103 protein-coding genes and 4 pseudogenes (1 of these 107 running past the window's edge) are annotated in these 113,658 nt (G+C 67.1%); 60 read left to right on the top strand and 47 right to left on the bottom strand.

Annotated features, from left to right (window positions below; all coding sequences use genetic code 11):
* The 5 genes from HWX22_RS16830 to HWX22_RS16810 all read left to right on the top strand — a co-directional run.
* Positions 1-864 carry the 3' portion of a serine hydrolase gene (locus HWX22_RS16830; RefSeq protein ID WP_175916053.1) on the top strand. The gene continues 204 nt to the left of window position 1, outside the view, so only the last 864 of its 1,068 coding nucleotides appear in the window; its start codon lies off the left edge, out of view; it ends in the stop codon at positions 862-864.
* Between the two features lie 46 nt (positions 865-910).
* Positions 911-1,147: a hypothetical protein gene (locus HWX22_RS16825; RefSeq protein ID WP_059819270.1), complete on the top strand. Its 237-nt coding sequence runs from the start codon at positions 911-913 to the stop codon at positions 1,145-1,147.
* Positions 1,148-1,240: 93 nt separating this feature from the next.
* Positions 1,241-1,696, top strand: coding sequence for a MarR family transcriptional regulator (locus HWX22_RS16820; protein ID WP_175916052.1), 456 nt, complete (start codon positions 1,241-1,243; stop codon positions 1,694-1,696).
* Between the two features lie 67 nt (positions 1,697-1,763).
* A complete protein-coding gene (locus HWX22_RS16815; RefSeq protein ID WP_059819272.1) occupies positions 1,764-2,327 on the top strand; it encodes an isochorismatase family protein in 564 nt (187 codons plus the stop codon).
* Positions 2,324-3,778 carry a DHA2 family efflux MFS transporter permease subunit gene (locus HWX22_RS16810; protein WP_175909514.1) on the top strand — a complete coding sequence of 485 codons (1,455 nt, stop codon included), beginning with the start codon at positions 2,324-2,326 and terminating at the stop codon, positions 3,776-3,778. The genes HWX22_RS16815 and HWX22_RS16810 overlap by 4 nt, the downstream gene beginning before the upstream one ends.
* A gap of 12 nt (positions 3,779-3,790) precedes the next feature.
* Here the strand turns inward: HWX22_RS16810 and HWX22_RS16805 are convergent, their stop codons facing one another.
* Positions 3,791-4,390 (bottom strand): LysE family transporter, encoded by a 600-nt coding sequence (locus tag HWX22_RS16805; RefSeq protein ID WP_175909513.1) that lies wholly within the window; start codon positions 4,388-4,390, stop codon positions 3,791-3,793.
* Between the two features lie 95 nt (positions 4,391-4,485).
* Here HWX22_RS16805 and HWX22_RS16800 point away from each other — a divergent pair, with 95 nt between their 5' ends.
* The gene (locus tag HWX22_RS16800; protein ID WP_175909512.1) at positions 4,486-5,361 is read left to right on the top strand and encodes a LysR substrate-binding domain-containing protein; all 876 of its coding nucleotides are present in this window, start codon (positions 4,486-4,488) and stop codon (positions 5,359-5,361) included.
* Between the two features lie 255 nt (positions 5,362-5,616).
* Positions 5,617-6,858, top strand: coding sequence for a mechanosensitive ion channel family protein (locus HWX22_RS16795; protein WP_175916051.1), 1,242 nt, complete (start codon positions 5,617-5,619; stop codon positions 6,856-6,858).
* 55 nt (positions 6,859-6,913) lie between these two features.
* Here HWX22_RS16795 and HWX22_RS16790 read toward each other — a convergent pair whose 3' ends face one another.
* Entirely contained in the window at positions 6,914-8,335 is a 1,422-nt protein-coding gene (locus HWX22_RS16790) for a PLP-dependent aminotransferase family protein (protein WP_059819276.1), read from the bottom strand.
* 152 nt (positions 8,336-8,487) lie between these two features.
* Between HWX22_RS16790 and HWX22_RS16785 the strand changes: the two genes are divergently transcribed.
* The 13 genes from HWX22_RS16785 to HWX22_RS16725 all read left to right on the top strand — a co-directional run bounded on the left by HWX22_RS16785 (position 8,488) and on the right by HWX22_RS16725 (position 21,877).
* A complete protein-coding gene (locus tag HWX22_RS16785; RefSeq protein WP_175916050.1) occupies positions 8,488-10,812 on the top strand; it encodes an FdhF/YdeP family oxidoreductase in 2,325 nt (774 codons plus the stop codon).
* 226 nt (positions 10,813-11,038) lie between these two features.
* Positions 11,039-11,368, top strand: coding sequence for a hypothetical protein (locus tag HWX22_RS16780; protein WP_175909509.1), 330 nt, complete (start codon positions 11,039-11,041; stop codon positions 11,366-11,368).
* 247 nt (positions 11,369-11,615) lie between these two features.
* Positions 11,616-11,948 (top strand): hypothetical protein, encoded by a 333-nt coding sequence (locus HWX22_RS16775; RefSeq protein WP_059819278.1) that lies wholly within the window; start codon positions 11,616-11,618, stop codon positions 11,946-11,948.
* A 138-nt stretch (positions 11,949-12,086) separates the two neighbouring features.
* On the top strand, positions 12,087-13,676 hold the full coding sequence (locus tag HWX22_RS16770; RefSeq protein ID WP_175916049.1) for an ABC transporter substrate-binding protein: 1,590 nt from the start codon (positions 12,087-12,089) through the stop codon (positions 13,674-13,676).
* 231 nt (positions 13,677-13,907) lie between these two features.
* Positions 13,908-14,789 carry a MurR/RpiR family transcriptional regulator gene (locus tag HWX22_RS16765; RefSeq protein WP_059691311.1) on the top strand — a complete coding sequence of 294 codons (882 nt, stop codon included), beginning with the start codon at positions 13,908-13,910 and terminating at the stop codon, positions 14,787-14,789.
* 15 nt (positions 14,790-14,804) lie between these two features.
* Positions 14,805-15,368, top strand: a complete 564-nt coding sequence (gene ddpX, locus HWX22_RS16760; protein ID WP_175916048.1) for a D-alanyl-D-alanine dipeptidase — start codon at positions 14,805-14,807, stop codon at positions 15,366-15,368.
* A gap of 73 nt (positions 15,369-15,441) precedes the next feature.
* Complete coding sequence (locus HWX22_RS16755; RefSeq protein ID WP_175916047.1) at positions 15,442-17,043, top strand: ABC transporter substrate-binding protein; 1,602 nt, start codon at positions 15,442-15,444, stop codon at positions 17,041-17,043.
* A gap of 10 nt (positions 17,044-17,053) precedes the next feature.
* The gene (locus tag HWX22_RS16750; protein WP_059819283.1) at positions 17,054-18,124 is read left to right on the top strand and encodes an ABC transporter permease; all 1,071 of its coding nucleotides are present in this window, start codon (positions 17,054-17,056) and stop codon (positions 18,122-18,124) included.
* A 66-nt stretch (positions 18,125-18,190) separates the two neighbouring features.
* Positions 18,191-19,105: a nickel transporter permease gene (gene nikC, locus HWX22_RS16745; RefSeq protein WP_175909503.1), complete on the top strand. Its 915-nt coding sequence runs from the start codon at positions 18,191-18,193 to the stop codon at positions 19,103-19,105.
* A 1-nt stretch (position 19,106) separates the two neighbouring features.
* The gene (locus HWX22_RS16740; RefSeq protein ID WP_059691314.1) at positions 19,107-20,021 is read left to right on the top strand and encodes an ABC transporter ATP-binding protein; all 915 of its coding nucleotides are present in this window, start codon (positions 19,107-19,109) and stop codon (positions 20,019-20,021) included.
* Entirely contained in the window at positions 20,018-20,779 is a 762-nt protein-coding gene (locus tag HWX22_RS16735; RefSeq protein WP_175909501.1) for an ABC transporter ATP-binding protein, read from the top strand. Before HWX22_RS16740 ends, HWX22_RS16735 begins: the two co-directional genes overlap by 4 nt.
* A 145-nt stretch (positions 20,780-20,924) precedes the next feature.
* Complete coding sequence (locus HWX22_RS16730) at positions 20,925-21,179, top strand: GlsB/YeaQ/YmgE family stress response membrane protein (protein WP_057924918.1); 255 nt, start codon at positions 20,925-20,927, stop codon at positions 21,177-21,179.
* A gap of 362 nt (positions 21,180-21,541) precedes the next feature.
* Entirely contained in the window at positions 21,542-21,877 is a 336-nt protein-coding gene (locus HWX22_RS16725; protein WP_059691316.1) for a hypothetical protein, read from the top strand.
* A gap of 25 nt (positions 21,878-21,902) precedes the next feature.
* Here the strand turns inward: HWX22_RS16725 and HWX22_RS16720 are convergent, their stop codons facing one another.
* The 3 genes from HWX22_RS16720 to HWX22_RS16710 all read right to left on the bottom strand — a co-directional run bounded on the left by HWX22_RS16720 (position 21,903) and on the right by HWX22_RS16710 (position 24,828).
* The gene (locus HWX22_RS16720; protein ID WP_175909545.1) at positions 21,903-22,775 is read right to left on the bottom strand and encodes a LysR substrate-binding domain-containing protein; all 873 of its coding nucleotides are present in this window, start codon (positions 22,773-22,775) and stop codon (positions 21,903-21,905) included.
* 124 nt (positions 22,776-22,899) lie between these two features.
* Positions 22,900-23,799 carry a class A beta-lactamase gene (bla, locus tag HWX22_RS16715; protein WP_059819286.1) on the bottom strand — a complete coding sequence of 300 codons (900 nt, stop codon included), beginning with the start codon at positions 23,797-23,799 and terminating at the stop codon, positions 22,900-22,902.
* 189 nt (positions 23,800-23,988) lie between these two features.
* Positions 23,989-24,828, bottom strand: coding sequence for a peptidoglycan DD-metalloendopeptidase family protein (locus tag HWX22_RS16710; RefSeq protein ID WP_175916046.1), 840 nt, complete (start codon positions 24,826-24,828; stop codon positions 23,989-23,991).
* Positions 24,829-25,363: 535 nt separating this feature from the next.
* Between HWX22_RS16710 and HWX22_RS16705 the strand changes: the two genes are divergently transcribed.
* The 3 genes from HWX22_RS16705 to HWX22_RS16695 all read left to right on the top strand — a co-directional run bounded on the left by HWX22_RS16705 (position 25,364) and on the right by HWX22_RS16695 (position 29,258).
* Positions 25,364-26,260 carry a LysR substrate-binding domain-containing protein gene (locus HWX22_RS16705; protein ID WP_175916045.1) on the top strand — a complete coding sequence of 299 codons (897 nt, stop codon included), beginning with the start codon at positions 25,364-25,366 and terminating at the stop codon, positions 26,258-26,260.
* Positions 26,261-26,313: 53 nt separating this feature from the next.
* Positions 26,314-26,700 (top strand): ester cyclase, encoded by a 387-nt coding sequence (locus tag HWX22_RS16700; RefSeq protein ID WP_059533953.1) that lies wholly within the window; start codon positions 26,314-26,316, stop codon positions 26,698-26,700.
* 413 nt (positions 26,701-27,113) lie between these two features.
* Positions 27,114-29,258 (top strand): hypothetical protein, encoded by a 2,145-nt coding sequence (locus HWX22_RS16695; protein WP_175916044.1) that lies wholly within the window; start codon positions 27,114-27,116, stop codon positions 29,256-29,258.
* Positions 29,259-29,360: 102 nt separating this feature from the next.
* Here the strand turns inward: HWX22_RS16695 and HWX22_RS16690 are convergent, their stop codons facing one another.
* A complete protein-coding gene (locus HWX22_RS16690; RefSeq protein ID WP_175916043.1) occupies positions 29,361-30,101 on the bottom strand; it encodes a sulfite exporter TauE/SafE family protein in 741 nt (246 codons plus the stop codon).
* Between the two features lie 135 nt (positions 30,102-30,236).
* Complete coding sequence (locus tag HWX22_RS16685) at positions 30,237-31,253, bottom strand: aldo/keto reductase (RefSeq protein WP_175916042.1); 1,017 nt, start codon at positions 31,251-31,253, stop codon at positions 30,237-30,239.
* Positions 31,254-31,394: 141 nt separating this feature from the next.
* On the opposite strand from HWX22_RS16685, the gene HWX22_RS16680 reads away from it, so the two are divergent.
* Complete coding sequence (locus tag HWX22_RS16680) at positions 31,395-32,309, top strand: LysR family transcriptional regulator (RefSeq protein ID WP_175916041.1); 915 nt, start codon at positions 31,395-31,397, stop codon at positions 32,307-32,309.
* 48 nt (positions 32,310-32,357) lie between these two features.
* Here HWX22_RS16680 and HWX22_RS16675 read toward each other — a convergent pair whose 3' ends face one another.
* Positions 32,358-33,512 (bottom strand): porin, encoded by a 1,155-nt coding sequence (locus HWX22_RS16675; RefSeq protein WP_175909491.1) that lies wholly within the window; start codon positions 33,510-33,512, stop codon positions 32,358-32,360.
* Between the two features lie 380 nt (positions 33,513-33,892).
* On the opposite strand from HWX22_RS16675, the gene HWX22_RS16670 reads away from it, so the two are divergent.
* A complete protein-coding gene (locus tag HWX22_RS16670; protein ID WP_059534019.1) occupies positions 33,893-34,993 on the top strand; it encodes an OpgC domain-containing protein in 1,101 nt (366 codons plus the stop codon).
* 64 nt (positions 34,994-35,057) lie between these two features.
* Positions 35,058-35,996 (top strand): alpha/beta hydrolase-fold protein, encoded by a 939-nt coding sequence (locus tag HWX22_RS16665; RefSeq protein ID WP_175916040.1) that lies wholly within the window; start codon positions 35,058-35,060, stop codon positions 35,994-35,996.
* Between the two features lie 119 nt (positions 35,997-36,115).
* On the opposite strand, the gene HWX22_RS16660 is transcribed toward HWX22_RS16665, so the two are convergent.
* Positions 36,116-37,354 carry an SfnB family sulfur acquisition oxidoreductase gene (locus HWX22_RS16660; RefSeq protein ID WP_175916039.1) on the bottom strand — a complete coding sequence of 413 codons (1,239 nt, stop codon included), beginning with the start codon at positions 37,352-37,354 and terminating at the stop codon, positions 36,116-36,118.
* 294 nt (positions 37,355-37,648) lie between these two features.
* Between HWX22_RS16660 and HWX22_RS16655 the strand changes: the two genes are divergently transcribed.
* The 4 genes from HWX22_RS16655 to HWX22_RS16640 all read left to right on the top strand — a co-directional run bounded on the left by HWX22_RS16655 (position 37,649) and on the right by HWX22_RS16640 (position 42,454).
* On the top strand, positions 37,649-38,914 hold the full coding sequence (locus tag HWX22_RS16655) for an acyl-CoA dehydrogenase family protein (protein ID WP_175916038.1): 1,266 nt from the start codon (positions 37,649-37,651) through the stop codon (positions 38,912-38,914).
* The gene (locus tag HWX22_RS16650) at positions 38,911-40,311 is read left to right on the top strand and encodes an LLM class flavin-dependent oxidoreductase (RefSeq protein WP_175916037.1); all 1,401 of its coding nucleotides are present in this window, start codon (positions 38,911-38,913) and stop codon (positions 40,309-40,311) included. Before HWX22_RS16655 ends, HWX22_RS16650 begins: the two co-directional genes overlap by 4 nt.
* Positions 40,312-40,579: 268 nt before the next feature.
* Positions 40,580-41,338 (top strand): SDR family oxidoreductase, encoded by a 759-nt coding sequence (locus HWX22_RS16645; protein WP_175916036.1) that lies wholly within the window; start codon positions 40,580-40,582, stop codon positions 41,336-41,338.
* A 138-nt stretch (positions 41,339-41,476) separates the two neighbouring features.
* Positions 41,477-42,454: a helix-turn-helix domain-containing GNAT family N-acetyltransferase gene (locus HWX22_RS16640; protein ID WP_175916035.1), complete on the top strand. Its 978-nt coding sequence runs from the start codon at positions 41,477-41,479 to the stop codon at positions 42,452-42,454.
* A gap of 13 nt (positions 42,455-42,467) precedes the next feature.
* Here the strand turns inward: HWX22_RS16640 and HWX22_RS16635 are convergent, their stop codons facing one another.
* The 4 genes from HWX22_RS16635 to HWX22_RS16620 all read right to left on the bottom strand — a co-directional run bounded on the left by HWX22_RS16635 (position 42,468) and on the right by HWX22_RS16620 (position 47,056).
* Complete coding sequence (locus HWX22_RS16635; RefSeq protein ID WP_059819300.1) at positions 42,468-42,800, bottom strand: cupin domain-containing protein; 333 nt, start codon at positions 42,798-42,800, stop codon at positions 42,468-42,470.
* 145 nt (positions 42,801-42,945) lie between these two features.
* Positions 42,946-44,424, bottom strand: coding sequence for a sensor domain-containing diguanylate cyclase (locus tag HWX22_RS16630; RefSeq protein ID WP_175916034.1), 1,479 nt, complete (start codon positions 44,422-44,424; stop codon positions 42,946-42,948).
* 143 nt (positions 44,425-44,567) lie between these two features.
* The gene (locus HWX22_RS16625; protein WP_175909476.1) at positions 44,568-45,662 is read right to left on the bottom strand and encodes a potassium channel family protein; all 1,095 of its coding nucleotides are present in this window, start codon (positions 45,660-45,662) and stop codon (positions 44,568-44,570) included.
* Between the two features lie 59 nt (positions 45,663-45,721).
* The gene (locus HWX22_RS16620; RefSeq protein ID WP_175916033.1) at positions 45,722-47,056 is read right to left on the bottom strand and encodes an FAD-binding oxidoreductase; all 1,335 of its coding nucleotides are present in this window, start codon (positions 47,054-47,056) and stop codon (positions 45,722-45,724) included.
* A 238-nt stretch (positions 47,057-47,294) separates the two neighbouring features.
* Here HWX22_RS16620 and HWX22_RS16615 point away from each other — a divergent pair, with 238 nt between their 5' ends.
* The gene (locus HWX22_RS16615) at positions 47,295-47,942 is read left to right on the top strand and encodes a hypothetical protein (RefSeq protein ID WP_059533981.1); all 648 of its coding nucleotides are present in this window, start codon (positions 47,295-47,297) and stop codon (positions 47,940-47,942) included.
* 211 nt (positions 47,943-48,153) lie between these two features.
* On the opposite strand, the gene HWX22_RS16610 is transcribed toward HWX22_RS16615, so the two are convergent.
* Entirely contained in the window at positions 48,154-48,363 is a 210-nt protein-coding gene (locus HWX22_RS16610; protein WP_059464641.1) for a hypothetical protein, read from the bottom strand.
* Positions 48,364-48,895: 532 nt separating this feature from the next.
* Here HWX22_RS16610 and HWX22_RS16605 point away from each other — a divergent pair.
* The gene (locus HWX22_RS16605; protein ID WP_059464640.1) at positions 48,896-49,750 is read left to right on the top strand and encodes a helix-turn-helix domain-containing protein; all 855 of its coding nucleotides are present in this window, start codon (positions 48,896-48,898) and stop codon (positions 49,748-49,750) included.
* Between the two features lie 120 nt (positions 49,751-49,870).
* On the top strand, positions 49,871-51,538 hold the full coding sequence (locus HWX22_RS16600) for an ATP-dependent helicase (RefSeq protein ID WP_175916032.1): 1,668 nt from the start codon (positions 49,871-49,873) through the stop codon (positions 51,536-51,538).
* A 53-nt stretch (positions 51,539-51,591) separates the two neighbouring features.
* Here HWX22_RS16600 and HWX22_RS16595 read toward each other — a convergent pair whose 3' ends face one another.
* Positions 51,592-53,151, bottom strand: coding sequence for a methyl-accepting chemotaxis protein (locus HWX22_RS16595; protein WP_059819305.1), 1,560 nt, complete (start codon positions 53,149-53,151; stop codon positions 51,592-51,594).
* A gap of 228 nt (positions 53,152-53,379) precedes the next feature.
* Between HWX22_RS16595 and HWX22_RS16590 the strand changes: the two genes are divergently transcribed.
* A complete protein-coding gene (locus HWX22_RS16590) occupies positions 53,380-54,894 on the top strand; it encodes an MDR family MFS transporter (protein ID WP_175916031.1) in 1,515 nt (504 codons plus the stop codon).
* Between the two features lie 76 nt (positions 54,895-54,970).
* On the opposite strand, the gene HWX22_RS16585 is transcribed toward HWX22_RS16590, so the two are convergent.
* The gene (locus tag HWX22_RS16585) at positions 54,971-55,969 is read right to left on the bottom strand and encodes a quinone oxidoreductase (RefSeq protein WP_175916030.1); all 999 of its coding nucleotides are present in this window, start codon (positions 55,967-55,969) and stop codon (positions 54,971-54,973) included.
* 125 nt (positions 55,970-56,094) lie between these two features.
* Here HWX22_RS16585 and HWX22_RS16580 point away from each other — a divergent pair, with 125 nt between their 5' ends.
* From HWX22_RS16580 to HWX22_RS16555, 6 genes are all read left to right on the top strand, one after another.
* Positions 56,095-57,015 carry a LysR family transcriptional regulator gene (locus HWX22_RS16580; protein ID WP_175916066.1) on the top strand — a complete coding sequence of 307 codons (921 nt, stop codon included), beginning with the start codon at positions 56,095-56,097 and terminating at the stop codon, positions 57,013-57,015.
* 95 nt (positions 57,016-57,110) lie between these two features.
* Positions 57,111-57,671, top strand: a complete 561-nt coding sequence (locus HWX22_RS16575; protein ID WP_059819307.1) for a GNAT family N-acetyltransferase — start codon at positions 57,111-57,113, stop codon at positions 57,669-57,671.
* A gap of 9 nt (positions 57,672-57,680) precedes the next feature.
* On the top strand, positions 57,681-58,520 hold the full coding sequence (locus HWX22_RS16570) for a MerR family transcriptional regulator (protein WP_059819308.1): 840 nt from the start codon (positions 57,681-57,683) through the stop codon (positions 58,518-58,520).
* A gap of 123 nt (positions 58,521-58,643) precedes the next feature.
* Complete coding sequence (locus HWX22_RS16565; RefSeq protein ID WP_059698331.1) at positions 58,644-59,624, top strand: sulfonate ABC transporter substrate-binding protein; 981 nt, start codon at positions 58,644-58,646, stop codon at positions 59,622-59,624.
* A 514-nt stretch (positions 59,625-60,138) separates the two neighbouring features.
* Positions 60,139-60,342 (top strand): cold-shock protein, encoded by a 204-nt coding sequence (locus tag HWX22_RS16560; RefSeq protein WP_059691886.1) that lies wholly within the window; start codon positions 60,139-60,141, stop codon positions 60,340-60,342.
* Between the two features lie 271 nt (positions 60,343-60,613).
* Complete coding sequence (locus HWX22_RS16555) at positions 60,614-60,838, top strand: hypothetical protein (protein ID WP_059819310.1); 225 nt, start codon at positions 60,614-60,616, stop codon at positions 60,836-60,838.
* 163 nt (positions 60,839-61,001) lie between these two features.
* Here the strand turns inward: HWX22_RS16555 and speB are convergent, their stop codons facing one another.
* Both speB and HWX22_RS32255 read right to left on the bottom strand, forming a co-directional pair.
* Positions 61,002-61,964 carry an agmatinase gene (gene speB, locus HWX22_RS16550; RefSeq protein ID WP_175916029.1) on the bottom strand — a complete coding sequence of 321 codons (963 nt, stop codon included), beginning with the start codon at positions 61,962-61,964 and terminating at the stop codon, positions 61,002-61,004.
* 319 nt (positions 61,965-62,283) lie between these two features.
* Positions 62,284-62,406, bottom strand: coding sequence for a hypothetical protein (locus tag HWX22_RS32255; protein ID WP_257792235.1), 123 nt, complete (start codon positions 62,404-62,406; stop codon positions 62,284-62,286).
* Between HWX22_RS32255 and HWX22_RS16545 the strand changes: the two genes are divergently transcribed.
* From HWX22_RS16545 to HWX22_RS16525, 5 genes are all read left to right on the top strand, one after another.
* Complete coding sequence (locus HWX22_RS16545) at positions 62,396-63,070, top strand: lysoplasmalogenase (protein WP_175916028.1); 675 nt, start codon at positions 62,396-62,398, stop codon at positions 63,068-63,070. The genes HWX22_RS32255 and HWX22_RS16545 overlap by 11 nt on opposite strands.
* Positions 63,071-63,313: 243 nt before the next feature.
* Positions 63,314-64,891, top strand: coding sequence for an NAD(P)/FAD-dependent oxidoreductase (locus HWX22_RS16540; RefSeq protein WP_175916027.1), 1,578 nt, complete (start codon positions 63,314-63,316; stop codon positions 64,889-64,891).
* Positions 64,892-64,912: 21 nt separating this feature from the next.
* Positions 64,913-65,851: an SDR family NAD(P)-dependent oxidoreductase gene (locus HWX22_RS16535; RefSeq protein WP_175909455.1), complete on the top strand. Its 939-nt coding sequence runs from the start codon at positions 64,913-64,915 to the stop codon at positions 65,849-65,851.
* Positions 65,848-66,753, top strand: a complete 906-nt coding sequence (locus tag HWX22_RS16530; protein WP_175916026.1) for a metal-dependent hydrolase — start codon at positions 65,848-65,850, stop codon at positions 66,751-66,753. Before HWX22_RS16535 ends, HWX22_RS16530 begins: the two co-directional genes overlap by 4 nt.
* A 4-nt stretch (positions 66,754-66,757) precedes the next feature.
* Entirely contained in the window at positions 66,758-67,669 is a 912-nt protein-coding gene (locus HWX22_RS16525) for an alpha/beta fold hydrolase (RefSeq protein ID WP_175916025.1), read from the top strand.
* Here HWX22_RS16525 and HWX22_RS16520 read toward each other — a convergent pair.
* A complete protein-coding gene (locus tag HWX22_RS16520; protein WP_175916024.1) occupies positions 67,624-68,184 on the bottom strand; it encodes a putative glycolipid-binding domain-containing protein in 561 nt (186 codons plus the stop codon). The genes HWX22_RS16525 and HWX22_RS16520 overlap by 46 nt on opposite strands.
* Before the next feature lie 275 nt (positions 68,185-68,459).
* On the opposite strand from HWX22_RS16520, the gene HWX22_RS16515 reads away from it, so the two are divergent.
* The 3 genes from HWX22_RS16515 to HWX22_RS16505 are packed head-to-tail and all read left to right on the top strand — an operon-like array spanning position 68,460 to position 70,352.
* On the top strand, positions 68,460-69,353 hold the full coding sequence (locus HWX22_RS16515) for an urea transporter (RefSeq protein WP_175916023.1): 894 nt from the start codon (positions 68,460-68,462) through the stop codon (positions 69,351-69,353).
* On the top strand, positions 69,328-70,104 hold the full coding sequence (locus HWX22_RS16510) for a class II aldolase/adducin family protein (protein ID WP_175916022.1): 777 nt from the start codon (positions 69,328-69,330) through the stop codon (positions 70,102-70,104). The genes HWX22_RS16515 and HWX22_RS16510 overlap by 26 nt, the downstream gene beginning before the upstream one ends.
* 59 nt (positions 70,105-70,163) lie before the next feature.
* The gene (locus HWX22_RS16505; RefSeq protein WP_059819317.1) at positions 70,164-70,352 is read left to right on the top strand and encodes a 4-oxalocrotonate tautomerase; all 189 of its coding nucleotides are present in this window, start codon (positions 70,164-70,166) and stop codon (positions 70,350-70,352) included.
* 826 nt (positions 70,353-71,178) lie between these two features.
* On the opposite strand, the gene HWX22_RS16500 is transcribed toward HWX22_RS16505, so the two are convergent.
* A complete protein-coding gene (locus HWX22_RS16500) occupies positions 71,179-72,351 on the bottom strand; it encodes a hypothetical protein (RefSeq protein WP_175916021.1) in 1,173 nt (390 codons plus the stop codon).
* Positions 72,352-72,353: 2 nt separating this feature from the next.
* Complete coding sequence (locus HWX22_RS16495; RefSeq protein WP_208456625.1) at positions 72,354-73,673, bottom strand: MBOAT family protein; 1,320 nt, start codon at positions 73,671-73,673, stop codon at positions 72,354-72,356.
* 705 nt (positions 73,674-74,378) lie between these two features.
* On the opposite strand from HWX22_RS16495, the pseudogene HWX22_RS31995 reads away from it, so the two are divergent.
* From HWX22_RS31995 to HWX22_RS16485, 3 genes and pseudogenes are all read left to right on the top strand, one after another.
* Positions 74,379-74,738, top strand: a pseudogene (locus HWX22_RS31995) (DUF159 family protein); the annotation flags it as partial.
* A 73-nt stretch (positions 74,739-74,811) separates the two neighbouring features.
* Positions 74,812-74,993 (top strand): annotated as a pseudogene (locus tag HWX22_RS32375) (hypothetical protein).
* A 154-nt stretch (positions 74,994-75,147) separates the two neighbouring features.
* A complete protein-coding gene (locus tag HWX22_RS16485) occupies positions 75,148-79,989 on the top strand; it encodes an NAD-glutamate dehydrogenase (protein WP_175916018.1) in 4,842 nt (1,613 codons plus the stop codon).
* A 25-nt stretch (positions 79,990-80,014) separates the two neighbouring features.
* Here the strand turns inward: HWX22_RS16485 and HWX22_RS16480 are convergent, their stop codons facing one another.
* The 6 genes and pseudogenes from HWX22_RS16480 to HWX22_RS16455 form a co-directional block, all read right to left on the bottom strand.
* On the bottom strand, positions 80,015-80,875 hold the full coding sequence (locus HWX22_RS16480) for a class I SAM-dependent methyltransferase (RefSeq protein ID WP_175909445.1): 861 nt from the start codon (positions 80,873-80,875) through the stop codon (positions 80,015-80,017).
* Between the two features lie 25 nt (positions 80,876-80,900).
* Positions 80,901-80,981 (bottom strand): annotated as a pseudogene (locus tag HWX22_RS16475) (VOC family protein); the annotation flags it as partial.
* Positions 80,948-81,160, bottom strand: coding sequence for a ribbon-helix-helix domain-containing protein (locus HWX22_RS32370; RefSeq protein WP_175916065.1), 213 nt, complete (start codon positions 81,158-81,160; stop codon positions 80,948-80,950). The gene HWX22_RS32370 and the pseudogene HWX22_RS16475, both read right to left, overlap by 34 nt.
* Before the next feature lie 97 nt (positions 81,161-81,257).
* Entirely contained in the window at positions 81,258-82,091 is an 834-nt protein-coding gene (locus tag HWX22_RS16465; protein WP_175909441.1) for an arylamine N-acetyltransferase, read from the bottom strand.
* 134 nt (positions 82,092-82,225) lie between these two features.
* The gene (locus HWX22_RS16460; RefSeq protein ID WP_059526404.1) at positions 82,226-82,921 is read right to left on the bottom strand and encodes a hypothetical protein; all 696 of its coding nucleotides are present in this window, start codon (positions 82,919-82,921) and stop codon (positions 82,226-82,228) included.
* Between the two features lie 246 nt (positions 82,922-83,167).
* Positions 83,168-84,652, bottom strand: a complete 1,485-nt coding sequence (locus HWX22_RS16455) for an amidase (protein ID WP_175916017.1) — start codon at positions 84,650-84,652, stop codon at positions 83,168-83,170.
* A 413-nt stretch (positions 84,653-85,065) separates the two neighbouring features.
* Between HWX22_RS16455 and HWX22_RS16450 the strand changes: the two genes are divergently transcribed.
* From HWX22_RS16450 to HWX22_RS16440, 3 genes are all read left to right on the top strand, one after another.
* Positions 85,066-85,500, top strand: coding sequence for a universal stress protein (locus tag HWX22_RS16450; protein ID WP_059526413.1), 435 nt, complete (start codon positions 85,066-85,068; stop codon positions 85,498-85,500).
* 470 nt (positions 85,501-85,970) lie between these two features.
* Positions 85,971-86,219: a hypothetical protein gene (locus HWX22_RS16445; protein WP_059819327.1), complete on the top strand. Its 249-nt coding sequence runs from the start codon at positions 85,971-85,973 to the stop codon at positions 86,217-86,219.
* Positions 86,220-86,450: 231 nt separating this feature from the next.
* The gene (locus HWX22_RS16440) at positions 86,451-87,737 is read left to right on the top strand and encodes an Nramp family divalent metal transporter (protein WP_059819328.1); all 1,287 of its coding nucleotides are present in this window, start codon (positions 86,451-86,453) and stop codon (positions 87,735-87,737) included.
* A 36-nt stretch (positions 87,738-87,773) separates the two neighbouring features.
* Here HWX22_RS16440 and HWX22_RS16435 read toward each other — a convergent pair whose 3' ends face one another.
* From HWX22_RS16435 to HWX22_RS16360, 16 genes and pseudogenes are all read right to left on the bottom strand, one after another.
* On the bottom strand, positions 87,774-88,175 hold the full coding sequence (locus tag HWX22_RS16435) for a PPC domain-containing DNA-binding protein (RefSeq protein WP_175909543.1): 402 nt from the start codon (positions 88,173-88,175) through the stop codon (positions 87,774-87,776).
* Positions 88,176-88,294: 119 nt separating this feature from the next.
* Positions 88,295-88,471: pseudogene (locus HWX22_RS16430) on the bottom strand (hypothetical protein); the annotation flags it as partial.
* 80 nt (positions 88,472-88,551) lie between these two features.
* Positions 88,552-89,952, bottom strand: coding sequence for an MFS transporter (locus tag HWX22_RS16425; protein ID WP_059819331.1), 1,401 nt, complete (start codon positions 89,950-89,952; stop codon positions 88,552-88,554).
* A gap of 28 nt (positions 89,953-89,980) precedes the next feature.
* Positions 89,981-91,225, bottom strand: coding sequence for an FAD-dependent oxidoreductase (locus HWX22_RS16420; protein ID WP_175916016.1), 1,245 nt, complete (start codon positions 91,223-91,225; stop codon positions 89,981-89,983).
* Positions 91,222-92,184 carry a VOC family protein gene (locus HWX22_RS16415; protein ID WP_175916015.1) on the bottom strand — a complete coding sequence of 321 codons (963 nt, stop codon included), beginning with the start codon at positions 92,182-92,184 and terminating at the stop codon, positions 91,222-91,224. Before HWX22_RS16415 ends, HWX22_RS16420 begins: the two co-directional genes overlap by 4 nt.
* Before the next feature lie 18 nt (positions 92,185-92,202).
* On the bottom strand, positions 92,203-93,693 hold the full coding sequence (locus HWX22_RS16410) for an aldehyde dehydrogenase (protein WP_059526435.1): 1,491 nt from the start codon (positions 93,691-93,693) through the stop codon (positions 92,203-92,205).
* Between the two features lie 89 nt (positions 93,694-93,782).
* A complete protein-coding gene (locus HWX22_RS16405; protein WP_175916014.1) occupies positions 93,783-94,610 on the bottom strand; it encodes an aspartate dehydrogenase in 828 nt (275 codons plus the stop codon).
* A complete protein-coding gene (locus HWX22_RS16400; RefSeq protein WP_059819335.1) occupies positions 94,603-96,273 on the bottom strand; it encodes a thiamine pyrophosphate-binding protein in 1,671 nt (556 codons plus the stop codon). The genes HWX22_RS16405 and HWX22_RS16400 overlap by 8 nt, the downstream gene beginning before the upstream one ends.
* Entirely contained in the window at positions 96,266-97,063 is a 798-nt protein-coding gene (locus HWX22_RS16395) for an SDR family oxidoreductase (RefSeq protein ID WP_175909430.1), read from the bottom strand. The genes HWX22_RS16400 and HWX22_RS16395 overlap by 8 nt, the downstream gene beginning before the upstream one ends.
* Complete coding sequence (locus tag HWX22_RS16390) at positions 97,060-97,917, bottom strand: IclR family transcriptional regulator (protein ID WP_059819336.1); 858 nt, start codon at positions 97,915-97,917, stop codon at positions 97,060-97,062. Before HWX22_RS16390 ends, HWX22_RS16395 begins: the two co-directional genes overlap by 4 nt.
* Positions 97,914-98,810 carry an alpha/beta fold hydrolase gene (locus HWX22_RS16385; RefSeq protein WP_175909429.1) on the bottom strand — a complete coding sequence of 299 codons (897 nt, stop codon included), beginning with the start codon at positions 98,808-98,810 and terminating at the stop codon, positions 97,914-97,916. Before HWX22_RS16385 ends, HWX22_RS16390 begins: the two co-directional genes overlap by 4 nt.
* An 18-nt stretch (positions 98,811-98,828) precedes the next feature.
* Complete coding sequence (locus tag HWX22_RS16380; RefSeq protein WP_059526452.1) at positions 98,829-99,356, bottom strand: cupin domain-containing protein; 528 nt, start codon at positions 99,354-99,356, stop codon at positions 98,829-98,831.
* 34 nt (positions 99,357-99,390) lie between these two features.
* Positions 99,391-100,161, bottom strand: coding sequence for an SDR family oxidoreductase (locus tag HWX22_RS16375; RefSeq protein ID WP_175909427.1), 771 nt, complete (start codon positions 100,159-100,161; stop codon positions 99,391-99,393).
* Positions 100,154-101,224: an aromatic ring-hydroxylating dioxygenase subunit alpha gene (locus HWX22_RS16370; protein WP_059819338.1), complete on the bottom strand. Its 1,071-nt coding sequence runs from the start codon at positions 101,222-101,224 to the stop codon at positions 100,154-100,156. The genes HWX22_RS16375 and HWX22_RS16370 overlap by 8 nt, the downstream gene beginning before the upstream one ends.
* A gap of 54 nt (positions 101,225-101,278) precedes the next feature.
* Entirely contained in the window at positions 101,279-101,590 is a 312-nt protein-coding gene (locus HWX22_RS16365) for a recombinase-like helix-turn-helix domain-containing protein (protein ID WP_059526461.1), read from the bottom strand.
* A gap of 1 nt (position 101,591) precedes the next feature.
* Positions 101,592-101,909 carry a non-heme iron oxygenase ferredoxin subunit gene (locus HWX22_RS16360; protein WP_006758060.1) on the bottom strand — a complete coding sequence of 106 codons (318 nt, stop codon included), beginning with the start codon at positions 101,907-101,909 and terminating at the stop codon, positions 101,592-101,594.
* Between the two features lie 449 nt (positions 101,910-102,358).
* Here HWX22_RS16360 and HWX22_RS16355 point away from each other — a divergent pair, with 449 nt between their 5' ends.
* Positions 102,359-103,438 carry a porin gene (locus HWX22_RS16355; RefSeq protein ID WP_175909425.1) on the top strand — a complete coding sequence of 360 codons (1,080 nt, stop codon included), beginning with the start codon at positions 102,359-102,361 and terminating at the stop codon, positions 103,436-103,438.
* 112 nt (positions 103,439-103,550) lie between these two features.
* On the opposite strand, the gene HWX22_RS16350 is transcribed toward HWX22_RS16355, so the two are convergent.
* From HWX22_RS16350 to HWX22_RS16340, 3 genes are all read right to left on the bottom strand, one after another.
* Positions 103,551-104,495: an IclR family transcriptional regulator gene (locus HWX22_RS16350; RefSeq protein ID WP_175909423.1), complete on the bottom strand. Its 945-nt coding sequence runs from the start codon at positions 104,493-104,495 to the stop codon at positions 103,551-103,553.
* Between the two features lie 352 nt (positions 104,496-104,847).
* Complete coding sequence (locus HWX22_RS16345; protein ID WP_044843168.1) at positions 104,848-105,054, bottom strand: hypothetical protein; 207 nt, start codon at positions 105,052-105,054, stop codon at positions 104,848-104,850.
* 317 nt (positions 105,055-105,371) lie between these two features.
* Positions 105,372-105,977 carry an alpha-ketoglutarate-dependent dioxygenase AlkB gene (locus HWX22_RS16340; protein WP_175909421.1) on the bottom strand — a complete coding sequence of 202 codons (606 nt, stop codon included), beginning with the start codon at positions 105,975-105,977 and terminating at the stop codon, positions 105,372-105,374.
* A 252-nt stretch (positions 105,978-106,229) separates the two neighbouring features.
* Between HWX22_RS16340 and HWX22_RS16335 the strand changes: the two genes are divergently transcribed.
* The gene (locus tag HWX22_RS16335; protein WP_059526477.1) at positions 106,230-106,814 is read left to right on the top strand and encodes a malonic semialdehyde reductase; all 585 of its coding nucleotides are present in this window, start codon (positions 106,230-106,232) and stop codon (positions 106,812-106,814) included.
* Between the two features lie 6 nt (positions 106,815-106,820).
* Here the strand turns inward: HWX22_RS16335 and HWX22_RS16330 are convergent, their stop codons facing one another.
* Positions 106,821-107,969: a metallophosphoesterase gene (locus tag HWX22_RS16330; protein ID WP_059526480.1), complete on the bottom strand. Its 1,149-nt coding sequence runs from the start codon at positions 107,967-107,969 to the stop codon at positions 106,821-106,823.
* A 501-nt stretch (positions 107,970-108,470) separates the two neighbouring features.
* On the opposite strand from HWX22_RS16330, the gene HWX22_RS16325 reads away from it, so the two are divergent.
* Genes HWX22_RS16325 through HWX22_RS16310 form a run of 4 tightly spaced genes read left to right on the top strand, consistent with a single transcriptional unit; the run spans position 108,471 to position 113,385 of the window.
* The gene (locus HWX22_RS16325) at positions 108,471-108,764 is read left to right on the top strand and encodes a hypothetical protein (RefSeq protein ID WP_059819343.1); all 294 of its coding nucleotides are present in this window, start codon (positions 108,471-108,473) and stop codon (positions 108,762-108,764) included.
* Positions 108,761-109,810, top strand: coding sequence for a multidrug transporter subunit MdtN (gene mdtN, locus HWX22_RS16320; RefSeq protein WP_175916013.1), 1,050 nt, complete (start codon positions 108,761-108,763; stop codon positions 109,808-109,810). Before HWX22_RS16325 ends, mdtN begins: the two co-directional genes overlap by 4 nt.
* Positions 109,791-111,851: an FUSC family protein gene (locus tag HWX22_RS16315; RefSeq protein ID WP_175909415.1), complete on the top strand. Its 2,061-nt coding sequence runs from the start codon at positions 109,791-109,793 to the stop codon at positions 111,849-111,851. The genes mdtN and HWX22_RS16315 overlap by 20 nt, the downstream gene beginning before the upstream one ends.
* A complete protein-coding gene (locus HWX22_RS16310; RefSeq protein WP_059819346.1) occupies positions 111,838-113,385 on the top strand; it encodes a TolC family protein in 1,548 nt (515 codons plus the stop codon). The genes HWX22_RS16315 and HWX22_RS16310 overlap by 14 nt, the downstream gene beginning before the upstream one ends.
* The last annotated feature ends 273 nt before the right edge of the window (positions 113,386-113,658 follow it).

Here is a 113,658-nt window from a genome sequence, read left to right as displayed (position 1 = left end):
CATGCGGTCAAGCGTCACGCGGCGCCCGCACCGCAGCGGCGCGCGAAACGCACGAATGCGGTTCGCCCTCGCCCCGCCGCGAAGCCGCGCCTGCTCGCAAGCTGCGGCTATAGCCCGCGCGCGGTACGCTCGCTGCACTCGCGCGCGGCCTACGTGCTCGATGTCGACTCCGGCACGCCGCTGCTAGCCCGCAACGCACGCACGGTGCGGCCGATCGCGTCGATCTCGAAGCTGATGACGGCCGTCGTCGCGCGCGACGCGGACCGTCCGCTGAACGGCGTGCTGCGCGTCACCTCGCGCGACCGCGACACGATCAAGTTCACCGGTTCGCGGCTGCCGATCGGCGCCGAACTGTCGCGCCGCCAGATGTTCCATATCGCTCTGATGTCGTCGGAAAATCGCGCGGCCGCCGCGCTGAGCCGCGACTATCCGGGCGGCCGCGCCGCGTTCGTGAAGGCGATGAACCGCGAGGCGCGCCAGCTCGGGATGCGCCATACGCATTTCCGCGAGCCGACCGGCCTGTCGCCGCACAACGTGTCGACCGCCGAGGATCTCGCGCGGCTCGTCGCCGCGGCCGCGCAGGATCCGCTGATCCGCTATTTCTCGACGGACGCGTCGACCACCGTGCAGGCCGGCGACGGCGAGCTGCTGTACGTGAACTCCGATCCGCTCGTCCGCCACGGCCGCCTGCCGATCCGGTTGCAGAAAACCGGCTTCATCAACGAATCGGGGCACGGCGTCGTCATGCGCATGCACGTGAAGGGCCGCCGCGAAACGGTCGTGCTGCTCGGCGCGCCGACGCGCGCCGGCGTGTCGAGCGATGCCCTGAAGATCCATCGCTGGCTGGCCTGCTCGATCCAGTAAGCACGACGCGCGCGGCCCGCGTACTCATCCACGAAGGAGCGATGCCATGCCGGACGAATACCGTTTCAACGCATTCGGGCGCCTGCTCGCCGTCGTGCGTTCGAACGGCCGCTGGACCGTGTTCGATCTCGGCACCGACGGCAAGCGACGGCCGGCCAACCTGCAGATTCCGTCCGCGCTCGCCGCGGACGAACTCGCGCAATATCTCGGCGACCTGCTGCACGAGAATGCATCGCCGAAGTACAACGACGTCGTGCCGATTCCGTCGCCGCGCCGCACGTAACGCGCTGCCCACTCCCGCCGCACCGACACACCGCGCATCTTGCACGCCCGCCAAATTCGACAGCTAAACTTGCAAGTTAAACTGTCGTGTTCTATGATTCGCCGCATGACACCACCACGCATACCCGACGTTTCCGCCGATACCGTAGCCGCCGATCTGACCCTCGCGGTCGGGCAGTTGATCCGCCGGCTGCGTTCCGAGATCGAATCCGAAGGGCTCGGCATGTCGCAGACGAGCGCGCTCGCGCGACTAGAACGACAAGGCCCGATGACGACCGCCGATCTCGCCCGCGCCGAGGCGATGAAGCCGCAGTCGATGAAGGCAATTCTCGCGAGCCTCGAGGAAGACGGGCTCGTCGAACGCGAGCCTCATCCGACCGACGGCCGCCAGATCCTGTTCCTGCTGACCGCGGCCGGCCTCGCGGCGCGTCGCAAGCGCGACACCGCGAAGCACAAGTGGCTCGGTGCCGCGATCGAGAAGCTCGCCCCCGAAGACATCCGCACGCTCGCCGCCGCGATTCCGCTGATCCGCCGCATCGGCGAGCAATGACCCGCATGCGTGCCGCGCGGCATCCGCGCGCACGCTTTCCTTCGCCCACTTCACGGAGCATCACGCCATGAGCACGACCCGTCTCGACACGCAAACGGCACTCGTCGTCATCGACCTGCAGAAGGGCATCGTCGCGCTGCCCACCGCCCACCCGGTCGCACCGGTGATCGAACGGACGCGCGAGCTGCTCGACGCCTTCCGTAGCCGCGGCCTGCCGGTCGTGCTCGTCAACGTCGCCGGCAGCGCGCCGGGCCGCACGCAGCAGCAGGTGCGTCTGGATGCCCTTCCCGCCGACTGGGCCGATCTTCTGCCCGAACTGAACCGCCAGCCAAGCGACCATGTCGTGACCAAGAAGACCTGGGGCGCGTTCACCGGCACCGGTCTCGACGCGCACCTGAAAGCCGCCGGCGTCACTCAGATCGTGCTGGCCGGCATCGCGACGAGCATCGGCGTCGAATCGACGGCCCGCCAGGCGCACGAACTCGGCTACAACGTGACGCTCGCGGTCGACGCGATGACCGACCTCAACGCCGACGCGCATACGAACAGCATCGAACGGCTGTTCCCGCGCCTGGGCGAGACGGGCCCGACGCAAGCAATCCTCGCGCTGCTCGACCGGCGCGGCGCGTGAGCGACAAACGCGCTCAGCCGGCGCCGGGCCATGCGGCCGGCCGGCTCGATCCGTCGATCTGGAAAGTCAGCGCCGTCGCGACGCTCGGCTCGCTGCTGTCGCAACTCGACGCGACGATCGTCAACGTATCGCTGGCGAGCCTCGCGACCGATCTGCACGCAAGCCTGTCGACGATCCAGTGGGTGACGAGCGGCTACCTGCTCGCCCTCACACTGGTGTTGCCGCTGAACGGCTGGCTGGTCGACCGCATCGGCGCGAAGGCGCTGTACCTGTGGTGTTTCTCCGCGTTCACGCTGACGTCGGCGCTGTGCGGGCTCGCGTGGTCCGCGCCGTCGCTGATCGCATTCCGCGTGCTGCAGGGCGTCAGCGGCGGGCTGCTCGCACCGATGGCGCAGATGATGATCGCGCGCGTGGCCGGCCAGCAGATGGCACGCGTGATCGGTTATGCGGCCGTGCCCGTGCTGATCGCGCCTATCCTCGGGCCGGTCGTCGCCGGTGCGATCCTGCAGCACGCCTCGTGGCGCTGGCTGTTTCTCGTGAATCTGCCGGTCGGTGCACTGGCGCTTGCGCTGGCCGTATGGTTCCTGCCCGGCGACCGCGACGAAACGCAGCGGCGCGAACTCGACTGGGTCGGCCTCGCGCTGCTGTCGCCGGCGCTCGTGCTGTTCCTGTATGGCGCCGAGCGCATCGACGCGGTGCCCGGCATCGCCGCGATCATGGGTTCGGTGCTGCTGCTCGCCGCGTTCCTGCGCGTCGAGCGGCGCAAAAGCGAGCATGCGCTGATTGATCTCGCGCTGTTTCGCTCGCGCGTATTCGGCGCGGCCGCTGCCACGCAGTTCCTGTCGAACGGCGCGATCTACGCGGGCCAGATGCTGATTCCGGTGTTCCTGATCAAAGCGTGCGGCCGCTCGCCCGGCGAGATGGGCTGGCTGCTGGCGCCGCTCGGGCTCGGCATGCTCGTCACCTTTCCGTCGATGGGCGCGCTGACCAGCCGGTTCGGCGTGCGCCGGCTGGCCGCCGCCGGCGCGCTGCTCGCGCTCGCCGCGACGCTGCCGTTCGTGTATCTGGCGCTGGCCGGCTACGATCCCTACGTGCTGGTGCCCGCGCTGTTTCTGCGCGGAATGGGCCAGAGCGCAATCGGCGCACCGTCGATTTCCGCCGCGTATGCGTCGGTCGAGCGGCGCAACCTGCCGATGGCGACGACGTCGCTCAATATCGTCCAGCGCCTCGGCGGCCCGACGTTCACGACGATGTGCACGCTGTTTCTCGCGTGGCGGCTGCAGGCCGAATCCGCGTCGACGGGTGGCACGCACGGGGCCGCCTACGCGTGGGCGTTCGGCATGCTTTGCGCACTGCATGCGGCGAGCTTCGTGACGACGCTGCGGCTGCCGCGATGGTCGAGCGGCGCGGGCGGGCGACCGGCGGGGGCCGCGCGGGCCGGTTCGCGGTGAATGCCGGGGCCGCTACTGCAACCACATCGGCACGATCGACGCCGCGAGCAGGATGCCCAACCCGGCATTCACGCAACGCCACTGCCGCTCCGTACGCAGCACGCGCGCGAACAGCAGCCCGGCACAACACCAGAGCGACAGCGACGCCATCGCCGCCACGCCGAATGCCAGCCCGAGCAACGCACCGAGCCTCACGGGGCCGGACGCCAGCGCGGCGAACGACGCGGCCGCGCCGAGCGTCATCGCCCAGCCCTTCGGGTTGTGCCACAGCATCCAGACGCCGCTGACGAACCCTTGCGGCCGTTGCACGGCCGCGGCGACGCCCGGCTTGCCGCCGCGCGCGATGCGCGCGGCCAGCCACACCAGATAGAGCGAGCCGAGCACCTTCATCCCGAGCTGCAGCGCAGGCAGCGCCAGCAACACGCTGCCGAGCCCGGCCGCGGCAGCGGCGGCCATCGATGCCAGGCCGGCCGCGATGCCCCCCATCATCGGCAACGAACGCCGATAACCGAAATGCGCGCCGGATGCTGTCGCCAGCGTCGTCGCGCCACCCGGCGTCACCGTGGACACGATCACGAACAGCATCAGCGGCAAGTAGTCTTGAAGCGGCACGCGGGCTCCCGGTCGTGGTCGTCGAAGCCCCGTTTTACCCGCGATCCACGCATTACCACAGCGAAAGCTTTTTATGCCTGTCATTAGCATCCATAATGCGATCCATGGTACGTAACCTCGACATCGCCCTGCTTCGCGCCTTCGTCACGGTCGCCGATCACGGCAGCATGACAGCGGCGAGCCGCGCGCTGCATCTGACGCAAGGCGCGATCAGCCAGCAGGTCGCGCGGCTCGAAACGCTGTCCGGCCCGCTGTTCGTGCGCGAGCATCGCAACCTGCTGCTCACGGCGGACGGCGAACGTCTGCTCGCGCAGGCGCGCCGGCTGCTCGCCGCGCACGACGCGCTGCTGACCGACATGACGGCCGGAGCGATGGAAGGCGCCGTGCGGATCGGCGCGCCGCAGGATCTCGTCGGCAGCTGTCTCGCGCCGATCCTGAAAGGCTATGCGCACGCGCATCCGCAAGTCACGCTGTCGCTCGTGTGCGCGGCGTCGCCCGAACTGCGCAAGTCGCTCAGGCAGGGCGAGATCGATGTCGCGTTGATCGAGGCGCCGGTCGGCCCGTCGCGCGGCGAATGCGTCGCCGTCGACCGTCTGGTCTGGGTCGGCGCGAAAGGCGGCAGCGCCCACTTGCGGACGCCGCTGCCCGTGTCGATGGTCGACCGGACCTGCGCGTTCCGCCCGACCGTTCTCGACGCATTGCGTGCCTGCGACCGCGCGTGGCGCACGGTGTTCGAGAACGGCAGCATCGACGCGACGGCCGCGACCGTGCGCTCCGATCTCGCGGTGACCGTCTGGCTCGCGTCCACCGTGCCGGCCGATCTCGACATCCTGCCCGCCGACTGCGGCCTGCCCGCGCTGCCGAACTTCGCAATCAACCTCCATCTGCCGCGCGGCCAGCACACGCCGGCTGCGGCGGAACTGGCCCGTCACCTGCGCAACGGCTTCGCGCGCGTGCGCGCGGCTGCCTAGCCTTCTTCCCCGCTCGCCGCCACGCGACATGAGCCTCGCGCGGGCACTGCATGGCGAACGCGCAATGTGTTGCGCCGCATGAAAACAACGCAGTGCGACGTAACGCTGAAAATGTTCCGGAGCCCTACGTCATGCGTTCGCGACATCAGGCCGGAACCCGATGGCACAATCACGGTCCCTTACATGTGCCCTTCATCGGGCGCACGCCGCATCGCGGCGCAGATTCAACACACGAGAAGGACCCTGCCTGACCTTATGACCCTGAACGAATCCTGGTTTGCGCCGCTCGTCGGCATCCTCATCCTGCTCGCTGCCGCCGGCGCGATCACGGCCACCGCCCATTTCCTCCTGTTCCGCGTGGTCGCGCGTCTTGCGCGGCTGTCGGCCACCCGCATCGACGACGCGCTGTTCGAGTTCGGCGCATTCAAGTGGCTGAACCGCATCGTGCCGTTCGTCGTGATCAAGCTCGGCCTCGGCGCGGTGCCGGGCATCCCCGCCGTGGCCGCGCAAGCCGCCGACAAGGTGCTGTTCGCGCTGATCGTGTTCCTGGTGTCGATGACGATCAGCGCGACGCTGTCCGCGCTCGAGCACACGCATCGCACGAGCCGGCGCGACCAGCCGCGCTTGTCGCTGAAAGGCGCGATGCAGCTCGTCAAGCTCGTGATGTTCATCACGGCCGCGCTCGTCGTGATCGGCGACGCGACCGGCAAGCAGATCGGCCTGCTGCTGTCGGGCATCGGCGCGATGTCGGCGGTGCTGATGCTGATCTTCAAGGACACGCTGCTCGGCCTCGTCGCCGGCGTGCAACTGTCGTCGAACGACATGCTGCGGATCGGCGACTGGATCACGATGCCATCGGCCGGCGCGGACGGCACCGTCATCGACATCACGCTGAACACGGTCAAGGTCGCGAACTTCGATCACACGATCATCACGGTGCCGACCTGGAAGCTGATCACCGAGAGCTACCAGAACTGGCGCGGGATGACCGAGGCCGGCGGGCGCCGCATCAAGCGCGCGCTGTTCGTCGACGCGACGAGCGTGCGCTTTCTCGGCAACGACGAGATCGAACGGCTCGAACGCCTGACGCTCCTGAAGGACTACCTGGAAGACAAGGTCGATGCGATCGCGCAATGGAACGGCACGCTCGGCGCGGCCGGCGAATGCCAGGCGAACCGCCGCCAACTGACGAATCTCGGCACGTTCCGCGCGTACGTTGCGAACTATCTGAAAGGCCATCCGCGAATCCGCCGCGACATGACATGCATGGCGCGCCAGCTGCCGCTGACGGCCGAGGGCATTCCGCTCGAACTGTATTGCTTCACCGACACGACGACCTGGGTCGACTACGAGGCGATCCAGTCCGATCTGTTCGATCACCTGATCGCGGTGCTGCCCGAGTTCGGGCTGCGCGTGTACCAGCATCCGTCGGGCTTCGACATGCGCCGGATGGCCGGCGCGGCGCAAGCCGAACTGTCGGCGCCGCACGCGCGGTAATGCTCGGCGCGACGGCCCGCAACGGGCCGGTGCGCTCGCCACCGCATCGGGCCGCTCACCGCCCCGCGCACTCGGCCGCGAGCCGCCCCACCACCTTCAACGCGTCCTCGATCTGCCGCGACCACGGATAGCTGTAGTTGAGCCGGATGAAGTGCCGGTAATCGGCGGTGGCCGAGAACATGTGGCCGGGCCCGATCGTGATCCCCTGCGCGAGCGCGCGCCCATACAGCTTCATCGCGTCGACCTGCGGCGGCAGCTCGACCCACAGCACGTACCCGCCCTGCGGCTGCGACAATCGCGTACCTTCCGGGAAGAAGCGCCGCACCATCGCGCTCATCAGGCTCGCCTGCTGCGCATACTGCTTGCGCATCCGCCGCAGGTGGAAATCGTAGCCGTCGTGCTTCAGGTATTCGGCGATCGCGAGCTGCTCGATCGCGGGCGTCGCGAGCGTGTTCAGGAATTTCAGCTTCTCGACCTGGTCGCGGTAGCGGCCCGGCATCGCCCAGCCGATCCGGTAGCGCGGCGACAGGCTCTTGGTGAACGACGCGCAATGCAGCACGAGGCCGTCGCGGTCGTACGACTTCAGCGCGCTCGGCGTCGTGTCGCCGTAATGCAGCTCGTGATAGACGTCGCTCTCGATCGCGGGCACGTCATGCTTCGCGAGCAGCTCGACGAGCGCGCGCTTGCGCGCATCGGGCATCTGGAAGCCGAGCGGATTGTGGAAATTCGGCATCACCATGCATGCGGCGATGCGCTCGCGCGCGAGAATCCGTTCGAGCGCGTCGAGATCGATGCCGTCGCCCGGATGGGTCGCCACCTCGAGCGCGCGCATGCCCATCCGCTCGATCGCATGCAGCATCGCGTAGAACGTCGGCGACTCCACCGCGATCGTGTCGCCGGGCTTTGCAACGGCCTGCAGGCACAGGTTGATCGCCTCCGTCGCGCCGATCGTCACCACGATCTCGCCCGGCTCGACCGGGATCCCGCGCTCCGCGTAGCGCCGCGCGATCTGGCGGATCAGCTCCTGGTTGCCGGGCGGCAGGTCGTCGATCACGCCCCAGCGCGTGCGGCGCCGGCCGATCGCCTGGGCGTAGCGCGCGAGACGCTGCACCGGGAACTGCGACGCATCGGGATACGGCGAACCGAGCGGCACCGCGTCGTCGCGCGCGATCGAGCGCAGCGTCGACAGCACGAGCCGGCTCACGTCCACCGCCGACGGTTCGGCGGTCGGCGCCGACACGTGCAGCTCGGCCTGCGCCGGCGCCGTGGCCCGCGCCCGCACGAAGTAGCCCGACTGCGGCCGGCTCTCGATCAGCCCACGGCTCTCGAGCACGAGATACGCGCGCAGCACGGTCGTGACGCTGAGCTGCTGCTGCCGGCTCGCCTGGCGCACCGACGGAATCCGCTCGCCGGGCCGGTACACGCCGCGCTCGATCTGCGCCTGCAGATCGTCGGCCAGTTGTTCGTAACGCTTCACGCGCCTCCCTTTCAACATCCCTTCAACAACACAGTTGCGGCCGCCACCACCTGACCGGCCGAAACTGTACTCTTTTTTGAAGACGAAAGGTGTACACACAGCGGCCGCCGCACCGCGCGTACTCTCCGTGCATCGACCCCGACACACGCATCATGAAAAAGAAATCCGCCGCCGCGCGCATCGAACCGTACACCCACCCGGCCGCCGGCTGGGGCGCGCTGAAAGCCGTCACGATCAACCTGATCAAGGAAAAGGTCAGCGGCGGCAACTACCGCACGCTGCTGCGCCAGAACCAGCCGGACGGCTTCGACTGCCCGGGCTGCGCGTGGCCCGACCGCCAGCATGCGTCGACGTTCGAATTCTGCGAGAACGGCGTGAAGGCCGTGGCCGCCGAGGCGACGAGCAAGCGCGTGACGCCCGAATTCTTCGCCGCGCACACCGTCGCCGAGCTGCTCGAACAGACGGATTTCGAACTCGAACAGCACGGCCGCCTGACCGACCCGATGGTGTACGACGCGCGGACCGACCGCTACGTGCCGATCGCGTGGGACGACGCGTTCGAGCTGATCGCACGCCACCTGCGCGCGCTGCCGGACCCGAATCAGGCGGCGTTCTACACGTCCGGCCGTGCGAGCAACGAGGCGGCGTTCCTGTATCAGCTGCTGGTGCGGCGCTACGGCACCAACAACTTCCCCGACTGCTCGAACATGTGCCACGAGGCGACGAGCCGCGGGCTGCCGGCGTCGGTCGGCGTCGGCAAGGGCACCGTCACGCTCGACGATTTCGAGCACGCGGACATGCTGCTGATCTTCGGCCAGAATCCGGCGACCAACCATCCGCGGATGATGGGCGAACTGCGCGAATGCGCGAAGCGCGGCGCGACGATCGTGTCGATCAACCCGCTGAAGGAACGCGGGCTCGAGCGCTTCGCCGATCCGCAAAGCCCGCTCGAGATGCTGACGATGTCGGGCACCAACATCGCGTCGACCTTCATCCAGCCGACGATCGGCGGCGATTTCGCGCTGATCAAGGGAATGGCGAAGCGCGTGCTCGAACTCGACGACGCCGCGCACGCCGCCGGTGCGCCACGCGTGCTCGACACGGCGTTCATCGGCGAGCACACGGCCGGCTTCGATGCGTTCGCCGACGATCTGCGCAACGAAAGCTGGTCCGCGCTGACGGCCGAAAGCGGCGTGTCGTATGAGCAGATCGACGGCCTCGCGCAACGCTATGCACGCAGCGAGCGCGTGATCGCGACCTGGGGGATGGGCATCACCCAGCACAAGCATTCGGTCGCGACCGTGCAGATGCTGACGAACCTGATGCTGATGCGCGGCAACATCGGCCGTCCCGGTGCGGGCCTGTGCCCGGTGCGCGGCCACTCGAACGTGCAGGGCAACCGCACGGTCGGTATCGAGGAAAAACCGTCGCAGGCGTTCCTCGACCGGCTCGGCCACGTGTTCGACTTCGAGCCGCCGCGCGAGCACGGCTACGACGTCGTCGAAACCATCGAAGGCATGCTCGAAGGCCACGTGAAAGTGCTGATCGGTCTCGGCGGCAACTTCGCGATGGCGACGCCCGACACGCCGCGCACGTGGGAAGGCATGCGCCGCTGCGATCTCTCCGTGCACATCACGACGAAGCTGAACCGCAGCCACCTGATCCACGGCCGCGATGCGCTGATCCTGCCGACGCTCGGCCGCACCGAGATCGACCTGCAGGACAACGTCGCGCAGGGCGTGACGGTCGAGGATTCGATGAGCATGGTCCACGTGTCGTACGGGATGAACAAACCGGCGTCGCCGAACCTGATGTCGGAGCCCGCGATCGTCGCGCACATCGGCCATGCGCTGTTCGGCAGCGGCGAGATCGACTGGCTCGCGTACAAGGACGACTACGCGAAGATCCGCGACGCGATCGAGGCGACCGTCGACGGCTTCTACGACTACAACACGCGCATCGCGCGGCCGGGCGGTTTCCACCTGCGCGTCGCGTCGCGCGACCGCGAATGGCTGACGCCGACGGGCAAGGCGAACTTCATCGCGCACGCGCTGCCGACCGACACGCCGATCCAGCGCGCCCGCGCGCTGCACGGCGAGCGCCTGATGACGCTGATGACGACGCGTTCGCACGACCAGTACAACACGACCGTCTACGGGCTGGACGACCGCTATCGCGGCGTATTCGGCCAGCGTCGCGTGGTGTTCGTCAACCGCGACGACCTCGCGATGCTCGGCCTGAAGGCCGGCGAATGGGTCGACATGGAAACCGTGTGGCACGACGGCATCGAGCGGCGCGCGGACGGTTTCCTGCTCGTCGAATACGACATCCCGCGCGGCTGTATCGGCGCGTACTACCCGGAAACGAACCCGCTGGTGCCGCTCGACAGCGTCGGCGACGTGTGCAACACGCCGACGTCGAAGTCGGTGCCCGTGCTGCTGCATCGCGCGGCCGCGCCGGCGTCTGCCGCTGCCTGACGGAGCGCCGCGATGATCGTTCGGCCGCGCGAGCACTGGCTGCGGATGCTCGACGCGCGCCTCGACGATCTCGTGTCGATGGCGAGCGGCTGCGAGCGCATCGCATCGACGCAGTAATAAAGACTTGCAATCGATACAGCCGGAAACGTCAACAGCCGGGGCCCGCACAGCGTTTTTTTCGACAAGCGCGCACGTTTCGTGACGCGCAACGACAGGAGAAAACGTCATGCGAGCCCTTACCCGCCATCTCGCGATCGCCGCCACCCTGATGTCGGTACTGACCGGCACCGCGTTCGCCGAAACGCCGTGGCAGCAAGCGCATCCGCGCCGCGAAGAGGTCAACCAGCGTCTCGCCAACCAGAATCGCCGGATCCATCAGGAAGTGAAGGAAGGCGAGATGTCGCACGCCCAGGCCGCGCGCCTGCACCGTGACGACCGCAAGATCCGCCAGGAAGAGCGGGACATGGCCGCGCAGGATCACGGCCACATTACGCAGAGCGAAAAGCACGTGCTGAACCAGCAGGAAAACGCGGTCAGCCACAAGATCGGCCAGTAACGCCGGCAAGCGTCGATTCGCCATCGCTTGAAACGCCCGCTGCCGCCGTGCGACAGCGGGCGCTTGTTGTTGTATCGAATCGTTTCAGCAGGCCGTTCGCGTCAAGTGCCGCGGGTATACTCCGACGTCAGCCGCCACCCGCATCGACCGTCAAGAACGGCACGATTCCGGCGGTTTCGTCGCGAAGCTCCGCGTTTCGCGTACCCCGCGCCCCAGCCTCGACACGAGACACACGACGATCCCGATCATGAAACGATTCCTGCTGCTCCTTCCCGCCGCCCTGCTCGCCGCCTGCGGCTCGACGCCCTCGTCCGATTCTGCCGCGTCCGGCTCGGCGCCGATGATCTACGTGTCGTCGGCGCGCCCGGCCCACGCGATCGCCAACTGCCTCGACAGCCGCCTGTCCGGCACCGAGCAATCGCAGCACAACGGCGTGACCGACATCACCGTCGGGTCGCGCTCGTACTTCGTCACGCTCACGCCATCGGGTAACGGGTCGGTCGTCAAGGTCGTGCGCGGCTCGGGCAGCGAGCCGGCCGAGGAAGCGATGCGCTTCGCGATCGCGCGCTGCGTGATCTGACCGCCGCCGGTGCCGGGCACCCCGCCCGGCCCGCAAGCCGCGTCATCCGGGCGCCGTCATGCGCGCCCGTCGAATTTTTTCATCCGGGCCGCCGTCGATGAGAGAATCGCACCACGATTCCCTTTCCACGGAGCCCGCATGAAGCATCTGCTGTCCCGGCTGTTCGTCAGCGCCGCGCTCGTCGCGCTTGTTCCGGCGCTGCCGGCGCAGGCCGCGACGCCGCCCGGCATCTTCGTCGTCGCCACCCAGCTCGGCGAATTCACGACTCTCGACCCGAGCGAAATCTACGAGCTCGTGCCGTCCGAGTACGTCGCGAACACCTACGAACGGCTCGTGCGGGTCGACCTGAAGGACCCGACGCGCTTCGACGGGCAGATCGCGCAATCCTGGTCGGTCGGCGCCGACGGCGTCACCTACACGTTCAAGCTGCGCCCCGGCCTCACGTTCCACTCCGGCAACCCGGTCACCGCCGACGACGTCGCGTGGTCACTGCAGCGCACCGTCCTGCTCGACAAGGGCCCGGCCGGCGTGCTCGCCGATCTCGGCCTCACGAAGGCGAACGTGATGCAGAAGGTGCGCGCGGTCGACCCGCAGACCTTCGTGCTCGAAACCGACCGCAAGTACGCGCCGAGCTTCGTGCTCAACGTGCTGAGCGCGTGTCCGGCGTCGGTGCTCGACAAGAAGCTGCTGATGTCACATCAGCAAGGCAGCGATTTCGGCAGCGCCTGGCTGAAGACCAACGACGCGGGCTCGGGCCCGTACCAGCTCGTCAAGTGGACGCCGAACGAAAGCATCGTGCTGCAGCGTTTCGACAAGTACCGGGCGCCGTACCCGATGAAGCGCGTCGTGCTGCGCCACGTGCCCGAGGCCTCCGCGCAGCGGTTGCTGCTGGAAAACGGCGACGTCGACGCCGCGCGCAACCTGAGCCCCGACAGCCTCGCCTCGCTGACCAAGGCCGGCAAGATCAAGGTCGCGTCGTGGCCGGTGTCCGCGCTGCTGTACCTGAGCCTGAATACGAGGAACCCGAATCTCGCGAAACCCGACGTGCAACAGGCGATGAAGTGGCTGGTCGACTACGACGGCATCCAGCGCAATATCGTCAGCACGACGTACAAAGTGCACGAGACCTTCCTGCCCGAAGGCTTCCTCGGCACGCTGAATTCGAATCCGTACAAGCTCAACGTCGCGAAGGCGAAGGCGCTGCTCGCGAAAGCCGGCTTGCCGAACGGATTCGACGTGACGATGGACATGCCGAACGATTATCCGTACCTCGAGATCGCACAGGCACTGCAGGCGAACTTCGCGCAGGGCGGCATCCGCGTGAAGCTGATCCCGGGCGATGCGAAGCAGGCGATCGGCAAGTACCGGGCGCGCCAGCACGACATCTTCATCGGCGAATGGTCGCCCGACTACATGGACCCGAACAGCAACGCGCGCGGCTTCGCCTGGAATCCTGACAATTCCGACCAGTCGAAGACGAAGATGCTCGCATGGCGCAACAGCTGGGACATCCCGCAATTGACGAAGGACACCGAGGCCGCGCTCGTCGAGCCGTCGCCCGCGAAGCGCGCACATCGTTACGAGGCTCTGCAGAAGGCCGTGCTCGCGAACTCGCCGTTCATCATCATGTTCGAGAAGGTCGTGCAGGTCGCGACGCGCCCCGGCACGACCGGGCCGGAGATCGGACCGATCAACGACCTCGTGTCGTACCGGACGTTGGCAAAATAAGGCCGGCTGCGCGGCGAAACACCCCGCAAATTATCCCTGTCATGCACGAATGCGAAACATGCGTGACAGGGATAAATTTCTCTGCCGCCCATCGCGATCCTGTCGTCGGGCGCGCACACCTGCCCCTATCACCCTCCGCCAAACCATAGTTTTTATCCGCTGGCGCGAATGATTTTGGCTTTGTTAGATGGATGACATCGAATCATCCGATGACAAATATCTAACAGCCCGATGACCTGCGCGTTCGCCCATACCGTCGAATCCCGCTTTGCCGACCTGACGCCGACCGCGAAGCGCATCGCGAGCTACATGCTCGCGAACCTCGACCGTCTCGGGCTCGAAACGGCCGACCAGATCGCGCAGCAGACCGGCACCAGCGGCATCTCCGTCGGTCGTTTCCTGCGCAGCATCGGCTACCGCAACCTCGACGACCTGAAACGCGAACTGCGCGGCGGCAGCGACCGCCCGTGGATGATCACCGACCGCCTCGACGAATACCGCCGCACCGCCGGCGCGCACGCGAACGCCGGCGACAGCGACCATGGCGACGGCACGCTTGCATCGTCGCTCGATCGCGAACTCGATGCGATCCGCCACGTCTACCGGCTCGCGGAAGAACCCGTGTTCGCGCAGGTCGCGGACCGGATCGCGCATGCCGACGCCGTATTCATCCTCGGCATCCAGTCAACCCGCGGCATCAGCAACGCGTTCAGCAGTTATCTGGAATACCTGCGCCCGCGCGTGTTCTATTCCGACGGCCAGTCGGGCTCGTACGTCGATTCGCTGAATTCCGAATTCGAGCGGCCGTACTGCATCGTCACCGATACGCGCGCCTATTCGCGCAGCGCGCGCCGCTATTGCCAGGCGGCCGCCGAACGCGGCCAGCCGTTCGCGCTGGTCACCGATCTCTATTGCCCGTGGGCACGCGAATGGCCGGCCGACCTGCTGCAGGTGAAGACCGACGTCGGCCAGTTCTGGGATTCGCTCGCGCCGCTCACGTGCCTGTTCAACCTGCTGATCACCGCCGTGGTCGACCGCCTCGGTCCCGCGATCGACCGGCGCGTCGCGCGCAACCGCGAACTGCAGCGCACCTTCGACCAATTCGAATCCTGAGCGCCCCGAATGCCGATGCCGTCTCCCCGCCTCGTTGAAATCACGCCCGCCACGCATCGCGTCGAGATCGATCTCGTCTACGCGACCGAGCGCAACCTGACCGGCAAGGCGATCTACCGCCGCGCGCACTGCCTGCTGCTCGAGCCGGCCGAGGCCGCGCTGCGCCGCGCGGTCGACGCCGCAGCACAAGCCGGCTTCACGCTGCGCATCTACGACGCGTACCGGCCGCCGCAGGCGCAACAGGTGCTGTGGGATTTCCTGCCCGATCCGAACTTCGTCGCCGATCTCGGCCGCGGCTCGAACCACAGCCGCGGCACCGCGCTCGACCTGACGCTCGTCGGCGCGAACGGCGAGCCGCTCGACATGGGCACCGGCTTCGACGAGATGGTGGCAGCGTCGGGCCACTTCCATCCGGGGCTGCCCGAAGCCGTGCAACGCAACCGGCTGCTGTTGCTCGGCGTGATGCAGGCGGCCGGCTTCGCGCATATCGACAGCGAATGGTGGCACTACGAACTGCCCGGTTCGCATGCCTTGCCGCAGATCGACAACGCGGCGAGCGGCCCGTGGCGCCTGATGTAACGACGATGCACGTTTCTTTCACCGTTCCCGTTCAACGACCTCAACGACCTCAACGACACATGGAGAAGCGCACATGCAACCCCTGACCTCCCGGCTCGTCGCGGCACTCGCCGCCGCATCCGTGCTCGCCGCCGTTCCGCTTTCCGCCGCACGCGCGGAAACGCCGAAGGACATGTTCGTGATGGCCACGCTGCTCGACGAATTCACGACGCTCGATCCCGGCGAGATCTACGAACTGGTGCCGGAGGAATACGTCGCGAACACGTACGACCGGCTCGTGCGCGTCGACCTGCGCGATCCATCGAAATTCAACGGCGACGTCGCGCAGTCGTGGACGGTGAGCGCCGACGGGTTGACCTATACGTTCAAGCTGCGCTCGGGCCTCAAGTTCCACTCGGGCAACCCGCTGACGGCCGACGACGTCGCATGGTCGATCCAGCGCGCGGTGCTGCTCGACAAGGGGCCGGCCGCCGTGCTGACCGGCATCGGCCTCACGAAGGCGAACGTCGCCGCGAACGTGAAGAAGCTCGACGACCAGACGGTGTCGATCACGACCGACCACAAATACGCGCCGACCTTCGTGCTGAACGTGCTCGGCTCGTGGCCCGCGTCGGTGCTCGACAGGAAGCTGCTGCTGTCGCACCAGCAAGGCAACGACTTCGGCAATGCGTGGCTGAAGACCAACGAGGCCGGCTCCGGCGCGTACAAGCTGGTCAAGTGGTCGGCCGGCGACAGCATCGTGCTGCAGCGCTTCGACGGCTACCGCCTGCCGCTCGCGATGAAGCGCATCGTGCTGCGCCACGTGCCCGAAGCGGCGAGCCAGCGCCTGCTGCTGGAAAACGGCGACGTCGACGCGGCGCGCGACCTGAGCCCGGACGATCTCGCGTCGGTCGTGAAATCCGGCAAGGCGAAGGTCGCGGCATCGCCGCAGGCGACGCTGCTGTATCTCGGCCTGAACACGAAGAACCCGACGCTCGCGAAACCCGACGTGCAGGAAGCGCTGAAGTGGCTGGTCGACTATTCCGGAATCCAGACCAACGTCGTGAAGACGACCTACAAGGTGCACCAGACTTTCCTGCCCGAAGGCTTCCTCGGCACGCTGAATGCGAATCCGTACAAGCTCGACGTCGCGAAGGCGAAGGCGCTGCTCGCGAAGGCCGGCGTGCCGAACGGCTTCGCGGTGACGATGGACGTGCGCAACGACTATCCGTACACGGAGATCGCGCAGGCCGTGCAGGCGAACTTCGCGCAGGCGGGCGTCAAGGTGCAGCTGATCCCGGGCGACAACAAGCAGACGCTCGCGAAATACCGCGCGCGCCAGCACGACATCTACATCGGCGAATGGTCGGCCGACTATATCGACCCGCACAGCAACGCGCAGGGTTTTGCATGGAACCCCGACAACTCCGACAAGTCGAGCTATAAAATGCTGGCCTGGCGCAACAGCTGGGACATTCCGCAACTGACGAAGGAGACCGACACCGCGCTCGCCGAGCCGACCGCCGCGCAACGCGCGCAACGGTATCAGGCGATGCAGAAGGACATGCTCGCGCATTCGCCGTTCGTGATCATGTTCCAGAAGGTCGCGCAGGTCGCGACGCGGCCCGGCGTGAGCGGACTCGAAGTCGGACCGATCAACGATCTCGTGTCGTACCGTAACCTGAAGAAGCAATAAGATTCACCGCATGTCGACTCCCGCCTCCTCCCTCGAAGCGCTGCGCACGCTGCCCGCGCGGCGCCCGGCCGTACGCTGGGCGCTGCGCGTGCTGCGCTGGGCGCTCACGCTCGCCGTCACGTTCGCGGGGCTGCTCGCGCTGACGTTCGTGATCGGCCGCAAGGTGCCGATCGATCCCGTGCTCGCGATCCTCGGCGATCGCGCGTCGGCCGAGGCGTACGCGGCCGAGCGCATCGCGCTCGGCCTCGACAAGCCGCTCGCCACGCAATTCCTGATCTACGCGCGCGACGTGCTGCACGGCAATCTCGGGATGTCGCTGCTGACGTCGAACCCGGTGCTCGACGACATCAGGCGCGTGTTCCCCGCCACGCTCGAACTCGCGACGATCGCGACGTTGATCGGCATCGCGATCGGCGTGCCGCTCGGCGTCGCGGCCGCGGTGAAGCACAACCGGCCGATCGACCACATCGCGCGCTTCGTCGGCCTGATCGGCAATTCGGTGCCGGTGTTCTGGCTCGGGCTGATGGGGCTGCTGCTGTTCTATGCGCGGCTGCACTGGGTCGGCGGCCCCGGCCGGCTCGATCCCGTGTACGACGGCATGGTCGACCCGCGCACGGGCAGCCTGCTGATCGACTCGGCGCTCGCGGGCGAGTGGGACGTGTTCCGCAACGCGGTGTCGCACATCGCGCTGCCGGCCGCGATCCTCGGCTACTACTCGGTCGCGTACCTGAGCCGGATGACGCGCTCCTTCATGCTCGACCAGCTGAGCCAGGAATACATCGTCACCGCGCGCGCGAAGGGCCTGTCCGAGCGCCGCGTGATCTGGCGGCATGCGTTCGGCAACATCGCGGTGCCGCTCCTGACCGTGATCGCGCTCACGTACAGCAACCTGCTCGAGGGCTCGGTGCTGACCGAGATCGTGTTCGCGTGGCCGGGGCTCGGCTCGTACCTGACGGGTGCGCTGCTGAACGCCGACATGAACGCGGTGCTCGGCGCGACCCTCGTGATCGGCGCGATGTTCATCATCGTCAACCTGCTGACCGACGCGCTGTACCGCGTGTTCGATCCGCGTGCGCGCTGAGGGCCGCCGCGACATGACCGCTTCCACCCTGCTTCTTTCACCGTCCATGCCGAAGGTCGTCCGATCATGAATGCCGAGCGTCTCACGCTGCGCGCGTGGCTGCTTTCCGATGCGCCCGCGTCGCGCTCGCAGGCCGCGTTCGGCCTCGCATATCGCCGCTGGCGCCGCTTCGCCGCCAATCCGCTCAACCTGTTCGGGCTCGCGATCCTGGTCGCGCTGATCGTCGTCGCCCTCGTCGGCCCGCTGATCATGCCGCACGATCCGCTGCGCCAGGTGCTGTCCGACCGCCTGCTGCCGCCCGGCTCGCCGTCGCACTGGCTCGGCACCGACCAGCTCGGCCGCGACATCCTCTCGCGGCTGATCGACGGCTCGCGCCTCACGCTCGGCATCGCGATGCTCGTCGTCGTGATCGTCGTGCCGATCGGACTCCTGATCGGCACGACGGCCGGCTATTGCGGCGGTTTCGTCGACAGCGTGCTGATGCGCATCACCGACATCGCGCTGGCGTTCCCGAAGATCGTGCTCGCGCTCGCATTCGCGGCCGCGCTCGGGCCCGGCGTGATCAATGCGGTCGTCGCGATCTCGATCACCGCATGGCCCGCGTACGCGCGGCTCGCGCGCGCGGAGACGATCCGCATCGCGCAGGCCGATTACATCCACGCGGCGCGCCTGCAAGGCGCATCGGGCCCGCGGATCTTGCTGCGCTACATCGTGCCGCTGTGCATGTCGTCGGTGATCGTGCGTGCGACGCTCGACATGGCCGGCATCATCCTGACCGTCGCGGGCCTCGGCTTCCTCGGCCTCGGCGCGCAGCCGCCGAGCCCCGAATGGGGCTTCATGGTCGCGTCGGGCCGCAACGTGCTGCTCGACGCGTGGTGGGTCGCGACGCTGCCCGGCGCGGCGATCCTGCTCGTCAGCCTCGCGTTCAACCTGCTCGGCGACGGGCTGCGCGACGTCTTCGATCCGCGTCATGGAGCGTGACATGCAACCGAATTCCGTCAACGCGCCCGCGCCGCTCTGCGAGATCGACGGCCTGAAGATCGGGTTTCGCGGGCACGACGGCGTCGTGTCCGACGCGGTGCGCGACCTGTCGCTGACGCTCGCGCCCGGCGAACGGCTCGGCATCGTCGGCGAATCCGGCTCCGGCAAATCGCTGACGGGTCGCGCGCTGCTCGGCCTGCTGCCCGAAGCCGCGCGCTGGTCGGCCCGCACGATGCGCTTCGCCGGCCGCGACCTGCTCGCGATGTCGGCGAGCGAACGCCGGCGCCTGTGCGGCAGCCAGATGGGGATGATCCTGCAGGATCCGAAATATTCGCTGAACCCGGTGATGACCGTCGCGAAGCAGATGGGCGAAGCATTCCGTCTGCACGAGCCGGGGTTGCGCGGCCGCGCGCTGCGCGAGCGGATCGTCGAGGCGCTCGCCGCCGTGCAGATTCGCGATCCGGCGCGCGTCGCCGATGCGTATCCGCACGAGCTGTCGGGCGGCATGGGCCAGCGCGTGATGATCGCGATGATGGTGTCGACCGGCCCGCGCCTGCTGATCGCCGACGAGCCGACGTCCGCGCTCGACGTCGCGGTGTCGATGCAGGTGCTCGCGGTGCTCGACGCGATGATCGCGCGGCACGGCACGGGCCTGATGTTCATCAGCCACGACCTGCCGCTCGTGATGTCGTTCTGCGATCGCGTCGCGGTGATGTATGCGGGCCGCGTCGTCGAAACCTGCGCCGCGCGCGACCTGCGCGACGCGACGCATCCATACACCCGCGGGCTGCTCGCGGCGAATCCGCCGCTCGCAAACCCGCCCGACGAACTGCCGGTGCTGCGGCGCGACCCGGCGTGGCTCGACGCCGCTTCGCCCGCATCGTCGTCGGCCGAATCCAGGGAGGCCGCACGATGATCGACGTCGATCACGCCTCGATCCGTTTTCCGACCCGCACCGGCCATGTCGACGCCGTGCGCGATGCCAGCTTCGCGGTACGCGACGGCGAAGTCTTCGGGCTCGTCGGCGAATCGGGCTCCGGCAAGTCGACGCTGTTACGCGCGCTGACCGGCCTCGTGCCGCTCGCGGGCGGCAGCCTGTCGATCGACGGCCGGCCCGTCGGCGGCACGCCCGACCGCGCATTCCGCCGCCACGTGCAGATGGTGTTCCAGGATCCGTACGCGTCGCTGCATCCGCGCTTCACGGTCGACCAGACGCTGCGCGAACCGCTGTCGATCCACCGGATCGGCGACGCCGACGCGCGCATCGCCCGCGCGCTGTCCGAAGTCGGGCTCGGCCCGGCGTTCCGCTTCCGCTATCCGCACCAGCTGTCGGGCGGCCAGCGCCAGCGTGTCGCGATCGCGCGCGCGCTGATCGTCGAGCCGCGCGTGCTGCTGCTCGACGAGCCGACCTCCGCGCTCGACGTATCGGTGCAGGCCGAGATCCTGAACCTGCTGCGCCGCCTGCATCGCGAACGCAACCTGACGATGATCCTCGTGAGCCACAACCTCGCGGTGATCGGCTTCCTGTGCCAGCGCGTCGCGGTGATGCAGCATGGCGAGATCGTCGAACAGCTGCGGATCGAGGACGTTCGCGCCGGACAGGTCGCACGCGACTACACGCGCACGCTGCTGCGCGCGACCGAAGGCTACCGACGCCTCGATCCGGTTGCCTGACATGTGCACGACGCGCGGGCGTGCGATACTCGGCACCCCGTGCGTCGGCGCGCCCGTGCATCGTCGCGCCGTCGAATGGAACCCTCGCGCGCCGCGCGGGTCCATTTCCTTTCGTCAACAGCTCAACAGCAATAGGGAGGCGTTCATGCTGCAATTCATCGAAACCCTGGTGGTCGGGCTCATCGTCGGCCTCCTCGCCCGCGCGCTCAAGCCCGGCGACGACAAGATGGGCATCCTGATGACCGTCGTGCTCGGCGTCGTCGGCTCGCTCGTCGCGGGCTACGTCGGCCGCGCCGCCGGCTGGTATGCGCCGGGCCAGGGTGCCGGCTGGATCGCGTCGATCATCGGCGCGATCGTGCTGCTCGTGATCGTCGGCGCGGTGCGCAAGCGCGCGGGCTGACCGCCGCATCGCCCGCGTCGATACGCAACGGCCGCTCGTCACACGAGCGGCCGTTTTCTTTATGCACGCCGCAATTCGCACCTTCGTCGAATCGTTGAGTCCTCAACGATTCACTCGCAAACCCCCGGTCCACTGGCCGGATCGCCGCGCCCTTACGCCATCGGCAATACCCCGACTTGCGGCCGCACAAATTTGGGATAAATTGATTGGAGGAATACGGCGTCATTTGATCGTGGCCGTTATTTCCCGTTTTTCATTCAAGAGGTCCAATGGAATTGCCGTTTACGCATACAGCACCGCAGCGTTGACGGACTGCCATTCGAGCGGCCCCGCTGCGACGCGCTTCCTCTCTGGAGCCTGTCATGAAGCATCGCCTGTTTGCCGCCTCGTTTGCCCTGGCTGCCTCGCTTCTGGCGTCGTCCTCATCTTTTGCCGCCGGCGCGTCCGGCGTTATCCACTTCACCGGCATGATCGTCGAGCCGCCGTGCTCGTTCGCGCTCGACACCGCCGACGCCGCGCACGCGCACGTGCGCCCCGACTGCCCGCGCCCGGCGAGCGGGCAAGTCGCGTTCGTCGACGCGGCCAGCCTGCGCACGATCAAGACCACGACCTTTACGCAGGCCTCGCGCGCAATCGTTTTACCTGGCCGTGCGGGCGACACGCATGCGCCGATGATCGCCATCGTGACGTACCAGTAACGCCCGCTGCCGGAGGCGTCGCGCGTCAGTCGCGATGGCAGGCGATCCAGTCGCTGAACGCGCGGATCTTTTGCTGGCTGCCGATGCTCTCCGGGTAGACGAAGAAATAACGGGCGCCGGTCTCGAGCACGATGTCGAACGGCCGTTCGAGCCGGCGCGCGCTGACGTCGTCGTCGACGAGCGTCACGTCGCCGATCGCGACGCCGAAACCCTGCATCGCCGCGTTCGTCGCGAGATCGAGCGTGTCGAAGGTCGGCCCGCGCTCCGCATCGACGGCGCGCTCGCCCGCGTGATCGAGCCACGCGCGCCAGTCACGGTGGTCGCGCGTCGGATGCAGCAGCGTATGGTGCGCGAGATCGCCGACCGCATCGAGCGGCGCGGCCTGCCGCAGCTCGGGCGCGCACACCGGCGTCAAGCGTTCGTCGAACAGCGGCAGCGCGAATACACCGGGGCCCGGCGACGTACCGTAGACGACCGCCGCATCGAACGGCTCGGTCGAGAAATCGACGACGTGCTGCCACGCGGTCGTGATCTGCACGTGGAGCTCGGGATGCTCGCCCTGGAAGCGCATGATGCGCGGCAGCATCCAGCGCATCACGCAGGTCGGCACCTTCAGCGCGAGATCGGTGCGCTGCCGCGTGAGCTTCATCGAGATGTCCTCGATCCGCGCGAAGCTCTCGTTGACCACCGGCAGCAATTGCTCGCCCTCTGCCGTCAGCGTGAGGCCCTTCGCGTGCCGTTTGAACAGCGGAAAGCCGTAGTGCGCCTCGAGTGTCTGGATCTGCCGGCTCACCGCACCCTGCGTGAGACACAGCTGCTCGGCCGCGCGCGTGAAGCTGCGGTGGCGGGCCACCGTCGAGAAGATCTGCAGCGCATGCAGGGGCGGAAGTCGGCGCATGACGAAGGGGGTAGACGGATCGACCGCACCGAACGACGGCGCGGCAAGGCCGCGCGCCGACACCGGCGCGCGTTGATCGACACGATAAGCCAAACGCCGGCTTTACGCGAGGTGCGTCGCGCGCTCAGGCCGTAGCGGCGAACGCGCCCGTCGCGATGCGCGCCGCCGACGCGACGACGTCCGCGCGTGCGGCCGCGTCGGCACGCGGCTGCGTGAACGACACGGCCAGCACGATCGGCGCGCGCGACGGCGGCCACAGCACCGCGACATCGGTCGTCGTGCCGTAGCCGCCGGTGCCGGTTTTGTCCGCGATGCGCCAGCCGGGCGGCACGCCGGCCGCGATCCCGGTCGCGCCACGCGCGCCGCCGGTCATCCATTCCGTGAGCTGCGCACGCTGCGGTTCGCGCAGCGTATCGCCGAGCAGCAACCGCTGCAGCGTGTCGACCATCGCAACCGGTGTCGACGTATCACGCTCGTCGCGAGGCGCCGCCTGGTTCAGTTCGGGTTCCCAGCGGTCGAGCCGGAACACGGTGTCGCCGCTTTCGTGCGCGAACGACGTGACGGCCTGCGGGCCGCCGAGCACGCCCATCAGCAGGTTCCCGGCGCCCTTGTCGCCCGACTGCAGCATCGCCGTGCAGAGCTGCGCGATCGTCATCCCCGTGTCGACGTGGCTTTCCGTCACCGGCGAGCCGGCCACGACTTCATAGCGGCGATACAGGATGCGGCGCGGCAACAGCGACGCGTCGAGCGAGCCGCGCGCGAGTATCGCGGCGGCGGCGACGACCGCATAGGTGCCGCACAGCGGGAAGCGCTCGCGCGCGTGATGTGCGATGCGCGCGCCGCTCGACGTATCGAGTGCGGCGACGCCGAGCCGGCCGTTCGACGCTTTTTCGAGCGCGGTGAGTTCGGCCTGGGCGGCATGTGCGCGCCCCTGCTCGGCGACGGGTGCCGACGAGCACGCGGCGACGAACGGCGCGGCGACGGCGGCGAGCAACAGCGAGCGGCGTGTCGGAGAATGTTCCATGGATGAAGGGCGTTCTGTCGGAAACGGTGACATGGAGCAACGCACGTGCGCATCGACGACGCACACGCATTCGCGCCGACGGCCGGCTCGCGACGGCATACGCCGCGCATCCCCGAAGACGTCCGTCGGCCCCGCATGCGGCGGGACGCACATGAACAGACCCTAGCGTAGCAGCGAGCGCGGCCCGCGTCAGCCTTGCGACGAAGGCAGGTACGGCATCGGATTGACGGGCTTGCCGTCGCGTCGCACCTCGAACAGCAGCGCGACACGCGAGTTGTCGAGGTCGCCCATCTCGGCGATCTCGTCGCCCCGGCGCACGATGTCGCCGGTTTTCACGAGCACTTTGCGGTTGTGCGCATAGGCGGTGAGGAAATCCGCGTTGTGCTGGACGATGATCAGGGTGCCGTAATCGTTCAGGCCGCTGCCCGCGTACATTACGCGGCCGTCGGCCGCCGCGCGAACCGGGTCGCCCGGCCGGCCGGCGATCTGGATGCCGCGGTTCTGCCCCGGCCGGAACGCGTCGACGATCTTGCCGCGCGCGGGCCACGTAAGCGCCACACCGCCCGCATGCCGCCTGGTTTCCTTCACGACCTGCCGGTCGCTCGCCGTCGACGCGCTCGCCTGCGCGCCGCCCGCCGCATTGCTCGCGGCGGCCGGCGCGGCGGCCTGTGCACTGCCATTCCCGCCCGATGCCTGCAACGGCTGCTGGCGGACGATGCGCAGCACCTGCCCCATGCGCAGCCTGCCGCGCCCATCGAGCTTGTTCCAGGTGCGCAGGTCGGCGACGCTGCAGTCGTTCGCGGACGCGATGCCCGACAGCGTGTCGCCGCGTTTCACCACGTACTTCTGCGCGACGAGAATGGGTGCGGGCGGCGGCGTCGCGGGCGTGGCGGCGGGCTGGCCCGACGGCGAGCCTGCCAGCGTGTCGCTCGGCGGGACGGGCGGCGTACTGGCACAACCGGCCATGACGAGCACCGCGGCCAGGCCGGACAGCCACGCCGACTTGCGGCAAATCTCGCGCTGATTCATGGACGATCGACTCCGGTTTGACAATCTTTCAAGCATCTCAAAAACGGAACGGCCGACGTGTAACCGGATGCAAACAATGATGACAAACGATCACGAACCGGGCGCCGGCGGACACTCGTTACCGGTAATACGGTCGATTTCGGAAAAACTTGACGGTTTTGGACGCGAGATGCGGAAGAAATTTCAGAATGCACCGATATTTCGAATGGCTTTCAATCTCCCACGGCCGCGTCGGACAGCCGATGCGGCCTGCGACGGCCGCCCGCTCAGCGCAGCCAGTCGACCAGCTCCGCGCAGGCCCACGCGACGCCGATGCACAGGAACAGCAGGTGCAACGCGATCTTGAACGACACACCCCACGACGAATCGACCCGCATGACAGTCTCCCCCGGTTGATATGCGGCCATGATCCGGCATCGATCCCGCCCCGAAAATGCGGAACCGGCGAACGGGGTCTCAGGCGCAGCCTGAGACCGGCGCGGCGGTTCCTGCTAACTTATCGGCCATATCCATTCTTACGCGCCCTCACCCCGCCATGCGCTTCGACCTGACCGACCTGCGGCTCTTCCTGAACATCTGCGAGGCCGGCACGATCACGGGCGGCGCCGAGCGCACCCACATCACGCTGCAGGCAGCAAGCGAGCGCATTCGCGGGATGGAAGACGAACTCGGCGTGCCGCTACTGCACCGGACCAAGTCCGGCGCGCAGGCGACCGACGCCGGCCGCGCGCTCGAGCACCACGCACGCACGGTGCTGCAGCAGATCGACCACATGCGCGGCGAACTGCAGCAATACGGCCAGGGGCTGCGCGGGCATATCCGGCTGCTCTGCAACACGGCGTCGCTGAGCGAATACCTGCCCGACGCGCTCGCCGCGTATCTGCCGCATCATCCGAAACTGTCGATCAGCGTCGAGGAGCGCTCGAGCCAGGAAATCGTGCACGCGATCCGCAACAAGACGGCCGAGGTCGGCATCGTCGCCGATTCGGTCGGGCTCGGCGGACTCGAGCAGAAGCCGTTCCGCGAGGATTGGCTGATCGCGGTCGTGCCGGCCGGGCATCCGCTCGCCGCGCGCGACGAGGTCGCGTTCGACGAGATCGCCGACGCGGATTTCGTCGGGCTGACCGACGGCAGCGCGCTGCAGGTCCATCTCGGCGACCAGGCACGTGCGCTCGGCAAGCGGATCCGCTACCGTGTGCAGCTGAAGAGTTTCGACGCGATCTGCCGCGTGATCGAAAGCGGCGTGGGGATCGGCATCGTGTCGCGCCACGCGGCCGAGCGCGCGATGCAGACGATGGACGTGCGGCTCGTCGAGCTGTCCGACGTGTGGAGCCACCGCAAGCTGACGCTCTGCGCGCGATCGTTCGATGCGCTGCCCAAATATACGCAGGCGTTCGTGTCGTATCTGTCGGGCGAAACGCCATCGCGCTGAACGCCGCGCGCCGTCCGCAACGGCCGGGCGATACACGAGGAGGCACCGCCGCCATGACGACACCCGATCTCGCCACGCACTACCGCGCCTACATCGACTGCCTGAACCGCCAGGACTGGCCGGCGCTCGGCCGGTACGTCGCCGACAACGTGATCCACAACGACCGGCCGCTGGGCCTGGCCGGCTACCGCGCGATGCTGGAGCAGGATTTCCGCGACATTCCGGATCTCCATTTCGAGATCCGGCTGCTGGTGTGCGAACCGCCGCGCATCGCATGCCGGCTGCGCTTCGCGTGTGCGCCGAGCGGGACGTTCATGGGGCTCGCCGTCGACGGCACGCGCGTCACTTTCGCCGAGAACGTGTTCTACGAATTTCACGACGGCAAGATCCGGCAGGTGTGGTCGGTGATCGACAAGGCCGCGATCGAAGCGCAGCTTTAGCATCGCCGCGAGACGGCCACCGGACGGGATCGACGAGTCCATATCCGGCTAGAATCCGATTTCCAAGGGTAACGTTTTCTTTCATATCTCACCGGAGGGCGCGCCGCACGAACGCCTTTCCGACATTGCCGTCACTGCCGATATGCCACGCTGCGCCGCAGCGCAAATAATCATAAATCGCAGAAATTCCCGCACGCATAGCCCTCTTTCATCGCACCTCGTGCGTTGACCATCCGGGTTTTCACCGTCGCATCCGGCGTGAAAGCGCATTGACATCGAAGCAATCGATGCCTAAATTTGGAAAACGTTTTCCCGCACTGTCAGCGCGACGCGACCATGGCCCGCGCAGGGAGAACGCTTGCCTGCTCGAGTTGCGATTCAAGACTTCATCACTATTCGAACCTGGAGACACGATGCATATGCGCAGCAGATTCGCGCTCGGCGCAGCGTTCAGCGCCCTTTCCGTCCTGTTCGTCAGCGCATGCGGCGGCAACGACGTGACCGCCCCGCCGTCGACACCGGCGCTCGCGCCGAACTCGTTGCAGGCGCTCGTCTACGGCGCACCCGACACCAGCGTGCCGGCGGGCACGCGCATTCCGGTCACGATGATGGGCCAGATGCGCGCGCTGTTTGACCTGATCCGGAAGTCGCCCGACTTCACGCAGGTCGTCATGGATCTCGGCGACGGTTCGCCGGTTCACGTGCTCGACACGAACACCGGCGACAAATTCCTGCCCGGCAAGCTCGCGCTCGGCCTGTCGTACATCCTGATCGACATGAAGTCGAAGGGCGACCCGCAATACGCGAGCTATCTCGCGACGTACCAGACGATCACGACCGCGATGATGGCGCAGTCGGGCAGCGACTACACATATGCAAATACGTCGTGGGGCGAGTACTACTACCTCGTCGCGCTGAACAACCTGAAGGCGCGCGGCATGCTCAACGAGGTCTTCAGCGACGCGATGCTCGCGACGCTGCAGCAACGGCTCACCTTCTGCGACATGTTCGGCCCCGATGCAAGCGGCAAGACCAGCACCTGCCCGGCCGCCGGCACGCCGATCGACATTGCGTCGCTCAACACCGCGCAGAATTACTATGCGGTGTCCTACGGAATCGCCGGACTGCGGCAGAAGCTCGGCTGGAGCAATCCATCGTTCTCGTCGGCGACCGATCCGGCCGTCGCGACGATGGGCGCGCGCGATGCGCTGCTCTATACGGTGACGAACCACATCCGCAACGATTCGTCGGGTGGCTTCTCCGACGAAGCGTCGAACACGCACACGACCTATTACGACCGGGCGCGCTACGACCGCTACAGCACGCTGCTGATCGGCGAAGTGACCGAACGCACGTTCGAGATGGGCAACGAGGCGAATCTCACGCCGGAACTGAAGGGTTATCTGCGCAAGTCGGTCGACCTGATCCTGCCGCAGCTGAACGCCGACGGCCAGGGCTTCAACTACGGCCGCTCGATCGGCCCGTACGGCGATTCCGCGTTCATGGAGGTGCTGACGGCGGCCGCCAACGCGGGCGTGCTGACCGACCAGGAAAAGCAGGTTGCGTACGCGTTCATCTACCGGGCCGCGCGGCGCTTCGACACGTACTGGTACGACCCGTCGCTGCCGACGCCATCGGTGAACATGTGGGTCAAGGGTCGCGGTACGGACGCCTATCGCGGCAAGCCGCGCGTGATGGGCGAGAATTTCAGCCTGCTGCATCAGTACCTGTACGTGAACGCGTGGTGGAACAAACTCGGCTTCGGCGGCAAGGCGCCGATGGACGATGCGGCCTACGATGCGTGGCTCGACGCGCTGCCGCGCTACACGCTCACCTGGTACAACCAGCCCGCCGATACCGCGCATCCGTACAACGCGGCGCTGCTCACCGTGCGCGACGGCCGCCGCGTGGTCAACCTGAATCTCAGCCAGGCGCCCGACTACAACTCGTTCACGCCGTACTACCCGGTGCCGTTCTCCGACAAGCTGATCTACGGGACGACCGATCTGGGCTACGCACTGCTGGTGCCGCAGGTGTCGTACAACGGGAAGACCTACGTTCCCGTCACGTACTACAAGAACCTCGATGTCCAGCAGACCAACGGACAGGTGGTCGTGTCGTTCGACACGGCGAAGTTCCGTCTCGCGTCGAAGAACGCGGCGTACACAACGGATCTCGACCTGCAGGTGCATACCGTGCTGACGTTCGCGCACGGCACGATCTCGCGCAGCGACACGCTTGCCTCGGGCACGCTCGCCGGCAACCTGTCGGTCGAGACGGACTTCGCGTCGTTCGCGGACTTCGCGTCCACGCAAGCGAACGGCGACGGCACATCGGTGACGTACGCGAACAGCATCGCGACCGGCTATGCGGCGTCCGGGTTCGACACCTGCGCGCTGTCCGCCTTCGACACGGTCAACGGCGCGACGAACCCGCTGTCGACGACGCCGATCGGCCAGCTGCATTCGAACTTCGCGTGCAAGACCACTCCGTTCGCGCTCGGCGCGGGCGTCACCCGCACGTTCGGCTGGACGCTGAAGTACGCCGACCCGGCCTGAGCGGCATGGCCGCCGCGTCGTGAGAGTCCTCGAAGCCGGCTCTCGAAACCGGCTTCGGGGCATTCACACCGGGCGCGCGGTGCGCGTGTCGGCGATGCCCGTTCACCGCCACGCCGAAGCGGCCATGTAGGCGCCGAGCGCGATCATCCCGACGAAGAAGCAGCGCTTGAACGCCTTCTCGCTCATCACGCGCCGCGCATATTGCCCGCCGATCATCCCCGCGAGTGCCGGCACGAGCGCCAGCGCCGATACGCCGAGATCGATCGTCTGCAGCGCGCCCGTCACGCGCAACTGCAGCCCGAGCGCGATCGTCGACGCGGTAAACGACAGCCCGAGCGCCTGGATCAGGTCGTCCTTCGACAGCCGCAGCGCCTGCAGGTACGGCACCGCCGGCACGACGAACACGCCGGTCGCGGCCGTCACGACGCCCGTCAGATAGCCGACCGCGGCCGACAGCCACTTCTCGTATCGGCCCGGCGCGGGCAATCGCGCGGCGGCGAGCCCCCAGCAGCCGTATGCGGCCAGCACGACGCCGAGTGCCGCGTGGGTCCACGCGCTGCCGGCGGCAAGCGCGGGCAGCCCGCCCGTCAGCGTGCCGATCGTCAGCCCGGCGAGCAGCGGCCACAGACGCCGCAGCAACGGCCCGAACGAAGGGCCGAGCCACAGCTGCCACACATTGGTGATGAACGACGGCACGAGCAGCAGGCTCGCGGCGGCCGACGGCGGCATCGCGAGCGTCAAGAGCCCCATCGCGATCGTCGGCAGCCCGAGGCCGATCATGCCCTTGACCGCGCCGGCCAGCAGAAAGACCAGCACGATGATCGTCAGCGTATGGGTTTGCATGGCGGGTGTTCCGTCCGGTTGAAGACGGCGCGATGATGAGCCACCGTCACGCCGCCGGCCATCTGGCTTTGCCTGAGGCTGGCTCGGGCCCGCCCGGCCGGCCTCGTCGCCTCGTCATCCCGCCATGCCCGCCGTTCAGGCCTTGTGTGCCGGCCCCCGGCCCTGCTCGCTGTCGAGGTGCGCCATCTGGGGGGCCGGATAACGCTCGCCGGCAGCCGCCCCGGCGGGAACCGCCGTTTCGATGCGCGCCAGATCATCGACCGTTAGTTGCAACTTAGACGCCTGCAATGCGTCCTGGAGTTGCGTGCGCTTGCGCGCGCCGATCAGCGGCACGATGTCGTCGCCGCGCGACAGCGCCCATGCGATCGCGATCTGCGCCGGGTTGCTGCCCTTCTCGTCGGCGATCGCACGCAGCGCGTCGACCAGCGCGAGATTGTGCGCGAGGTTCTCGCCCTGGAAGCGCGGGCTGGCCGCGCGGAAGTCGCGCTCGCCCTGCCGCGCCGCGCTCCAGCCGCCGCCGAGCAGCCCGCGCGACAGCACGCCGTACGCGGTCACGCCGATCCCGAGTTCGCGGCACACGGGCAGGATGTCCGCCTCGATCCCGCGCGACAGCAGCGAGTATTCGATCTGCAGGTCGGCGATCGGCGCGACGGCCGCCGCGCGGCGAATCGTGTCGGCACCCACCTCCGACAGGCCGATATGGCGCACATGACCGGCCGTCACGAGATCGGCGATCGCGCCGACCGTCTCCTCGATCGGCACCGCCGGATCGACGCGCGCCGGCCGGTAGATGTCGATGTGGTCGGTGCCGAGCCGCTTCAGCGAATACGCGACGAAGTTGCGGATCGCCTGCGGCCGCGCGTCGTAGCCGACGAACGCGCCGGCCGGGTCGCGCAGCGCGCCGAATTTCACGCTGATCAGCACCTGGTCGCGCGCGCGGCCGCGCAGCGCATCGCGGATCAGCATCTCGTTGTCGCCCATCCCGTAGAAGTCGCCCGTGTCCAGCAGCGTGATCCCGTTGTCGAGCGCCGCGTGCAGCGTCGCGATGCTTTCGTCGCGATCCGCCGGCCCGTACAGATCCGACATCCCCATGCAACCGAGCCCGATCGCCGACACCTGCGGGCCCGTGCGGCCCAGTTGACGCTTGTCCATGTCCGTTTCCTTGCAGTGGTGAGTGAATGAACCGGATTCTGGACGCATCGCGGCGCGCGATAAACGCGAAACGCCCAACCAATTCATTCGACGCTGATTAACAATGGAGCCTGTCCCAATTCGCCCACGCTCCCGCCCCGCATGGACCATCTGCATGCAATGCGCATCTTTGCGCGCGTCGCCCACCTCGGCAGCTTCACGAAAGCGGCCGAGCAGCTGCAATTGCCGCGCCCGACGGTCAGCAATGCCGTCCAGTATCTGGAAAAACACCTGAGGGTGCGCCTGCTTCAGCGAACCACCCGGCGCGTCGCGCTCACCGCCGAGGGCGCCACCTACTACGAGCGCTGCACGCGGCTGCTGGCCGATCTGGACGATGCCGAGACGCTGTTCGACGACGCCGGCGCCGCGCCGCGCGGCGCGATCCGCGTCGACCTGCCCGAACGCTTCGCGCTGAACAAGGTGATTCCGGCGCTGCCGGATTTCCACGCGCGCTATCCCGACCTGCGCGTCGTGCTGAGCACGACCGACCGCTTCGTCGATCTCGTCGCCGACGGCATCGACTGCGCGGTGCGCGTCGGCGTGCTGTCCGACACGTCGCTGGTCGCGCGCCGCGTCGGCGAGATGGCGCAGATCAATTGCGCGTCGCCTGCGTATCTCGCGCGATACGGCACGCCGCGCTCGCCGGACGATCTGCCCGACCACGTCGCGGTCGGTTATTTCTCGAGCCGCACGGGCCGCGAGCTGGACTGGGAATATGCGGACATGGATTCGGGCGCGCTGCAGACGGTGAAGATGCGCAGCGTGGTCGCGGTGAACAGCTCGCAGGCGTATCTCGCGTGCTGTCTCGCGGGCCTCGGGCTGATCCAGGCGCCGCGCGACGGGCTCGCGCCGCTGCTCGAGGACGGCTCGCTGGTCGAGGTGCTGCCGGAGTGGCATGCCGCGCCGCTGCCGGTGTCGGTCGTGTTTCCGAACAGCCGGCATCTGGCGCCGCGCGTGCGGATCTTCGTCGACTGGCTCGCGCAAACGCTCGACAACGACGCGCGGCGGCCCGCGTGACGAAAGCCGGCGCCGAGGCAATTCGCCCCGGGCGCCGGCAGGTCGACATCAGAACTTGTGGCGAATCGCGGCGCGCACCGCGAACTGGTTGGCCGATGACGACGGGCCGTCCGTCCCGACCACGTAGCCGCCGTCGGCCGCGGTGCCGGTCTTGTCGCCGGCGACCTTCTGCCATGCGCCCTGCAGGTAGACGTCGGTGCGCTTGGACAGGCTGTAATCGGCCATCAGCCCGACGGTGTGGTACTTCGGCTTGAACGAACCGGCCGCGGCGTCGAATTTGCCGTCCGTGTACACGTACTGCGCGCCGAGATAGAAATCGGACGTGAGCTGGTACTTGCCGTTGATCTCGAAGTTCTGGAACTTGGTCGCGCTCAGCCCGAGGCCCGAGAACGTCGACGCCGGCAGGTAAACGGTCGACACGGGGTTCTTCACGTCGGTCTTCGTATAGACGAAGCCGACCGTCGCCGGGCCGAACGTGTAGTTGACGCCGCCGCCGAAGATGCGCAGGCGGTCGGCGACGAAGTTCGCATCGTCGGCCGCGATCGCGCCCGCGTTGCCGACGCCCGGGCTGTTCGCCTGCAGGTATGCAGCCGCGACCTGCAGGCCGGCCAGCGAATACTGCGCGCCGATGCTGTACTGGCGGTTGGTCGAGAAGCCCGTGCTGTTGCTGAAGCTGTAGGTGCCGCCGAACGACAGCCCGTTCCAGTCGGGGCTCGCGTACTTGACCGTGTTGTTGACGCGGAACGAGTTGTCCGTGTTGTCGTTGTCGAACGGGTGCGAGAACAGCGTGCCGCCCCAGTTGCCGTTTGCGGTCAGCGGCGCGAGATAGTCGACGACGGAATCGTACTGGCGGCCGAAGGTCAACGTACCGAAACGCGACGCGCTCAGCCCGACGAACGCCTGACGGCCGAACATCCGGCCGCCCTGGTTGAGCCGGCCGTTGTTCACGTCGAAGCCGCTTTCCAGCGTGAAGATCGCCTTCAGCCCGCCGCCCAGATCCTCGCTGCCCTTCAGGCCCCAGCGGCTGCCCTGCGCGTAGCCGCTCGCGAGCTGGTAATTCGTTTTTCCGACCCCGTTTACGTTCACGTTGTTCGTGTAGTTGAAGCCCTCGTCGATCAGGCCGTACAGCGTCACGCTGTCCTGCGCGAAGGCCGGCGCGGCAAAAGCGGCCAGCGCGGCGGCAAAAATGACGTGCTTCTTCATGACGGATCTCCGGAGCCGGGCCGGGCAGGCCATGCGCCCGGCGATTTGTTTGATCTGTTTTATCGAGGTGGCCCGCAGGGCGGACTACGCGGTGTGCGGCCGCGCGGACAAAATGGTGTCACGTCGCAAATCGCCCGTCCATCGGGGCGTGGGACCGGCTCGCAAAGCGTTGCGCTCGTCCAACTGCCCTGTTCTCACCATGGCCCGATCAGGCTTGCCGGCAACGGCTGGCCGGCCTGCCATCCGCGTAAACCCGGACGGCGTCACATCGGTGGCACAATGCGCATCCGTTCTTCATTTCTTCACGAAGTCATGCTTCACCCCGATTCATGCGCGGCGGGTGCCGGCCGCGCACGCGGCGCGCCCCCGGAGGCGGCCCGATGACCGCCGCCGCCCGGGCCGGCCGCTACGCCGAGCTCGATTTCTTCCGCGGCCTCGTGCTGCTGGTGATCGTCGTCGACCACATCGGCGGCAGCATCCTGTCGCGCGTGACGCTGCACGCGTACGCGCTGTGCGACGCGGCCGAGGTGTTCGTGTTCCTCGGCGGTTTCGCGACTGCCATCGCGTACAACTCGCTCGCCGAGCGCCACGACGAGGCGGCCGCGCGCCAGCGTTTCATCCGCCGTGCCTTCGAGATCTACCGTGCTTTCCTCGTGACGGCCGGCTTGATGCTGCTCATCACCGCCGTGCTGAACGCATTCTCGATCGACGGCCCGAACATGCCGACCAACGATCTCGACGGCCTGCTCCACAAGCCGCTCGCCGCGCTGCGCGACATCCTGCTGTTCCGCCGCCAGCCGTATCTCGCGTCGGTGCTGCCGATGTATGCGTTCTTCGCGCTGCTGGTGCCGCTCGCGCTGCCGCTCGCGCGCACGCAGCCGTGGCTGATGCTCGCGTTCAGCGGCTCGCTCTGGTACGCGGCGCCGCACATCGCGCGCTTCTTGCCGACCGTCGAAGGCGCGCCGTGGGACTTCAATCCGTTCGCGTGGCAGTTCCTGTTCGTGCTCGGCGTGATCGCGCGCTGCCAGCCCGTCTACCAGACGCTCGCGCCGAAACCGCAGGGCTGGCTGCTGACGGCCGTGTCGCTCGCAATCGTCGCGGCCGGCGCGTATTACCGGCTGCGCATCGAGCCGTTCCCGACCGATCCGTCGATCAAGCAGAATCTCGGCGCGCTGCGGCTCGCGAACTTCCTCGCGATCGCGTGGCTCGCGGCCAAGCTCGTGCACCTCGGGTGGATGAAGAAGGTCGCGCACGCGATGCCGTGGATCGGCACGATCGGCCGCCAGGGGCTGCTGTGCTTCGTCGCCGGCACCGGCATCTCGCTCGCAGTCGATTCGCTGCTTTACCAGGCGACCGAAGGCTATCTGAACGTGCCGCTCGGCCTGACCGCCGACGCCGTCGCAATGGGCTTGCTGTACCTCGTCGCGAAACTCTATGCGCCGCTCGTGTCGCGGCTGCCGTTCCCGTTCCGTTCGCGGTGATGATGCGCCGCGCCGTCATGCGCCGCTGCTACGATAGCGGGCGCCTCTCCTGAAACGATTCACCATGCGCCGACTCGCCCTTCCGTTCGCCGCCGCCTTGATCGCCGGCGCCATCGCCACCGCCCACGCCACGACGGGCGGGCCCGCGGTTTCAACGGCGTCGTCCGCGGTCGCGACCGTCCCGCCCGCAACGATCGCGCCGGCCGCCCAGGAACCGCCGGTCAATCCGGGCAGCAGCGTCGTGCTGCGCGCGTTCCGGTCGGCGTCGCTGAAGCGCGACTGGTCTTACACGGTCTACCTGCCGCCCGGCTACAACCCGGAAGGCGCGCGCTATCCGGTGCTGTACCTGCTGCACGGCAACGCCGGCAACGCAAACGACTGGATCACGCAGGGCCGGCTGCAGGCCACCGCCGACACGCTAATCGAGCGCCGCGAGATCCCGCCCGTCGTGATCGTGATGCCGCAAGGCGGCACCGACTGGTACGTCGACCGCAAGGAGAAGATGCAGAGCGCGTTCCTCAACGACCTGCTGCCTGAAGTCGAAGCGCACTTCGCGGTGTCGAACCAGCGCGCGGGCCGCGCGATCGGAGGCGTGTCGATGGGCGGCTTCGGCGCACTGCGTTTCTCGCTGCTCGAGCCGGGCCTGTTCTGCGGCGCGATGCTGCTCAGCCCCGCGATCTACGCGAACGAGCCGCCGCTCAATTCCGCCGCGCGTTATGTCGGCGTGTTCGGCGACCGGCAGTTCGACCCGCGCGTGTGGCACGAGCTCAACTACCCGGCGCTGCTGCGCGGCTATTTCGCCCGCAACTGGCGCGTGCCGATGTTCATCGCGGTGGGCGACGACGACCTGACGATCCAGGCCGAATCGAGCGTGCTGTACACGCAACTGCGCCGCGCGCAGAACCCGGCGGAACTTCGCGTCGTCGACGGCGGGCACACGTGGGAAGTGTGGCGCGGGCTGCTCGGACAGGGGTTGAAGTACGCACTGGAATGCGTGAAGTAACGAGGCCGGTCGACACGTCAGGCCGTCGCACGACGATTGCCTGACGCCGCGCCCTTCGCTGCGCCGGCGTCACCGGCCCGACCCGCGCGCCACGCTGTCGCGCCGGATCCCCGGTCGGTTCAATTCCACGCATGACGCGCCGGCCGCACCCCGTTCAGGTAGTAGTTGCCGACGAGGTGATACTTCCATCGCACCGGATCGTGCAGCGTGTGCGTGCGCGCATTGCGCCAGTGCCGGTCGAGATTGTGCTCGGCGAGCGTCGACTGCGTGCCTGCCAGCTCGAACAGCTTCTCGCCCGCGAGCAGCGCGATCTCGGTCGTGAGCACCTTCGCCTCGCCGACCGCGACCGACGCACGCGCGACATCGTCGTCGGTCACCGCGCCGCGCGCGCCGATCTCGTCGAGCGTGCGCGCCGCGCGTTCGAGCAGCGCTTCCGCCGCATGCAGCTGGATGTGCAGACGGCCGATCTCGCGGACGATCAACGGATCGTCGGCCGCCCGCTCGACGCCGCTGTCGACCCAGGGCCGCGTGCGCGTGCGCACGAACGCCTCCGTATCGGCGATCGCGGCCTTCGCGATGCCGGCATCGATCGCCGCCTGGATGATCTGCGACAGCGGGCCGTTGAGCGTCGGTTCATCCGATACGCGCTGCGCGTTCAGCACATGCGAAGCCGGCACGCGCACGCCGTCGAGCACCACCGTGCCGCTCGCGGTCGTGCGCTGCCCGAAACCCGACCAGTCGTCGATCACGGTCAGCCCGGGCGTCGGCTGCCGGACGTACGTGAGCCACGCCTGACCCGCATCGTCGAGGCCGAGCACCGGCACGTAGTGCGCGAACAATGCGCCGGTCGAGTAGAACTTCGTGCCGTCGACGACATAGTCGTCGCCGTCGCGCCGCACGCGCGTCTTCAGGTCGAGCACGTGCTTCGTGCCCTTCTCCGAGAAACCGTTGCCGAAACGCTTGCCGCTGAGGATTTCCGCGAAGAAGTGACGCTTCTGCGCGTCCGTGCCGGTCAGCGCGATCACGTCGACCAGCCCGAAATGGTTCTGCGGCAGCTGCCCGAGCGACGCATCGGCCGCGGAAACGATCTTGATCACCTCGGTGAGCGTCACGTGCGATACACCCGCGCCGCCGTATGCCTTCGGCACCGTGATCGCCCACAGCCCCGACTGCGAGAACCATTCGATCTCGTCGCGCGGCAGCCGGCGCTCGCGATCGCGTTCGGTCGCCCCTTCGGCCAGCCGCTGCGCAAGCGCATGCGCGACCGCGATCGCCTGCGCGTCGTCGGCGATCACGCGGGCCACCTGCGGTCTTGCGTCGGCCGGTCGCTCCTGAATCGTCGCACTCGTATCTGACATCGGGTTCTCCTGTCGAATGACGAAAGCATTCAATCTAGCAGCACCCCACAGGCCGGCAAACCGAGCGATTCTCGTAACGATATTCCTTCGGATAACAAACGACATCGCATCGAACGACATCCGTTTCCACGTTTCGACATCGCAATCGATGCCCGGGCGTCGACACTTCCCGTCGTTGGTCCACGTAATGCGCAGCCACGATAACGATCTGCGAATCCGTTATTGGAACGCGCGCGTCGTGCTTCCTATACTGGCCTCCCGGTGCAAACGGCCCCGCCCTTCGAGGAACACCGCATGACTTCGTCGCACGCAGATACCGATCTTTCCACCGGCACCGACTACGACGCACTCGCGAGCCGGTTTCGCCCCCTCTTCGAGCGCATCGCCGCCGGCACCGCCGAGCGCGAGCGCCGCCGCGAACTGCCGCACGAAGCGATCGGCTGGCTCAAGGCCGCCGGCTTCGGCGCCGTACGGCTGCCGGTGCGCGACGGCGGCGCCGGCGCGTCGCTGCCGCAGCTGTTCCGGCTGCTGACCGAACTCGCCGCCGCCGATTCCAATCTGCCGCAGGCGTTGCGCGGACACTTCACGTTCGTCGAGGACTGGCTGAACGCGCCGCCCGGGCCGCTGCGCACGACGTGGTTCGACCGCTTCGCGAGCGGTCAGCTCGTCGGCAACGCATGGTCGGAAGCTGGCGACGTCCCGCTCGGTCAGACGCTCACCAAGGTGTCGGAGCAGAACGGCCGGTTCGTGCTGAACGGCCGCAAGTTCTACAGCACCGGCAGTTTGTTCGCGGACTGGATCGACGTATTCGCGCAGCGCGCGCACGACGGCAGCGACGTGATCGTCGCGGTCGCCACCGCGCAGCCCGGCGTGATCCGCGACGACGACTGGGACGGCTTCGGCCAGACGACGACCGGCAGCGGCACGACACGCTTCGAGAATGCCGCGGTCGATGCCGACAACGTGATCGATTTTGCCCGCCGCTTCAAATACCAGACCGCGTTCTACCAGCTGTTCCATGTCGCCACGCTGGCCGGCATCGGCCATGCGATCGTGCGCGACGCGGGCGAACTCGTGCGCAACCGCTCGCGCGTATACAGCCATGGCAACGCAGCGCGCGCCGGCGACGACGCGCAACTTCAGCAGGTGATCGGCGAAATCGCGTCGTGGGCCTATGCGGCCGATGCGCTCGCGCTGCGCGCCGCGCAGCCGCTGCAGCAGGCGTACGTCGCACGCTTCGGCGGTGACGACGAAGCTGAGCGTGCCGCGAACGTCGCAGCCGAAATCGAATCCGCGCAAAGCCAGCTCGTCGTGTCGGAACTCGTGCTGCGCGCGGCGACGCGCCTGTTCGACGCGCTCGGCGCGTCCGCGACGCGCAGCACGACCGCGCTCGATCGTCACTGGCGCAATGCACGCACGGTGTCGTCGCACAATCCGCTCGTCTACAAGGCGCGGATCGTCGGCGACTGGATCATCAACGGACGCACGCCGCCGTTCGTCTGGCGCGTCGGCAACGGTGCAAGTGCTGGCGCAGACGCGGAGCCGGGAGCCGCACGATGAGCAAGACCATTCGCTTCAACGCGTTCGAGATGAATTGCGTCGGCCATCAGTCGCCCGGCCTGTGGGCGCATCCGCGCGATCGTTCGTGGCAGTACAAGGATCTCGACTACTGGACCGATCTCGCGCGCGTGCTCGAACGCGGGATCTTCGATGCGATCTTCATCGCGGACGTGATCGGCTATTACGACGTCTACCAAGGCAGCAACTATCACGCGCTTCGTCAGGCCGCGCAGATTCCGGTCAACGATCCGCTGCAGCTCGCCGCGCCAATTGCGATGGCGACCGAGCATCTCGGCATCGGCATCACCGCGTCGACAACATTCGAGCATCCGTACACGTTCGCGCGCCGGCTGTCGACCGCCGACCATCACACCAAGGGCCGGCTCGCGTGGAATATCGTCACGTCGTATCTGGAGAGCGGCGCGAAGAACGTCGGCGACAACGGGCTGCGCACGCACGACGACCGCTATGCGGTCGCGGCCGAGTACGTCGAGGTGCTGTACAAGCTGCTCGAAGGCAGCTGGGAAGACGGCGCGGTCGTGCGCGATCGCGACGGCCGCGTGTTCACGCATCCGGAAAAGGTGCACGAGATCGGCCACAAGGGGCGCTTCTTCGACGTGCCCGGCTATCACCTGTGCGAACCGTCGCCGCAGCGCACGCCGGTGCTGTTCCAGGCCGGCGCGTCGGGCCCCGGCAAGGCGTTCGCCGCTCGACACGCCGAATGCGTGTTCGTCGCCGCGCCGACGCAACCGCAACTCGCACGCTATGTCGCCGACGTGCGCGCGCAAGCCGCGGCCGCGGGCCGCGACCCGCACGACGTGCTGATCTACAACCTCGTCACCGTGATCGTCGACGAGACCGACGAGAAGGCACAGGCGAAATTCGACGAGTATCGCCGCTATGTGTCGTACGACGGGTCGCTCGTGTTCATGTCCGGCTGGACCGGCATCGATTTCGGCCAGTACGCGCCGACCGATCCCGTGCGGCGCGTCGAGACGAATGCGATCGTGTCGGCCGTCGAGCATCTGGCCGGCGGCGATACCGCGTGGACGATCGAGAAGCTGGCGGCCTGGGGCGGCATCGGCGGGATGGGGCCGGTGTTCGTCGGTTCCGCGCGGACCGTCGCGGACATCCTGCAAGAATGGGTCGCCGCGACCGACGTCGACGGCTTCAATCTCGCGTATGCCGTTGCGCACGAAACCTTCGAGGACATCGTGCGCTACCTCGTGCCGGAGTTGCAGCGGCGCGGTGTCTACCCGACCGAATACGTGCCGGGCACGCTGCGCGAGAAGCTGTTCGGCGGGTCGGCGCGGCTGCCGGACGCGCATCCGGCCGCGCGGTTTCGCGACATCGAACAGGTCAAGCGCGATGCGCAACAGGTGGCCGACTACGCGTGACGGCATCGCGGCCGGACCGCATTCCCGACGGACGAACGCGTCACCGCCGCACCGGTCGCCCGGCGCACTGCCGCCGCTTGCGCCGCGCCTGTCAGGTCAAAGCCACGTCCCCCCTGCCGCTCGTTCGGCTCGTCGGCGAGCGCATCGAAATAGTCGCGCGCGTCGCGAAATCCGGCGTGCGCGGTAGCATGTCGCTTCGACCGGCGCACGGCGAGCGCATCGCGCGCCCGCCGCCGCCTCCCTCACCCAATCCGCAGGGAACCAAGCCATGTCTGTCTCGAAGAAGATCGCCGCCGTCACGGGCGCCGGATCCGGCATCGGTCGCGCCACGGCAATCGCACTCGCGAACGCCGGATATACCGTCGCACTGATCGGACGCAAGGAAGCCTCGCTGCGTGAGACGAAAGAAGCGATCGTCGCCGCCCACGGCGACGCGCATGTTTTTCCGGCCGATGTCACCGACGAAGCATCGGTCGAACACGCGTTCGCGCAAATCGCGCAGCAGTTCGGGCGGCTGGACGTCCTCTTCAACAATGCCGGCCGCAATGCACCGGCCGTCCCGCTCGACGAATACGATTTCGGCGTATGGAACGACGTCGTCGCGACGAACCTGACGGGCGTCTTTCTCTGCGCGCGGGCCGCGTGGCGCGTGATGAAGGCGCAAACGCCGCAGGGTGGCCGGATCATCAACAATGGCTCGATCTCCGCCTATACGCCGCGCCCGAACACGATCGCATACACGGCCACCAAGCATGCGGTGGCCGGCATCACCAAGTCGCTCGCGCTCGACGGTCGTGCATACAACATCGCCTGCGGTCAGATCGACATCGGCAACGCGGCGACGTCGCTGACGGATCGCATGACGGAAGGCGTGCCGCAGGCCGATGGACGCATGGCGCCCGAGGCGCGGATGGACGTCACGCATGTCGCGAATGCGGTCGTTCAGATGGCGAACCTTCCGCTGGATACGAACATCCTGAACATGACGATCATGGCGACCACGATGCCGTTCGTGGGGCGCGGGTAACGCCGGACGCCGCGCCGCTTCCGCCGCGCCCGGCCGCGCTGCCGGCCAAGCCACCCGACCGCCCGGCGTCAATCGTCCTTGACAAGTTGCGCATCGCAACTAATATGAGTTGCGACACGCAACTTTCCCGGATCCGGCATGGACCTCATCGATATTCCGCCGAAGACTCGCGAAGCGACGATCCTCGAGCTTCGCGATTTTTCCCGCAAGCTGGTTCGCGAACTGGGCTTCATGCGCGCGACCTTGGCCGACAGCGATCTGGCGCCGTCCGCCGTTCACGCCGTTCTCGAAATAGGCATGGCGCCCGGAATCAGCGCGAAGGATCTGGGCAGCATTCTGCGCCTCGACAAATCGAACACGAGCAGGCAGCTTTCGCGGCTGGAAACGGCTGGCTTCGTCACGCGCCGCATCTCGCCCGACGACGCGCGTGCGACGGCGTTGTACCTGACTGCCGACGGGCAAAAACTTCGCAGGAAGATCGACCAGTTCGCGACGCGTCAGGTGTCGAATGCGTTGCGCCGGATGGTCCCGGCGGACCAGCAAACCCTCGTCCGTTCGCTGGCGCTTTATAGCGACGCGCTCGCGCAGGACAATGCCGCCGACGCGCCCCCGCCGAAAGCGGACGCCATGCAGATTGTCGACGGCTATCAGCCCGGCTGTATTGGCGACATAGCGAGCCTTCACGCACGGTTCTATTCGGAACACTGGGGGTTTGGCGCGTTCTTCGAGAAAAAGGTTGCGACGGAACTCGCGGAATTTGCCGGCACCCTGCCAATCGAGGGCAAGGCCCTGTGGCTCCATGCCGAAAACGGCCGCGCGCTCGCGTCCGTCGCAATAGACGGGAACAAGGCCACCGGAATCGCACATTTGCGATGGTTCATCGTCGACGATGGATTGCGCGGCTCCGGCATCGGGCGGCAACTGATGACGCGCGCAATGCATTTCGTCGACGAGCAGCAATTCGACGAGACATACCTGTGGACGTTCAGGGGGCTCGATTCGGCGCGTCACCTGTACGAATCGTTCGGCTTCACGCTGACCAGCGAATCGGAGGGCGCGCAATGGGGAACCAACGTCGTCGAGCAGCGCTTCAGCCGGCGCCGGTCAGGCACATGAGCCGCCGCGCGTTTCAACGGTCGTGATAAATCGCGAGCCAGACGCTCGGCTCGTCGGGGTGCGTCCACGCGACGCGATGCCGGCAATGCGGTTCGATCAGCACGTAGTCGCCGGGACGCATGTCGTGCAGCGTCGCGTCCGCTTCGAACTCGAGCACCGCCGCGCCCGACAGCAGCACCACCCATTCGGCACGCGAATCGTCATACCAGAACCCGTCGGGGCTCGTATGCCCCATCGACACGATCCGCTCGACGTTCAGGCGCGCGCCGGTGACGAGCACATCGACCCGCTCGTCGTCGCCGCGCGTTCCTTCGACGCTGAACAGGTTGCCGGTTTGAAGTTGCATGGTTCGACCTCGGGTCGGCCTTCGGCGGAAGCCGGATGACGCCCACTGTAGCGCGAAGGCCGGCATCGCGGCGAACTTGTATTACGGGTGCCGGCAACGCCTGGTGTACGTCATGAAGTCTTGCGGCCGCATGTCGTGACGCGCGTCATGCCGGCGGATGAAAGGCGACGACCTTGTTCCGGCCAGTCGCTTTCGCGTAATACAACGCCTCGTCGGCGGCCTTGATCACAGCGTCGGCCTCGGCATCGTGCTCGGGCGTCCAGATCGCCAGGCCGATACTGGCCGTGACGTGCCCGTGTTCGCTGCCGGCGTGTTCGAGCGGCAGCCCGTCGATCGCCGCGCGAATCCGCTCGGCAATCTGGGCGGCGCCCGGCTCGGTTGTATCGGGGAGCAGCACGACGAATTCCTCTCCGCCATAGCGGGCCGCAGTATCGGCCGGCCGTCGGATGTTGTCGCCGATGCAGCGTGCGACCGCGGCCAGCGCGTCGTCGCCTGCCTGATGGCCGTAGGTATCGTTATAGGCCTTGAAGCGATCGACATCGACGAACAGCAACGAGAAAACCGATCGTGCCCGCCGCGCGCGACGCCATTCGCGATCCAGCACTTCCGCGAAGCTGCGGCGATTGTTCAGGCCTGTGAGACCGTCGGTGCGGGCCAGCAGCACGAGTTCCGACTCGGCGCGCATCCGGTGCCGTAACTGCGTGCCGAGCATGAAGGACACCGCGATGAACGCGGCGCCGAAGGTCGCCACCAGCGCGCCGATCGTCACGGCCCGGTGCCGCCATGCCGCATAGATATCCTGCTCCGCTTCCGCGACCATGATGATCAGCGGCAGCTTCGGCAAGTGCCTGAAGTAGTAGAGACGACGCACGCCGTCGAGCACCGAGGTTTCGGAGAACACGCCCTCACGCGCGGCCTGGAACCGCTTGAACGTCGCGGCCTGGCTGATGTTGCGACCGATGGTGTGGACGTCGTACGGCTGACGCATCACCATCACGCCGTCGTTGCCGATCAACGAGATCGATCCATGTTGTCCGAGCGACAGGCCGGCAAACAGGTGATGGAAATACTCGAGGTTGACCGCGATGAGCACGATGCCGGCAAACGAGCCGTCGGGGTTCGAGATCCGCCGCGTGAGCCCGATGCTGGGCGAACCACCCCGCAGGCGGGACGTGAACGGGTCGCTGACATAGAGCCCCGCATCCGGATTGTCGCGGTGGACGGTGAAGTACTTGCGATCGGCGAAATTGCCGTGGCGTGGAACGTCGTTGGCCGAATCGAGGACGATGTTGCCGCCGGCGTCGAGCACCAGCATCGAGCCGAGAAACTGTGCCGTCATCGCGTTATCGAACAGCACCGCGCGCCGCAGGCCCGCAGGCGCCGCCATCACGTCGTGACGTTGAAGCCCGGCGATGACCGCCTGCAGCGACAGGTCGTAGAGTTCGAAATTGCGTTCGATGTCGCGCTCGGCGATCAGTCCCAGATTGCGGGACGTTTCGCTCGCCCGCTCGAGCGCGTCGTTGCGGCTCTGGAACAATTGCAGCACGCACAGACCCATGAGCGCACAGGCGATCACGATACCGATCACGACGATCGTCTGGGGAGCCGCCGACCTGAATTGCATGTGTCTCCTCGATGATCACGCTCGTGCGCGGCGCACGACGCGATTACTTCATACTAAATAACGCGCGGTGCCATATCAAGCGGGGGATCCACCGGTCACGGCGCGCCAGAGGCATGCGATGGCGGGCGTTGCCCAACCGGCCCTCACACGTCCGGGTCCGGAATCCTCGCCGACTGGATCACGACCAGCGTATCGCCCGCCTCGATCCGGCACGGCGGATCCTCGTAGAACGAATGAATCTTCCCGCAGCGATCGAGCCCGACGACGATCGCGCCCGGCACGACGTTCGTCATGCAGCCGATCTCGTGCGGCAATGCCTCGCGCTCGAGCAGCGTCGCCCGCCCGCGCGTCGACAGCATGTCGTTCACGAACGGCACGATGTAGCGGCTATGCACCGCGTCCGCGAGCAGCAGCGCGCCGATCTTCGTCGACGACACGATGACGTCCGCGCCCGCCTGGCGCAGTTGCCGCTGATACAGGTTCTCCTGGATTCGCACGACGATCTTCGTCTCCGGCGCGATGCTGCGCACCGACAGCGTCAGCAGGATCGCGGTCGGGTCGTCGGTCACTGAGATGATCACGGCCTTCGCCGCGCGCACCTGCGCCTGCTGCAGCAGATCCTCGTGCGCGGGATCGCCGAGCAGCCCGGTCACGCCTAGCGACGTCGCGGCCTCGAGCGCCTGTTGCTGCGCATCGATCACGATGATCGTCGACGGATCGACGCCGCTTTCGAGCAGCTCGCGCACGGCGATCGACCCCGACAGGCCGTAGCCGCATACGACGATGTGATCGGACAGTTGCTTCTGCAGGCGTTTCATGCGGAATTCCTCGATGACGCGCTGGATCACGAACTGATAGGCCGTGCCCAGGAAGATGAACCAGATGCCGATGCGGATCGGCACGATGAAGAACGCGTCGATCAGACGCGCGCGCGCGGTGACCGGCACGATGTCGCCATAGCCGACCGTCGCGACCGTGACCATCGTGAAGTACACGAGGTCCGCGACGTTCATCGGCGTGCTCTTGGTCGAATCGCGCAGGCCGTCGCGATCGAGATACAGCACGAGAAACGCGAGCATGCACAGCACCACGACCGCGCCGAGACGAAACAGCAGCGTACGCCGCGGCGACGTCGCCGGACGCGTGAACAGCGTGCGCGCACGCGGCGCCCGCCATGGGTCGCGCGTGCGACGCAGGCGTGAGCGCAGCGAGCGGCGCTTGTCGGTGGGCGTTGCCAACGGGAAATCTCCTGAAGATTGCGGGCTCGATTCTACGACGGGAACATGCGGGCACGCCGCTACAGCATGCTGCGCGGCCGGACCATCGTGCCGTCGGCGAAACGCCGTGCACGGAACGCCGACAGGTCGAGCGACGGCTCGCCCGCATCGACCCATTCGGCCAGCAGCCGCCCGACGATCGGCCCCATCGCGAAGCCGTGCCCGCAGAAGCCGGTCGCGATCGCGAGCCCGAACAGCGTGCCGGGCGCGTCGATCACCGGAATCCCGTCGGGCAGCACGTCGATCAGGCCGGCCCAGGCCTCGACGATCTGCGCGTCCTTCAGCGCGGGAAAGATCGTCTTCAACTTCGCGAGCGCGCGCGGCGCATGCGCGCGATTCGGCTGCGGCTGCGGATCGCGCGGCTCGATCGGGCCGCCGCCACCGCCGATGCGCGCGCAGGCATCGCGCCACGCCGCCGCATTCAGATGCAGCCGGAACTTCTCGCGCCGCGACCAGAACTCCGGCCAGAACAGGCTCAAGCCGCGCAGATGGCCGAGCGTCAGGTCGACGTCGACCTGCATGTCGTCGGCAAGGTTGATCGTGCCGTTCCTGCGTTGCCGAATGCCGAGGCCGTGGCCCCAGATCGTCGATGCGGACACGTCGGGCAGCACGTTGGTGCGCATGCAGGTGCCGCGCACGGCCTGTTGCGGCAGCCGGATGCCGACGCCGTCGAGCAGCCGGAAGCTGGTCGCGCCGGCCGCGCAGATCACGCGCCGGGTGCGAATCGTGCCGCGCTCGGTCACGACGCCGACGACCGCGCCGCCGGCCGTCTCGATCGCCGTCACGCCGCAGCCTTCGAAGAAACGCGCGCCGGCTTCGTTCGCGCGCGCCGCGAACGCGGCAGCCACGCGGCGCGGCTCGGCCTGCCCGTCGGTCGCCGTATACAGCCCGCCGAGCGTGCGCGCTTGCGTCGCCAGGCCGGTCACGCGCGCGTCGATTTCCGCGCGTGTCAGCGTGCGCGTGTCGAGCCCGTGTTCGCGTGCGACGGCGAGCCATGCCTGGAACGATGCCCAGTCGTCTTCGTTGTCCGCCATATAGAGGCAACCGCCCTGGCGCCATTCAAGATCGAAGCCGAGCGCCTGCTCGAGCCCCTCCCAGATCCGCATACCGGCCATCATCAGCGGCACTTCGGCGGACTCGCGGCCCTGCTGCCGCACGAAGCCCCAGGCACGCGTCGATTGCTGGCCGGCGATGCGCGACTTGTCGAGCACGACGGCCTTCAGGCCGCGCAGGCCGAGGTAATAGGCGGCCGCGCAGCCCATGATGCCGGCGCCGGCGATCACGATGTCGGCTTCGGCCGGAAACGCCGTGTCGGCGTGCGTCAATGCGTCATGCAGCGGATAGGTTGTCGTCATTGTTCTCTGTTGGCGTCGATACGTCGGGCGCAGCCATACACGTTCGCGATGGCGTGCACCGGATCAGGCGGTCGGGTCCCGGACAAGGCTGGCGAATGTGCGGGACGCTCGATGAACGGTCCGGCATCGGCCCTGCCACCGGTCGTTTTGCTCATCGGCCGTCCCCATTTTTTCGCCTTGACGGCGCTATGTTACCGCGCGATAAACTGTACATCCATACAGTATCGCTGCAGTAAAAATGATCCTCCCCCCATTCGATCCCCCGAAGCTGAACGACCTCACCGAATGGTGGACGAAGTGCACCTACGCCGACGTACAGCGCCTGATACTCGAAGTGCAGCACCTTCGCCTGACGCTGTGGGAACTGAAAGCGCACGTCGCGGATGCGTCGCGCCGGATCCGCGTGCTCGATCCGGCCATGCTCGCGCATGGCTCCGCGCTGCGGCGGCTCGGCTATCTGCTCGACAAGGAGATCGAACGCGCGAATCCGATCGGCCGCACGCGCGACGTGTATGCGCCGTTTTCGGATGAGTGGCGCGCCCGCGAAGCGCTGCGCTGTGCATTGCGTGCACGGCCCGAGCCCGCGGAAGCCGGCACGCTCCCGCGCGCGATTCCGGAATTTCAGCGCGTCACCTGGGCGGAGCTTCGCGATCGCTGGCGTCACCTGAGCGACAAGCAATCGACCCGCCAGAACATCGAGCAGCGGATGGTGCTCGAGATCGCGCGCCAGCGATCCGTGGTCCTCGCGCGCGCGAGGAAACTCGTCGATGCCGCGATAGCCGAAGCGGCGGCAGAAGGCAAACAGCTGTTCGCGCTCGATCAACTCAAGCGGCTGCTGTCGGTCGAGCGGGAGGATGGCGAACCGTTCACGTACATGCCGGCGTAGGTCGACAGCATTCGGCTGCCATCGATCGATGGGCGCGCCGGCGCGTGCGTCGATTCATCGGTTCGCACTTCTCAACAGGTGGAACATGGGGGGCCGTGGAATCGACGATCCTGCGGTGCTTCGCCAATGCCATCCACGCCGCGCATTCGGAACGTCCGTCGTGTTTTTCGCCGTGAATGAGCGTGCCCGCCCTGCACGGGCGAACGACGCGCTACGCGTAGCGGCTCAGCCACTCTTCGGAGAACTTCTTCGCATAGGCGACGGCATCCGCTTCGGTATCGAATTCGCCCAGCTTGCGGAATGCCGCCTCGCGGCTGAAACCCAGCTTCGTGACCTCGACCTGGGCGGCGTACTTGCCGTCCTCCGTCACGCGCGGTTCGCAGTTCATCTCGTACCCGCGCATCACAAATTTCTTCTGCATCGCTTCAACACTATTTTGAGACGGCGAAATCGTAGCATGGGCCTGCGCCGCATTCACGCCCGCTCCCGAAACGGGGCAGCATCGCCTTCATTAGAGTAAACCGTCAAACGATCCGCGTATAAGATGCGCTGCGTCGAGCCCGACGCACAACGTCCTGTAAAAATTTGTCGCGCTCAGGATGGCACGATGCCGCGATTCCCATCACGAACGTGCCCTGCTCTGGTGCATTTCGTTGGCAGCGCGATGCGATTCCGTACTGCCGGACGAGGAATCCTGTCCCGGCCCCTCGCGATCCGCGCCTGAAGGTTGCGAACGGGCCAGCAGCGCGCGGCACACGCCGCCGGATCGCGCGTAACGTCGTGACACACCTTTCACAGAAACGCACCTTTCGCGACATGGAATGGCAGTCGTTTTGCGGTAAAGTTATCTTTTCCGCGCGTGGCCGGTCGGCTCGCCCCCTGGACGTCGTCAAGACTGTCCGCCGAGACTGCCGCAAGGCGTCGTTCTGAACGTCACGATCCGTTCCCGTAGCATGACCACTGAAGCAATCACCACGGATTCCCTCGCGGTTGCCGAGCGCGTGCGCGAGCTGATGACTCGCAACGGCATCGGCAAGCGCCAGCAAACCACCGAGCTGTGCCGCATCCTCGACCTGAGCTTTTCGCAAGGTCACCGCAAACTGCGCGGCAGCAGCCCCTGGACACTCGCGCAGATCAAGAAAGTCGCCGAAGCGTACGGCGAGCCCGCCGCTCAACTGTTCGGCGCGCAGACGCTCGACCCCGGCATGGTCGGCGCCTATTCGCAGGAAGCCGTCCTGTACGCCGGTGTCGCCGAAATTCCGTGCACCGCCTGGATCGGCGCGCCGCTCGAAGCCGGCGCACGCCCCGAGTTCGTCGCGTACGAACAGAACGGCCGCTGGCGCGTGCTGCGCCACACGGGCGTGCTGTACCAGAACGCGTACGACGTGCACAAGATCGAGATCTATCCGCGCCGCGCGGAGAGCGACAAGCTCGTCGTCGCGGTGATCGATCCCGATCGCGTCAGCGCGACCGAGCTGTGCCGCTATCTCGAGCGGCAAGGTTTCGCGACGGCCGCATTCGACGGCCTCGCGCCGTTCGTCGACGCGCTGCAGGGCCAGGCGTTCGATGCGGTCGTCACCGAATGGCTGTTCGACGACAGCACGGCCGCCACCGCGATCAAGGCGGTGCGCACGTCCGACAATCCGGGCGCGCCCATCTTCGTGCTGACGGGCGACCTGCTCACGGGCCGCGCGAGCGAAGCGGACATCAGCGAAGTGATCCGCGCATTCGATGTCGTCTGCTACGAAAAACCCGCACGCATGGCGATCCTCAGCGCCGACCTCGCGAAGCGGCTCGCACGCGGGTAATTCCCGCACGCACGCCCCCTCTTTCGCATGGCTGGCGCCCGCGCGGCGCGGCGGCCGTGAACAGGTTCCTCAGTACAATAGCCGGACCCTGTTCACGACCGGCCTCAGCCGCCCGACCTCATGGCCCGCCTCATTCCCGACGACTGGAAAAGCCTCGCCGCCACCGGTGCGGCCGAACGCGAGCGCGAGACGCTTGCCGCCCTTGAACACGCGCTGCCGGACAGCTACACCGTCTATCACGGCGTGCACTGGACGCGTGCCGACCAGGGCTTCTCGGTGTTCGGCGAAGCGGCGTTCGTCGTCGTGAGCCCGTCCGGCCGCGTGCTGCTGATCGAGCAGAAGGCCGGCTTCCTGCGCGAAACGCCGAAGGGGCTCGTGAAGGTCTACCTGCAGAAGGAGCGCAACGTCCCGATCCAGCTTGCGCGCACGCAGGAGACGCTGCATAGGCGCCTGACCGCCGCGCTCGGCGCGGGCGTCTATGGCGTCGAGGCGCTGCTGTACTGCCCCGACTACTCGATCCGCGAGACGGCGATCGCCGGCGTCGCGGCCGACCGCATCGTCGACGCATCGCGCAAGGCGCAGCTCGCGCAGGCGATCCTGCAGATCCTGCCCGAGTACGACGAACCGTTGCCGAACGCCGCGAAGCTGCATCATTTCTTCGCGGACGAGCTGGCGCTTACGCCCGACACGAGCGCGCTCGTCGGGCAGGCCGGCACGCTCGTCACGCGGCTGTCGGGCGGGCTCGCCGCGTGGGCGCGCCAGCTCGAGTTCACGCCGTTCCGCTTGCGTGTGACGGGCACCGCGGGTTCGGGCAAGACGCAGCTCGCCGTGCAGGTGATGCGCGACGCGGTCGCGGCCGGCAAGCGCGTGCTTTACGTATGCTTCAACCGGCCGCTCGCCGACTACATCGCGCGCATCGCGCCGCCCGGCGCGAAGATCGCGAACTACCATCAGCTGTGCGACTGGGTGGCCCGCGACGGCGGCTATACGCCCGACTTCGACGCGCCCGGCGCGTTCGAGCGGCTCGAGGCGCGCTTCGCGGAAGTGCCGGTGCCGGAACGCTGGCGCTTCGATGTGCTGATCGTCGACGAGGGACAGGATTTCCACGCGCCGTGGGCGGCGGCGCTGGAGCGTCTGCTGGCGCCGAACGGTGCATGGTGGTGGCTGGAAGATCCGCTGCAGAACCTTTATCTGCGCGAACCCGTCGCGCTGCCCGGCTGGGTCACGCTGAAGGCGCTGACGAACTACCGCAGCCCGCGCGACCTGCTCGAATTCGTGCGCGACGTGGTCGGCCGCGTCGAGCCACTCGCGGCCGAACTGCGCTCGGGCAGCCCGTTCGACGGTTCCGATCCGTCGGTGTCGTCATACGGGGAAGACGGCGCATCGGGCGACGCGATCGCCGACGCGTGCATCGACGCGACCAAGCGCGCGATCACGCACGCGCTGTCGCTCGGGTTCCGCAAGCAGGACATCGCGGTGCTGTCGTATCGCGGACGCGAAAGCTCGGTGCTCGCGCGGCTCGACCAGCTCGGCCCGCATCGGGTCAAGCGCTTCACGGGCAAGTACGACCTGTTCGGCAACCCTGAATATCGCGAAGGCGACGTGCTGCTCGATTCGATCTATCGCTTCAAGGGGCAGTCCGCGCCGTGCGTGATCCTCACCGAGATCGACTTCGACACGCTCGATGCGCGCGCGGCCCGCAAGCTGTTCGTCGGCGCGACGCGCGCGACGATGAAGCTGCTGCTCGTCGCGTCGGCGCGCTCGGCCGCGCAGCTCACAAGCAGCTGACGCGGCGGTCAGCGGGCGGCGGGGGCGCGTGGAACCGACGCCCCGCCAGCGCGTCACGCGACGCGAAACGCCCCCACCGCCCGGCGCAAGCCGTCGGCCTGCTCCTCGAGCGAAGCGGCGGCGGCGGCCGCCTGCTCGACCAACGCCGCGTTCTGCTGCGACACCTGATCCATCTGCGACACCGCGCGATTCACCTGCTCGATCCCGTCGCGCTGCTCGTTCGACGCGGCCGCGATCTCGGTCATGATGCCCGTCACGCGGCCGATCGCCTGCTGGATGTCCTGCATCGTCGCGCCGGCCACGCCGACCAGCCGCGACCCCGTCGCGACACGCTCGACCGACTCGCCGATCAGCGTGCGGATCTCCTTCGCGGCCGACGCCGAGCGCTGCGCGAGCGTGCGCACCTCGCCCGCGACCACGGCGAAGCCGCGGCCCTGCTCGCCTGCGCGCGCGGCTTCGACCGCCGCATTCAGCGCAAGGATGTTGGTCTGGAACGCGATGCCCTCGATCGTGCCGATGATGTCGGCCACCTTCTGCGAACTCTGGTCGATCTCGTTCATCGTGCCGATCACTTCGCCGACGACCGTCGCGCCGCGCGTCGCGATCTCGCTCGCGCTGTCCGCGCACGCCTGCGCCTCGACCGCGTGATCGGCGTTCTGCTTCACGGTCGCCGTCAGCTGTTCCATGCTCGCGGCCGTCTCCTGCAGCGCGGACGCCTGCTCCTCGGTGCGCTGCGACAGGTCGGTGTTGCCGGCCGCGATCTGGTGCGTCGCGGTCGAGATCGCTTCGGAACCCTGGGTGACCTGACGCACCGTATCGGCGAGGCTGCGCTGCATGCCCGTCACGCCCTTGACCAGCTCGGCCATCTCGTCGCGCGACGACCAGCGCACTTCCGACGTCAGGTCGCCGTCCGACAGGCGGCGGAAATGCGACAGCAGACGGTTCACCGGTTGCGTGATCGCGAAATGCAGACCGATCGCGCAGCCGAGGCACGCGGCGAGACCGAACGCAATGCCGGCGATCGCGCCCGCGCGCATCCACCCGTAATAGGTCTGCGCGGTGTCGTAGACGTCCTTGCCGCGCGCGGCCTGGTACGCGTCGAGCGCATCGGTCGCCTGCGTGAGCGCGACCGACAGCGGCGGCGCGACCGTCATCAGCAGCCGGTCGGCATCGTCGCGATGGCCCGCGCGGATCGCGTCGATCATCGGCTTCAACGCCTGTCCGATCAGCGCCTGGCGCGCGGTGTCGAGCCGCGTCGCGAGCGGGCCTTCGTCGCCATCGTGCGGCATCGTCGCGTAGGTGCGCCACGCGGCGTCGGCCTTCGCGAGATAGTTCTCGGCCTTGCTGACGAGATCGGGCACTTCGGGCGCCTCGGGATGCAGCAGCGCGCGGTCAAGCGTGGTGCGCACGATCGTGAGGTTCAGGTTCGCGGCGGACAGCGCGGTCTTCGCGGCCAGCTCGCGTGTATAGGCTTCATCGAGCGCGCGGTTCGAGCGCTGCATGCCGGTCAGGCCGATCAGGCCCGATACGACGAGCAGCGCGGCAACGAGGCCGAGCGTGGAAAAAATCCGCGTACGGATCGAGAAGCGGGAAAACAGGGCGTTCAGGTTCATGACGGGACGTGAGCGGTAAAGAGTGCCGCGGCAATCGGTCCGCGGCACTCTGGATTACGGTTTGCCTGCAAAAAACTTGAGCCCTGTCCTTTCTCGGGCTGATCGCGATCAATTTTCCGGTCGGCAATCTTCTGTTACCGATGCAACAAATCAAGGCTCGGCAGAAATTGACCAGGCAATGACTTACCTCTATATTCCGGTCAATTCCCTGCCACGGCAGATATCTCGATGAGAACCGATACCCTCCTTGCCCCACCGGCCGCCGAAGCGGCCCGCCGCGACGCACCGACCGGGCTGATCATCGCTGCGCTGCTGCTCGTCATGCTGCTGTCTGCGCTCGACCAGACGATCGTATCGACCGCGCTGCCGACCATCGTCGGCGAGCTCGGCGGCCTCGACCAGTTGTCGTGGGTCGTCACCGCCTACCTGCTGTCGTCGACGGTCGTGCTGCCGCTGTACGGCAAGCTCGGCGACCTGTATGGCCGCAAGATCGTGCTGCAGGCCGCGATCGTGCTGTTTCTCGCCGGTTCCGCGCTGTGCGGCATGGCGCAGGACATGACGCAACTGATCGTGCTGCGCGCGCTCCAAGGGCTCGGCGGCGGCGGGCTGATGGTCGTCACGATGGCCGCGATCGGCGACCTCGTGCCGCCCGACCGCCGGGCGCGCTATCAGGGGATGTTCGGCGGCGTGTACGGCCTCGCGACGATCATCGGGCCGCTGCTCGGCGGCTTCCTGGTCGAACATCTGTCGTGGCGCTGGATCTTCACGATCAACCTGCCGCTCGGTTTCGTCGCGCTCGCGGTGATCGGCATCGCGTTCCGGCCGCACACCGCGCACGTGAAGCACCGGATCGACTACATGGGCGCGGCGTTCCTCGCGACGGCCCTCACCTGCGTGATCCTGTTCACGAGCGAAGGCGGCTCGCTGCTGCCGTGGTCGTCGCCGCAGCTGTGGATGACGCTGGTGCTCGGCATCGTCGCGGTCGGCGGCTTCATCTACGAGGAACGGCTCGCGGCCGAGCCGATCATGCCGCTCGAACTGTTCCGCCAGCGCACCTTCGTGCTGATGAGCCTGATCGGCTTCGTCGTCGGCATCGCGCTGTTCGGTTCGGTCACGTTCATTCCGCTCTATCTGCAGGTCGTGAAGGGCTCGACGCCGTCGCAGGCCGGGATGCAGCTGCTGCCGATGATGGGCGGGATGCTCGCGATGTCGGTCGCGAGCGGCCGGCTGATCTCGCGGCTCGGCACGTATCGGCCGTTCCCGATCGCGGGGACGCTGATCGGCGGCATCGCGATGGCGCTGTTGTCGACGCTGTCGCTCGACACGCCGCTGCACACGATGTACGCGTACATGGCGCTGCTCGGGATCGGGCTCGGCATGGTGATGCCGGTGCTCACGCTCGCGGTGCAGAACACCGTCGAATTCCGGCACATGGGAGTCGCGACGTCGGGCGCGACGCTGTTCCGCTCGATCGGCGGCTCGCTCGGCGTCGCCGCCTTCGGCGCGCTGTTCTCGCACGGGCTGCAGTCGCGGATCACGCAGGCACTGCCGGCCGGCACGGAGCTGCCGCCCGCCCTCGGTCCGGCGGCCGTGCACCAGTTGCCGGATGCGGTGCGCGACGCGTACCTGCATGCGTTCGCCGGGTCGCTGCACGTGGTGTATCTCTCGGCCGCGGGCGTGATCGCGATCGCCTTCGTGCTCGCGTGGTTCGTCGAGAGCGCGCCGCTGCGCAAGCATCACTGATCGGCGGGCACGCAGCGGCACCGTGGCTCCGCCGCCAGCCCGCCGAGACGACCGTTCACGGACGCGTGGTCCGCCGTCACGGCACCAGCACCACCCCGCCCGTCGTCTGTCGCGACTCCAGCAAGCGATGCGCGTCGGCCGCCTGCTCCAGCGGCAGCCGCGCGCCGATCTCCACGTGCATCCCGCCCGCGAACCGCTCGAGCGTCGCGTGCGCCGCCTCGCGATACCCCGCCACGTCACGCGCGATGAAGCCCAGCACGCTCGGCCGCGCCAGCGCGATCGAGCGGGCCGGGCCCAGTTCGTCGAGGTCGATCGTTTGCCGGGCGCCGATCGCGGCAACCTGCCCGATGCTCGCGACCATCCCGAACGGCCGGACCGCGCCGAGCGTACGCGTCAGCACATCGCCGCCGATCCCGTCGATCGCATAGTCGACGCCCTCGCCGCCGCCGAACGCACGGGCCGCCGCGACGAAATCCGCCTCGCGATAGTCGACCACCACTTCCGCCCCACGCGCGCGCACCAGTGCCGCCTTCGCGGCCGAGCCGACCGTGCCGATCACCCGCGCGCCGAGCGCGCGCGCCCACTGCGTCGCCAGCAACCCGACGCCGCCGGCCGCCGCGTGCACGAGGACGGTGTCGCCGGCCGCCACCTGGCGCACGCGGTGCAGCAGCATGTAGACCGTGATGCCTTTCAGCAGCCCGGCCGCGACCGCGTCGTCGCTCACGCCGTCGGGCACCGGCACCACGCGCTCGGCAGGCAGCGTGCGCACGCTCGCGTAGCTGCCGGTCGGCAGCCCCGCATACGCGACGCGCTGGCCCGGCACCAGCCCCGTCACGCCGGGCCCGACCGCATCGACCACGCCGGCTGCCTCGACACCGAGCGCGTCCGGCAGGGCCGGCAACGGATGCGCGCCGGTCCTGAAATAGATGTCGACGAAATTCACGCCGACGGCGGTCTGGCGAATCCGCACCTCGCCCGCGCCGGGCGGCACCACAGGCGCATCGAAGCGGCGCAGCACGCCGGCGTCGCCGTAGCGGTCGATCCCGATCCGGGTGGCGGTGGCAGTTTGGGTCATGACGTTCCTCGCAATCGAATGATGTGACACGATCATCGCATCGTGCATAATCGATCGGAATTCCCGTTTCACGCCCATCTACCGTGCAAAATTCGACCGATCCGACGCCGGCGTCCGCGCCGCCGATGAGCTGGGACGACCTCCGCTATTTCCTGGCGGTGATGCGCGGCGGCAGCCTGTCGGCCGCCGCGCGGGCGCTGCAGGTGCAGCACTCGACGGTCGCCCGGCGCATCGATGCGCTGGAGTCCGCGCTCGGCATCCGGCTGTTCGACCGGCTGCCGCGCGGCTGGCCGCCGACCGACGAAGGCCTGCACCTCGCCGAGCATGCCGCGCGCGTCGAAGCCGACGTGCATGCGTTCGCGCGCGCCGCGCAGGGGGCGGCGGCGCTCGACGGTGTCGTGCGCGTGTCGGCGTCGCCGGTGTTCGCGAGCCACTTTCTCGCGCCGCGGCTCGCCCGCGCGCAGCGCGCATGGCCCGCGCTGCGGATCGACCTGATGGGCGAAATGCACGCGGCCAATCTGTACGCGCGCGAAGCCGACCTCGCGGTGCGCCTGTCGCGGCCGAGCGAGCCGGGGCTGGCGGCGCGCCGACTCGGCACGATGCGCTTCGCGCTGTGCGCATCGCCCGACTGGGCCGCCGCGCCGCCCGACACCTGGGCATTCCTCGGCTACGACGACGCACTCGCGCAAATGCCGCAGCAGCAATGGCTCGAACGCTTCGCGGCCGGGCGCCGCTTCGCGTTCATCGCCAACGACCTCGCCGCGCTGCATCGTGCGTGCGTGGCCGGCGCGGGCGTCGCGTTGCTGCCGCGCTTTCTCGTCGACACGTCGGCGACGGTGGCGGACGCGGACGCGGGCACGCCGGCTTTGGCCGATCCGTCGCTGTCGACCGCCGCCGCGCTCGTCGAGTTGACGTCCGCGCCCCGTTGCGATGTCGAGCGCGAGATCTGGCTCGTCGTGCACCCGGACGTGCGGCGTTCGCCACGCGTGCAACGCGTCGCGGATGCCATCGCCGACGCGGTTCGCGACGCGGACGGCCATTTGTAGGCTCGGCTTCTCCTGACCGCGCAACGCGACCCATGCCTTTACGGCGCCGCCTCGCGGCGGGCATAGTAACGGTTTCGTCCGCCCGCTCCGCCACCATGCCCGCCGCCCCCGCCTGCGTCGTCCGCGACGCGACCGATGCCGATCTTGCCGCCATTCACGCGATCTACGCACATCATGTGCGCCACAGCGTCGCGTCGTTCGAGGAGACGCCGCCCGACGTCGACGAACTGCGCGCGCGCCGCGACGCGGTGCTGCGTCACGGGCTGCCCTATCTCGTCGCGGAATGCGACGGCCGCATCGCCGGCTACGCGTATGCGACGCCGTATCGCACGCGCAGCGCGTACCGCCATACGATCGAGGATTCGATCTACATCGACGACGCGCAGCGCGGCCGCGGCATCGGCCGCGCGCTGCTCGCGGCGCTGATCGCGCGGTGCGAGACCGGCCCGTGGCGGCAGATGATCGCGGTGATCGCCGACGGCGGCAGCGGCGGCTCGACGTCGCTGCACAGCGCATTCGGTTTCGAGCCCGCGGGCGTGCTGAAAGCGGTCGGGTTCAAGCACGGCCGCTGGATCGATACCGCGCTGATGCAGCGCGCGCTCGGCGACGGCGCACGCACCCTTCCCGCCTCGCCCGAGCCTGTCGCGTCGCGCTAGAATGGCCGCATGCCAAAACAGACTCAAACCATGCCAGACGAGGCCGCACCGGATTCACGCAACGAGTACACGGTCGACGAACTCGCGCGCGTGTCCGACACGACCGTGCGCAACGTCCGTGCATACCAGGATCGCGGACTGCTCGCACCGCCCGAGAAGCGCGGGCGCGTCGGCATCTACGACGACACGCACGTCGCCCGCCTGAAGCTGATCAACCACCTGCTCGCGCGCGGCTACACGCTGTCGAACATCCAGGACCTGATCATGGCGATCGACGAAGGTCACGACCTGCGTTCGATTCTCGGCCTTGAAAACGCGATCGGCGGCCGCTGGTCGCACGAACTGCCGAAGACCTATTCGCTCGCGCAACTCGCGCAGATGTTCGGCCCGCAGACGGCGTCGCAACTGTCGCGCGTGACCGAACTCGGTCTGCTCGAACGGCGCGGCCTGTCGTTCGTCGCGAAAAGCCCCGCGCTGCTCGAAGCAGCCGCCGCGATGACGAAGGAAGGCATCCCGCCGCGCGAGCTGCTCGACGTGATCAGCCTCGCGCGGCCGCATTTCGACGCGATCGCGCGGCTGCTCGTCGATCTCGTCGTGAAGCGCCTCGACCGCTACGACGCCGGCACGCTGCCGCCGGTCACCGACGTGCCCGCGCTCGTCGACGCGATCTGGCGCCTGCGCCCGCTCGCAGCCGTGTTCGTCGAAGGCGAGACGAACCGCGCGCTCGAGACCGCGGCAAGCGCCTATCTCGGCGGCCGCGTCGCGACGATCCTCGACAAGAAGCTCAGCGACGAAGCCGCGCGTCAGGCCGGCACGCCGGATCCGCAAGACGGCGGCGACAAAGCATAGGACCGCCGGCGTCATATTCATATCGGCAATGCTTGGTTTGCGGGCTCGACCGCCCATGCGACGATTCTTCCAACCGAGCGGCACGCGCCGCTCCCCGAAGACGTTTCGCATGGAGTCCGTTCGATGATTCGTTTCACCCGCTGGATCACCCGCGCCGCCGCGACGGCGCTCGTCGCCGCCGCAGCCACGTCGGCGTTCGCGCAGGGCGGCGCCGACAAGGTCGTGCGCATCGGTTATCAGAAGGCCGGCCTGCTGTCGGTCATCAAGGCGCAGGGGTCGCTCGAAGCGCGCCTCAAGCCGCTCGGCTACAACGTCCAGTGGTTCGAATTCCCGGCCGGCCCGCAACTGCTCGAGGCGCTGAACGCGAACAGCATCGACTTCGGCTATACGGGCGCGCCGCCGCCGGTGTTCGCGCAAGCGGCCGGCGTGCGCTTCGTGTACGTCGGCGCGGAACCGCCGTCACCGCACAACGAAGCCGTGTTCGTGAAAGCCGATTCGCCGGTCCGCTCGCTCGCCGACTTGCGCGGCAAGAAGGTCGCGCTGCAGAAAGGCTCGAGCGCGAACTACCTGCTGCTCGAAGCGCTGAAAAAGGCCGGCGTGCGCTACGACGAAATCCGCCCCGTGTACCTGCCGCCCGCCGACGCGCGCGCCGCGTTCGAGAGCGGCAACGTCGACGCGTGGGCCGTGTGGGACCCGTACTACGCAGCCGCGCAGAATTCGCTGAAGATCCGCACGCTGTCCGACTACACGGGCCTCACGCCCGCGAACAACTTCTACGAGGCGACCCGTGATTTCGCGGAGCAACATGCCGACGTGGTCGGCGCAATCCTGAAGCAGGCGCGTGAGACGGGGCTGTGGGTCAACGGGCACCCGGCCGAAACCGCCGCGCTGATCGCGCCGAAGGTCGGGCTGCCGCTGCCGCTCGTGGAAACGTGGCTCAAGCGTGTGCCGTTCGGTGCGGTGCCGGTCGACGAGAAGATCGTCGCGGTGCAGCAGGGGGTGGCCGATGCGTTCTACGCCGCGAAGCTGATTCCGCAGAAGCTGAGCGTCGCGGATAACGCGTGGACGGACAAGCGCGTGACAACTGCGCTGGCGGCGAAGTAACGCGCGGCGCGCTGCTCATTCGGAACAGGCCGACGGGTGCCCTGCCCGTCGGCCTTTTTTCGTTCTTTTCGGATTTTTTGGGGAGGGAAATGTCGGGCACACTGGTGGCGTTCGGCCATCTATCCGCACTTTAGAACTGCCATTCAGACATCGATTCCACGCAGTCAATCGACGCTCGCGTTCGCGACCATCGGACGACTGCCATCTACTCCAGGAACGCACATCGGAAGTCATGCATCAGGCTACAACCAGGGTCGGAGTGTTTCTCTCCGCGTCGGCTATGCGTCGGGCCAGACTTCCTGGCCTTCAAACGGACTGCCAAGTAACACAGTTACAAGATAACCATTGACTCCGGAATCGCCGGAAGTTAGTGTGTACGCCGAAGTCCAAGAAGTCCGATTGCTGTTCATCAATTTCTCGCTCCCCCAGCGGTATTCGTTGTCCTCTCCCTCCTTGACGCTTCAAGCGCTCTTCAACAGAGCTGATCTTCGTATTGTTTTCTCAAGGAATTATCATGGATACCGGTATCGTCAAGTGGTTCAACGACAGCAAAGGCTTTGGCTTCATCACGCCGGACAAGGGCGGTGACGACCTTTTCGCTCACTTCTCCGAAATCCGAGCCGACGGCTTCAAGACGCTCGCTGAAAATCAAAAAGTAAGCTTCGAAACGAAGCAAGGCCCGAAGGGTCTGCAAGCGGCCAACATCACGCCGCTGTAAGTTTGAAGGGCCCGGCCTCCCGCGACGGATGCCGGGTCGCAGCGACACCCTCACGGAGCATCGTCTCCTAAAGTTGGCGCGAACGCTCTTGGCTGCATCTGCTTGTTCAGCATGCTTGCCACGCGCCACATGCCTCGTTGCACTTCACTCTCCCCTCCGGCAGCAACGCCTTTTTTGCGCTTTCCGATTGCTTTAGATTCAGCTCGCAATGGCTTCGAATCGGTGCACATTTCGCACGGCACGCGCGCACTCGAACATCATTAAAATTAAAATGCAAAACAAACGAATTCAACAGTACAACGGCTATGCCGTCCAACCTTCGGCGCATCGCTTGCCCGACGGTAGCTTTTCATCCAACCTGCTGCTCGAACGCACGGATAGTTCGTACGGCGAAGGCCGCTACCAATTCTATTCACTCGATTACTTCCCGAGCGAAAAACAGGCGCTGCAACACTCGGCACGCTGGGCACGCAACTGGGTCGACACACGGGGTTAATGGCAACGCCATGTAAATCGGGAAGCACCCTCCACGGGACATGCGCGACAAGCATTCCACCCACCGCCATTAATCCGCCGCAGTTGCGCGCAACCCATGAAAGAAGGCCGGCTGCCCGCCGGCCTTCTGCATTGCATCGCCGTGCCCACCGACCTTCCCCGCTTCAACGCCCCGCCACCTTCTTCTGCCGCCACAGACACAGCAAATCACACGCGACATGCGCAGCGGCGATTGCGGTGATGTCCGCGTGATCGTAAGCAGGCGCAACCTCGACGACATCCGCGCCGACCAGATTCACCGCACCGAGCGCGCGCACGATCGCGAGCGCCTGCGCGGACGACAACCCGCCCGCGACCGGCGTCCCCGTGCCGGGCGCGAACGCCGGATCGAGACAGTCGATATCGAACGTCAGGTACGCGGGCCGCGCGCCGACGATGTCGACGATCCGCTCCACCGCCGCGCGCGGGCCATGCTCGTGCACCCATACGGCATCGAGCCGCTCGATCCCGAGGAAATCGTCGTTCCACGTGCGGATGCCGACCTGCACCGACGTCGCCGGATCGATCAGCCCTTCCTTCACCGCCTTGTAGAACATCGTGCCGTGATTGAGGCTGTCCGGCTCGTCGTCGGCCCACGTATCGCAGTGCGCATCGAAGTGGATCAACGACAACGGCTTGCCGTAGCGCTCCGCGTGCGCGACCAGTAGCGGATACGTGATGTAGTGATCGCCGCCAAGCGTCAGCATCTTCGCGCCCGAGCGCAGGATCGTGCGCGCATGCTCGACGATCGCCGGCTTGATCGACAGCGGGTTGTGCGCGTCGAACCAGCAATCGCCGTAATCGACGGCCGCGAGATCGTCGAACGGATTGAAGCCCCACGGATACGGATGGAGCTCCGCGAGCTGCACGCTCGCCGCGCGGATCGCGGCCGGCCCGAGCCGCGCGCCCGAGCGATAGGTCGTCGCGAGGTCGAGCGGCACGCCGGAAATCGCGACGTCAACGCCGTCGAGCACGCGCGAATAGTTGCGGCGCATGAACGACAGTACGCCCGCATAGGTGTTTTCGATCGAGGAGCCGTATGGCGTCGTGCGACGGATCGCGCCGTCGCCGTGGAGCAGTTCGGTCATGTCGAACCTGTTGATCATGAAGACCGGGCCCAGCCACTGCATCGGGTGCGCTGGCGGGACCCGGCACGGATTCATTGAAAACGCGGCGGCATGCGCTCGTCGGGCGCGGCCGTCGCGCCGGCCTGCGAACCCTGTAGCGCGGCCGGGCGGGACAACGTCGATACGCGGCGATGATAGCAAGCCGAAATCTCGGCGTTGCCCCGGTTCGACCGGGGCAAACGCATCGGAACAACCGGCGCGGCGGCAGGTGCGCCGCCGCCGCATGCCCCGAACCGGCACCGCCTCATCGCCGCACCGTCGCACCGTCGCCATGCCGCGCCTAGAAGGATTCGCCGGTTTTTACCCGCCCGTTCTTCCGGATAATGGCCTGCAGCCGCGCCCACGCCGGCGCGCCGTCCGCCGCGGACAACAACAATCCGGAGACACCCGCCTTGATCGCCATGCTTCCCGCCACCTATCGCCGGCTCTGGCCGCTCGCGGTCGCCGCCGCGCTGCTGTACGGCCTGTCGCTCGCCGCCGCGCCCTATCCCGGCCAGGCCGTCGCGAAAGCCGCGATGGGCATCCTGCTGCTGGCAGCCGGCAGCACCTGCGCGGCACCGCGCGAACGTGCGTGGCTGTGCGCGGCGCTCGCCACGGCCGTGCTCGGCGACGTGCTGCTCGCGCTGCCCGACTGGCCGCTGTCGTTCGTCCTCGGCCTCGGCGCGTTCCTGCTCACGCATCTGTGTTATTGCGCGATCTTCGTGCACTGGCGCGCGCGGCCGCACGGCTGGCGCATCCTCGCGCTGATCGGGCTGTGGATCGCCGCGCCGACGTTCTACGCGGCATTTCTTCCGCACCTGGGCGAGCTGCTCGCGCCGGTCGCCGTCTATATGCTCGTGCTGTGCGCGATGGCGAGCTTCGCGCTCGCGGCCCGCACGCACGGCCCGCTGATCGCCGTCGGCAGCCTGATCTTCGTGGGCTCCGACACGCTGATCGGCGTCGGGCGCTTCCTCGGCGGCTTTCCCGGCATCGACTACCTGATCTGGGGCCTCTATGCGCTCGCGCAGGTCACGATCGTCGCCGGGGTTTTCCATGAGACGGCCGCCCGCCCGTTCCGTCTCCGATAGTGTTTCAAACAGGCCGCCGTGCGTCGGCGGCCTCGTCTCCCGCCTCTCCCGCCCTGCCGACGGCCGTTTCCACACATTCCGCAATGCGGAAACCGCTCCGTTCCAAACCCCGCTGAGCCTTTTCCCACATGGTTTCCGGCCCTTAGAGCGCCGCTTCTAGCCTCTTGCGGTTTCCGGGTTCACCCACTATCGTTACATCAAACAATGTAACATTCGAAAATGAGCCAAATCGGAGACACCCGGATGAATGCTCGCACGTTGCCTTTCGGCCCGCCCGGCCACGACAGCCCGGACGAAACCACCGACATCGCCATCATCGGCACCGGCTTCGCCGGTCTCGGGATGGCCATTCGCCTGCGGCAGACAGGCGTGACCGACTTCGTCGTGCTCGAGAAGGCGGCGTCGGTCGGCGGCACATGGCGTGACAACCATTACCCCGGGTGTGCCTGCGACGTGCAATCGCACGTCTACTCGTTCTCGTTCGCGCCGAACCCGCGCTGGACGCGCATGTTCGCGCCGCAGCCGGAGATCCGCGCCTACCTGGAAGACTGCGTGCAGCGCTTCGGCGTCGGCCCGCACCTGCGCCTGAACCACGAGCTGCAGCGCGCCGAATACGACGAGGCCGCGCAACGCTGGCGCCTCACGTTCGCGAACGGCAAGCGGCTGTCGGCACGCGTGCTGGTGTCGGGGATGGGCGGGCTGTCGCGCGCCGCGCTGCCGGCGATTCCCGGTGTCGAGAACTTCAAGGGGCGCGCGTTCCATTCGCAGCAGTGGGATCACGACTACGCGCTCGAAGGCAAGCGCGTCGCGGTGATCGGCACCGGCGCGAGCGCGATCCAGTTCGTGCCGCAGATCGCACCGCGCGTGAAGGAACTCGCGCTGTTCCAGCGCACGCCGCCGTGGATCATGCCGAAGCCCGACCGCAACCTGACCGGCTTCGAGAAATGGCTGTTCCGCACGCTGCCGTTCACGCAGAAGGCGGTGCGCAGCAGCATCTACTGGATGCTCGAATCGCGCGTGCTCGGCTTCGCAATCCATCCGTCGCTGATGAAGAACGTGCAGAAGCTCGCGCTGCGCCATATCCGCAAGCAGATTCCCGATCCGGAACTGCGCAAGACCGTCACGCCGAACTACACGCTCGGCTGCAAGCGCGTGCTGATCTCGAACGACTACTACCCGGCACTGTCGCGCAAGAACGTCGACGTGATCACGACCGGCATCGACCATATCGAAGCTGACGCGGTCGTGACGACCGACGGCCGCCGCCATGAAGTCGACTGCCTGATCTACGGTACGGGCTTCCAGGTCGCCGATCCGTTTCCGCGCGGCGCGATCATCGGCCGCGGCGGCCTCGACATCGTCGACGCCTGGCGCGACGGCGCGCACGCGTATCTCGGCACGACGCTGCCGGGCTACCCGAACTTCTTCATGATCGTCGGCCCGAACACCGGCCTCGGCCACAACTCGATGGTGTTCATGATCGAGTCGCAGATCGAATACATCCTCGGCGCGCTGAACGCGATGCACCGCGAACGCGCGGATGCGATCGAGGTGCGCCCGCTCGTCGAAGCGCAGTTCAACAGCGACCTGCAGGGCAAGCTGAAGAAGGCGATCTGGTCGACGGGCGGCTGCAAGAGCTGGTACCTCGATCCGCGCACCGGCAAGAACACGACGCTGTGGCCGGGCTTCACCTGGCGCTTCCGCCAGGCGACCGCGCACTTCTCGATCGCCGATTACCACGCGTATCGCGCGCCGCACCACGACACGAGCGCGCGGCCCGCCGTCGCGCCTGCCGCTTCCGCTTCCGCCGAAGCGGCCTGAGTCAGACAAGGAGCCACCGACATGAGAGATTTCGCCAACAAGGTCGCCGCGATCACGGGCGCGGGCTCGGGCATGGGCCGCTCGCTCGCCGTGCAACTCGCGCAGGCCGGCTGCCACGTGTCGCTCGCCGACAAGAACGGCGTCGGCCTCGCCGAAACCGAACGGATCGTCCGCGCGATCGCGCCAAACGTGCGCGTGTCGACGCACGTGCTCGACGTCGGCGACCGCGACGCGATGTTCGCGTGGGCCGACGACACCGCGCAGGAACACGGCAAGGTCAACCTGATCTTCAACAACGCGGGCGTCGCGCTGTCGAGCACGATCGAAGGCATGGAATACGGCGATCTCGAGTGGATCGTGAACATCAACTTCTGGGGCGTCGTGCACGGCACGAAGGCGTTCCTGCCGCACCTGAAGGCATCGGGCGACGGTCACGTGATCAACACGTCGAGCATCTTCGGGATCTTCGCGCAGCCGGGGATGAGCGGCTACAACGCGACCAAGTTCGCGGTGCGCGGCTTCACCGAATCGCTGCGGCAGGAACTCGACATGATGAAGTGCGGCGTGTCGGCCACCTGCGTGCATCCGGGCGGCATCCGCACCAACATCGCGCAATCGAGCCGCGTCGCGAAGAACATGGTCGGCTTCATCGTTGAGAGCGAGCAGCAAGGCAAGGACAGCTTCGAGAAGTTCTTCATCACGACCGCCGACGACGCCGCGCGCACGATCCTCGCCGGCGTGCGCAAGAACAAGCGCCGCGTGCTGATCGGCCGCGACGCGAAAGCCGCGGACTGGATGGCGCGCACCCTGCCGGCCGCGTACCAGGCGCTCGTCGTGCTCGCGACGCGCCGCGAGGCCGCGAAGGCCCGCCGCGCGGCTGCCCGCTACGGCGCGCCGGCGGCCGCGCCGCTTCACGCCACCTACAACAATGCAGGCAATCAGGGAGGAGAACAATCATGACGACCCCGAACATGATGCCGGTACGGCGCGACATCCGTTTCGCGCTGCCGCCCGAACGCGCGAAGGACTGGCACGTCCAGGGCGTGCCCGTCACGCACTTCATGAACGCGCTGTCGCTGCTGTTCCCGGCCGGCGAGCGCTTCTTCATGGATTCGGTGCGCAATTACCGCGACCGCATCGAGGATCCGGAGCTGAAGAAGCAGGTGCTCGGCTTCATCGGCCAGGAAGCGATGCACACGCGCGAGCACATCGATTACAACGACCTGCTGCAGTCGTCCGGCCTGCCCGCGCACAAGCTCGACAAGCGGCTGTGGACGATCCTCGGCTTCTTCAAGAAGACGCTGCCGCATTCGATGCAGCTCGCGATCACGATCGCGCTCGAGCACTACACGGCGATCCTCGCGAACCAGCTGCTGTCGGGCCACGAACACCGGATTGACGGATCGGTCGAAGGCTATCAGCAGATGTGGATGTGGCACGCGATGGAGGAAACCGAGCACAAGGCGGTGTCGTATGACGTATGGAACGCCGTGATGAAGCCTGGCCTCGGCAGCTACCTGCTGCGCACGGGCACGATGCTGACGACGACGGTATTGTTCTGGACGATCGTGTTCGACTTCCACGTTCGCCTGATGCGCGCGCACCGTCGCGAACACGGCAGATTCGGCGGCATGTGGCGCCTCGTGAAGTATCTGTACAGCCCGAGGACCGGCGTGTTCCCGAGCATCGCGCGCGAATGGCTCGACTACTTCCGCCCGGGCTTCCATCCATGGGACCACGACAACCATCAGTACCTGCAGGGGCTCGACACGCTGCTCGCGAACATCGACGCGACCAACGCGCGCCATGCCGCGCAGGCCGCCCCGCGCCGCGTGCCGCTGCATCCGGTTCCGCAGGCATGACGTCATGGCGCGCGCACACGAGATGCTGACCGTCCGCTCCGGCGACGTGAAACTCGCCGTCTACGTCAGCGGACCGCGGCGCGCGCCGCCGCTGATCCTCGTGCACGGTTATCCCGATTCGGCGACCGTGTGGGCATCGGTCCGCGCGCGGCTCGCGAAGCGCTATCGCGTGATCGCGTACGACGTGCGGGGCGCCGGCGCGTCCGATGCGCCGCGCCGCCGCGCGGACTACACACTTGCGCGGCTCGCGGAAGACCTGAAGGCGGTGGCCGACGCGACCTGCGGCAACCGGCCGTTCCATCTGGTCGGTCACGACTGGGGGTCGATCCAGTGCTGGGAGGCCGTGACCGATCCCGCGTTCCGCGGCCGGATCGCGTCGTACACGTCGATCTCCGGCCCGTGCCTCGACCACGTGTTCCGCGCGAAAATGCGGCTCCGGCAAAGCCTGAAGTCGTGGTACATCGCGTTCTTCCACCTGCCGGTCGTGCCGTCGCTGGTGTGGCGCCTCGGCGGCGCCGCGCTGTGGCCGCGCTGGCTGCAGCTGACCGAGCGCGTGCGGCCGGAGCGCGACCCCGCGCAGTTGAAGAACGCGCTGAACGGGTTGCAGCTTTACCGCGCGAACTTCCTCGCGCGGGCGAGAAAGCCGCGCGAGCGGTATGCGCAGGCGCCGGTGCAGATCCTCGTGCCGGTGCGGGACCGCTACGTGACGCCCGAAATGTCGATCGATCTCGATCGCTGGCTCGGCGAGCACGTACGCGAGGAAATCGACGGCGCGCACTGGATCGTCATGCGCAATCCGGAGTTGATCGCGGCGCGGATCGACCGGTTCGCGGCGGCGCATGAAAGGCCGGCGGTCGCGAACGCCACGGTTCAACGCCCCGTCAGCGCGGGCAGGCGCTTGAACAGCGTTTCGTAATCGATCACGAGCCCATCGGCGTCGATGTCCATCTCCGCCGTGAAGTTCCGGAAAATGCCTTCGTAGCGGTAGCGCCGGCCAGGCTCGATGCACGTATACGCCTGCTTGACCGGCGTCACCTTCAGGTCCGGCGTCGAGACGTATGCGACGTCGATCGGCCGCCGCTCGCCGCGCGCAAGACCAAGGCGGCCGATCGGCAGCGAGTTCGTGAACGGCGTCGCCGCGATGTCGATGTCGACGCAGCCGTCCAGTTCAGGCAGCGCACGGCCTGACCCGTCGCGCCAGTGCCCGGCGCCGTCCCCGTGCAGCTCCAGCGTGCCGCCGCCCATCACCTTGAGCACCGCGTACGTCACGCGCCAGTGCGGATCGCACTCGACACGATACGCGAGCCCGTATGCGCAGCCGTACCGCTGGCCGACCACCGCGCTTTCGACGACGATGCCGCCGCCACTCCGGTCGAACGTCAGATGTTCGACTCCGTCGCCCTCGAGCGACGCCCAACGCACCTCGCGCATTCCTTCGCCTCCCGGTTGGTCCGATGCAGGGGATCGTCGCACGAATCCCGATCGAAGAAGTGAACCACGACGCGTACCTGGGCCAAAAGAACCGGCCATTGCCCGAACTCACTTCCGAAACCGCAATTCGCCCGAAAACGCCAATGCGGCAGCCCCCGAACATCGCCATTCCCCAATTCGGGGCATCCGCCACAAATCCTGACTATCCAGAATTCCCTATTCCGGTGCACGGGATTGTGTCCTATGCTCGCGGCTCATCCTGCTCCACCGCCGCCATGCCTACCGCCCGCCCTGCCTCGCCGTCGATCGACCTGCGCACCCTGCTGCGCGGCATCGGGCAGATCGTCCTGCAGGCGAATGCAGTCACCGGAGCCCTGCTGCTCGCCGCGCTGGCGCTGACCGACTTGCGGCTTGCGTCCGCGGCGCTGGTCGGCTCGGCCGCCGCCAGCATGACCGCCGTGCTCACGGGCACGGAGCGCCGCGACGTCGAACAGGGGCTTCACGGCTTCAACGGCGCGCTCGCCGCGCTGATCGCCGTGCTGTTCGCCCCGTCTTCGCTTGCCGCCATCGCGCTGGTGCCGGTGGTCTCGATCGGCGCGGCGCTCGTGCAGCGCGCGATGCGCGTGCCGCTCGCCCGCTGGCGTCAGTGCCCATATTCGAGCCCGTGCCTCGTCATCACCGCGCTGTGGCTACCATTTGTCGCGCCGCAGCATGCGGGCGACGCGACGGCAGGTGCACCTCTTACGCTGCCTTCCCTCCCCGATGCGCTGCTTTCGGGCATCGCACAGACCACCTTCGCGCAAGGCCCGTGGGCAGGCATGCTGATCGTCGCCGGCCTCGCCGTCGCGTCGCGTCGCGCGGCCGCCTTTGCGCTCGGCGGCGCGATCGTGTCGACGGTGCTGCTGGTCGCGTCCGGCGCGAACGGCACGTCGTTCGCCGACGGCCTGCTCGGCTTCAACGGCGCGCTCGCCGCGCTTGCGCTGATGCCGCGCGGCCCGCGCGCGGCTTTCGCGGCCGCCGCACTCGCGGCGCTGCTCCAGTGGCTTGCGACGCGCGCGGGCCTCCCCGCGTTCACGGCCCCGTTCGCACTCGCGTCATGGATCACAGTGCTCGTCACGCGCCGCTTCACCCTCGGAGAACCCGATGTCGTCATTCGCACACCGTCCTGACACCGTGAAGCCCGGCGGCCCGATCTCGGACGCCGAACGCCGGCTGCGCGTCGATCTCGCCGCCGCGTATCGCCTCGTCGCGCTGAACGGCTGGGACGACCTGATCTACACGCATCTGTCCGCGACGGTGCCGGGCGAGCCCGGGCATTTCCTGATCAACCCGTTCGGCCTCACGTTCGACGAGGTCCGCGCTTCGAATCTCGTGAAGATCGACCTGGCCGGCAACCGGATCGGCGACGGCGAACACGCGGTCAACGTGACCGGCTTCGCGCTCCACGCGGCCGTGCATGCCGCGCGGCCGGACGCCGTCTGCGTGATGCACCTGCACAATACGGCCGGCATCGCCGTGTCGATCCAGCGCGACGGGCTGCTGCCCGCGTCGCAGCACGCGCTGCGGTTTCACGGCGATCTCGGGTATCACGACTACGAGGCGCTCGCGTTCTCGCCGGCCGAAGGCGCGCGGCTGACCGCCAGCCTCGGCGCGAAATCCGCGATGCTGTTGTGCAACCACGGCACGCTGACGGTCGGCCGGACCGTTGCCGAGGCGTATGTATTGATGGATACGCTGATCAAGGCCTGCGACATCCAGATACGCGCGCAGGCAGGCGGCGGGCCGCTCGTGCTGCCCGAGCCGGCCGTCGCGGACCGCACGGCCGAGCAGTTGCGCGACGGCGGCGCGATCGAGGGCGAACTGGAATGGCCGGCGCTGCTGCGCCGCCTCGACCGGATCGATCCGTCGTATCGCGACTGACGGCGCAATCGCCACTCTCCCGACGAATCGTTCACCCCCAACCATCGGAGCATTCAGTCATGCCGACTTTCAATATCCAGTTGTTCGAAGGCCGCACGGTCGAGCAGAAGCGCGCGTTCGTCGAAGCGATCACGCGCGTCACGTGCGAGACGCTCGGTTGCGACCCGGGCTCGGTCGACATCATTCTCGCCGACGTGAAGAAGGAAAACTGGGCGACGGCCGGCAAGCTGTGGAGCGACGCCAAATAAGATTCGAGGCAATTTCAAGAGGTGGTGGTCGCCGAGTTTCTCCAAAACCTATCCAAAATCAGCGACCGCAGATATTGATCTCAGTCCGCTCGCGCCCTCAACTGTCTCGATACAACGCAGGCATCTTGGCAGACTGTGACAGTGCTTGTGCGAATTCCGCCTCACACTGCTCGGTATAGAGGCATGCTGCAGCGACCGGATCTCATGGAGGGTCAAAAGTGGCTTGCCTTCCGAAACCTCGACTTCCACCGCATCGCGCAATACTGCGAACCCCGTGCTAATGTATGACATTGGTGGCTGAACGCTCGGCTTCGAGATGCCTGCACGCCCTCTCGTCCCGTCGATTGTTGGATCGGAAGGAACCCGATCTGAATCTGGCTGTTCCGTCTTCCAGATATCTTGCCGGCGCTAACCACTCACAAGCGCGAGCATCGTCGCGTTCGCGCCCCATCGTTCCGCAGGACCCTTGCGTGCTTCCTCGTGGATTCGCATGTAATCGTCAAGCGTCAAGCGCGAACGGGTGATGGTCACATCGAGCACGAAGATCGATTCGATCGGGCTCTTTCCGACCTCCGCTTTCCCCTGCTCGATTGCCTCCCTAAATACGTCCAACAAGATCGCCCGCCCCCTCGACCGCAGATGATGACCCGCGTCTGTCGACGATCGCATTCTGTGCATCTGCGATTACCTTCGGCGGGCGATACATCCCCGCCCTCGATGCAGCACAGAGATCAACGGCACCGCGCAGGGAAACTGCTCAACCGGCACGCGGACGGCCACTACAGCACTCAGGTGGCGCCGTGTGCGATGAACCTTGCAGACCGATTTAGATGACCCCAAATTTTTCCATCAGCAATTTCCCATGATTTGAAATCAGATTCGCCTCATTCTCTTCGAAAACGATGACCGGTGACGTGAATATTGTCTTATACGTATCACGATCATTGACATTCACCGCCTTATCCACGATGGGGTGCCCCGCCTGTGCCACTTGGTGATTCAATTTAAAATAATAAAAATAATCTATATCCTTCGCCGCTTGCGTCCCATATAAAAGCTCGATAACCTGCCCAACGAAACTCCCTCCCACGAACACAATCTGCTTCGACTGCGAAGCAGTAGATGATTCTGCCCGAACATCTAAATGAGGAACAGCATAATTGGGCGCCACCAACCCTCTATTCAGGAGATCAAACAGATCGGTATCTGTTCCATTCGGGGCATTCTCAACCTTCCACGAATATGAAAGCGTCGAATAATCTGGCCCGCCTACGGCCCGTATCTTATTCAACAATAAATTTGTTCCGATAGCTGCACCGAGAAGATTCCAATGCGTTCCGCCGTTAGAGAACATATCCACATTGTAATTCCCCTTGCTTGCAACCATGGCCGCACTGGTATCAACAAAGTTAACTCCATGCTCAGCCAAATCACCCACCAGACGCCGGTAGTCGGATCGAGAATTTCTCAAATCACACGGATATCCATCAGGCAACATTTCCGGGAAGTACGAAACCTTCGAAGGTGTTATCAAGTATACGAATGTCCTGCCTTCAATGGCCACCCTTTCCTGCAAGGCTTTAATATCTCTGGCCCAACCATCTATCTCCGCATCGGTATGCCTTGGGCTGCAATACGCTGCAGTATACGTCTTTTCGAAAAGCATACCTTGCTTTCCTATGACGATCGAGCCATCCCCCATATAAGACTTCCTAAATACACGAAACAGTATTTCATTGGATGCCGAAATCATCCAGCCCCGTAGCGGAAGTCGATCACTGAAGTGTCTAGATGCAAAATCCTCGAAATCACCAGAAATCCATGTCCGCAATGTCAGCGGCTCGATTTTTTCCGCTTGCTGCATACCTTTCAATGGCAAATCATACGCAGCTGGGTTGACGTTTGCCACTCCCTTCGCAGCCAATATAGCAATTGGCATACACAGTGCAATGCCAAACGCCATGGTCACTGCTTTAGCAATAAATGGTGTTCGCTTCATGCTCAGAATCGGAAATATAGGAAAGGCTGAAAAGACACGGTCACCGCCTTGCCAATAGAGAATGCCGCCATAGCCAACAGCACTATTGAACCCGCCGACAAAGCCAGGGCGCGATCAACTCCGATCTTTTCGAGCATCGAGTTTGTAGATTTCCATGTGAAAAGAGAGCCAGCCAGCCCCAAAATCAATGCACATTTAACTCCGTTATCAACAAACGGCGTTATTCCATCGGCACGGAAAATAATCATCTTCTTTATCATTTCCAGCGCCACACCAACAGTCGGCGACCTAAATATCACCCAACCAAATATCACAAAAAACAACGTCAATCCTGCCTGCAGCCAGGGCGCTAGCCTGGTCTGATTTTTCAACCAAAAATATTTATCGAATATCAAAAAGCACCCATTATAGGCACCCCAGATAACAAAATTCCATGTGCTGCCATGCCAAAGCCCGGACAACACAAAACATATCCACAAATTGAAATTTGTTCGCCATACGCCACCCCTATTACCGCCCAGAGGAATATATAGATACTCGCGTATCCAAGTTGACAGCGAAATATGCCATCGTCGCCAGAACTCAGTGAAGCTGCGGGATATATAAGGGGAGTTAAAGTTCTCCATCAACCTAAACCCCATCATCCGAGCAAGGCCGATCGCCATATCCGAGTATGCCGAGAAGTCGAAGTATATCTGTACGGTAAAGCAAAGGGCGCCGACCCACGCCCCGGACGAGCTTATATGCGGCACATCGCCAAATACACGATCCACCATCTCCCCACATGTATCTGCGATGAGTATCTTTTTGGACAGGCCAAACATGAATCGCAATGCGCCAGCAGCAAAGTCGTCAAATGACACCGTGCGCCCCGAAAGCTGCTCCTGAATATCGTGATATTTTATAATAGGGCCGGCCAATATTTTCGGAAATAGAAATACGTACGTAATGTACTTCGATAGAGTTTCGGCGGGCTTGGTTATATTTCGCTTAAGGTCAACGAGATACGTTATTTTCTCGAACACAATAAACGAAACGCCGATTGGCAAAATTATGTTCAAATGCGCAATCTTCAATCCGAAGCTCGACAAAAAAACATCATTTATATTGTCGATGAAGAAATTTGTGTATTTGAAATAGAAAAGTATCGCCAAATTCGAAGCCACCCCCACTGAGACAGCCAATCTGCTCCTTTTCCGCCAAACTATTCCACCCAACCAGTAATCAAACGCTGCCGACGCCAAAACCAACATTACAAATAAAGGAGCGCCCCAGGCATAGAAAAAAACGCTTGCCGCAAGAACAATGACGTCCCGCCACACTCCCTTTGCCAAATAAAAGGACGTGAAAAATATTGGCAAAAACGCAAATAAAAATATTGGTGAACTAAAAAGCATTTGTGTTCGCTTTATTTATGGGCGGAATTTTACTTCCGCATCTCCTCGCCGGTACTAGACCTGCGCAATTTTATCCGGTCCCTAGTGCTGGAACGTGATGTCGAACGCAACCCAGCCGCGCAGAGCATCGAGATAGGCAACTCGGTTACCCCTTTGGGATTGTGCGGCCTGCCGCAATGCCTCCGGCGCGGCAGGTTTCGAACGTTCAGAGCTATATTCCTTCGGGGATCGTTCGCCTTGATGGTTGCGCGATCTTACACCTTGTCACCGTATAACGTCTCGGTCGGGCGAACTGCTCTGTGCCAGCTGGTCGCACGCTTCGTCATCGAGTTGGTCTAGAAAGATCGCCCGTATCCAAAACGCGCCCCAACTGCGGCCCGGCACAACGCCAGCAGCGTGGCCAGGCTGTACGCAGACAGCATGACTGTCACCGCAAAAAGCATCCCGGACCAGTGGTCGTAGGTCCAGCAAGGGGGCTTGATCGTCCCGATAAAAAGGCCGCGACCATCTGAACCCATCGCCACAATACTGTATGAATATACGACCTATCGCACGGTACGATGGGTCAGTCAAGAGCGAAATTGGAGCGAGATGTGCACGTGTAGGAACTCGCGCTAGGGAAGAAATGGCCTGAATGGGCTGCGGATCGACAACTTCGGCGATCTGTATCGTCGGACGCCATGGAAGCCTGAGATCTATCAGGAATTATGCCGCGCCAATCGTCGCGAGCTTCAACGGGTAGTTCATTCCGCTGATTGCCGGCTTCGGTTTCTGGCCGCTGGCGCTGCAGGAGGCAAATGTCGAAAAGGCGAAGGAACGGGGCGTAAGCCTCTGATCATTCGCAACACAATGAACGTGCGCGACGACAACCTCGGGAAGTCGCCGCTGTACAGGCCGGCATGGCGTAGTGGCCAGCGTTGCCTGATTTCGGCAGTCTGGATCGATGAACCGCATGGAGAGACAGGTAAGCGCGTGCGCTACCGGATCGGCTTCGTCGATTAGCAACCAAAGCCAGAGAAACCGCCCGATCGACGACAAGCGTATCGCCACTGCACTGAACGACATGATCCTTTCGATGGGCGCACAACCGGATCGATCGCTTCGGCAGGTCGACGAGGCCTGCCTGCGACACGAATCCGTCGCCTGTCGCGAATTCGTGTCGCGCTGCGGACCACGACGCTGCCCGACATCATGAATCCGCTCTCCGCGCGGCACCCCGATCCGAAGCCGCCGGCGCCGGCCTGACCTCCCATGCGACGCCGGCTGCCGGCGTTGCATGCGGCCTCACTTCCCTGCTCCGCGTTGTGCGCCCGCACATCGCTCCGTCACGCAACCGGCGCATCAATCGGCGCATAATGCCGAACACACGCAGCAGCCAATGGCCACCCGGGAGACCGCCATGGAAGCGAAGAACGAGGAAGTCGTCGCACACCTGCTCTCCGATGTCGTCGAATTCGCGCGCGGGCGCCTGCCCGAAGCCACGTTCCGGATCGTCGAACCGTTCCTGCGTCATTACTACGATTTCGTCGACGCTGATGATCTGCAGAATCGCAGCATCGTCGACCTCTACGGCGCCGCGATGGCGCACTGGCAGACCGCCCAGAAATTCGTGCCCGGCAGCGAGCGGTTGCGCGTCTACAACCCGATCCTCGAACAGCACGGCTGGCACTCGGACCACACGGTGATCGAGATCGTCAACGACGACATGCCGTTCCTGGTCGACTCGGTGACGATGGCCGTCAATCGCCTCGGGCTCGCGCTGCATTCCGCGCTGCACCCGGTGTTCCGCATCTGGCGCGGCGGCAACGGCGGAATCGAGCGCGTCGACGCCGGTGGCGCGACGCCCGGCGACGGCCAGTCGCAGCTCGCGTCGTTCATCCACTTTGAAGTCGACCGCTGCGGCGACGCCGCGCTGCTCGACACGCTGCGCGACGACATCGCGCGCGTGCTCGGCGACGTACGCGCGTCGGTCGAGGACTGGCCGAAGATCGTCGACATCGCGCGCGCGACGATCAAGGACATGAAGGCCCGCGAATCCACCGCGGAAGACATCGAGGCGCGCGCGTTCCTCGAATGGATGGCCGCCGATCACTTCACGTTCCTCGGCCAGCGCGACTACGCGCTCGTGTCGGACGGCACGGGCTTCAGCCTGCGCGGCGTCGAAGGCTCCGGCTTCGGCCTGTTGCGCGAATCGCTGCGCGCACCCGGCGCGCCCGACGTGACGCCGCTGCCGCCGGCCGCCGCCGAGATCATCACCGGCCCCTGGCCCATCTTCCTGACCAAGGCGAACTCGCGCGCGACCGTGCACCGGCCCGGCTATCTCGACTACGTCGGCGTCAAACTCGTCGGCGCCGACGGCAAGGTGAGCGGCGAACGCCGCTTCATCGGGCTGTATACGTCGACGTCCTATTTCGGTTCGTACACCGATATTCCGATCGTGCGCCGCAAATGCGCGAACATCGTGAAGCGCGCGGGCTTCCTGCCGAAGGGACATCTCGGCAAGTCGCTGGTGACGGTGCTCGAAACCTATCCGCGCGACGAACTGTTCCAGGCCGACGAAGACCAGCTCTACGACATCGCGCTCGGCATCCTGCGCCTGCAGGAACACCAGCGCACGCGCCTGTTCGTGCGGCGCGACCGCTTCGACCGCTTCGTGTCGTGCCTCGCGTTCGTGCCGCGCGACAAGTACAACACCGACCTGCGCCGCCGCATCGCGAAGCTGCTCGTCGACGCGTACAACGGCGTAAACGTCGAATTCACACCGCTGCTGTCGGAATCGGCGATCGCGCGAATTCATTTCGTTGTCCATGCCGAACCGGGCACGATGCCCGACGTCGACACGCGCGAACTCGAAACGCGGCTCGTGCAAGTCACGCGCCGCTGGCAGGACGATCTCGCCGACGCGCTGCTCGACGCCTTCGGAGAAGAACAAGGCAACCGCCTGCTGCAGCGCTATGCGGACTCGTTCCCGGCCGGCTATCGCGACGACTACCCGGCCCGCACGGCCGTGCGCGACATCGAACTGATCGAGCGCGTGAAGGAGTCGGGCCAGCTCGCGATGAACCTGTATCGCCCGATCGAGGCCGAGGCCCGCGCGTTCCGCTTCAAGGTGTATCGCGCGGGCGACCCGATCGCGCTGTCGCGCAGCCTGCCGATGCTCGAGCATCTCGGCGTGCGCGTCGACGAGGAACGGCCGTACCGGATTCAGACGCAGGATGCCGCGCCCGCGTGGGTGCACGACTTCGGCCTTGAACTCGCGGACGATACCGAATTCGACATCGAGCGCGTGAAGGACCTGTTCGAGGACGCGTTCGACCGCATCTGGAGCGGCCGGATCGAGAACGACGACTTCAACCGTCTCGTGTTACGCGCGCACCTGAGCGCACGCGAGGTCACGATCCTGCGCGCGTATGCGAAATACCTGCGGCAGGTCGGCTCGACCTTCAGCGACGCGTACATCGAGCGCGCGTTGACCGGCAACCCGGCGATCGCACGGCAGCTCGTCGAGCTGTTCCTGCTGCGCTTCGACCCGGCCACCGGCGGCACGCGCGACGTGCAGGTCGAACGCGTGCTGAAGGCGATCGAGACGGCGCTCGACCAGGTCCCCAACCTCGACGAGGACCGGATCCTGCGCCAGTTCCTCGGTGTGATCAACGCGACCGTGCGCACCAACTATTTCCTGCACGACGCGAACGGCGAATCGAAGCCGTATCTGTCGTTCAAGTTCAATCCGGCGAAGGTGCCCGGCCTGCCCGAACCGAAGCCGATGTTCGAGATCTGGGTGTACTCGCCGCGCGTCGAGGGCGTGCACCTGCGCGGCGGGCGCGTCGCGCGCGGCGGGCTGCGCTGGTCCGACCGTCGCGAGGACTTCCGCACCGAGGTGCTCGGGCTGATGAAGGCGCAGATGGTGAAGAACGTCGTGATCGTGCCGGTCGGCTCGAAAGGCGGCTTCGTCGTGAAGAACCCGCCGCCGCCGAGCGATCGCGAAGCGTGGATGCGCGAGGGCGTCGCGTGCTACCAGACGTTCCTGCGCGGCCTGCTCGACCTGACCGACAATCTCGCCGGCAACGCGATCGTGCCGCCGCCCGACGTGGTACGGCACGACCCCGACGATCCGTATCTCGTCGTCGCGGCCGACAAGGGCACGGCCACGTTCTCCGACTACGCAAATGCGATCTCGCACGAATACGGCTTCTGGCTCGACGATGCATTCGCGTCCGGCGGCTCGGTCGGCTACGACCACAAGAAGATGGCGATCACCGCGCGCGGCGCCTGGGAATCGGTGAAGCGGCACTTCCGCGAGATGGGCGTCGACACGCAGACGACCGACTTCACCGTGGTCGGTGTCGGCGACATGTCGGGCGACGTGTTCGGCAACGGGATGCTGCTGTCGCCGCATATCCGGCTCGTCGCGGCGTTCGATCACCGGCACGTGTTCCTCGACCCGAACCCCGATCCGGCGACGAGCTTCGCGGAGCGCCAGCGGATGTTCGCGCTCGAACGCTCGAGCTGGGCCGACTACGACACGTCCGTGATCTCGGCGGGCGGCGGCGTCTATCCGCGCACCGCGAAGACGATCCCGCTGTCGCTGGCCGTGCAGGCCGCGCTCGGCATCGACGCGCACGCGCTGCCGCCGACCGAGCTGATCCGCGCGATCCTGCAGGCGCCGGTCGACCTGCTGTACAACGGCGGCATCGGCACCTACGTGAAAGCCGCGCGCGAAACCCACCAGCAGGTCGGCGATCGCGCGAACGACGCGGTACGCGTAAACGGCGCGGACCTGCGCTGCAAGGTCGTCGGCGAAGGCGGCAACCTCGGCTGCACGCAGTTCGGCCGCATCGAGTTCGCGCAGCGCGGCGGCCGCATCAATACCGACGCGATCGACAACTCGGCCGGCGTCGATTGTTCGGATCACGAAGTCAACATCAAGATCCTGCTCGGGCTCGTCGTCACCGACGGCGAGATGACCGAGAAGCAGCGCAACGCCCTGCTCGCGGAAATGACCGACGAAGTCGGGCTGCTCGTGCTGCGCGACAATTACTACCAGACGCAGGCGCTGTCGATCGCGGGCCGCTACGGCGTCGAGCTGCTCGACGCCGAGGCGCGCCTGATGCGCTGGCTCGAACGCGCGGGCCGCCTGAACCGCGTGATCGAGTTCCTGCCGACCGACGACGAGATCGCCGAGCGGCAGGCCGCGAAGCAGGGCCTCACGTCGCCGGAGCGCGCGGTGCTCCTCGCCTACAGCAAGATGTGGCTGTACGACGCGCTGCTCGAATCCGACGTGCCCGAGGATCCGCTCGTCGCCGCGATGCTCGTCGACTATTTCCCGAAGCCGCTGCAGCAGCGCTTCAGCGAACCGATGCATCGCCACCCGCTGCGCCGCGAGATCCTCGCGACGCATCTGACCAACGCGCTCGTCAACCGGGTCGGCTGTGCGTTCGTGCACCGGCTGATGGAGGAAACCGACGCGAAGCCGGGCGACATCGTGCGCGCCTGCATCATGGCGCGCGACGTGTTCGATCTCGATGCCGTATGGCGCGACATCGACGCACTCGACAACCGCGTTGCCGACGACGTGCAGGCGCGCATGTTCGTCGACGTCGCGCGGTTGCTGGAGCGCGCGGCGCTGTGGTTCCTGCGGCAGTTGCAGTCGGGCGCGGTGGCCGACGGCGGCGTCGCCGGACTGATCGCGCGCTGCCGCGACGCGGTGCAGCGCATCGCGCCGCAATTGCCGTCGCTGCTGCCGGCCGACGATCTGGAAGCGCTGTCCGAGCGGCAGCGCGTGCTGGTCGATGCCGGCGTCGACAGCGCGCTCGCGGTGCGTGTCGCGAGCGGCGACATCTCCGCCGCGCTGCTCGACATCGCCGAAGTGGCCGCGACCTGCGATCGCAGCCTCGAACTGGTCGCGGGCGTCTACTTCTCGCTCGGCACGCTGCTGAACTACGGGTGGATCGGCGAACGCGCGGCCACGCTGCCGACCCCGACGCACTGGGACATGCTGGCGCGCGCGGCCGCGCTCGCGGAAATCGCGCGGCTCAAGCGTACGCTCGCCACCAGCGCGCTCGCGGAATCGCCCGACTCGACGGCGCCCGAGACGATCGTCCATGCATGGCGCGAACGCCGCGAAGCCGCGCTGCAGCGCTACGAGCACCTGCTCGCCGACCTGCGCGCGTCGGGCGGCGCGAGCCTCGCGGTGCTGCTGGTGGTCGTGCGCGAGATGGCCGTGCTCGAACGCGCGTGACGGGTGACCCCGGGTCGCGCCGGGATCACACCGTCGCGACGAGCAACTCTTCCGCGTTGTCCGGCGGGCGCAGGCCGTCCGTACGATCGGCGAAGTAGCGACGTGCAAGTTCCGCGGCCGACACGTGCCCGGCCCGCGCGAAGCCGGCCTCCGTCGCGAGCGCGCGGATCTCCGCCGGCAGGAAGAAGCTGATGAACGGCGTGCCGCTCGCGCGTGCGCCTTTCGCGGCCATCTCGAGCCCCGGACGCACGTCCGGATCGGCAAGCTCAAGCGGCAGCAGGAACGTCATCGCGAACGTCGACCCCGGCGCGAGCGACGCGGCTTCGCGCAATGCCGCCGCGTTCGCGTCGCGCGTCAGGTACATGCTGACGCCCGTGGACACGACGACCGCCGGCTTGCCCGGATCGAAGCCCGCGCGCACGAGCGCGTCGCGCCACGACTGCTTCGCCTCGAAATCGACCGGCACGAACCGCAGCCAGTCCGGCACGCCGAAGCCGAGCTCGGTCAGCCGGCGGCGCTTCCACGCCTGCGGCGCGGGCGGATCGACCTCGAAGACGGTCAGGCGCGACGCCATCTCGGGCCGGCGCTGCACGAAGCTGTCGAGGCCCGCGCCGAGGATCACGTACTGGCTCACGCCCCGTGCGGCCTGCTCGACGACGAGATCCTCGATGAAGCGCGCCCGCGCGACGATCGATGCGCGAAACGGCCGCGTGAACTGCGGATCCATGTCGCCGCGCTGCTGCCAGCCGGGCGCCGGCGCGAGCAGGCGCAGGCCGACTTCGTCGGCGAGCACGTGCGGCGGCGCATCGAGTTCGACGTGCAGCGCGCGCCACAGCGCGACGCGTGCGGCGGTGCTGTCGGGGGCGTCATGATGGAGGTCGGTCATCGTCGCGGCCTCACGCGCCCGGCTTGCCCGGCGCCTGGAAGAACTTCGCGGAATTGCCCCAGTTGTGCGTCGTCAGAAACACGGCCTCGATTCGCTCGGATGACATGTCATTCCTCCGTGGTGGACGGCCCGGCCCCCCGGCTGCGGTGCCGTCAGATACGCGCGCAATGCGTCGGCCACCAGCGCGGACAGCGACTGCTGCGTTTCGATGGCGCGATGCTTGACGTACCGGATCAGGCTCAGCGGCAGATACACGTTGAATCGCTTCACTTCTTCGTCGGTCATGCGCGCTAGCATGCTAGCAATCCAGCAAATGTCAATCGGGACACCGGAGCCAGCGGCGCGGCGGACGTCGACGCCCGCCCACGCAGCTCCAACGTGTTTATATCGAGTTCACCCGCGCCGCCACCCGCGCGAACAGCACGTCGAGATCGAAGCCGGTCGTATCGATGCCGATCGTGTCGCGCAGGCACGCGCCCCACGCAGCCGCGTCGTCGAAGGTGACGGTGCGTCCCGCGCCCGCCGCGTCGCGCAGCGTCAGCACGGTGTTGAACAGCGCCGCGCGGCCGTCTGGCAGCACGCGGCAGGCAATCAGGTCGTTCACGAAGATCGATTCGGGATAGGTCGACGTGAACCAGTTCGCGGCGTCGTAATCGATCCACTCGGCCGGTTTCAGCGAGAAGCGGTAAGTCGTCTGCCAGCCGTCGGGGATCTCGAACTGCATGTCGAATTCGCCGTCGACCGGCGCGCCGACGACACGAAACGCGCCGTGCGGCGTCATCTGCCGCTCACCCGGCACGAAGCGCAGCGGCGCGGTCAGCGTCGCGCTGCCGAAGCCGATGTCCGCGAGCCACGCCGCGCCGTCGAGATCGATGCGCAGCAGCATGTGCGTCTGCGCGGTGACGATCTCGGGCGGCCGCATCCAGCGCACGCGCGCGATCAGCGGCGTCACGCGAAAACCGATCGTCGTGAGCGCGGTGTAGAAGAGCTTGTTGAGTTCGAAGCAGTAGCCGCCACGGCGGCGCCCGATCACCTTGTCGACGATCGCCGGCAGGTCGAGCGCGACACGCGCGCCGGTCAGCGGATTGAGGTTTTCGAACGGAATCGCCTGCGGATGCAGCAAATGCAGCCGGCGCAGCACGTCGAGCGTCGGCTCGGCCGGGCCGTCGTAGCCAATGCGGGCGAAGTAGCGCGGGAGGTCGAACGAGTCAGTCATGAACCGGCACCGGGAACGGGGAACACGCAACGATAGCATCGCGCGATATCCCCATGTTGCGCAGGGCCATCCCGAATCCGCGCGCGCCGCCGGCACCGCGGCGCGCGGTTCGCGGTTCGCGGTTCGCGGCAACGTTACGGCAGCAGCTTCAGCGCGGACGACGCGACCGCCGGCACCGAAATGCCCTGGCTCGTCGCGAACTGCACGGCCTGGCTGAGCGTCGATGCGAGCGACTGCAACTGGCCCGGTGCGCTCTGCGCGATATACGACGCGGCCTGCATGTTCTGCGGATTCAGGCCCGACTGCAGCAGCGATGCGGCGCTGGTCGAACCGAGATTGCCGAGCCCCGATTGCAGCTGCGAATACTGCGTGAGGCCCTGGCCGAGCGATGCGAGGCCGTTGCTGAACGCCTGCTTGTCGACCGGGCCGTGCGTCGCGCCGCCGCTCGCGAACGCCTGGCCGAGCGCCTGCGACACCGACTGCTGCGCGCCGCCCATCTGCGACAGCGCGGCCGGCGTCAACGCGTTGCCGCCACCGAGCAGGCTGGCGGCCTGCTGCGCCTGCCCGGCCGCGCCGGTGAGCCCCATCGCCGACGCGAGCGACGACTGGCCGGCCAGCACCTGCTGATTCGCGCCGACGTATGCCTGCATCAGCTGCGCGACGCCGCCCTGCGCGGGTGCGGCCTGTTGCTGCCCCCCGCCGCCGAGCAGCGCCGAGCCGATCGATTGCAGGTCGAGCTGCGCATGCGCGGCGCCGTTGGCGCCCAGCAGGATGCCGAGTGCGATGCCCGCCGATGCCAGCTGCTTGCCCGTCACGCGAATATGCTTCATCTGTTTGCCTCGTGCCCGAATGATTGAGGCCGATATTGTCGAAGCGCGTCGCGCGCCGCCGCAACGACTGAAACACATCGAAACGAAATCGCGCGCCGCGGCCGCTTGCAATTCCGCGGCCGTCCCGACTCGCCGCGCACATTCGTCCGCGTTTGCCGCGCGATGCCGGGCACGCGTCCGGATTCGTTCCTTTTCCGCATCAATAGCGCTTGTTTCGGGAATCCGCGATCGACGCCGCAGCGCGCATCACGCAGCCATCCACGCCGGCAGACGCTGGCCGACCCAGTCGGCCGCCTGCTCGTAGCCGCGCGCGAGCTGCAGCACCGCGAGGTCCGCGCGCGGCCGGCCGATCAGTTGCATCCCCATCGGTAGCCCCGCGTCGTTGAAGCCGACCGGCACGCTGATCACGGGGCAGCCGGCCAGCGTCCACGGCACGACCGTTTCCATCCAGCGGTGGTAAGTGTCCATCGCGCGGCCCGCGATCTCCTTCGGCCAGCGCTGCTCGACGTCGAACGGGAACACCTGCGCGGTCGGTGCCGCGATGAAGTCGTAGCGATCGAAGAAACTCAGCACCGCCTGGTGCCACGCCGTGCGCTCGATGCTCGCGTCAAACACCTCGGCACCCTGCATCGCGAGCAGCCCTTCGACCTCGTAGATCGCCTCGGGCTTCAGCAGCGCGCGCCGTGCCGGATCGCGATAGTGCGCGAGCAGCCCGCCACCGGACAACAGATGCCGATGCGCGAGCCACAGGCGCCAGATGCGCTCGGGCGCGAACGCCGGCAGCGCCGCATCGACGTCGCAGCCGATCTCGCGCAGCGTCGCGAGGCCCTTTTCGCACTGCGCGAGCACGCCCGGCTCGGTCGCGAGATAACCGTTCCAGTCGCCGACCCAAGCGATGCGCTCGCCGCGCAGGTCCTTGTCGAGAGGCTTCGCAAACACGGCCGGATCCTCCGCGAGCGACAGCGGATCGTTCGGGTCGTAGCCGGCCTGAATCGCGAGCAGCTGCGCGACGTCGCCGACCGTGCGGCCCATCGGCCCTTCGATGCCGAGCTGCTGCATGAACACGTCGACGCCCGGCCAGCGCGGCACGCGGCCCTGCGACGGCCGGAACCCGTAGATGTTGCAGAACGCGGCCGGATTGCGCAGCGAGCCGCCGAAGTCGCTGCCGTCCGCGACCGGCAGCATGCGCGCGGCGAGCGCCGCCGCCGTGCCGCCGCTGCTGCCGCCCGCGCTCTTCGTCAGGTCGTACGGATTGCGTGTCGCGCCGTGGATTTCGTTGAACGTGTGCGAGCCGAGGCCGAATTCCGGCGTGTTGGTCTTGCCGATGAAGATCGCGCCCGCCGCACGCATTCGCCCGACGCCGACCGAGTCGGCCTGCGGCACGTTTTCGCGGAAGATCGGCGAGCCGTAGGTCGTCCGCAGCCCTTTGGTCATCGCGAGATCCTTCGGCGCCTGCGGCATCCCGTGCAGCCAGCCGTGATACTCGCCGCGGGCCAGCGCGGCGTCCTTTTCCGCGGCTTCGGCGAGCAGCACGGCGCGCTCGCGCAGCGAGACCAGTGCGTTCACCGCGCCGTTCACGCGCTCGATGTGATCGAGATATGCACGCATCGTCTCGACGCACGAAACCGCCTTGCCGCGGATCGCCGACGCGAGCTCGCCGGCCGACAGGCGCACGATCGGGTCGACGGTGATGGAAGCGGGAGCGAGAAGCTGCGGGGCGCCGTGCGGCATGCGAGGTCTCCTGGAATCGGTATGGAATGGCGGGCCGCATGGTGGCGGCGGTCCGTCGCGAACGGCCGGGAAGGCGCCGGGAAGAGGCAACGGCGGGCAACGGCAGGCCGCGGCGCGGTCGATGCTCTACTCTACGCGACGCCGGATCCTCGACCTCCGATATTTTCCGCCGCGATTCATTGAGGATTCGACTAAATCGGCGGGGTGCGCCGCTCGACTGCCAGCATCGGGCTGCCGCCCGGCCGATTGGTGTAAACGTTTATGCGCATAAACCAAAATTTCTTATATTTCTAATAGGCGCAACACGAGGCGACGGACGTTGACGACATTTTTACGCGCCCGCCCAATCTATTTAGGTCGCGCGATCCGGCGGCGCACTACGCTGGGAACATCTCGACTACGGAGCATTTTCCATGCTCAAACTGCTGGTTCCGGTCGGACACTCACCCCGCTCGCTGCAGGCGGTCCGCCACGCGACCTTCCTGTATCGCGAACGCTGTGCATCCGAAATCGTGCTGATCAACGTGCAGGCGCCGCTCGAGTCGACGCGGCTCGAGGCGTTTCACCCGCTGTCGCGGCTACAGTCGATCGAGGACAAGTTCGCGTGCGACGATCTGGCGATGGCGGAGCGGGTGCTGCGGGAAGCCGGTGTCCGGTACAGCATCGTGAAGAAGGTCGGGCCGGTGGCCGACACGATCGCGGCCGTCGCGGCCGAGACCGGCTGCGACGAAATCGTCGTCGTCGCGCCGCGGCAGGATCCGTTTCACGCGATGTTGTCGATGTTCCGTCGCAGCGTGATGGACCGGCTCGTGCGGATCTCGAATGTGCCGGTGACGGCAGTGCGATGAACGGTGCGGCGCTTACTTGATAACCTTGCGCCAGAACACGAGGTAGGTCGCGGCGGAAGATGCAATCAGCAGAATGGCCCACAGCGGCGCGAGACTGATCAGGACGGAAGAGACGTTAAGCATTTGGATTCCTCACTATTTCGATAGCGATGTTCGGCACGTACCTGCTGTGTCCGGAGCCGCTGCGCCCATCGCTTGCCGCGCATCGCGTTCCGTTGAAACATGCGTTCATGCTATCGCTTTGACTGTCGGCGCGACCGTCTCGCCCTGCCCCTAACCTGACATTCGTCAAACTCGCGTCAATCGCGCGCCGGTGCGGCCGGCCACCGCTCCTTTCCTTGTTTCGCGTGCCAGAAAGGGGTATGCGAGCGCCACGGCCTGCCGCCATTTCCGCAGACGTTTACCGGGGGAAGCCCCAAGTGCTTCCCGAAACGTGTCCGCGTTACGCTTGCGTAACAAGGAGACGAATCATGAGACGAGTGGTGCACATCGCCTTTTTCGCGCTGCTGGCCTACCTGATCGGCGATCGGGCACTGCTGCACGCGCAAGGCCGCGACGCCAGCCCGATGGTGTGCTCGCAGGGCGCCGAACAGGTGAAATACGACGCGCTCAGCCGCGGCTTCGGCAACGCGGCCGCCGACAGCCAGCGCGAGGCGTTCATGTCCGGCTGCCTGGTGAGCGGGCGCGGCGATCGGAACGTTGCGATGGCGGCTCGCTGACGCCGACGCGTATCGCCCCAGCTGCGTCGCTCTCGCCGCTGCCCGGCCGCACGCTTTCACGAGCGCAGTCCGTTTTCTCCCGCATCCCCCGGCTTCCCCCACATCGGCCAAGCCGGTTTTCTGCTGCGCCGCGTTCGGTATTCAGAGCGCGTTGACCGACCGTCACCGCCCGCCCCCCCGGCCCGGGCACGCCGATTGCGACTCGACTGCCCCTCCCCACGGGTCGCCGCCATGAACGACAACGAGTCCCTCGATACCGTGCAGCCTCGTCCGCGCGCGGCAACATGGCTCCGGCGCCTCGGGCCGGGCCTCGTCACCGGTGCCGCCGACGACGATCCGTCAGGCATCGGAACATACTCGCAGGCAGGCGCGCAGTTCGGACTCGAACTGCTCTGGTCGCTGCTGCTGACCTACCCGCTGATGACGGCGATCCAGCTGGTCAGCGCGCGCATCGGCCGCGTGACGGGCAAGGGCCTCGCGTCGAACATGCGCGCGCACTACCCGCCATGGCTGCTCTACAGCGCCGTGGCATTGCTGTTGATCGCGAACGTGATAAACATCGCGGCCGACCTGTCGGCGATGGGTGCGGCGGTCAATCTTCTGCTGCATGGCCCTCAGGAACTCTATGTCGTCTGCCTGGGCGGCGTGTCGGTCGTGCTGCAGATTTTCGTGCCGTACGACCGCTATGCGCGTCTGCTCAAATGGATCGCGCTGGTCCTGCTCGCGTATGTCGCGGTGGCGCTCATCGTGCCCGTCCACTGGGGCGAGGTCGGCCGCGCGATCGTGCGGCCGCATGTCCAGTTCACCGCCGCCTATCTAACCACGGTCATCGCCGTGCTCGGCACCACGATCAGCCCGTATCTGTTTTTCTGGCAGGCGTCGCAGGAGGTCGAGGAACTGCATGCGGAGCCGAGCCAGCATGCGTTACGGCGCGCACCGCATCAGGCGCCCGCGCAGTTGCGACGAATCAACTTCGATACCTGGGTCGGCATGGGCGTATCGAACGTCATTGCGTTCTTCATCACGCTGACGGCAGCGGCCACGCTCTACATGCACCACATCGAAGTGAAGACGTCCGCCGACGCCGCGCGTGCGCTCGAGCCCATTGCCGGACACTTCGCGTACATGCTGTTTGCGCTCGGGATCGTCGGCACCGGCCTGCTGGCCTTGCCGGTGCTCGCCGGCTCGGCCGCCTATGCGGCCGCAGGCAGCTTCCGCTGGCGCAACAGCCTCGCGCTGCGGCTCGGCGTCGCGCCCGAATTCTATGCGGTGATCGCCTTGGCGATCGTCGGCGGCGTCGCGATCACGTTCATGCATTTCGACCCGATCCGCGCGCTCTACTGGAGTGCGGTCATCAACGGCGTCACCGCCGTTCCGATCATGGTCGTGATGATGCTGATGGCCGGCAGCCGGCGCATCATGGGCAAGTTTGCCGTGACGGGCGCGCTGGCGTGGGGCGGCTGGGCCGCGACGCTCGCGATGGCGATCGCGGCGATGGGGGTGTTCGTGCCGGGGTAGGCCGCATCGGTCACATGCGCCGGACCGTGCGCACGATCAGCCTGGCTCCGGACGAATCACCAGCTCGTCGAACCCGGTCCCTGCATCGGGTTCACGCGAGAAACGATGTGCGGGCAACAGCACGAGCAGGATCTCGGCGGTCGTCCGCACCACGCAGCCGCGCGCGACATGTCCGCCCGCTACGCAGCCGTTCGCGTCGGACACCGACATATGAAGGTGTGCGCCGTCCGGTGAGACCGAGCCGGCCAGCGTCAGGATTTCGAGGTCGCCGCGCAGTTCGGTCGGCGCGTCGACACCGGCAAAGCGAAGCTGCGCGACATTCAGGCTGCCGATCCCCTGGATCACGAATGCCGCGTGTGCGTCGAGCCGACGCAACGCCTGCTCGATCGATGCGCGCAGATCGTCGCCGGGGGAAAGACGCAAAGGATGGGCTTGCATGGTGGATAACCTGCGGGTGGGCCGGGTGTCGACAAAGAGTACGTTCGACCCGGCCATTCGGCAAGTCGCCCGCCGGATGACGCGCCGCACCTGTGTCACCGCAACGTGCGGCACGCGCATCACGCAGTGAATCGCTCGCTCGCGAATTGCGCATCCGGCACGCCGGCCGCGACGGCAATTTCCCGCGCGTCGCCCATCTCCTGATACTCGGCCATGCGCCTGAGCATCGACAGGACCGGCGCAAGCCCCGTGCCGCCCGCGACGAACCAGCGCGGCCGCAAGCTGTCCGCGAACAGGCGCGAACCCTAGCGCCGGAAAACAGAAAGGCCCGGACGATGTCCGGGCCTCCCATGTCAGCCGTTGCGACCGGCCGCGCTTACGCTTCCAGCGCTTCGAGCACTTTCCCCTTCGTCTCGATTCCGACGAAATGAACGGTCACGGCCGCGATCAGCGGCACGATGCCGATCAGGTAGAACGCCGGCGCGAGGTTGCCGCCGATGATCGCGTGCGGCACGATCATCGGCGCCGCGAACGACGCGATCTTCAGCCACGCGCTGCCGAGCCCGCAGCCCGACGCACGGATGCTCGTCGGATACTGCTCCGGCGTATAGACGTATGCGGTGATGAAGCCCGATGCCATCAGCCCCAGCGACAGCGAGCAGAAGGTCGCGACGACATACACCGACGCCGCGTGATAGAAGCCCGCGAACGCCAGCGACAGCGCGCACATCACGAACGACCACACGATCACCGGCTTGCGGCCGAGCTTGTCGACCAGCAGCGCGGACGCGAGCGAACCGAGCACGCCCATCACCGAGCCGATCACCGCGAGATTCAGCGCGAGCTGCAGCGGCGCGTGATAGAAGTTCTTGTAGATCGTCGGCAGCCACGTGGACAGCCCGTACTGGATGAACCCGCACGTCGCCCACAGCGTCGCCACCGCGAGCGTGCGCTTGCGATACGCGGCGCTGAACAGGTCGCTCATCCGGCGCTTCGGGTGCTGGCGGACCATCTCGTCGTACGCGGCCACCTGCGTGACCGGCGGCAGTTCGCCGCGCACCGACGATTCGAACACGCCGACCGCACGCCCGGCTTCCGGGAGGCGCCCGCGCGAGGCGAGCCAGCGCGGCGATTCCGGCACGAGATGCGTAAGCACCAGCGCGAGGATCAACGGCAGCCCGCCGACGAAGTACATGATCTCCCAGCCGAACCGCGGCACGAGCCATGCGCCCAGCGCCATCGATACCAGCAGACCGATCGGAAACACGATTTCATACAACAGCACGAAGCGGCCGCGGCCGTGCGCACGCGTGATTTCGTTGATGTACGTGGCCGCGACCGGCAGTTCGCCGCCGAGACCGAGCCCCTGCAAAATTCGCAGCAGCACGAACACCTCGAACGTCGGCGCGAAACCGCACGCAATGCTCGTGATGCCGATCACGGCGGAACTCCACGCGATCGCCTTCACACGGCCATGCTTCTCCGCGAGCGCGGGAAACAGGAACGCGCCGATCAGCTGGCCGATCGCGCCGGACGCGATCAGCATGCCGATCTGCGTCGGCGACAGCCCCCATTTGTGAATCAGCAGCGGCAGCGTCGCCGCGATCGTGATCACGTCGAAGCCGTCGAAGAACGTGGCGGTGCCGATCAGCACGCGTGCACGAATCTGCATCGCGTTGGCCGGAAGCCGCTCGAGCCGCGCGATGATCGCGCCGGGCGTGGAGGCGGCAGCTTCCATCGTGGCCCTGCCGGCCACGACGTTGTCGAAAGTGCTCATGCGGGGTGTCTCCTGGATCGTTCGCCGGTCAGGCAAGCGCTTTGGTCGTGTCCGCCAGGGCTTCCGTATCCACTGCCCGGCCCTGGTTCATCCACTTGCGTGCGAGCTTGAGCTCGCGTGCGTTGTTGATGGCGATGACACCTCTCACATGCCCATCGCCTACGAAAAACAGCGTCGCGCGTCGCGCGGCGATATCGCCGCGCACGACGAGCTGCGCGTCGGCCGGCAGATCGCCGAGGATCTGCAGGTTCACGTCGTACTGATCGGACCAGAACCACGGAATCTCCGCGTACGGCGCGCGCACGCCGAGCACGGCCTTCGCGGCCGCGATCGCCTGGTTCTGCGCGTTCGCCCACGATTCGAGCCGCACGCGCCGCTTCAGCCAGCCGTTGTGATGGTTCGCAACGTCGCCGCACGCGAAGATCGCCGGATCGCTGGTCGCGCCGAATTCGTCGACGACGATGCCGTCGTCGATCGCCAGGCCCGCGTCGCTCGCCAGCGTCGCGTTCAGCGCGAGGCCGATGCCGGCCACCGCGAAATCCGCATCGATCGTCGTGCCGTCGGCGAGGGTCGCGCGCACCTTCGACGCGTCGTCCGGTTGCGCGTCGAGCGATGCGAGCGCCGCGCCGAGGCGCACGTCGACACCGTTCGCGCGATGCAGGTCGAGCAGGAAATCCGACACGATCTGCGGCACCGAACGCCCGCACAGACGCGGCGCGCCTTCGACGACGACCGCTTCGACCCCGAGCTTGCGTGCGGTCGCGGTGACTTCGAGGCCGATCCAGCCGCCGCCGATCACGAGCACACGCCGGCTCGCACGCAGCTTCTCGCCGAGCGCGGCCGCTTCGTCGAGCGTGCGCAGGTAGTGCAGATTCGGCGTCCTGACGATAGCGTCGGGCAAGCGACGCGACGTGCCGCCGGTCGCGATCACGAGACGGTCGTATTCGATCACGAGGCCGCTTTCGGTCTTCACCACGCGGCGCGCACGGTCGATCGACGCCGCGCGTTCCGGCTGCCACGCCTCGACGTTCAGCGCGTCGAATTCGTCCGGGTGCACGACGCGCACCGTTTCGATGTCGGCATCGCCCGCCAGAACGGCTTTCGACAGCGGCGGGCGCTCGTACGGCAGGTGCGGCTCGTCCGCGATCATCACGAGACGGCCCGCGAACCCTTCCGCGCGCAGCGTCTTCAGCACCCAGCCGGCGGCCTGGCCGCCGCCGACCACGACGACCGTGCCCGGCACGGCCGGCGCTTGCGTGTTCGCTTCGGTCATGATTTGCGCTCCGTCATGAACTTGCCTTCCGGCGCCTTCGCGTTCTTTTGCCGGCGCGTATTGCCGTCGAGGCCGCCGTCGACGGCCCATTCGGCGAACACTGTCGGGCCCGGTTCGAATTCTCGCGGCTGCCATTCGGGCGTCAGCACGTCCTCGTCCGCGTAGTACTCGATCAACGCGCCGGCCGGATTCTGGAAGTACCAGAAGTACGCGGACGACACCGGATGACGCCCCGGGCCGAGCTGCGTTTCCCAGCCGCAGCGGTCGATGTGCATGCCGCCGCCGAACACTTCGTGGATATCGCGCACGGTGAACGCGACGTGGTTCAGGCCGCGCTTTCCGTTCGGCAACGCGAGCAGGAACAGGTCGTGGTGGCCACCGTGCGGCGCGCAGCGCATGAACGCACCGCGGCCCGGATAGCGATCCGACGTCTCGAAGCCGAGCAGCTCGTGATAGAACTTTTCCTGCGCGTCGAGGCAGTTCGTGAAGAACACGACGTGGCCGACCTCGACCGGCTCGGCGCGCGCATAGATCGGGCTCGGCTGGTCGACCCGCGCCGTCTGGCCCCACACGTTCGACGGCGAGCCGGTGATGTCGAGCGCGCGCTTGCGCGTCACCTCGATGCGGATCGCCATGCCGTTCGGGTCGATGCAACCGACCGCATCGTCCTGCGCGTAATAGCCGGGCTGGCCGGCCAGCTTCGCGCGCAGCGCGTCGACTTCCTGCTGCGTCGCGACGCCCCACGTGACTTCGCGCAGCGTCGGGCCCGCCTCGAACGCGGGCGGCAGCGACGGATCGTCGGCCTTGACGACCAGCACGGTGCAGCCGTTCAGCGTTTCGAAGCGTGCGCGCGTGTCGTCGTGCGCGACTTCCTTCAGCCCCCAGTCGGCGAAAAAGCGCCGGCACGTCGCGAGGTCGTCGACACCGTACGTGATCTGCTCGATACCCAAGATGCTCATTGCGTCATTCCCCTTCGCTCAGTTCGCCCACGGCAGCGGCGCGTCGTTCAAGCCCCAGTAGAGGCTCTTCTGCTGCATGTATTCGCGGATGCCGAGTCGGCCCTTCTCGCGGCCCATCCCGCTCTCCTTCCAGCCCGAGAACGGCGTGGAGATCGAGAACAGCTTGTACGTGTTGATCCAGACGGTGCCCGTCTCGAGCGCGCGCGCGATGCGCCATGCGCGCTTGTAGTCGCGCGTCCAGATGCCGGCGGCAAGGCCGAACACGCTGTCGTTCGCCTGCGCGATCAGCGACGCTTCGTCGTCGAACGGCATCGCGACCAGCACCGGTCCGAAGATTTCTTCCTGGCAGATGCGCGCGCTGTTCGGCAAGCCTTCGAGAATCGTCGGCTGGTAGAAGAAGCCGTCCTCGCGCCCGTCGCCCGACGGACGCTCGCCGCCGCACAGCAGACGGCCGCCTTCCTCCAGCCCGAGCGCGACGTAGCGCTCCACCGATTCGCGATGCTTCGCGGTGATCAGCGGGCCCATCTGTGTGTCGGGCCGCGTCGGGTCGCCCACGCGCAGCTTGCGCGCGCCGGCCACCAGCCGCTTCATGAATTCGTCGTACACCGAGCGCTGCACGAACAACCGCGAACCCGCGATGCACGCCTCACCCGACGAACTGAAGATGCCGTACAGCACGCCGTTGACCGCGTGGTCGAGATCCGCGTCGTCGCACACGATCGTCGGCGACTTGCCGCCGAGCTCCAGCGACACGGGCATCAGCTTTTCCGCCGCAATGCGCGCGATGCCGCGGCCCACTTCGGTGCCGCCGGTAAACGACACCTTCTTCACGAGCGGATGGCGCACGAGCACGTCGCCGATCACCGAGCCCTTGCCCGGCAGCACGCTCAGCACGCCCTTCGGCACGCCGGCCTCCTCGCAGATGCGGGCCAACGCGAGCGACACGAGCGGCGTGACTTCGGCCGGCTTGAGCACCACCGCGTTGCCGCCGGCGAGCGCCGGCGCGAGCTTCTGCGCGTCGGATGCGATCGGCGAGTTCCACGGCGTGATCGCCGCGATCACGCCGATCGGCTCGTGCACGCTCATCGTCAGGTAGTCGCCACGCGACGGCGTCAATTCTTCGTCGAGCGTTTCCAGGCACGCCGCGAAATAGCGGAACGTGTTGGCCGCGCTCGCCACCAGCACGCGCGTCTCGCCGATCGGCTTGCCGTTGTCGCGGCGCTGCAGGTTCGCGAGCGCCTCGTGACGCTGCATGATCAGGTCGGCGATCCGGTACAGCACCAGCGCGCGCTGGTGCGGCTTGAGGCCGGACCAGTCGGCGCGGCGCCACGCGGCGTCGGCGGCCACGACGGCGTCGGCCGCGTCTTCCGCGTTCGCCGTCGATACTTCCATGTTCAGCGACTGGTCGGCCGGATAGATGCTCGCGTAAGGCGCACCGCGACCGCGCCGCCACTCGCCGCCGATCAGGATGTCGCCGTTGGGTACGAGGCTCGTATCGAATGGAGTCATGTCACAAGTCCCACAAATCTGTCTCTGCGCAGCCGCCCGCGCCCTGGCGCCGGCGGCCGTTCAATGGCCCGAATGGCTGCGTCGCCTGCTCAGATCACGCAGCGGGCCGCGCGGTTGCGCAGCGCGCGGATCGCGCTGTACGCGGTCAACGCGGACGTCTTCGGGTTGTCGGGCAACGGCTTGCCGCTCATTTCGAGCGACATCTCGCCGAACGCGCCGCGTGCGGTGATGCGGTGCACGTTGCGCGCGACGGCCGGATCGGCGATCAGGCGCACGCGCGTCGCGTCGAGGCCGAGGCCCGCGAGCGCGACCGTCGCCGCGACGTTCGCGTTCTTCGGATACAGCCGCGCGGCGTCGCGTGCGGTGCCTTCGAAGATGACCTTCTCTTCGGTCATCGCGCGCAAGTCGCACAACGCCTCGGCGGGTGTGCCGAGCCAGCCGAGCGGCGGCTTGCGGCCGACGTACAGCACCTCGTCGAGCCCGCCCTGCTTCGCCGACGCCAGCGCGTCGATTCCGCCGATCGCGCCGGACAGCAGCGTCAGCGTCGCGTCGCCTTCGTCGGCGGCCTGCGACAGCACGTCGAGCAGCGCGAGGTCGGACAGCGCGCCGATCGATGCCACCGCGCAATCGGTGCCGGCCTTCAGCAGCGGCACGACGTGATCGACGAGCGCGCTGTGACCCGCGCACTCGAGCGCGAACTCGGGGCGGCGGGCCAGTGCGTCGACCGACGACACGACCTCCACCGCGCCGCCGAGCTCACGCTGCACCGCGTCGCGCTGGTGCTCGGGCACGATCACGTGCGCGACGCGCAACGAGGCGTCGTGCTTGACCGCGCGATACACGGCCGCACCGATCGCGCCGAAGCCGATCATCGCGATGTCGACGGGCTCATGCCCGCGGGCGTGGCCGTTACGCATACTGCCGCTCCGACGGCGTTTCTTCCTTCTTCACCGGCGGGCCCGCGAATGCCGATGCGAACGAGCCGACCGACAACATGTCGACCTCGACCATCACCGGCCCTTCCTTCGCGATTCCTTCGCGCACGATCGCTTCGGCTTGGTCGAGCGACGAGATTCGGTAGTGCGTGAGGCCGAAACTTGCGCAGAACTGCGCGAAATCCGGCTGGTGCAACTGCACGAAGCAGCGGCGGCCGCCATAGTGCGCGTCCTGGATGTTGCGGATCACGCCGTAGCACTGATCGTTCATCAGCACGATCATCACGTTCGCGTTTTCCTGCACGGCCGTCACGAGCTCGCCGACGTTGACCATCAGGCCGCCGTCGCCGACCAGGCAGACCGTCTTCGCCGCCGCGCCGGCCAGCGCCGCGCCGATGCCCATCTGGATGCCCTGGCCGATGCCGCCGCCGAGCGCATGCACGCCCGCGCGCGGTTCGAAGATCTTCAGCAGGCGGTTGCCCCACGTGCTGTTCGAGATCGTTACGTCGCGCACCCAGTTGTAGTCGCGGCCCACCGCGCCCTGCAGCGTATCGACCAGCTTCTTGTAGGGCCCGAGGCCTTCCGACACGCTGGCGACGGCCTGCTCGCGCGCCGCCGCGAGATCGGACGCGAACCGCGGATCGACGGACAGGCGGCCTTCGAGGCGATCGGCCAGCTCGGCCAGCACGCGCTTCGAATCGCCGTGCACGAACAGCTCGTTGCGATAGCCGCGGTTGTCGGCGAGCGCGTCAGCGTCGATGCGGAACAGCGGCTGCGGCAGCGCGAGCTTGTACTTCAGCGTCTCGTTGCCGCGCAGGCGCGAGCCGACCACGACGAGCGCGTCGCAGGTCTTGTAGAACGCCTCGACGGACGCATGCACGTTGAACGCGCCGAGCGTCGCCGGATGATCTTCCGGCAGCACGCCGCGGCCCTGCACGCTGGTCACGACGCCGAAGCCGAGCTTCACCAGGCGTTCGACTTCCGCACGGGCGTGGCGCGCACCGCCGCCGATCCACAACAGCGGACGGCGCTTGGCCGCCAGCGCGTCGGCGAGCTTCGCGACGCGTGCTGCGTCGTGCTCGCGCACCGCTACGTGCGCGGGTGCGAGGTCTTCCGGCCATTCGATTTCGGCGGCCTGGATGTCGATCGGAATCTCGACCGACACGGGGCCCGTCGGCGCGGTCTGCGCGATGCGCACCGCTTCGCGGATCGTCGGCAGCACGGTCTCGACCGTGCGCACGCGGAACGCGGCCTTCGAGATCGCGTCGAGCATCGTGAGCTGATCCGGCGCTTCGTGGATGTAGGCCAGATCCTGATCGAGATACGGCGTCTCGATCTGCCCCGTGATGTGCAGCAGCGCCGTGCCGGCCGTCAGCGCCTCGACCATCGCGCCGGCCGCGTTGCCCGCCGCCGTGCCCGTGCTCGTGAATGCGACGCCGAGGCCGCCCGACACGCGGGCCAGGCCGTCGGCCATGTTCACCGCGCCGGCTTCACCGCGCGCGCCGACATACCGGATGTTGCCGCGCGAGTTGATCGCGTCGAGGATCGGCATGTTGTGGATCGAGATGACACCGAATGCGGTTTTGACGTCGCACTGCTCGAGAAAGGCGGCAATCAGCTCGCCAACCGTGGTTTTTTTAGACATGGCGTGCAAAGCCTCCAGAAACGTCGATATGGCTGCCCGTCGTATAGGACGACAGATGCGTTGCGAGATAAAAAAGTGCCCAGGCGGCCTCGTCAGGCTTGCCGAAGCGGTTCAGCGGAATGTTCTTCTTGCGGGCAAGCGCGCCCGTCCAGTCCTCCCAGCTTTCGCCGGCCTGCGCCTGTGCTTCGTAGCGGCGGCGCCACTGACCCGACTCGACGATGCCGATCAGGATCGAGTTCACGCGGATGCGCTGCGGCGCGAGTTCGGTCGCGAGCGACTTCACGAGGCTCAGCACGCCCGCGCGCGCCGACGACGTCGCGACCATGTGCGGCTCCGGCTGTAGCGCGAGCAGCGAATTCACGCAGGTGATCGTCGGCGCCTGCGCGTCGCGCAGCAGCGGCAGGAATGCGCGCGTCGGGCGGATGATGCTGAAGTACTTCAGTTCGAGCTCTTCGCGCCATGCGTCGTCGGTCGTGTCGGCGAAGGTCGACACGCGGCCCTGGCCCGCGTTGTTGACCAGCATGTCGGCGCGGCCGAAGCGGTCTGACACGGCCTGCGCGAACGCGGCCACATCGGCTTCGTCGAGCACGTTGCAGCGCACGGCGAGCAGTTGCGCGCCCGGATATTTCTCGCCGAGCAGCGCTTGCGCGCGCGCGAGGCGTTCGCCGTCACGGCCGCAAATCGCGACCGACGCGCCGGCCTGCAGGAACCGCTCGGCAGTCGCGAGGCCGATGCCGGACGAGCCGCCCGTCACCACCGCCACCTGCCCGGTCAGATCGATCTGGATCATCGGAGTCCTAAAGCCTTCATAAACGTGTGCTCGTCATCCGAGCGGTAATTGAGCCGCCGCGACAGTTCCGCCGCCGCGCGCTGCACCTTGTCGATCAGGCCGTCGGCGATCAGCGCCGCGTCGATCTCCGGCCGAGGCACCGTCACCGTGATGCACGCGACGATCCGCTGCGTGTCGTTTCGCACCGGCGCCGTGACCACCGAAATGCCGCGTTCGAACGACGAATTGCTGACGCCGTAGCCGCGCAGCGCATCCTCGCGGATCACTTCGTACAGCGCATCGACCGTCTCCGGCGTCGCGCTCGTCATCCGGTTCAGCGTGCCTTCCGGATACAGCGCGCGCAGCGCCTGAAGCGACAGGTCGCCCATCAGCACGTGGCCGTGAGTTGTCGCATGCGCGGGCAGCCGCGTGCCGACGTTCACGCGAATCGAGCTGAACACCGGCGACTGGCTCTGCGCCTTCGCGACGAACACCACGTCGCGGCCGTCGCGGATCACGATGTGCGTCGTGAAGCCGGTCGCGTCGCGCAGGCTCTCGATCACCGGCAGGCCGAGATCGGTCAGCTCGAGCGAGCTCAGATATTCGAAGCCGAGCCGCAGCACGGCGATGCCGAGCTTGTAGTTGCGGTCCTTGTCCGCGCGCTCGAGAAAGCCGAGCGATTCGAGCGTCTGCAGCAGACGGAACACCGTCGTGCGCGGAATGCCGAGCCGCTTGGACAACTCCGGCGCGCCGAGCACCGGCTCGCGCGGCGAAAATTCGGCGAGGATTCGCAAACCGCGTTCGAGGCCCGGCACCACGTAGTTGGCCTCGGACTTCGCGGCGTCCGCGTCCTGTTGTTGCAACGGTTCGCTCATTCCAGCCCCCGTTGGCGATCGCATTGGCGGCAGAACGTGTCGATCAGCGACGAATAAACCGCCGGTGCTTCCACATAACCCGCATGACCGGCCTGCGGAATCACCTGCAATCCGACGTGCGCGGCCGCTGCGATGCGCTCGCACGCGGCAGGCGGCGTGATCGCGTCGTTCGCGCCGACCGCCACCGCGGTGCGGCCACGAAAGCCGGCGAGATCGGACGCGAGATCGGCGTTCGCGAGCAGATGCGTGGCCTGTGCATAGCCGGCCGGCACGATGCGCGCCATGTTCCAGCGCACCCACGCCCGCGCATCCTCGCTCGCGAAACCCGACAGCATGTTGCCGCTGCGCTGCTCGGCGAGCCCGGCCGGGCCGAGTTCCTCGAGCATGGCAAGGCGTGCATCGCGGCGCGTGTCGCGCGTTTCCGCGGGCGCGCTGCCGTAACCGCCCGCGGGCGAGATCAGCAGCAGGCCGGCGATCCGCGCGGGCATCACGCGGGCCAACCCGCCCGCGACGATCGCGCCGAGCGAATGCCCGACCAGCACGCAGCGTTCGATGCCGAGTGCCTCGAGCCACGCGTTCAGCGACGCCGCGTAATCGGCGGCCGCCGGCGACGCGCCGTGCACGGGCGTCGACACGCCGTAGCCGGGCGCATCCCACGCGAGCACGCGCCGCGACGCGCCGAGCGCGTCGAGCTGGCGCACCCACGATGCGGCGCCCGAGCCGATCCCGTGCAGCAGCACGACGGGCAGCGCGTGGCCCGCATGTTGCGCGCCGGCCTCGCGATAACCGATCGTGCCCGCCGCGCCGGCCGCGCAGCGCTGTTCGGGAAACTGCCCGAGCAGCGCGGCGAACGCCGCGGTGCGGTCGCGTTCACGTTTGTCGATGACACTCATTGCTTGCTCCGCCCCGTCTCAGCGCTTGATCTTCGCGAGCGGCGAATCCGGCGGATACGTCGGCGTGATGGGCTTCGGCGAACCGAGCATCACACACATCAGCGCGTCTTCCTCGCCGATGTTGATTTCCGTGCGATACACGCCCGGCGGCACCGAGATCAGGTCGCGCTCGCCGAGGATCGCTTCCCAGGTCTCGCCGTCGCGCTCGCAGATCACCTTCATCTTGCCGCGCAGCACGAAGAAGATTTCCTCGACGTCGATGTGGATGTGGCTCGGGCCGATGTTGCCGGCCGGAATGACCATCGTCGAAAACGTGAAGTTGCCGGCCGGCACCGTGTTGACGTCCTTCGCGACGCCGGTGCCGCCCGTGCCGACGTAGCGCATCTGCGCACGGCGGTACTTCGGGTCGTAGTCGGCCTGGAACTTCAGCGCGTCCCAGTCGTAGCGCCGCGTCGCGTAGCGCGCGACACGCCCTTCCATCCAGTCGCCGAAGCTTGCGCCGTCCGGCTGGTCCCACGACTTGCGTTCGAGATCTGCGTCCGCCATCGTCCTCTCCTTCATTCAGAGTGAAAACTTCAATTCAATTCATTACGAAGCCGCCGTTCACCGGCAGCAGTTGACCCGTCACGAAGCGCGCGCCGTCCGACAGCAGGAACAGCACGGGGCCCGTCACGTCGTCGGGCACCTGCGCGCGCGTCAGCGCGCGGCCCTGCATGTAGAACGCGTGCCGTTCGGCCGGCACGTAGGCCGTCGCCTCGACTTCGGTGAGCCCCGGCGCGATCGCGTTGACCGTCACGCCGTGCGCGCCGAACTCGCGTGCCTGCGCATGCGTCATCGCGATCACGGCGCCCTTGCTGGCGACGTACGCGAGGAGCTTCGGCGCGCCCCAGAGCGCGGTGTCCGATGCGAGGTTCACGATCGCGCCGCGCCCCGACTGCGCGAGGTGCGGCAGCGCCGCATTGCTGACGAGCCACACGCCGCGCACGTTCACGTTCATCACGGCATCCCAGGTCGACACGTCGAGTTCCGTCGACAGCTTGCCGCCCGAGTTCGTGATCGCCGCGTTGTTGATCAGCGCATCGACGCCGCCGAGCGCCGCCGCGCCCTGCGCGACGAATGCGTCGACGCTCGCCGGATCGGCCAGGTCGAGCGCGAAGAAATGCGCGGTGTGGCCGGCTTGCGAGAGTTGCGCGGCCAGCGCACGGCCCTCTTCGACGAGCACGTCGCCGAACGCGACCCGCGCGCCCGCGGCGACCAGCGCCTTCACGAATGCCGCGCCCAGACCGCGCGCGCCGCCCGTGACGAGCACGCGGCGCCCCGGCAGCGACACTACCGGTGCGAACTCAGCCATTCGCGGGCTCCGCCGCGGCCTGCGCCGCACGGTGCGCGTCGAGCGCGGACAGGTGCTCCTGCGCGCGCTGGCGCAGCATCCGGCGCACGCGCGTGATGCCGACGTCGTGCTGGTACAGGTATTCGTGATCGCGCGCGTGCGGCGCAAGGCTTTCGAGGACGTAGCGGTCCTGCTCGAGCACGTCCCAGTGCAGGCCCTCGAGGCGGTTGCGATACATGAAGCGCCACACGTCGCGCTGCCAGCCGCTGACCTTGCGGGTGCGCCAGAAGTAGACCTGGCAATTGTCGCCGTCGACCGGCGTCGCGAAACCGATGATCCCGAAGTTGCCGCCCGGGCCGAACTTCTGCTTGTACGGAATCGCGAGACGCATCCACAGGCAGCCCGTTTCGCCGAGCTCGACCCAGTCGAAGTTCACGTCGCGCTGGCCGATCTTCTCGAACATCAGGCCCGTTTCCGTCTTGCGCACGCGCATGTCGGCCTGCTTGTCGCCTTCGGCCATCGAGTGCGACGTCGCGTGGAGGTATGCGCCGTGCATCGGGTCCATCACGTTGTCGATCGCGTACTGGTAATTGCACTTCCAGTTCGACACGCACAGGAAGTGGCCGTATTCGTCGGCCACCAGTTCTTCCGGCAGGTTCAGCGGCGCCGGCTCGCCATGCGCCTCGTCGCCGAACCACAGGAAGATCGCCCCGGCCTTCTCCTCGACCGGATACGACTTCACGCACTTCATGCCTTCGAGCGGACAGTTCGCGACCGCCGGCACGCGATTGACGGTGCCGCCGCCGTCGACTTCGATGCCGTGATACCAGCAGGCGATGTTGCCGCCGAGGTTCCAGCCCAGCGACAGGCGCGCGCCGCGATGCGGGCAGCGATCTTCCAGCGCGTGAACCTTGCCCTCGTGATCGCGCCACAGCACGATCTGCTCGGACAGGCGCGTGAGGCCGACGGGCGCGTTCGACACCTGCCAGCTCGGGGCGACGGGATACCAGTAGTTCTTGATGCCGCGATCGAGATAGTCGCGGACCGGGTCGTGTTGTGTTTCGTGTTGTGCGGGGGACGTCATCAGTGTGCTCCGGATGCGGTTGTCGTCGGGTCGGCGGTCACGCGGCGCGTGCGCTCATTCCGCCAGCGAGGCCATTTCGGCGCGGAAGCGCTCAGGCGTCCACGCCGTGCCGTCCGGCGCGCGGAAGCCGATGCGGTTCAGGCCCGCGACGACATCGTCCAGCTCGGTCGCGCCGCTCTCGAACACGCGTTCGAGCGCATCGCCGAGGTCGTTTTCATATTGGGTCGGTTCGGCCTTGCGGTTCTGCCAGACGCGGTTCTCGACCTGGCCCGGGATCTCGATCTGCCCTTTGCCGGCGACGTTGTTCGGCTGCGGCGCCACCCACGGCTTCAGGAAGGGATTGAAGTTGACGGTCGCTTCTTTCATGTCATTCCACCTTGATCTGGATTTCCTCGCCGGCCAGCCGCACCGCGTACTGCTTCAGCGCGCGCCCGCCCGGGCCCTTCAGGCATTCGCCCGTCTTGATGTCGAACACGGCCTCGTGCAGCGGGCATTCGACCGTGCCTTCGTCGACGAACCCCTGCGTCAGCAGCGCGTATGCATGCGGGCACACGTTCTCGAGCGCATACACCTCGTCGCCGACGCGGTAGATCCCGATTTCGACGCCGTCGGTCCGCTTGAACTCGATCGGCGTGTCTTCCGACAGCGCGCCGGCGTGCCCGGCACAAACCCATTGTTCAGACATCTCACACCCTTCCTTCTGATCGACTCTCGGTTCGCTCCGGATTTGTTCCATATCCGGAACAGCAGTTTATGGATGGTGATTATAGGAGCGACTTTCCACGAGTAAAACAAAAAGCTGCACGTCCTAGGGAAAACACCGACCGCCCGGTCGACGGTCGGCCCCGTCACCCGCGCCAATTGTGATTTTTTGTTTTATTGCGGGGATTTAAGCCCGATTTCCAGGATTCTCGAACTGCTGTTGCGGATCGTCTTCAAGCCCATCAGGCCCGATAAATTTATTTTTGATACTTTGCGTGACACCTCTATACTCCATTCCATCAGAGGCACGTTGTTCCTTATATGGAACACAAAAATGCCCGCCGGTGGTGAAGAAAGCGCGCGACGGCCGGCCGTCCTCGTGCCCGCCGCCACGGCACGTTTCTCATCAGGTTTGGAGAGTCAGGAGATCAAATGGTCAAGCATGCGGTAGCAGCAGCAATCATCGGAATGGGCGCGGTCTCGGGCGCCTGGGCACAGAGCAGCGTGGTGCTGTACGGCAGCATGGATGCCGGCGTCGCCTATGTGAACAACGTCGGCGGCCATGCGAAGTGGGCAATGATCCAGGGCAACACGCAGCCCGACCGGTGGGGCCTGAAAGGCAAGGAAGACCTCGGCGGCGGCCTGTCGGCGATCTTCCAGCTGGAAAACGGCTTCTATACGAACAACGGCCAGTTCGCGACCGCGAACACGATCTGGAACCGCGCGGCGTTCGTCGGCCTCAGTTCCGACCGCTACGGCACGCTGACGCTCGGCCGGCAGACGCCGCTGTCGTTCGACTACCTCGATCCGCTCAGCACCGCGTATCTCGCGATGAGCTGGTATGCGTTCCACCCGGGCAACATCGACGGGCTCGCCGCGACCGGCAACGTGCCGTACAACAACGCGGTCAAGTACCGTTCGCCGAGCTTCGCCGGCTTCTCGGCCGCAGCGGCGATGGCGCTCGGCAACACGACGAACTTCTCGACCGGCAAGTCGGTCGGTGTCGCACTGAACTATGCGAACGGGCCGCTCAAGGCGTCGGCCGTGTATTCGAACGAGCACGACCGCGCGATCCTGATCGGCCAGACGGGCATCACGTCGTTCCAGGGGCAGAACACCGCGAACGGCTACCTCGCGAACAAGGTCGAGAACATCGGCGCGGGCGCGTCCTACCAGTTCGGCGACTTCCTCGTGCACGGCCTCTACACGCGCACGAAGATGCAGTCGAACGGGTTTTCCGACACGTTCCAGAGCTACGACGCAGGTGTGAACTACCGCAGCAGCGCGTTCAACACGATCGCGGGCGGCGCGGCGACCACGACGCTGGCCGGCCGCCGCTGGACGCAGGTCGAACTGGGCGACATCTATTCGCTGTCCAAGCGCACGCAGCTGTACGCGAACGTGCTGTACGAGCACGGTTCGGGCGGCGCGAAGGCCGCGTTCTTCACGGCCGGCGCGTCGAGCACCGCGAACCAGGTGATCGTGCTGACCGGCATCCACCATTCGTTCTGAGCGGCGACGGGCGCACGCGCCCGAGGCCGGAAACGAAAAGAGCAGCCCGCGGGCTGCTCTTTTTCATTGGCGATGGATCGATAAGGCCGCACGACGCGGCCCGTGCGGCGGATCAGAACATCGCGACCCGGTGGCGCGCATGCGCGAACGTCGGGTCGCTTTCGAGCGGCCGGTAGTTCAGGCGCTGCGACAGGTCGACCGCCGCACCGCACACCGCTTCGACGAGCCGCTCTTTCTCGCCGGCCTCGCCGATCTCCGAGCGCGGCACCGTCGCGGTGATCGCCGCGACGATCGCGCCCGAATGGTCGCGCACTGGCGCAGTCACGGCCGAGATGCCGCTCTCGAACGCGGCCTCGCTGACCGCATAGCCGAGCCGCGCGTAGTGACGCATGCGCTCGTACAGCTCGTCGACCGTGCCAGGCGTGCGCTCGGTGAACTGTTCGAGCCGTTTTTCCGGATACAGCTGGCGCAACGCGTCGCGCGTGAGGTCGCCCATCAGCACATGGCCGTGCACGGTCGCGTGCGCGGGCAGCCGCGTGCCGACGTGCACCTTCACCGAACCGAACATCGATGTGTTGCTCTGCGCCTTCGCGACGAACACGACATCGCGCTGGTCGCGGATCAGCAGGTGCGTGGACAGGCCCGTCGCGTCGCGCAGCCGTTCGAGCACGGGCGTACCGAGATCGGTCAGTTCCAGCGAATTCAGGTATTCGAAGCCGAGCCGCAGCACACCGACGCCGAGCCGGAAATAGCGGTCGCCGTTCACGCGCTCAAGAAAGCCGAGCGCCTCGAGCGTCTGCAGCAGGCGGAAGGTGGTCGTGCGCGGGATGCCGATGCGCTTCGACAGCTCGGGCGCGCCGAGCACCGGCTCGCGCGCGGAGAATTCGGCGAGGATCCGCAGCCCGCGTTCGAGGCCCGGGACCAGATACGACGACGCGCCGCCGGACGATTCGTCGTCGCCCGCGCCCTGCTTCGGCGCGTCGTGGTCGACGTCGTCGCCCGCTGTCGCGCGCGGCGCGCTTGCCGGCTTCGCCGGCGGTTTCGATGCGCCGCTCATCGTTGGATTGACCCTCTGCACATGGACGGAATGGAAGCGTTCACGAAAGACCCGCAATGCTTGATTATGGATTTTCGACCGGACCGGATCAACACGATCCGGCTCACGCGGCCGACGGTCCGATGCGCCCGACCGGACCGCCGAGGCGGCATATAGCCTGATGCGATCGAAAGAATAACAGCGATAGACAGGACTGCCCACCGGAACGTCGCCGGGTGCGGCGGCTGGCAACCGGCAATGCTCGATATGCGTTCGGGGGCGTCGGGCGCCACTGCCCCGGCCAATGCGCGAAAGGAAACGAATGGAAACGAGCGACCGCGCCGATCCGCGAACGGGATCGGCGCGACGGCGTTCAGGCCGTCACTGCTGCGTCATACTCGGCGCGCGCGAGCTGGCCGGCGGCATAGGCGTCGGCTTCGCCGCGGAAGCCGTCCGTGCTGAATGCGACGACTTTCACACCGACGCCGGATGCCCGCTTCACCGTCAGCGCCCATTGCCATCCGCCGTCTTGTTCGAAGACGTGCAGCGAGGGTTCGAGGGATGAGTCCAGTACGGTCAAGGGTTGTGCTCCTGCCCTGCGCGTCGCATCGGCCACGCGTCGGGCATGTCGAAAAGATGCGCCGATTCGCGGCGCGTTTCAGCCATTCGACAGTCTAGTCAAGGAATGTTGCGACGCACCATCAGGGCTTACACCTGCCTATCAGAACCCGGCGGTCGATGAAATCCACCTGAAATCCTTATGGCACGGGCCTCACGGGCCTATTTCCGCCGCGCGTACGCCACGTGTGCGGCAACGTGCCGCATGGACGGCAGATCAATCGGATCGGTTTAAAAACGGGTCGCGACCCCGGGTAGTGAACCCTTCGATCGGCGCGCTTACGTGCCCGCCTCGGCCGTCACCACCCGCCGGAACGTCAGGTTGACCCGCTCGCCCTGCACGGCCGGCGCCTTCGGCACGCGATGCTGCCATTCGGCCTGCGTGCGGCCGCGCATCACCAGCAGGCTGCCATGCGTCAGCCGGTACGCATGCACGACGCCGGTCGCACGATGACGCAGATCGAACACGCGCATCGCGCCAAGGCTGACCGACGCGATCACCGGCGCGTCGCCGAGCTCCGGCTCGTTGTCCGCATGCCAGCCGAGACTGTCCTGCCCGTTGCGATAACGATTGAGCAGCACGCTGTTGAAACGCGCGCCGCAGATCGCCTCGACGGCACGCTTCAGGTCGAGCACGGCCGGCGTCCACGGCGCGGGCACGTTGCGGATTCCCGAATACACGTAGACGGCGTCGGGCTCGCCCTGCCACGCGGTGAGCCGCGGCAGCGGAATGCGTCCGCGTGGCGTGCGGATCGTGTCCTGCCGCCACGCGACCTCGTCGATCAGCGCGGCCAGCACGCGATCGGCCTCGGCCGGCGCGAGCCAGTCCGGGTACCAGTCCACGTCGGGCGCGGGCGTATCGGCGAAAAGATCGGGCGTCGACATGTCGGAATCAGGCAGGCGTGAACGATGCGGGCGAACCATGCCTGCATGGTAGCCAACGGCGACGCGCGCCGCCATGCGCTGTCATTCCGGCGCGTCACACGCCCGGGCGCTCGAATCGCCGATCTCGAAGCCGGTGCGTTTTCGCGTGCCACGCTATCATCGCGCCGTGTCGCAGCGCGTCCTTATCCAGGACGCTGCGTTCTTCCGCAATGCCGGCCGGCGCGACCCGGCCGATTTCTTCCAGGACCCGCCATGACGCTCTCCGATTCCGCCCTCGACCAGTTGTTCCGCACCGCGCGCACCCACAATGCCTGGCAGGACAAACCCGTCGACGATGCGCTGCTGCACCGGCTGATCGACCTGACGAAATTCGGCCCGACGTCGGCGAACTCGAGTCCCGCGCGCTTCGTGTTCGTCAAGTCGGCCGAAGCGAAGGCGCGCCTGAAACCGGCGCTGTCCGAAGGCAATCTCGCGAAGACGATGGCCGCGCCCGTCACCGTGATCGTCGGCATGGACTTCGCGTTCCACGAGCACCTGCCGCGCCTGTTCCCGCACGCCGACGCGCGCAGCTGGTTCGCCGGCAACGACGCGCTGATCGAAGCCACGGCGTTCCGCAACGCGTCGCTGCAGGGCGCGTACCTGATCCTCGCCGCGCGCGCGCTCGGCCTCGACGCGGGCCCGATGTCGGGCTTCGATGCCGCCAAGGTCGATGCCGAATTCTTCGCCGGCACCGCGATCCGCACCAACTTCCTCGTGAACCTCGGCTACGGCGACCCGGCGGGCCTGTTCCCGCGCAGCCCGCGCTTCGATTTCGACGATATCGCGCGCATCGTCTGACGCGCGCTAGCGGCCGCGCGCCAACCGGATCAGCGTGATTTCGGACGGCACGCCGAAACGGTTCGGCGGCCCCCAGTAGCCGGTGCCGCGGCTGGTGTACAGCCACATCGCGCCGAACCGGTTCAGCCCGCCGATCACCGGCTGCTGCAGGCGCACGAACGGCGGCCACGGCAGGAACTGGCCGCCGTGCGTATGGCCGGACAGTTGCACGGTGAACCCGGCGCGGCTCGCCGCTTCCGCGCTGCGCGGCTGGTGCGCGAGCAGGATCTTCGTGGCGACGTCGTGCGGCGCGCCTGCGAGCGCCTGCTCGGGGTCGCTGCGATGTTCGGGATCGAACCCGCCCGCCGTGAAATCGGTGACGCCCGCGAGCACCGCGCGCGCGCCGTCGTGCTCGATCAGCACGTGCTCGTTGAGCAGCACCGTCAAACCGATCCGCCGGAACTCGTCAATCCATGCGTGCGCGCCGGCGTAATACTCGTGGTTGCCCGTCACGAGGAAGCTGCCGTGCCGCGACTGCATGCGGCCGAGCGGCGCCGTGTGCTCGCGAAGCCGCTTGACCGAGCCGTCGACCACGTCGCCCGTCACGACGACGAGATCGGCCTCGAGCGCATTGACCGCGCGCACGATCCGCTCGATATAGGGCCGCTTGATCGTCGGCCCGACGTGAATGTCCGACAGTTGCACGATCGTCAGGCCGTCGAGCGCGGCCGGCAGCCCGTCGACCGGAATCGACACGCGCTTGACCGCGGCCGTGCGGCGCGCGCCGACGAATCCGATCGCGCTGATCAGCACCGCGCCCGCCAGTACGCCGAGCGCCGTGTCGGACGCCGCGCCGCTCCAGGCGCCGTCATGCCCCAGATGCCGCCATGCGACGACGCCGAGCAGCACCGGCTCGCGCAGGAACGTCAGCACCAGCAGCGACGAAAAGAAGCCCATCGCGATCGAACCGGCCCAGCCGGCCAGCGTCGCTGCCCAGCCTTCGTCGAAGCGGCGCGAGAACATGCCGACCGGAATCAGCACGACGAAGCTCGCCAGCACCAACGCCGCGATCGTGCGCGCGAGCGGCGACGCGAAGGCGTCGGGAATGATCCGCAGCCCGACGTACAAGTGGAACAGCACGCCGATCGCAATGAACCGGACAAAGAAACTTCGCATGGAACACTCTTCCTCGTTGCGGTACCGCTTCCGCGCCGCGCATCGGACGGGACCGTGCCGTCAGGCCTCGTCACACGTCACGCGTCGCGCTCTTCGCACGATGGTACACAGATACCGGCCGGCACGACCGGTCACGGCCGCGGCGGACGCACGGCGCGGCCCGAACGCGGATTCATCCGCGACTGCGCGTCAATGCCGCATTCGGCTCGCCGATTCCCTCTTCATCGGCAGGCAAACGGCATCGACCCGGTTACGTCTGACGATCCTTTACAGTCCGACAGCAACTCTGCCAGCGCATGCGCTGGCAGAATCGCGACCGCTATCGACCGTCCCGAAGCGCCCGCCGGGCGGCCCGATGCGTGCCACATGTGCGCGGGGCATCGCTGGCGGTCCGCATCGCGCTGATTTATGATCGGCTCCGTATCGCGGAATCGTCGTCGCGGCGACGCACCGCATTGCGCCGCGCCCGGCATTCACCCCCAACGTCGAGCTCGTCACACCATGAGAAAAACAACGCCGCGCGCGCCCCTGCGCGTCGCCGCCGTCCTGGTGCCAGCCCTGCCGCTCGCGGGCTGCACGTCGCGCGGCGCACCGTCGTACGTCCTGTTCGGCGCGTATTTCCCGCTCTGGCTCGTCAGCGCGATCGTCGGCATCGTCGGCGCGATCGTCGCGCACCGCGTGTTCGTCGCGACCGGCTGGGCCGCCACGGTGCCCTACCAGCTCGCCGTCTGCACCGCGATCGGGCTCGTGGTCGCCGTGATCGTGTGGCTCGCCGGCACGGGGCCGTTCGCATGAAGGCCGCCGGCATCGCCCACCCGTCCACGAAAGGCCGCGTGATCGCACTGGCGATCGTCGCGCTCGGCATCGCGGCGCTCGCGTACGCGTACCACCGCACGACGGCCTACCCGTCCACCGACGATGCGTCGATCGACGCGGACGTCGTGCACGTCGCGTCGCCCGTCGGCGGCCGCATCGTGCAGCTCGCGGTACACGAAAACCAGCGCGTCGCGAAAGGCGACCTGCTGTATGCAATCGATCCGGTGCCGTACCGGCTGACGGTCGCGCAGGCGCAGGCCGATCTCGAGCTCGCGCGCGCGTCGCTCGACACGCGCCGACGGTCGCTGATCGGCGAGCGCTCGAACGCGGCCGTGGCCGCCGAGCAGGTCAAGCGCGCGATGCAGAATCACGATCTCGCGACGCGCGACGTGAACCGGCTCGCGCCGCTCGCCGCGCAGGGCTACGTCAGCGCGCAGCAGTTCGACCAGGCGAAGGTCCGGCAGCGCGACGCGGCCGTGTCGCTCGCGCAGGCGCAGGAACAGCAGCGCTCGTCCGCGCAGACGATCGGCGACGACGCCGACGCGATCGCCACGCTCCATGCGCGCGAAGCCGCGCTCGCCCGCGCGCAGCACGCGCTCGACGATACGGTCGTGCGCGCGCCGCACGACGGACTCGTGACTGGCCTGACCGTGCTCGCCGGCGAAACCCTCGCGCCGAACCAGTCGATCTTCACGCTGATCGATGCGAGCGAATGGTTCGCCGTCGGCAATTTCCGCGAAACGTCGTTGAACCGCATCGCGGTCGGCGACTGCGCGACGGTCTATTCGATGATCGACCGCAGCCGCCCGCTGACGGGCAAGGTCGTCGGCATCGGCGCCGGCATCGCGGACAGCGATCGCATCAACCTGCCGCGCACGCTGCCGATCGTGCAGCGCTCGGTGAACTGGGTGCACGTCGCGCAGCGCTTCCCGGTGCGCGTGAAGCTCGACGAACCCGACGGCAAGCTCGTGCGTGTCGGCGCGAGCGCGATCGTCGAGGTCCGGCATGGCTCAGCCTGCCGCTGAAGTCCGCTCGCCCGGCCCGCGCGAAGTCCTGCGACTGCTCGCGCCGTTTCCGGGGCGCGCCGCGATGGCCGTGCGGGTCGCGCTGATCTGCGCGCTCGTCGTGCTCGTGACGAGCGGCTACGGCACGCCGGAAGCCGCGATCTCCGCCTACGTCGTGTTCTTCCTGAATCGCGCCGACCGCGTGACGAGCGTCGTGCTCGCGGTCGCGATGCTGCTGCTCGTCACGGTCGTGATCGCGCTCGTGATCGGCGTCGCGATCTTCAGCATCGAATATTCGGTGCTGCGCGTCGCGTGCATGGCCGTGCTGTCGGTCGGACTCCTGTATCTCACGTCGGCCAGCAAGCTGCGCCCGGTCGGCGCGATCCTCGCGATGATCGTCGGCTTCGGGCTCGACGAGCTCGGCCTCGCGCCGGTCGGCGAAGCCGCGACGCGCGCACTGCTCTACGCATGGCTGATGGTCGCGATTCCGGTCGGCGTCGCGATCGTCGTCAACCTGCTGATCGCGCCGTCGCCGCGCAAGCTCGCGCTCGCGCAGCTCGCGAAACGGCTGCGGCTCGCCGCGCGGCGGCTGCGCGGCGACGAGGACGCACGCACGGCCTTCGACGCGAGCCTGCGCGAAGGCGACAAGCAATTGCTCACGTGGCTCAAGCTGTCGACGCTCGAAGGCTCGACGCGAGCCGCGGATGCACCGGCGCTACGACAGGCCATCGCATCGAGCACCGCACTGCTCGTCGCGGTCGCGCTCGCCGACCGGGAACCGGACGCGCGGCTGCCCACCGCATTCGCGGAACCGGCCGCGGCGACGCTCGACGAAATGGCCGGCATCCTCGATCAGGGCGGCTATCCGGTCGACGTGACGCTCGCACTGCCGCCGGCCGATACGCTGCCGCCGCTCGCGCGCGTCGTCGCAACCGACCTGCACGCGGCCGTCACGCATTTCGCCGAGCCGACCGCTCCGGCTACACCGGCCGCGGCACCGACCCACGCATCCGCTTCGCCGACGAACGCGCCCGCCGCACCGCCCGCGCCACGCGGCGGCTTCTTCCTGCCGGACGCCCGCACCAACCCCGACCACATCCGCTACGCACTGAAGACGACCGTCGCGGCGATGTTCTGCTACCTGCTGTATTCGCAGCTCGACTGGTCGGGCATCCACACCTGCTTCATCACCTGCTACATGGTGTCGCTCGGCTCGACGGCCGAAACGGTCGAGAAACTCACGCTGCGGATCGCCGGCTGCATCGTCGGCGCGCTGATCGGGACCGCGGCGCTCGTGTTCGTCGTGCCGGCGCTGTCGTCGATCGGCGAGCTGATGGCCCTCGTGTTCGTCGGCGCGTGGCTGTCCGCGTGGGTCGCCTTCGGTTCGCCGCGCATCGCGTACGCGGGCTTCCAGGTCGCATTCGCGTTCTTCCTGTGCGTGATCCAGGGCGCAGGCCCCGGCTTCGACCTCACGCTCGCGCGCGATCGCACGATCGGCATCCTGCTCGGCAACGTCGTCGTGTATCTCGTGTTCACGCGCATCTGGCCCGTCAGCATCGGCAAGCAGATCGATGTCGCGTTCGCGGCGCTGCTCGACCAGTGGCGCCGTATCGCGCAGGTCGTGCAGCCGGCCGAACGCCGCACGCTCGCCGCTGAAGCCTTCGCGCGCCACGGCGCGATCGCGCAGGAACTCGGGCTGATCCATTACGAACCGTCGTGGGTGCGCCCCGCCGCCGCGTGGCTCGCGACCCGGCGACGCGCACTTGCGGAACTCGGCGCGCTCGAAGGCCCGCTGTTCCTGCTCGCCGAACGCACGCCAGGCGATGCGGCGATCGGCGCGCGGCTCGCGCGCGTGGTCGAACTGCGCGACGGCGACCCGATTGCCGACGCCGCTTCGGCGCCACCGTCGTCGACGGCAGGCGCAGCAATCGCGCCGGCCGCCACCTCCACTGATCCTGCACGCGACGCGCTGCTCAACCTGATCGACACGCGGCTCGCGCACATCGCCGACGCCGCGCGTCCAGCCCCCCCGAAGGAGTCTGCCCCTCATGCGCGTCCCTGAACCGCCGGCCGCGCCGATCGCCGCCACCGTGCTCGCGACCGCCATCGCGCTGACCGGTTGCGCCACGTCGTCGGTCGACCTGGCGCCGGAGGCACCCGACCGCCCGTGGCAGCCGCAAACGTCGGCCGCCGGCGACATCGTGCCGGCCCCGCCGCTCGCTTCCGCTCAACGCGCGCCGCACGACTACACGCTGCCGGCCTCGCCCGCGCTCGCGTCGGTGTCGCCGCCCGCCGCGCTCGACACCGCGCATCCGTACACGCTGCCCGAGCTGATCGATCTCGCCGAATCGACGAACCCGCTGACCCGCATCGCATGGAACGACGCGCGCAACGCCGCGCTCGCGGTCGGCATCGCGAAGGCTGCGTACCTGCCGAACCTGTCCGCGACCGCGATGGGCGCGTACCAGACGAGCCACGGCTCGACGTCGACGCTCCTCGGCGACGCGTCGAGCAACACGACCGTGCACGGCACGATCTCGGCGCTGTCGCTGCAATGGCTGCTGTTCGATTTCGGCGGCCGCGCGGCGCGCGTCGAGGCGGCCGAGCAGGCGTCGGTCGCGTCGAACGTCGCGTTCACGGCCGTGCACCAGCAGGTGATTCACGACGTGACCGTCGCCTATTACCGCTACGAAGCCGCCCGCTCGCGCGCGGCCAGCGCGCAGCAGGGCCTGGTGAACGCCGACGCGATCCTCGCGGCGTCGCGCGCGCGGCTCAGGCAAGGCGTCGGCACCGTCGTCGAACTCGCGCAGGCAACGCAGAATCGTGCGCAGGCAAATCTCGCGCTCGTGCAGGCGAACGGCGCGGAAAGCGACGGCTACCTCGCGCTGGTTTCCGCGCTCGGCATCTCGCCGCTGTCGAAGCCGTCGATCGCCGCGCTTCCCAAGCGTCCGCTGCCGCCCGCGCTCGCTTCGTCGGTCGACGCGATCGTGTCGGACGCGATCGCGCGCCGCCCCGACCTGCAGGGCGCGTATGCGCTCGAGCAGGCCAACCGCGCGAAAATCAAGGCCGCGCAAGCCGCGTTCATGCCGAAAATTTTCCTGTCGGCGTCGACGTCGTATGCGAGCGGCGGCACGGCGATCACCGCGCTGCCCGCGATCGGCGACCAGGCGCCGACCGTGAACCTGAACGGCAGCCGCTACGGCGGCGGCGTGTTCCTCGGCGTGACGATACCGTTGTACGACGGCGGCCTGCGCTCGGCGGTGCTGATGCAGGCGCGCAACGATGCGCAAAGCGCATCCGCACGCCTCACGCGGACCAAGGAGGAAGCCGTCCGCCAGGTCGTCGCCGCGCAGAACGCGGTGCAGACGAGCCTCGCGTCGCACGACGCGGCCAAGGCGCTCGTCGATGCCGCGCAGACGAGCTACGACGCGGCCCTGACCGCGTACCGCAACGGCGTCGGCTCGGTCACCGATGCGACGATCGCGCAAAGCCAGCTGCTCGCGGCCCGCAACGCGGAGGTCGACAGCTATGCCGGCGCGCTGTCGGCTGCCGCCGCGCTCGCGCTCGCGACGGGGACGATCGGCGCGTCGCAATGACCGTCGCCGTGACGCACCGGCCGTTCGCGGCCGGCCGCCGGACGGGTTGACGCCTGCGCGGGCGGGCCACTAGAATGCCGCCCATTCTTCCTTCAGGAACCATCGTGGACAGTTGCAGCACTCCGTTGCGTGCGCCGCTTGCCGCCTGAACGCCTGTCCGACGCAGTTCTCCTGCCGCGGCTCGCGTTCCGCGAGCCCGCACGCCCCCCGTTTCACACTGAATGACGCATTCGCGCGGTACAGTACCGCGCGATGACGGCCATCGTGCCGCGT

The sequence above is a fragment of the Burkholderia sp. BCC1638 genome, from assembly GCF_902833195.1.
Taxonomy (GTDB): Bacteria; Pseudomonadota; Gammaproteobacteria; order Burkholderiales; family Burkholderiaceae; genus Burkholderia; species Burkholderia diffusa.
Note: the sequence above shows the minus strand (reverse complement) of the source record. Positions and strands in the feature narration are given on the sequence as shown.

Bases quoted from the DNA above. Each gene is read 5' to 3' on its own strand.
- HWX22_RS16825 (WP_059819270.1), top strand. From the start codon at position 911: ATGCCGGACGAATACCGTTTCAACGCATTCGGGCGCCTGCTCGCCGTC.
- HWX22_RS16820 (WP_175916052.1), top strand. From the start codon at position 1,241: ATGATTCGCCGCATGACACCACCACGCATACCCGACGTTTCCGCCGAT.
- HWX22_RS16815 (WP_059819272.1), top strand. From the start codon at position 1,764: ATGAGCACGACCCGTCTCGACACGCAAACGGCACTCGTCGTCATCGAC.
- HWX22_RS16800 (WP_175909512.1), top strand. From the start codon at position 4,486: ATGCGATCCATGGTACGTAACCTCGACATCGCCCTGCTTCGCGCCTTC.
- HWX22_RS16795 (WP_175916051.1), top strand. From the start codon at position 5,617: ATGACCCTGAACGAATCCTGGTTTGCGCCGCTCGTCGGCATCCTCATC.
- HWX22_RS16785 (WP_175916050.1), top strand. From the start codon at position 8,488: ATGAAAAAGAAATCCGCCGCCGCGCGCATCGAACCGTACACCCACCCG.
- HWX22_RS16780 (WP_175909509.1), top strand. From the start codon at position 11,039: ATGCGAGCCCTTACCCGCCATCTCGCGATCGCCGCCACCCTGATGTCG.
- HWX22_RS16775 (WP_059819278.1), top strand. From the start codon at position 11,616: ATGAAACGATTCCTGCTGCTCCTTCCCGCCGCCCTGCTCGCCGCCTGC.
- HWX22_RS16770 (WP_175916049.1), top strand. From the start codon at position 12,087: ATGAAGCATCTGCTGTCCCGGCTGTTCGTCAGCGCCGCGCTCGTCGCG.
- HWX22_RS16765 (WP_059691311.1), top strand. From the start codon at position 13,908: ATGACCTGCGCGTTCGCCCATACCGTCGAATCCCGCTTTGCCGACCTG.
- ddpX (WP_175916048.1), top strand. From the start codon at position 14,805: ATGCCGTCTCCCCGCCTCGTTGAAATCACGCCCGCCACGCATCGCGTC.
- HWX22_RS16755 (WP_175916047.1), top strand. From the start codon at position 15,442: ATGCAACCCCTGACCTCCCGGCTCGTCGCGGCACTCGCCGCCGCATCC.
- HWX22_RS16750 (WP_059819283.1), top strand. From the start codon at position 17,054: ATGTCGACTCCCGCCTCCTCCCTCGAAGCGCTGCGCACGCTGCCCGCG.
- nikC (WP_175909503.1), top strand. From the start codon at position 18,191: ATGAATGCCGAGCGTCTCACGCTGCGCGCGTGGCTGCTTTCCGATGCG.
- HWX22_RS16740 (WP_059691314.1), top strand. From the start codon at position 19,107: ATGCAACCGAATTCCGTCAACGCGCCCGCGCCGCTCTGCGAGATCGAC.
- HWX22_RS16735 (WP_175909501.1), top strand. From the start codon at position 20,018: ATGATCGACGTCGATCACGCCTCGATCCGTTTTCCGACCCGCACCGGC.
- HWX22_RS16730 (WP_057924918.1), top strand. From the start codon at position 20,925: ATGCTGCAATTCATCGAAACCCTGGTGGTCGGGCTCATCGTCGGCCTC.
- HWX22_RS16725 (WP_059691316.1), top strand. From the start codon at position 21,542: ATGAAGCATCGCCTGTTTGCCGCCTCGTTTGCCCTGGCTGCCTCGCTT.
- HWX22_RS16720 (WP_175909545.1), bottom strand. From the start codon at position 22,775: ATGCGCCGACTTCCGCCCCTGCATGCGCTGCAGATCTTCTCGACGGTG.
- bla (WP_059819286.1), bottom strand. From the start codon at position 23,799: ATGGAACATTCTCCGACACGCCGCTCGCTGTTGCTCGCCGCCGTCGCC.
- HWX22_RS16710 (WP_175916046.1), bottom strand. From the start codon at position 24,828: ATGAATCAGCGCGAGATTTGCCGCAAGTCGGCGTGGCTGTCCGGCCTG.
- HWX22_RS16705 (WP_175916045.1), top strand. From the start codon at position 25,364: ATGCGCTTCGACCTGACCGACCTGCGGCTCTTCCTGAACATCTGCGAG.
- HWX22_RS16700 (WP_059533953.1), top strand. From the start codon at position 26,314: ATGACGACACCCGATCTCGCCACGCACTACCGCGCCTACATCGACTGC.
- HWX22_RS16695 (WP_175916044.1), top strand. From the start codon at position 27,114: ATGCATATGCGCAGCAGATTCGCGCTCGGCGCAGCGTTCAGCGCCCTT.
- HWX22_RS16690 (WP_175916043.1), bottom strand. From the start codon at position 30,101: ATGCAAACCCATACGCTGACGATCATCGTGCTGGTCTTTCTGCTGGCC.
- HWX22_RS16685 (WP_175916042.1), bottom strand. From the start codon at position 31,253: ATGGACAAGCGTCAACTGGGCCGCACGGGCCCGCAGGTGTCGGCGATC.
- HWX22_RS16680 (WP_175916041.1), top strand. From the start codon at position 31,395: ATGGACCATCTGCATGCAATGCGCATCTTTGCGCGCGTCGCCCACCTC.
- HWX22_RS16675 (WP_175909491.1), bottom strand. From the start codon at position 33,512: ATGAAGAAGCACGTCATTTTTGCCGCCGCGCTGGCCGCTTTTGCCGCG.
- HWX22_RS16670 (WP_059534019.1), top strand. From the start codon at position 33,893: ATGACCGCCGCCGCCCGGGCCGGCCGCTACGCCGAGCTCGATTTCTTC.
- HWX22_RS16665 (WP_175916040.1), top strand. From the start codon at position 35,058: ATGCGCCGACTCGCCCTTCCGTTCGCCGCCGCCTTGATCGCCGGCGCC.
- HWX22_RS16660 (WP_175916039.1), bottom strand. From the start codon at position 37,354: ATGTCAGATACGAGTGCGACGATTCAGGAGCGACCGGCCGACGCAAGA.
- HWX22_RS16655 (WP_175916038.1), top strand. From the start codon at position 37,649: ATGACTTCGTCGCACGCAGATACCGATCTTTCCACCGGCACCGACTAC.
- HWX22_RS16650 (WP_175916037.1), top strand. From the start codon at position 38,911: ATGAGCAAGACCATTCGCTTCAACGCGTTCGAGATGAATTGCGTCGGC.
- HWX22_RS16645 (WP_175916036.1), top strand. From the start codon at position 40,580: ATGTCTGTCTCGAAGAAGATCGCCGCCGTCACGGGCGCCGGATCCGGC.
- HWX22_RS16640 (WP_175916035.1), top strand. From the start codon at position 41,477: ATGGACCTCATCGATATTCCGCCGAAGACTCGCGAAGCGACGATCCTC.
- HWX22_RS16635 (WP_059819300.1), bottom strand. From the start codon at position 42,800: ATGCAACTTCAAACCGGCAACCTGTTCAGCGTCGAAGGAACGCGCGGC.
- HWX22_RS16630 (WP_175916034.1), bottom strand. From the start codon at position 44,424: ATGCAATTCAGGTCGGCGGCTCCCCAGACGATCGTCGTGATCGGTATC.
- HWX22_RS16620 (WP_175916033.1), bottom strand. From the start codon at position 47,056: ATGACGACAACCTATCCGCTGCATGACGCATTGACGCACGCCGACACG.
- HWX22_RS16615 (WP_059533981.1), top strand. From the start codon at position 47,295: ATGATCCTCCCCCCATTCGATCCCCCGAAGCTGAACGACCTCACCGAA.
- HWX22_RS16610 (WP_059464641.1), bottom strand. From the start codon at position 48,363: ATGCAGAAGAAATTTGTGATGCGCGGGTACGAGATGAACTGCGAACCG.
- HWX22_RS16605 (WP_059464640.1), top strand. From the start codon at position 48,896: ATGACCACTGAAGCAATCACCACGGATTCCCTCGCGGTTGCCGAGCGC.
- HWX22_RS16600 (WP_175916032.1), top strand. From the start codon at position 49,871: ATGGCCCGCCTCATTCCCGACGACTGGAAAAGCCTCGCCGCCACCGGT.
- HWX22_RS16595 (WP_059819305.1), bottom strand. From the start codon at position 53,151: ATGAACCTGAACGCCCTGTTTTCCCGCTTCTCGATCCGTACGCGGATT.
- HWX22_RS16590 (WP_175916031.1), top strand. From the start codon at position 53,380: ATGAGAACCGATACCCTCCTTGCCCCACCGGCCGCCGAAGCGGCCCGC.
- HWX22_RS16585 (WP_175916030.1), bottom strand. From the start codon at position 55,969: ATGACCCAAACTGCCACCGCCACCCGGATCGGGATCGACCGCTACGGC.
- HWX22_RS16580 (WP_175916066.1), top strand. From the start codon at position 56,095: ATGAGCTGGGACGACCTCCGCTATTTCCTGGCGGTGATGCGCGGCGGC.
- HWX22_RS16575 (WP_059819307.1), top strand. From the start codon at position 57,111: ATGCCCGCCGCCCCCGCCTGCGTCGTCCGCGACGCGACCGATGCCGAT.
- HWX22_RS16570 (WP_059819308.1), top strand. From the start codon at position 57,681: ATGCCAAAACAGACTCAAACCATGCCAGACGAGGCCGCACCGGATTCA.
- HWX22_RS16565 (WP_059698331.1), top strand. From the start codon at position 58,644: ATGATTCGTTTCACCCGCTGGATCACCCGCGCCGCCGCGACGGCGCTC.
- HWX22_RS16560 (WP_059691886.1), top strand. From the start codon at position 60,139: ATGGATACCGGTATCGTCAAGTGGTTCAACGACAGCAAAGGCTTTGGC.
- HWX22_RS16555 (WP_059819310.1), top strand. From the start codon at position 60,614: ATGCAAAACAAACGAATTCAACAGTACAACGGCTATGCCGTCCAACCT.
- speB (WP_175916029.1), bottom strand. From the start codon at position 61,964: ATGACCGAACTGCTCCACGGCGACGGCGCGATCCGTCGCACGACGCCA.
- HWX22_RS32255 (WP_257792235.1), bottom strand. From the start codon at position 62,406: ATGGCGATCAAGGCGGGTGTCTCCGGATTGTTGTTGTCCGCGGCGGAC.
- HWX22_RS16540 (WP_175916027.1), top strand. From the start codon at position 63,314: ATGAATGCTCGCACGTTGCCTTTCGGCCCGCCCGGCCACGACAGCCCG.
- HWX22_RS16535 (WP_175909455.1), top strand. From the start codon at position 64,913: ATGAGAGATTTCGCCAACAAGGTCGCCGCGATCACGGGCGCGGGCTCG.
- HWX22_RS16530 (WP_175916026.1), top strand. From the start codon at position 65,848: ATGACGACCCCGAACATGATGCCGGTACGGCGCGACATCCGTTTCGCG.
- HWX22_RS16525 (WP_175916025.1), top strand. From the start codon at position 66,758: ATGGCGCGCGCACACGAGATGCTGACCGTCCGCTCCGGCGACGTGAAA.
- HWX22_RS16520 (WP_175916024.1), bottom strand. From the start codon at position 68,184: ATGCGCGAGGTGCGTTGGGCGTCGCTCGAGGGCGACGGAGTCGAACAT.
- HWX22_RS16515 (WP_175916023.1), top strand. From the start codon at position 68,460: ATGCCTACCGCCCGCCCTGCCTCGCCGTCGATCGACCTGCGCACCCTG.
- HWX22_RS16510 (WP_175916022.1), top strand. From the start codon at position 69,328: ATGTCGTCATTCGCACACCGTCCTGACACCGTGAAGCCCGGCGGCCCG.
- HWX22_RS16505 (WP_059819317.1), top strand. From the start codon at position 70,164: ATGCCGACTTTCAATATCCAGTTGTTCGAAGGCCGCACGGTCGAGCAG.
- HWX22_RS16500 (WP_175916021.1), bottom strand. From the start codon at position 72,351: ATGAAGCGAACACCATTTATTGCTAAAGCAGTGACCATGGCGTTTGGC.
- HWX22_RS16485 (WP_175916018.1), top strand. From the start codon at position 75,148: ATGGAAGCGAAGAACGAGGAAGTCGTCGCACACCTGCTCTCCGATGTC.
- HWX22_RS16480 (WP_175909445.1), bottom strand. From the start codon at position 80,875: ATGACCGACCTCCATCATGACGCCCCCGACAGCACCGCCGCACGCGTC.
- HWX22_RS32370 (WP_175916065.1), bottom strand. From the start codon at position 81,160: ATGACCGACGAAGAAGTGAAGCGATTCAACGTGTATCTGCCGCTGAGC.
- HWX22_RS16465 (WP_175909441.1), bottom strand. From the start codon at position 82,091: ATGACTGACTCGTTCGACCTCCCGCGCTACTTCGCCCGCATTGGCTAC.
- HWX22_RS16460 (WP_059526404.1), bottom strand. From the start codon at position 82,921: ATGAAGCATATTCGCGTGACGGGCAAGCAGCTGGCATCGGCGGGCATC.
- HWX22_RS16455 (WP_175916017.1), bottom strand. From the start codon at position 84,652: ATGCCGCACGGCGCCCCGCAGCTTCTCGCTCCCGCTTCCATCACCGTC.
- HWX22_RS16450 (WP_059526413.1), top strand. From the start codon at position 85,066: ATGCTCAAACTGCTGGTTCCGGTCGGACACTCACCCCGCTCGCTGCAG.
- HWX22_RS16445 (WP_059819327.1), top strand. From the start codon at position 85,971: ATGAGACGAGTGGTGCACATCGCCTTTTTCGCGCTGCTGGCCTACCTG.
- HWX22_RS16440 (WP_059819328.1), top strand. From the start codon at position 86,451: ATGAACGACAACGAGTCCCTCGATACCGTGCAGCCTCGTCCGCGCGCG.
- HWX22_RS16435 (WP_175909543.1), bottom strand. From the start codon at position 88,175: ATGCAAGCCCATCCTTTGCGTCTTTCCCCCGGCGACGATCTGCGCGCA.
- HWX22_RS16425 (WP_059819331.1), bottom strand. From the start codon at position 89,952: ATGAGCACTTTCGACAACGTCGTGGCCGGCAGGGCCACGATGGAAGCT.
- HWX22_RS16420 (WP_175916016.1), bottom strand. From the start codon at position 91,225: ATGACCGAAGCGAACACGCAAGCGCCGGCCGTGCCGGGCACGGTCGTC.
- HWX22_RS16415 (WP_175916015.1), bottom strand. From the start codon at position 92,184: ATGAGCATCTTGGGTATCGAGCAGATCACGTACGGTGTCGACGACCTC.
- HWX22_RS16410 (WP_059526435.1), bottom strand. From the start codon at position 93,693: ATGACTCCATTCGATACGAGCCTCGTACCCAACGGCGACATCCTGATC.
- HWX22_RS16405 (WP_175916014.1), bottom strand. From the start codon at position 94,610: ATGCGTAACGGCCACGCCCGCGGGCATGAGCCCGTCGACATCGCGATG.
- HWX22_RS16400 (WP_059819335.1), bottom strand. From the start codon at position 96,273: ATGTCTAAAAAAACCACGGTTGGCGAGCTGATTGCCGCCTTTCTCGAG.
- HWX22_RS16395 (WP_175909430.1), bottom strand. From the start codon at position 97,063: ATGATCCAGATCGATCTGACCGGGCAGGTGGCGGTGGTGACGGGCGGC.
- HWX22_RS16390 (WP_059819336.1), bottom strand. From the start codon at position 97,917: ATGAGCGAACCGTTGCAACAACAGGACGCGGACGCCGCGAAGTCCGAG.
- HWX22_RS16385 (WP_175909429.1), bottom strand. From the start codon at position 98,810: ATGAGTGTCATCGACAAACGTGAACGCGACCGCACCGCGGCGTTCGCC.
- HWX22_RS16380 (WP_059526452.1), bottom strand. From the start codon at position 99,356: ATGGCGGACGCAGATCTCGAACGCAAGTCGTGGGACCAGCCGGACGGC.
- HWX22_RS16375 (WP_175909427.1), bottom strand. From the start codon at position 100,161: ATGGCTGAGTTCGCACCGGTAGTGTCGCTGCCGGGGCGCCGCGTGCTC.
- HWX22_RS16370 (WP_059819338.1), bottom strand. From the start codon at position 101,224: ATGACGTCCCCCGCACAACACGAAACACAACACGACCCGGTCCGCGAC.
- HWX22_RS16365 (WP_059526461.1), bottom strand. From the start codon at position 101,590: ATGAAAGAAGCGACCGTCAACTTCAATCCCTTCCTGAAGCCGTGGGTG.
- HWX22_RS16360 (WP_006758060.1), bottom strand. From the start codon at position 101,909: ATGTCTGAACAATGGGTTTGTGCCGGGCACGCCGGCGCGCTGTCGGAA.
- HWX22_RS16355 (WP_175909425.1), top strand. From the start codon at position 102,359: ATGGTCAAGCATGCGGTAGCAGCAGCAATCATCGGAATGGGCGCGGTC.
- HWX22_RS16350 (WP_175909423.1), bottom strand. From the start codon at position 104,495: ATGAGCGGCGCATCGAAACCGCCGGCGAAGCCGGCAAGCGCGCCGCGC.
- HWX22_RS16340 (WP_175909421.1), bottom strand. From the start codon at position 105,977: ATGTCGACGCCCGATCTTTTCGCCGATACGCCCGCGCCCGACGTGGAC.
- HWX22_RS16335 (WP_059526477.1), top strand. From the start codon at position 106,230: ATGACGCTCTCCGATTCCGCCCTCGACCAGTTGTTCCGCACCGCGCGC.
- HWX22_RS16330 (WP_059526480.1), bottom strand. From the start codon at position 107,969: ATGCGAAGTTTCTTTGTCCGGTTCATTGCGATCGGCGTGCTGTTCCAC.
- HWX22_RS16325 (WP_059819343.1), top strand. From the start codon at position 108,471: ATGAGAAAAACAACGCCGCGCGCGCCCCTGCGCGTCGCCGCCGTCCTG.
- mdtN (WP_175916013.1), top strand. From the start codon at position 108,761: ATGAAGGCCGCCGGCATCGCCCACCCGTCCACGAAAGGCCGCGTGATC.
- HWX22_RS16315 (WP_175909415.1), top strand. From the start codon at position 109,791: ATGGCTCAGCCTGCCGCTGAAGTCCGCTCGCCCGGCCCGCGCGAAGTC.
- HWX22_RS16310 (WP_059819346.1), top strand. From the start codon at position 111,838: ATGCGCGTCCCTGAACCGCCGGCCGCGCCGATCGCCGCCACCGTGCTC.